The 115343-nt window shown below is 48.5% G+C and carries 92 protein-coding genes, 4 tRNA genes and 1 riboswitch (1 of these 97 running past the window's edge); of the genes, 79 read left to right on the forward strand and 17 right to left on the reverse strand.

The window, feature by feature from the left end; genetic code table 11:
- The first annotated feature begins 9 nt into the window (after positions 1 to 9).
- The 13 genes from KTH90_RS24935 to KTH90_RS16235 all read left to right on the forward strand — a co-directional run bounded on the left by KTH90_RS24935 (position 10) and on the right by KTH90_RS16235 (position 16550).
- Positions 10 to 438: a pyruvate formate lyase family protein gene (locus KTH90_RS24935; RefSeq protein ID WP_275061424.1), complete on the forward strand. Its 429-nt coding sequence runs from the start codon at positions 10 to 12 to the stop codon at positions 436 to 438.
- Positions 439 to 512: 74 nt separating this feature from the next.
- Positions 513 to 767, forward strand: a complete 255-nt coding sequence (locus tag KTH90_RS24940) for a glycine radical domain-containing protein (protein ID WP_158348385.1) — start codon at positions 513 to 515, stop codon at positions 765 to 767.
- A gap of 36 nt (positions 768 to 803) precedes the next feature.
- On the forward strand, positions 804 to 2054 hold the full coding sequence (locus KTH90_RS16185; RefSeq protein WP_158355634.1) for a substrate-binding domain-containing protein: 1251 nt from the start codon (positions 804 to 806) through the stop codon (positions 2052 to 2054).
- A 98-nt stretch (positions 2055 to 2152) separates the two neighbouring features.
- Positions 2153 to 3673, forward strand: a complete 1521-nt coding sequence (locus KTH90_RS16190) for a sugar ABC transporter ATP-binding protein (RefSeq protein ID WP_158355635.1) — start codon at positions 2153 to 2155, stop codon at positions 3671 to 3673.
- A 43-nt stretch (positions 3674 to 3716) separates the two neighbouring features.
- Positions 3717 to 4667, forward strand: a complete 951-nt coding sequence (locus KTH90_RS16195) for an ABC transporter permease (protein ID WP_238727055.1) — start codon at positions 3717 to 3719, stop codon at positions 4665 to 4667.
- 20 nt (positions 4668 to 4687) lie between these two features.
- Complete coding sequence (locus KTH90_RS16200; protein WP_158355637.1) at positions 4688 to 5659, forward strand: glycyl-radical enzyme activating protein; 972 nt, start codon at positions 4688 to 4690, stop codon at positions 5657 to 5659.
- 109 nt (positions 5660 to 5768) lie between these two features.
- Positions 5769 to 7394: a response regulator transcription factor gene (locus KTH90_RS16205; protein WP_238727056.1), complete on the forward strand. Its 1626-nt coding sequence runs from the start codon at positions 5769 to 5771 to the stop codon at positions 7392 to 7394.
- 33 nt (positions 7395 to 7427) lie between these two features.
- Entirely contained in the window at positions 7428 to 8483 is a 1056-nt protein-coding gene (locus KTH90_RS16210) for a sensor histidine kinase (RefSeq protein WP_158355639.1), read from the forward strand.
- 9 nt (positions 8484 to 8492) lie between these two features.
- Positions 8493 to 9932: a sugar ABC transporter ATP-binding protein gene (locus KTH90_RS16215; RefSeq protein WP_158355640.1), complete on the forward strand. Its 1440-nt coding sequence runs from the start codon at positions 8493 to 8495 to the stop codon at positions 9930 to 9932.
- 320 nt (positions 9933 to 10252) lie between these two features.
- Positions 10253 to 11746, forward strand: a complete 1494-nt coding sequence (locus KTH90_RS16220; RefSeq protein WP_158355641.1) for a HAMP domain-containing sensor histidine kinase — start codon at positions 10253 to 10255, stop codon at positions 11744 to 11746.
- Entirely contained in the window at positions 11739 to 12428 is a 690-nt protein-coding gene (locus KTH90_RS16225; RefSeq protein WP_158355642.1) for a response regulator transcription factor, read from the forward strand. Before KTH90_RS16220 ends, KTH90_RS16225 begins: the two co-directional genes overlap by 8 nt.
- Before the next feature lie 538 nt (positions 12429 to 12966).
- Positions 12967 to 13446: a GNAT family N-acetyltransferase gene (locus tag KTH90_RS16230; RefSeq protein WP_158355643.1), complete on the forward strand. Its 480-nt coding sequence runs from the start codon at positions 12967 to 12969 to the stop codon at positions 13444 to 13446.
- A gap of 212 nt (positions 13447 to 13658) precedes the next feature.
- The gene (locus KTH90_RS16235; protein WP_238727057.1) at positions 13659 to 16550 is read left to right on the forward strand and encodes an EAL domain-containing protein; all 2892 of its coding nucleotides are present in this window, start codon (positions 13659 to 13661) and stop codon (positions 16548 to 16550) included.
- 43 nt (positions 16551 to 16593) lie between these two features.
- Here KTH90_RS16235 and KTH90_RS16240 read toward each other — a convergent pair whose 3' ends face one another.
- Together KTH90_RS16240 and KTH90_RS16245 are read right to left on the reverse strand one after the other, a co-directional pair.
- Positions 16594 to 17319 carry a LytR/AlgR family response regulator transcription factor gene (locus KTH90_RS16240; protein ID WP_158355645.1) on the reverse strand — a complete coding sequence of 242 codons (726 nt, stop codon included), beginning with the start codon at positions 17317 to 17319 and terminating at the stop codon, positions 16594 to 16596.
- Between the two features lie 42 nt (positions 17320 to 17361).
- Complete coding sequence (locus KTH90_RS16245; protein ID WP_158355646.1) at positions 17362 to 19938, reverse strand: histidine kinase; 2577 nt, start codon at positions 19936 to 19938, stop codon at positions 17362 to 17364.
- Between the two features lie 212 nt (positions 19939 to 20150).
- Here KTH90_RS16245 and KTH90_RS16250 point away from each other — a divergent pair, with 212 nt between their 5' ends.
- The 10 genes from KTH90_RS16250 to KTH90_RS16295 all read left to right on the forward strand — a co-directional run bounded on the left by KTH90_RS16250 (position 20151) and on the right by KTH90_RS16295 (position 32157).
- Positions 20151 to 21128, forward strand: a complete 978-nt coding sequence (locus KTH90_RS16250) for an aldo/keto reductase (protein WP_238727058.1) — start codon at positions 20151 to 20153, stop codon at positions 21126 to 21128.
- A gap of 2 nt (positions 21129 to 21130) precedes the next feature.
- Positions 21131 to 22582 carry an L-fucose/L-arabinose isomerase family protein gene (locus KTH90_RS16255; RefSeq protein ID WP_158355648.1) on the forward strand — a complete coding sequence of 484 codons (1452 nt, stop codon included), beginning with the start codon at positions 21131 to 21133 and terminating at the stop codon, positions 22580 to 22582.
- Positions 22579 to 23430, forward strand: a complete 852-nt coding sequence (locus KTH90_RS16260; RefSeq protein WP_158355649.1) for a class II fructose-bisphosphate aldolase — start codon at positions 22579 to 22581, stop codon at positions 23428 to 23430. The genes KTH90_RS16255 and KTH90_RS16260 overlap by 4 nt, the downstream gene beginning before the upstream one ends.
- A 28-nt stretch (positions 23431 to 23458) precedes the next feature.
- The gene (locus KTH90_RS16265) at positions 23459 to 25174 is read left to right on the forward strand and encodes a DUF5597 domain-containing protein (RefSeq protein WP_158355650.1); all 1716 of its coding nucleotides are present in this window, start codon (positions 23459 to 23461) and stop codon (positions 25172 to 25174) included.
- The gene (locus KTH90_RS16270) at positions 25171 to 26034 is read left to right on the forward strand and encodes a carbohydrate ABC transporter permease (protein WP_158355651.1); all 864 of its coding nucleotides are present in this window, start codon (positions 25171 to 25173) and stop codon (positions 26032 to 26034) included. The genes KTH90_RS16265 and KTH90_RS16270 overlap by 4 nt, the downstream gene beginning before the upstream one ends.
- On the forward strand, positions 26034 to 26885 hold the full coding sequence (locus tag KTH90_RS16275; RefSeq protein ID WP_158355652.1) for a carbohydrate ABC transporter permease: 852 nt from the start codon (positions 26034 to 26036) through the stop codon (positions 26883 to 26885). Before KTH90_RS16270 ends, KTH90_RS16275 begins: the two co-directional genes overlap by 1 nt.
- Before the next feature lie 11 nt (positions 26886 to 26896).
- A complete protein-coding gene (locus KTH90_RS16280; RefSeq protein ID WP_158355653.1) occupies positions 26897 to 27859 on the forward strand; it encodes a carbohydrate kinase family protein in 963 nt (320 codons plus the stop codon).
- Between the two features lie 13 nt (positions 27860 to 27872).
- The gene (locus KTH90_RS16285) at positions 27873 to 29228 is read left to right on the forward strand and encodes an ABC transporter substrate-binding protein (protein ID WP_158355654.1); all 1356 of its coding nucleotides are present in this window, start codon (positions 27873 to 27875) and stop codon (positions 29226 to 29228) included.
- A 132-nt stretch (positions 29229 to 29360) separates the two neighbouring features.
- Positions 29361 to 30797, forward strand: a complete 1437-nt coding sequence (gene proS / locus KTH90_RS16290; RefSeq protein WP_158355655.1) for a proline--tRNA ligase — start codon at positions 29361 to 29363, stop codon at positions 30795 to 30797.
- Positions 30798 to 30822: 25 nt separating this feature from the next.
- Entirely contained in the window at positions 30823 to 32157 is a 1335-nt protein-coding gene (locus KTH90_RS16295) for a CCA tRNA nucleotidyltransferase (RefSeq protein WP_158355656.1), read from the forward strand.
- A 198-nt stretch (positions 32158 to 32355) separates the two neighbouring features.
- On the opposite strand, the gene KTH90_RS16300 is transcribed toward KTH90_RS16295, so the two are convergent.
- Positions 32356 to 32583 carry a hypothetical protein gene (locus KTH90_RS16300; protein ID WP_238727059.1) on the reverse strand — a complete coding sequence of 76 codons (228 nt, stop codon included), beginning with the start codon at positions 32581 to 32583 and terminating at the stop codon, positions 32356 to 32358.
- 89 nt (positions 32584 to 32672) lie between these two features.
- Between KTH90_RS16300 and KTH90_RS16305 the strand changes: the two genes are divergently transcribed.
- The 10 genes from KTH90_RS16305 (at position 32673) to KTH90_RS16350 (ending at position 40682) form a co-directional block, all read left to right on the forward strand.
- Positions 32673 to 33149, forward strand: a complete 477-nt coding sequence (locus KTH90_RS16305) for an RNA polymerase sigma factor (RefSeq protein WP_158355657.1) — start codon at positions 32673 to 32675, stop codon at positions 33147 to 33149.
- Positions 33149 to 34591: a DUF4367 domain-containing protein gene (locus KTH90_RS16310; protein ID WP_158355658.1), complete on the forward strand. Its 1443-nt coding sequence runs from the start codon at positions 33149 to 33151 to the stop codon at positions 34589 to 34591. Before KTH90_RS16305 ends, KTH90_RS16310 begins: the two co-directional genes overlap by 1 nt.
- 155 nt (positions 34592 to 34746) lie before the next feature.
- Positions 34747 to 35742, forward strand: coding sequence for a CotS family spore coat protein (locus KTH90_RS16315; RefSeq protein WP_158355659.1), 996 nt, complete (start codon positions 34747 to 34749; stop codon positions 35740 to 35742).
- Between the two features lie 155 nt (positions 35743 to 35897).
- Entirely contained in the window at positions 35898 to 37634 is a 1737-nt protein-coding gene (locus KTH90_RS16320) for a phospho-sugar mutase (protein WP_158355660.1), read from the forward strand.
- A gap of 86 nt (positions 37635 to 37720) precedes the next feature.
- Positions 37721 to 38152, forward strand: a complete 432-nt coding sequence (locus tag KTH90_RS16325) for a MazG family protein (RefSeq protein WP_158355661.1) — start codon at positions 37721 to 37723, stop codon at positions 38150 to 38152.
- Positions 38153 to 38243: 91 nt separating this feature from the next.
- The gene (locus KTH90_RS16330) at positions 38244 to 38519 is read left to right on the forward strand and encodes an HU family DNA-binding protein (protein WP_158348602.1); all 276 of its coding nucleotides are present in this window, start codon (positions 38244 to 38246) and stop codon (positions 38517 to 38519) included.
- Positions 38520 to 39203: 684 nt separating this feature from the next.
- Positions 39204 to 39443, forward strand: a complete 240-nt coding sequence (locus tag KTH90_RS16335; protein WP_158348603.1) for an RNA-binding S4 domain-containing protein — start codon at positions 39204 to 39206, stop codon at positions 39441 to 39443.
- A gap of 88 nt (positions 39444 to 39531) precedes the next feature.
- A complete protein-coding gene (yabP, locus tag KTH90_RS16340) occupies positions 39532 to 39849 on the forward strand; it encodes a sporulation protein YabP (protein ID WP_275061423.1) in 318 nt (105 codons plus the stop codon).
- 6 nt (positions 39850 to 39855) lie between these two features.
- Entirely contained in the window at positions 39856 to 40344 is a 489-nt protein-coding gene (gene yabQ / locus KTH90_RS16345) for a spore cortex biosynthesis protein YabQ (RefSeq protein WP_158351365.1), read from the forward strand.
- A 29-nt stretch (positions 40345 to 40373) separates the two neighbouring features.
- The gene (locus KTH90_RS16350; RefSeq protein WP_158348606.1) at positions 40374 to 40682 is read left to right on the forward strand and encodes an FtsB family cell division protein; all 309 of its coding nucleotides are present in this window, start codon (positions 40374 to 40376) and stop codon (positions 40680 to 40682) included.
- Between the two features lie 45 nt (positions 40683 to 40727).
- On the opposite strand, the gene KTH90_RS16355 is transcribed toward KTH90_RS16350, so the two are convergent.
- Both KTH90_RS16355 and KTH90_RS16360 read right to left on the reverse strand, forming a co-directional pair.
- A complete protein-coding gene (locus KTH90_RS16355) occupies positions 40728 to 42278 on the reverse strand; it encodes a response regulator transcription factor (protein WP_158351366.1) in 1551 nt (516 codons plus the stop codon).
- Between the two features lie 32 nt (positions 42279 to 42310).
- Positions 42311 to 44095: a sensor histidine kinase gene (locus KTH90_RS16360; RefSeq protein ID WP_158351367.1), complete on the reverse strand. Its 1785-nt coding sequence runs from the start codon at positions 44093 to 44095 to the stop codon at positions 42311 to 42313.
- A 276-nt stretch (positions 44096 to 44371) separates the two neighbouring features.
- On the opposite strand from KTH90_RS16360, the gene KTH90_RS16365 reads away from it, so the two are divergent.
- The 11 genes from KTH90_RS16365 to KTH90_RS16415 all read left to right on the forward strand — a co-directional run bounded on the left by KTH90_RS16365 (position 44372) and on the right by KTH90_RS16415 (position 59684).
- Positions 44372 to 45235, forward strand: a complete 864-nt coding sequence (locus KTH90_RS16365) for a carbohydrate ABC transporter permease (RefSeq protein WP_238727060.1) — start codon at positions 44372 to 44374, stop codon at positions 45233 to 45235.
- A gap of 17 nt (positions 45236 to 45252) precedes the next feature.
- Positions 45253 to 45930 (forward strand): orotidine 5'-phosphate decarboxylase / HUMPS family protein, encoded by a 678-nt coding sequence (locus KTH90_RS16370; RefSeq protein ID WP_158351369.1) that lies wholly within the window; start codon positions 45253 to 45255, stop codon positions 45928 to 45930.
- 2 nt (positions 45931 to 45932) lie between these two features.
- Positions 45933 to 46763 (forward strand): carbohydrate ABC transporter permease, encoded by an 831-nt coding sequence (locus KTH90_RS16375; protein WP_158351370.1) that lies wholly within the window; start codon positions 45933 to 45935, stop codon positions 46761 to 46763.
- Between the two features lie 68 nt (positions 46764 to 46831).
- Positions 46832 to 48208 carry an ABC transporter substrate-binding protein gene (locus tag KTH90_RS16380; protein ID WP_158351371.1) on the forward strand — a complete coding sequence of 459 codons (1377 nt, stop codon included), beginning with the start codon at positions 46832 to 46834 and terminating at the stop codon, positions 48206 to 48208.
- Positions 48209 to 48268: 60 nt separating this feature from the next.
- On the forward strand, positions 48269 to 49309 hold the full coding sequence (locus KTH90_RS16385) for a zinc-dependent alcohol dehydrogenase (protein WP_238727061.1): 1041 nt from the start codon (positions 48269 to 48271) through the stop codon (positions 49307 to 49309).
- 18 nt (positions 49310 to 49327) lie between these two features.
- Complete coding sequence (locus tag KTH90_RS16390) at positions 49328 to 50839, forward strand: CoA-acylating methylmalonate-semialdehyde dehydrogenase (RefSeq protein ID WP_158351373.1); 1512 nt, start codon at positions 49328 to 49330, stop codon at positions 50837 to 50839.
- Between the two features lie 520 nt (positions 50840 to 51359).
- Positions 51360 to 53204 (forward strand): SpoIIE family protein phosphatase, encoded by a 1845-nt coding sequence (locus tag KTH90_RS16395; RefSeq protein ID WP_158351374.1) that lies wholly within the window; start codon positions 51360 to 51362, stop codon positions 53202 to 53204.
- 81 nt (positions 53205 to 53285) lie between these two features.
- Entirely contained in the window at positions 53286 to 54761 is a 1476-nt protein-coding gene (tilS, locus tag KTH90_RS16400) for a tRNA lysidine(34) synthetase TilS (RefSeq protein WP_158351375.1), read from the forward strand.
- A 1-nt stretch (position 54762) separates the two neighbouring features.
- A complete protein-coding gene (gene hpt, locus KTH90_RS16405) occupies positions 54763 to 55284 on the forward strand; it encodes a hypoxanthine phosphoribosyltransferase (RefSeq protein ID WP_158351376.1) in 522 nt (173 codons plus the stop codon).
- 36 nt (positions 55285 to 55320) lie between these two features.
- Positions 55321 to 57117 (forward strand): ATP-dependent zinc metalloprotease FtsH, encoded by a 1797-nt coding sequence (ftsH, locus tag KTH90_RS16410; RefSeq protein ID WP_158351866.1) that lies wholly within the window; start codon positions 55321 to 55323, stop codon positions 57115 to 57117.
- A gap of 467 nt (positions 57118 to 57584) precedes the next feature.
- Complete coding sequence (locus tag KTH90_RS16415; protein WP_158351377.1) at positions 57585 to 59684, forward strand: glycoside hydrolase family 13 protein; 2100 nt, start codon at positions 57585 to 57587, stop codon at positions 59682 to 59684.
- A 63-nt stretch (positions 59685 to 59747) separates the two neighbouring features.
- On the opposite strand, the gene KTH90_RS16420 is transcribed toward KTH90_RS16415, so the two are convergent.
- Complete coding sequence (locus KTH90_RS16420; protein WP_158351378.1) at positions 59748 to 60641, reverse strand: LysR family transcriptional regulator; 894 nt, start codon at positions 60639 to 60641, stop codon at positions 59748 to 59750.
- Between the two features lie 184 nt (positions 60642 to 60825).
- On the opposite strand from KTH90_RS16420, the gene KTH90_RS16425 reads away from it, so the two are divergent.
- The 3 genes from KTH90_RS16425 to KTH90_RS16435 all read left to right on the forward strand — a co-directional run bounded on the left by KTH90_RS16425 (position 60826) and on the right by KTH90_RS16435 (position 67404).
- The gene (locus KTH90_RS16425) at positions 60826 to 61824 is read left to right on the forward strand and encodes a YeiH family protein (protein WP_158351379.1); all 999 of its coding nucleotides are present in this window, start codon (positions 60826 to 60828) and stop codon (positions 61822 to 61824) included.
- Positions 61825 to 62032: 208 nt separating this feature from the next.
- The gene (locus KTH90_RS16430; protein ID WP_238727062.1) at positions 62033 to 64105 is read left to right on the forward strand and encodes a PTS sugar transporter subunit IIC/EAL domain-containing protein; all 2073 of its coding nucleotides are present in this window, start codon (positions 62033 to 62035) and stop codon (positions 64103 to 64105) included.
- 26 nt (positions 64106 to 64131) lie between these two features.
- Positions 64132 to 67404: a PAS domain-containing hybrid sensor histidine kinase/response regulator gene (locus KTH90_RS16435; RefSeq protein WP_238727063.1), complete on the forward strand. Its 3273-nt coding sequence runs from the start codon at positions 64132 to 64134 to the stop codon at positions 67402 to 67404.
- A gap of 182 nt (positions 67405 to 67586) precedes the next feature.
- Here the strand turns inward: KTH90_RS16435 and KTH90_RS16440 are convergent.
- The 4 genes from KTH90_RS16440 to KTH90_RS16455 all read right to left on the reverse strand — a co-directional run bounded on the left by KTH90_RS16440 (position 67587) and on the right by KTH90_RS16455 (position 67949).
- Positions 67587 to 67658, reverse strand: a tRNA-Gly gene (locus KTH90_RS16440).
- Positions 67659 to 67689: 31 nt separating this feature from the next.
- Positions 67690 to 67760 (reverse strand) — tRNA-Gly (locus KTH90_RS16445).
- A gap of 26 nt (positions 67761 to 67786) precedes the next feature.
- Positions 67787 to 67859, reverse strand: a tRNA-Phe gene (locus KTH90_RS16450).
- 8 nt (positions 67860 to 67867) lie between these two features.
- Positions 67868 to 67949, reverse strand: a tRNA-Tyr gene (locus KTH90_RS16455).
- Between the two features lie 339 nt (positions 67950 to 68288).
- On the opposite strand from KTH90_RS16455, the gene KTH90_RS16460 reads away from it, so the two are divergent.
- The 12 genes from KTH90_RS16460 (at position 68289) to KTH90_RS16515 (ending at position 80601) form a co-directional block, all read left to right on the forward strand.
- Positions 68289 to 70040 carry a B12-binding domain-containing radical SAM protein gene (locus tag KTH90_RS16460; RefSeq protein WP_158351384.1) on the forward strand — a complete coding sequence of 584 codons (1752 nt, stop codon included), beginning with the start codon at positions 68289 to 68291 and terminating at the stop codon, positions 70038 to 70040.
- On the forward strand, positions 70033 to 70680 hold the full coding sequence (gene nth, locus KTH90_RS16465) for an endonuclease III (RefSeq protein WP_158351386.1): 648 nt from the start codon (positions 70033 to 70035) through the stop codon (positions 70678 to 70680). Before KTH90_RS16460 ends, nth begins: the two co-directional genes overlap by 8 nt.
- 19 nt (positions 70681 to 70699) lie before the next feature.
- Positions 70700 to 71416 (forward strand): 3'-5' exonuclease, encoded by a 717-nt coding sequence (locus tag KTH90_RS16470; protein WP_238727064.1) that lies wholly within the window; start codon positions 70700 to 70702, stop codon positions 71414 to 71416.
- A 154-nt stretch (positions 71417 to 71570) separates the two neighbouring features.
- Positions 71571 to 73022, forward strand: a complete 1452-nt coding sequence (locus KTH90_RS16475) for a VanW family protein (protein WP_238727065.1) — start codon at positions 71571 to 71573, stop codon at positions 73020 to 73022.
- A 298-nt stretch (positions 73023 to 73320) separates the two neighbouring features.
- Positions 73321 to 74310: an AIR synthase family protein gene (locus KTH90_RS16480; RefSeq protein WP_238727066.1), complete on the forward strand. Its 990-nt coding sequence runs from the start codon at positions 73321 to 73323 to the stop codon at positions 74308 to 74310.
- Positions 74311 to 74408: 98 nt separating this feature from the next.
- Positions 74409 to 74891: an Lrp/AsnC family transcriptional regulator gene (locus KTH90_RS16485; protein WP_158351390.1), complete on the forward strand. Its 483-nt coding sequence runs from the start codon at positions 74409 to 74411 to the stop codon at positions 74889 to 74891.
- Positions 74888 to 76063 carry an aminotransferase class I/II-fold pyridoxal phosphate-dependent enzyme gene (locus tag KTH90_RS16490; protein WP_238727067.1) on the forward strand — a complete coding sequence of 392 codons (1176 nt, stop codon included), beginning with the start codon at positions 74888 to 74890 and terminating at the stop codon, positions 76061 to 76063. Before KTH90_RS16485 ends, KTH90_RS16490 begins: the two co-directional genes overlap by 4 nt.
- 36 nt (positions 76064 to 76099) lie before the next feature.
- Positions 76100 to 76600 (forward strand): tRNA (cytidine(34)-2'-O)-methyltransferase, encoded by a 501-nt coding sequence (locus tag KTH90_RS16495; RefSeq protein WP_158351393.1) that lies wholly within the window; start codon positions 76100 to 76102, stop codon positions 76598 to 76600.
- Positions 76601 to 76958: 358 nt separating this feature from the next.
- The gene (locus tag KTH90_RS16500) at positions 76959 to 77144 is read left to right on the forward strand and encodes a hypothetical protein (RefSeq protein ID WP_238727068.1); all 186 of its coding nucleotides are present in this window, start codon (positions 76959 to 76961) and stop codon (positions 77142 to 77144) included.
- Between the two features lie 163 nt (positions 77145 to 77307).
- The gene (locus KTH90_RS16505) at positions 77308 to 78573 is read left to right on the forward strand and encodes a peptidoglycan-binding protein (protein WP_158351396.1); all 1266 of its coding nucleotides are present in this window, start codon (positions 77308 to 77310) and stop codon (positions 78571 to 78573) included.
- A 233-nt stretch (positions 78574 to 78806) separates the two neighbouring features.
- Positions 78807 to 79673 carry an SGNH/GDSL hydrolase family protein gene (locus KTH90_RS16510; RefSeq protein WP_238727069.1) on the forward strand — a complete coding sequence of 289 codons (867 nt, stop codon included), beginning with the start codon at positions 78807 to 78809 and terminating at the stop codon, positions 79671 to 79673.
- 43 nt (positions 79674 to 79716) lie between these two features.
- On the forward strand, positions 79717 to 80601 hold the full coding sequence (locus KTH90_RS16515) for a phosphatase PAP2 family protein (RefSeq protein ID WP_158351398.1): 885 nt from the start codon (positions 79717 to 79719) through the stop codon (positions 80599 to 80601).
- A 146-nt stretch (positions 80602 to 80747) separates the two neighbouring features.
- Here the strand turns inward: KTH90_RS16515 and typA are convergent, their stop codons facing one another.
- Complete coding sequence (gene typA, locus KTH90_RS16520; RefSeq protein WP_158351399.1) at positions 80748 to 82574, reverse strand: translational GTPase TypA; 1827 nt, start codon at positions 82572 to 82574, stop codon at positions 80748 to 80750.
- 840 nt (positions 82575 to 83414) lie between these two features.
- Here typA and KTH90_RS16525 point away from each other — a divergent pair.
- The 8 genes from KTH90_RS16525 to KTH90_RS16560 all read left to right on the forward strand — a co-directional run bounded on the left by KTH90_RS16525 (position 83415) and on the right by KTH90_RS16560 (position 91440).
- Positions 83415 to 84053, forward strand: a complete 639-nt coding sequence (locus KTH90_RS16525) for a single-stranded DNA-binding protein (RefSeq protein ID WP_158351400.1) — start codon at positions 83415 to 83417, stop codon at positions 84051 to 84053.
- Between the two features lie 110 nt (positions 84054 to 84163).
- Positions 84164 to 84661, forward strand: a complete 498-nt coding sequence (locus KTH90_RS16530) for a cob(I)yrinic acid a,c-diamide adenosyltransferase (protein ID WP_158351401.1) — start codon at positions 84164 to 84166, stop codon at positions 84659 to 84661.
- A 48-nt stretch (positions 84662 to 84709) separates the two neighbouring features.
- A riboswitch (Lysine riboswitch) is annotated at positions 84710 to 84885 on the forward strand.
- 127 nt (positions 84886 to 85012) lie between these two features.
- Positions 85013 to 85912 carry a 4-hydroxy-tetrahydrodipicolinate synthase gene (dapA, locus tag KTH90_RS16535; protein WP_238727070.1) on the forward strand — a complete coding sequence of 300 codons (900 nt, stop codon included), beginning with the start codon at positions 85013 to 85015 and terminating at the stop codon, positions 85910 to 85912.
- A 13-nt stretch (positions 85913 to 85925) separates the two neighbouring features.
- Positions 85926 to 86690: a 4-hydroxy-tetrahydrodipicolinate reductase gene (gene dapB, locus KTH90_RS16540; protein WP_238727071.1), complete on the forward strand. Its 765-nt coding sequence runs from the start codon at positions 85926 to 85928 to the stop codon at positions 86688 to 86690.
- A 67-nt stretch (positions 86691 to 86757) separates the two neighbouring features.
- Positions 86758 to 87183, forward strand: coding sequence for a hypothetical protein (locus KTH90_RS16545; RefSeq protein WP_238727072.1), 426 nt, complete (start codon positions 86758 to 86760; stop codon positions 87181 to 87183).
- 185 nt (positions 87184 to 87368) lie between these two features.
- Positions 87369 to 89219, forward strand: coding sequence for a cupin domain-containing protein (locus KTH90_RS16550; RefSeq protein WP_158351405.1), 1851 nt, complete (start codon positions 87369 to 87371; stop codon positions 89217 to 89219).
- A gap of 14 nt (positions 89220 to 89233) precedes the next feature.
- Positions 89234 to 90349: a hypothetical protein gene (locus KTH90_RS16555; RefSeq protein WP_158351406.1), complete on the forward strand. Its 1116-nt coding sequence runs from the start codon at positions 89234 to 89236 to the stop codon at positions 90347 to 90349.
- A 32-nt stretch (positions 90350 to 90381) separates the two neighbouring features.
- On the forward strand, positions 90382 to 91440 hold the full coding sequence (locus KTH90_RS16560; RefSeq protein ID WP_158351407.1) for an aldose 1-epimerase family protein: 1059 nt from the start codon (positions 90382 to 90384) through the stop codon (positions 91438 to 91440).
- Between the two features lie 8 nt (positions 91441 to 91448).
- Here KTH90_RS16560 and KTH90_RS16565 read toward each other — a convergent pair whose 3' ends face one another.
- A complete protein-coding gene (locus KTH90_RS16565; protein WP_238727073.1) occupies positions 91449 to 92303 on the reverse strand; it encodes an AraC family transcriptional regulator in 855 nt (284 codons plus the stop codon).
- A gap of 172 nt (positions 92304 to 92475) precedes the next feature.
- Between KTH90_RS16565 and KTH90_RS16570 the strand changes: the two genes are divergently transcribed.
- Positions 92476 to 93849, forward strand: a complete 1374-nt coding sequence (locus KTH90_RS16570; protein WP_158351411.1) for an ABC transporter substrate-binding protein — start codon at positions 92476 to 92478, stop codon at positions 93847 to 93849.
- A 57-nt stretch (positions 93850 to 93906) separates the two neighbouring features.
- Positions 93907 to 95805, forward strand: a complete 1899-nt coding sequence (locus tag KTH90_RS16575) for a right-handed parallel beta-helix repeat-containing protein (protein WP_158351412.1) — start codon at positions 93907 to 93909, stop codon at positions 95803 to 95805.
- A 12-nt stretch (positions 95806 to 95817) separates the two neighbouring features.
- Here the strand turns inward: KTH90_RS16575 and KTH90_RS16580 are convergent, their stop codons facing one another.
- Entirely contained in the window at positions 95818 to 97347 is a 1530-nt protein-coding gene (locus tag KTH90_RS16580) for a response regulator (RefSeq protein ID WP_158351413.1), read from the reverse strand.
- Positions 97340 to 99136: a sensor histidine kinase gene (locus KTH90_RS16585; RefSeq protein ID WP_158351414.1), complete on the reverse strand. Its 1797-nt coding sequence runs from the start codon at positions 99134 to 99136 to the stop codon at positions 97340 to 97342. Before KTH90_RS16585 ends, KTH90_RS16580 begins: the two co-directional genes overlap by 8 nt.
- Before the next feature lie 230 nt (positions 99137 to 99366).
- On the opposite strand from KTH90_RS16585, the gene KTH90_RS16590 reads away from it, so the two are divergent.
- Genes KTH90_RS16590 through KTH90_RS16610 form a run of 5 tightly spaced genes read left to right on the forward strand, consistent with a single transcriptional unit; the run spans position 99367 to position 106252 of the window.
- Positions 99367 to 100251: a carbohydrate ABC transporter permease gene (locus tag KTH90_RS16590; protein ID WP_158351415.1), complete on the forward strand. Its 885-nt coding sequence runs from the start codon at positions 99367 to 99369 to the stop codon at positions 100249 to 100251.
- Positions 100251 to 101084, forward strand: a complete 834-nt coding sequence (locus KTH90_RS16595; protein ID WP_158351416.1) for a carbohydrate ABC transporter permease — start codon at positions 100251 to 100253, stop codon at positions 101082 to 101084. Before KTH90_RS16590 ends, KTH90_RS16595 begins: the two co-directional genes overlap by 1 nt.
- A gap of 10 nt (positions 101085 to 101094) precedes the next feature.
- Positions 101095 to 103551, forward strand: a complete 2457-nt coding sequence (locus tag KTH90_RS16600; protein WP_238727074.1) for a glycoside hydrolase family 38 N-terminal domain-containing protein — start codon at positions 101095 to 101097, stop codon at positions 103549 to 103551.
- 34 nt (positions 103552 to 103585) lie between these two features.
- The gene (locus tag KTH90_RS16605; protein WP_158351418.1) at positions 103586 to 104449 is read left to right on the forward strand and encodes a hypothetical protein; all 864 of its coding nucleotides are present in this window, start codon (positions 103586 to 103588) and stop codon (positions 104447 to 104449) included.
- 12 nt (positions 104450 to 104461) lie between these two features.
- On the forward strand, positions 104462 to 106252 hold the full coding sequence (locus tag KTH90_RS16610) for a cupin domain-containing protein (protein ID WP_158351419.1): 1791 nt from the start codon (positions 104462 to 104464) through the stop codon (positions 106250 to 106252).
- A gap of 18 nt (positions 106253 to 106270) precedes the next feature.
- Here the strand turns inward: KTH90_RS16610 and KTH90_RS16615 are convergent, their stop codons facing one another.
- Together KTH90_RS16615 and KTH90_RS16620 are read right to left on the reverse strand one after the other, a co-directional pair.
- Positions 106271 to 106831, reverse strand: a complete 561-nt coding sequence (locus KTH90_RS16615) for a helix-turn-helix domain-containing protein (protein WP_158351420.1) — start codon at positions 106829 to 106831, stop codon at positions 106271 to 106273.
- A gap of 238 nt (positions 106832 to 107069) precedes the next feature.
- Positions 107070 to 107873: a formate/nitrite transporter family protein gene (locus KTH90_RS16620; RefSeq protein ID WP_158351421.1), complete on the reverse strand. Its 804-nt coding sequence runs from the start codon at positions 107871 to 107873 to the stop codon at positions 107070 to 107072.
- 189 nt (positions 107874 to 108062) lie between these two features.
- Here KTH90_RS16620 and KTH90_RS16625 point away from each other — a divergent pair, with 189 nt between their 5' ends.
- The 5 genes from KTH90_RS16625 (at position 108063) to KTH90_RS16645 (ending at position 115038) form a co-directional block, all read left to right on the forward strand.
- Positions 108063 to 108581, forward strand: coding sequence for a flavin reductase family protein (locus tag KTH90_RS16625; protein ID WP_158351422.1), 519 nt, complete (start codon positions 108063 to 108065; stop codon positions 108579 to 108581).
- Positions 108582 to 108809: 228 nt separating this feature from the next.
- Positions 108810 to 109946 carry a helix-turn-helix domain-containing protein gene (locus KTH90_RS16630; RefSeq protein ID WP_158351423.1) on the forward strand — a complete coding sequence of 379 codons (1137 nt, stop codon included), beginning with the start codon at positions 108810 to 108812 and terminating at the stop codon, positions 109944 to 109946.
- A gap of 140 nt (positions 109947 to 110086) precedes the next feature.
- A complete protein-coding gene (locus KTH90_RS16635) occupies positions 110087 to 111256 on the forward strand; it encodes a class I SAM-dependent methyltransferase (protein WP_238727075.1) in 1170 nt (389 codons plus the stop codon).
- Positions 111253 to 113787, forward strand: coding sequence for a hypothetical protein (locus KTH90_RS16640; protein ID WP_238727076.1), 2535 nt, complete (start codon positions 111253 to 111255; stop codon positions 113785 to 113787). The genes KTH90_RS16635 and KTH90_RS16640 overlap by 4 nt, the downstream gene beginning before the upstream one ends.
- Positions 113788 to 113922: 135 nt before the next feature.
- Positions 113923 to 115038 carry an aminopeptidase gene (locus tag KTH90_RS16645; RefSeq protein ID WP_158351426.1) on the forward strand — a complete coding sequence of 372 codons (1116 nt, stop codon included), beginning with the start codon at positions 113923 to 113925 and terminating at the stop codon, positions 115036 to 115038.
- A 45-nt stretch (positions 115039 to 115083) separates the two neighbouring features.
- On the opposite strand, the gene KTH90_RS16650 is transcribed toward KTH90_RS16645, so the two are convergent.
- On the reverse strand, positions 115084 to 115343 hold the 3' portion of the coding sequence (locus KTH90_RS16650) for a QueT transporter family protein (RefSeq protein ID WP_158351427.1). It continues 226 nt past the right edge of the window; 260 of the gene's 486 nt are visible here — the last part of the coding sequence; its start codon lies off the right edge, out of view — the gene reads right to left on this strand; the stop codon is at positions 115084 to 115086.

Genomic DNA, 115343 nt, shown 5'->3' on the forward strand with positions numbered 1-115343 from the left:
CAGCACGCGCTGGAGACGAACTGGCAGGATGAGACGACGGTGCCCACCGGCCCGCAGATCAAGGCGATGTGCCTTGCAGTGCCGAAATACGGCAACGACGTGGACGAGGTGGACTTTATCGCTCGGGATTTGATGGCGATGATAGCGAAGGAGCTGTCTTCGTACAAGAACACGAGATATGGCAGGGGACCGATCGGCGGCACACTGCACTGCTCCACAAGCACCGTATCCAGCAACACACCGTTCGGTCATGTGTGCGGGGCTACACCGGACGGGCGCGATGCCTACATGTCGGTGGCGGACGGACAGTCACCCATGAGAGGAACGGATGTGAGCGGCCCTACAGCGGCGATCGCTTCCGTAGCAAAACTGCACAACGAACTGTTTTCCTGCGGCTCGCTGTATAACTTGAAATTCAGCCCCGAGGAACTTGCTTAGTATTCTATGAGTTAGCTTTGTAAATATAAATTCGTTTTGAAATTATAAATTCATTCAGAAAGGATGGGATTTTAATGGAAAACACAGTACAGGTAAACAAAAATGATGGTTTAAAAAGATTCGTCAGTCTGATCGATCAGTATTTTGCAATGGGTGGCAACCAGATGCAGTTTAATGTAGTCAGTAAGAAAACGCTGCTGGAGGCGCAGAAGGATCCGGATAAATATGCAAATCTGCTGGTCCGTGTCGCCGGCTACAGCGCTTATTTTACCCAGCTGTCAAAGGACGTGCAGGAAGACATCATTGCAAGAACTGAGGAGAAACTTTGAGAAACAGCAGTATAATGTATTCTAAGGAGGAAGAACATGAAAAGAAAACTGACAAAATGTACCAGCATGGCGCTTGTCATCGCTATGGCAATCTCTACCCTCGCGGGCTGCGGCGGCACGGCATCCACACAAGCGCCGGATGCAGGTTCCGAAAAACCGTCAACGGAAACGGCATCTCCGGAAGCAGCGGATGCAGATGCGGCTAAAGGAGCGGATGCCGCTGCGGAAGCGGAAGGTGCATTCCATGACACGGCGGAACTGGTCATTGATTATGCCAAGGCGGTAGACCCGAAGGGGGCGGACATAGTAGACGGCTCTTTCCAGTCGACGCCGGAACTAAAAGGCGCACTTGCCGATCAGATGATCGGTACGCAGAACCAGTTTGAAGGTATGAACATTGGTTTTTCCCAGCATCGTATCGCAGGTTCCGAGTGGTATGAGCAGCTTGTGGATTTTGCACAGGCGGAAGCGGATTACCTGGGCGTAAATCTGACCATTTACGATGCCAATGACGACATGAACCAGCAGATCGCCGACGTCGAGACCTTGATCAACCTGGGTATGGAGTCCATCATTGTCAATCCTTACAACTCCACCAACGTAGGCCTTGATTCCATCATCGCGGCGGATATCCCTCTGACGGTTGTCAATCAGGCTGTGGACTTCAGCGGTCCCTTCACCTTTGTGTCCGCGGACGTACAGGATTCCGGTTATAAGACGGGCTTTGAGCTGGCGCGCTACTACGATGAAAAGAACGGCTGGAAGGACGAGGTCAAAGCGTTTGTATTGTCCTCCGCTCCCCAGGAAAAAGAATCCGACCTGCGCAGATGGGGGCAGATCATGGGATGGACCGATTACATGCTTGACAAGTACGGCAAGAACAATCTGAATATTGTGGCATACCAGTATTATCAGTGGCTGCCGGAACCGGCTATGAACGCGACGCTGGACGTATTACAGGCAAATCCTGATATCGACGTTATCTTCGCCGCATGCGACGGCGGCGCGCAGGGCGTGGAAGCGGCGTTAGAGCAGATCGACAGGCTTGGAGATATCCTGGTATGTACCATCGACGGACGTAAATCCGTACTGCAGTGGATTAAGGATGGAGACAAGGGCATGGTCTGCGACGCGTATAACGATCCGAGACAGATGGGGAAATGGGCTGTTTACATGGCTGCATTGCAGGCAAGCGGCGTATCGACACCTTCTACCTTCTACGTTATGAACGATCTCGTTACCACAGAGAATGTGGATAACTACTTAGATCCGAATTCTACATATTAATTCTAAAACGGAGGCAGTCAGGAGCTGCCGCAGCGGCTGAAAAACCGCGGGTGCGGCGGCTCCGGCTCCATATCAACGAAGGTTAGGTGGTGCAAGGAATGGACAATGGGTATGCAGTGGAACTAAAAGACATAACCAAGAAATTCGGCGGTCTTACTGCGGTGGATAGCGTAAACTTTCAGGTAAAGCCGGGCGAAATCCACGCGCTTTGCGGGGAAAACGGCGCGGGTAAAAGCACGCTGATGAATGTGCTGACCGGTAAATTCCAGGCGAATTCTTATTCGGGAGAAATTTTGCTGAATGGGAAAAAAGTAAAAATCGGTTCTCCAATGGACGCCAAAAAAGAGAAGATTACAATCGTGCATCAGGAACTGGAGCTGATCCCGGACTTGAGTATTGCGGAAAATATTTTCCTGGGCAACCAGCCCGTATCTGCCGCGGGTATTGACTGGAAGAAGATGTACACCGAGGCGGGTGAAATACTGGAAAAATTTTCACTGGATTTAAATGTGAAAACAAAAATCAAATATTTGACGGTGGGGCAGCAGCAGCTGGTTGAAATTGCCAAAGCGATTTATCTGGGCGGCAGCGTCCTCATACTGGACGAACCGACGGCTCCGCTGACGGGACGCGAGATCGATTTCCTGATGGAAATGCTTGAGAAGCTTAAGGAAACGGGAATCTCCATCGTCTATATCACGCACCGTCTGGAGGAAATTTTCCGGCTTTCGGACCGGGTGTCCGTCATGCGGGACGGCAAAATGATCAACACCTTCCAGACAAAAGAGATCCTGGTAGACGAGCTTGTCGCCGCCATGATCGGGCGTAAAATGGAAAACATGTATCCGCATATGGATACAAAGGCGGGGGACGTGACGTTAGAGATCTGCGATTATTCCGTGCCGCATCCGCTGTATGACACGAATATCGTAGAGAACGCTTCGATGCAGTTTCACGCCGGCGAAATTGTGGGAATATCAGGTCTGCTGGGAGCAGGCAGAACCGAACTGATGTCGGCGGTAATCGGCGCATACCAGGGGAAGGGGAAGGGGGTTGTAAAACTTAACGGAAAAGAAGTGAAATTCAACTCTCCCGCCGCGGCCATCAAGGCTGGAATCGGGTATGTGACAGAAGATCGAAAAACAACGGGATTGATCCTGAACCAGACAATCCGTTTCAATATATCTATGGCTTCTTTGTCAAGAATAATCAAATATGGCCTTTTATTTCCGGGTAAGGAAAAAGCAATTGTGAATCATCTGAAAGAGGAACTGAGCATTAAGACGGAAAACATCGAAAATCCCGTCAGCAGCTTAAGCGGCGGTAACCAGCAGAAGGTGGTGCTGGCCAAATGGCTGGCGACGCAGCCGGGTATTCTGATTCTCGACGAGCCGACAAGGGGTGTTGATGTGGGCGCGAGATATGAAATCTATATGATTATGAAAGAACTGGCGGCTCAGGGAAATACGATCATCATGATCTCTTCGGACCTGCCGGAGGTCATCGGCATCAGCGACCGCGTATACGTGATGTATGAAGGAAAGGTGCAGGGTGAGCTGTCAAGAGAAGAATTGAGTGAAGATTCCATTATGCGTTATGCAACAGGAATAGCCCTGTAAAGTATATCTATATGTGCGGGAATACGCACGAATGGAGGAAAAAATGAAAAATGTGAAAACAGGAAAAGACAGGCTGAAAAAAATAGCAGATTTCGCATTGTCTAATTTCGTCATCATCGCTTTTGTGATACTGTTTATTGCAAGCTGCTTTCTGTCGCCGGCGTTCTTTACAAAGAACAATCTGATGTCGGTGCTGATTCAGAATTCGATTTATGCCATTTGCGCAATCGGGATGCTCGTGATCATCATTACCGGAGGCATCGACTTATCCACCGGTGCTTACGTCTGTATCACGGTCTGCCTGACGGCGGGGCTGATCCAGGACGGACACGGCATTGTCTCAGTTTTTATCGTATTGCTGCTGGCGCTGGTAATCGGTTCGGTTTCCGGTTCCATGGTAGCCTTTTTAAATATCGCTCCGTTTATAGCCACGTTGGCCATGACGACGATACTAAAAGGCGCAGCGTACATGTACCAGACCGGACAGAACCGCCGGATTGACGGGACGTTTCTGCCAAACTGGGTGAAAGGCACCACCGTTGGAATTCCCAATCCGGTGCTGGTGATGATTATCGTCTATCTCGTTTTCTTATTCGTCTTAAACCGTACCAGGTTTGGACGCGGGATCTACGCAATCGGCGGCAACAAGGAAACGGCGTATCTGGCCGGTATAAAAGTCAAGACGTATCTCGTGCTCAGCTATGCGCTGGGAGGTCTGTGCTTCGCGATTGCTGGGATTCTGCTGTGCGGGCGTCTCGGCATGGGAACGGCTACGGTGGGTGACGGCTATGAAATGGACGCGATTGCCTCAGTAGTCATCGGCGGCGCGGCTATGACCGGCGGTTCCGGCAGCGTGACAAAGACGATTGTCGGCGCCATGCTGATGGGCGTACTGTATAACATTATGAATCTGATGGGAATTGCCTCTTATCCGCAGATGATTGTGAAGGGCGTGGTCATTGTTCTGGCAGTGCTGCTTTACAAGAGAAAATAAGGAAGGCGAAGGGATAAATTATGATCCGCGATGAACTGCTAAGGCAGGATATTGATCAATTATCAGAAACGACCGGTATTGTGGCGAATATTGAGCGTTATGCGATTAACGACGGAGCCGGAGTGAGAACGACGGTTTTCACAAAAGGCTGTTACCTGCGCTGCCGGTGGTGCAGCAATCCCGAAACCCAGCTATTCGCGCCTGAAATGAGTTTTTTCCCGGACAAATGCTTCGGTTGTAAAAATTGTCTCAGGGCATGTCCGTATGGAGCCATCGGCGATGATCTCAATGCAGACCGCAATATCTGCAGGGATTGTCATACGAGAGAGCATGCGTTTGCCTGTACCGCAGCCTGTTACGCGAAATGCAGAAAAACGACCGGTGATAAAATGACGGTAAAACAGGTTTATGATATAGTAAAACGGGACGTGCCTTTTTATGAGGCATCCGGGGGCGGTGTGACCTTGTCAGGCGGCGAGCCGATGGCACAGCCTGAATTTACCTATGCGCTGCTGCGAATGCTGACGGAGCGCTGGATCGATACGGGAATCGAAACCTGCGGCTATGCGGACAAGGAGGATTACGAGAAGGTATTCCCATATCTGAATACCGTTTTCATGGACATCAAGCATATGGACAGTGAAAAACACCGTTTGTGGACGGGACAGGGCAATGAGCTGGTCTTAGAGAATATAAAGCTGGCAGATAAAATGACCGGAATCTATGGAAACAAACTGTTTATCCGCATTCCCGTTATTCCGGGTTTTAATGATACGGCAAAGGAGATCGACGCGGCGGCGCGCTTTGTCTCCACGGAATGCGCGCATGTGACGGGCATGGAACTTTTACCCTATCACAAACTGGGCCGCGGGAAATATTATAGTCTGGGCAGGAACTATCCGTTGGAGGATCTGACCCCGCCTTCCGCGGAACAGATGGAAGAGCGAAAACAGATATTGGCAGGTTATGGGATACCTATTTATCAATTTTAGCAAAAGTGCCCGTTGCTGGGGTGGCAGATAGCAGGAGCTGATTTTCAAACATGCTCCGGGGAAGCGCCTTAACAAAGGGCGCTTTCGCTGTGCAAAGAGGAAGAAAAGGATGATGGACGTGGCTAGAAGAAAAGTAATCATCGTAGACGATGAACAGCATATATGCCGTTTGATAGAAGCGCTGATCGACTGGGAGGCGCACGGACTCGAGGTGATTGGCTCAGCGCGCGATGGCGGGAGCGCGTTTCAAATGTGTCAGGAGTTGTCGCCGGATATTCTGATTACGGATATCCAGATGCCGGGCCTGAGCGGAATCGATTTGATCAAAAAGCTGAATGATCAGTTCCCGGAAATTAAAGTCATCATTATCACAGGCTACAGCCAGTTCCCATATGCACATCAGGCGCTGCGCTACGGAGTCGTGGATTATCTGCTGAAGCCGATTCAGAAGGAGGAACTTGAGCACGCCCTGCAAAAGGGGATGGAACTGATCGACCGTGAGATCGCCCTGCCGCTTGAAAAAGAAAGCCTGACGCTCAAATCAATGCAGGAAATTAAAGTCAACCTGTTGACACTTATTCTAAATGACGCGGCGCAGGCGCCGAAGATACATAATCTCAACCGGTTTATGGAGGAATACCATCTGAAATTCCAGGGCAGGCAGTGGCAGTTATTACAGGTGGAATTCATCTTGAGCAATGAGGAAAATACAGTTTCCGTCCAGGATTTTTTAAAGAATAAAATCAAGGACATTGTCGTCGGGGAATTAAAAGGCGAGCATATCGAGACCGTCACCGCGCTTTCGGGAAACAGTTTTTTCTGTCTGCTCAACGGAGACAAGGACTCGCTGGAACAGGCCAGGATTCAGTTGAACCAGGTGAAAAACAAGCTGCTGGTAGTCAACGACATTCTGCAGAGAATTAATTTTACCATCGGGATCAGCAGTGTGTGCGGGGAATTTGGCAGAATCAGCAGCTGTGTGAAGGAATGCCATGCCTGTATCCACTACAAAATCCTGAAAGGGAAAAATAAAATCATCAAATATAGCGACATACCGGCAGTGGAGCTTGATGCATCTTATTTTATCAATGAGAACTTTAGGAAACAGTTTCTAAAGGATGTGGTGGACGCGGACAGCGAGGCGGTGTCGGCACAAATCAACGAGCTTGTGACGTATCTTTACCGTTTTTCAGGGAAAATAGACGGTAACGTAGTGCTTGAAATATATCAGATGCTTGTGAAGCTGTTCTTCAAAGGCATCCAGACCTTCCCAATAACCGATTTTAAAGATTTTACGCAGGATAACCTGATATCGCAGAAGGAGTATTTTTACAGCATCTCGGGCGCTTTTAACTATTTAAGCGAGATTTTTGAGATGCTCTTGAAACGCTGCTGTGAGGAAAAGGAGGACCAGAACACGCAGCCGATCCGTGAGACGCAGCTCTATATAGAGGAACACTACATGGAACCGGTGAAACTGGAGGAGATTGCCAGGCATGTAGGCTTGAACGAGACATATTTATCCAGTATCTTTAAAAAGCAGATGGGAAAATCGTTAATCGATTACCTGACCTATACGCGCGTGCAGCACGCCAAGGAACTTTTAATTAACCGCAATAAAAGTGTAAATGAAATCGCCGAAGAGGTAGGATTCAACGATGCGAAATATTTTACGAAGCGGTTTAAAAAATATACCGGCGTGTCGCCGAATGAATACCGCAAGCTGTTTGCATAAGGCAGCAGGCAGGGGATATAAGGAGATGGCTTCGTGAAACGCTATACAATTTCCAAATTTTTAAACGTGGTGATGACGGCTTTGATCGTGTTTGTCAGTGCTGATCTGCTGGTGTCCGTATACATGCTGCTTAACGGTGGGAGTAAGCTTTATATCGCCGTCAGCACCCTGCTTTTTTTGACAGGGATACTGCTTCTGATGATATACCTGTTTCGGATACAGACCTCCATTAAAGGACTGAAAAAGTCCTATAACGAGTTTATGAACGGAAAGACCAGCAGTTTAAAAATCATGCCGTCCACGCATATGTTTCTGACCGAGGAAGAAAATCTGCTCAACCATATCAACGAGCTGATTAACAGGGAGGAGCTGTTAAAGGAAGCGAACAAACAGGCGGAATATCTGGCTCTGCAAAACCAGATTAACCCGCATTTTCTCTATAATACGCTGGAGGCGATGCGCGGAGATGCCTTAACCAGCGGCATGGAATCCCTGGCTAATGTGGCACAGGCGCTGTCCTCTTTTTTCCGCTATACCATATCCGACGTACAGTTTCTGGTGACCGTGGACGATGAGCTGGAAAATATCAACAATTATTTCTTAATACAGAAGTATCGGTTTGGAGATGAATTAAAGCTGGAGATTAATTTCCTGGATGACGAGGAGCAGATCCGGTGCCTGAGGCTTCCGAAGCTGACTCTGCAGCCGATCGTGGAAAACAGCGTGCGTCACGGGCTGGAAGCACAGGTCAACAGAGGGACCATTTCGATTACGTTCGAGCAGACGGAAACACATCTGTTTATCAGCGTCAAGGATTCGGGTATGGGCATGCCGGAGAAGGAACTGCAGGCGCTGAACAATTCCCTCAACGAAACGCCTTTTCAGCCGCGGGAAAAATATGACGCCGAAAAAGAAAAAAAGCTGAAAAACGGCCATACGGGCATTGCCCTCAAAAATGTATCCCAGAGGATCAAGCTTTTGTTCGGCGACGAATACGGCATCTATATTTTCAGCACACCGGGAGTGGGCACCAATGTCAAAATTACGGTTCCCAGACAGGGACAGGGTTCCCCGGTACCGGACAGATAAGAGGCATGTATGAAAAAAGAAATATTCAGAATGCATAACGGATTCATCAGACAGGGAAGGATACAAAAAGGGCCTTTCTTTTTGCATTTCTGCAAAGGGGAAATCAGCGGTATTATCACTGACGATTCGTTTGAAAAAGAGATGCTGATTCAGTTTTTCCGCTGCAAAAACAGCCTGGTGTCCGGAGATTTTTATTATAATGAACAAGGAATCGTATCCGATGACCGGAATAGCATCATCCGAAGGCTGATATCGGAGACTACGTCGGTTATTTCCGGCAATTCGCAGTTGTTTGAATCGCTGACGATCGTGGATAATATCTTCATTCCAAGTTTTTTCATCAAACGAAGGAAGCATAAGAAAGTGGCTGCCCGGCTGATGGAGTTTTTTGACATAGATATACCGCTCCATATGAAAATCAAGGACCTGACCACGTTCCAACGGCTGCAGATCGAGATCCTGCACGCTGTGGTGTGCCATCACAAATTGATTATCGTATCGGACATCAACGGTATGCTGCGATCAAAGGAGCGCAATAAGCTTCGCCAGCTTTATGAACGGCTGGCGCAGATTGGCTACGCCATCTGTCAGATTGAATCTCTGAACAATATATCGCTAAATACACTGGACCGGGTACAGGTCATCGAAAAGGGCAGAGGGGTTGGCAGCTACAGCAGAGTTGAGATCGAGTATTCCGAGATCGCGCGCCTGATTAACGCGGACGGGGAATCAAACCCAGGCGAACTGTTAAGAAAGAAGGATGACCGGTTCTTCGACGGCTTCAAGGGTATCGTGCTGGAAGCGCAGGATATCTGCTGCGGTCATCTGCAGCAGTTTTCCCTGAAGCTGTCCAAAGGGGAAATCGCCGAGATCAACTGCCGCAGCGGAATGGATTACCTGGAAATCAAAAGTGTGTTCACGGGCAGGGCGAATCCTACTGCCGGAAAATTTATATATGAAGGCAGGCCCCGTAATTTGAACGTATTAAGCCGGGCCATCACCAGAGGGGAGATCGGCTGCGTCGATTTCGCAAACCTGGACAATCTTCTGTTTGAAAATCTAAGCATTACGGAAAATGCCTGCTATCCGCTGTGCCTGAAAAACCCAGGTTTTTTCCTGCATCATAAATATAGGAAGCTGGCGGAGGATTACATCAGAAAGCTGATGCCCGGCCTCGATCTTGAAAAAAGCATCAAAAGCCTGACGCAGGAACAGATCATGCAGCTTGCGTTCTGCAAATGGATATTATGCAAACCGAAATTACTTTTGCTTTTTATTCCCTCCCCCTTTTTAAAGGATGAGCCGGATCATGTCATAGACCGGCTGATGATTGAACTGAGCAGATACGGCGTGCCGGTTCTGATTCTGTCAGAACGCTATAAGTTTGAATCGAAAATTATTGAAACAGAATATGTGATCCATAAAGGGGTGATAGCTAAGAAGCAGTGAGCTGGTCCGGGAGGCCCTACAGTGGTCCGGGAAGCCCTCCGGGGAGCATCCCATCCCGCCCCCCGGAGGGCTTCCCGGCTTTGGTGAACGTTACAGATGGAGGTTTCATGGACTTGGTATTAGTATAAAAGGTATAATTTTATGAAAATTTTATAATTGTTTAGAGTAGTTTTCGTGAATTCAGATTGACCATGTGCTATAATAAACAATAGTTATGCAGCCGGAGCTGTCGGAAGGTTTAGTGGGAGGCTGCGGGAACAGGATATCTGAGATCCCCGGAGGATCTTTCATTATATATAGAAAAGCAGGTGTTTTTGCACTTGAAGCTAAAAACCAGGTTGATTATTGCATTTTTTACAATTATACTTGTCCCGGTGCTGCTGACTGCGGTAGCGCTGCTGGGCTTCGGAAATTACCAGCTTCGGTCCATGAAGGAAACCTATGGCATCTCGGGGGAAGATTATGGATCTTTGGCGAACTCCGTTCAATTCCTCAGCCGCCTGACCATAGCCACCCATGACAAGATCCAGGAGAAAGCCCGCACGGACGGTTCTGAACTGGAAAGCGAGGCTTATCTTAGCACCGTGAATAACGAGCTTTATGGAAAATATTCTTATATCCTGGCCCGGCGGGGGGATACGTTAATTTATAATGGAAGTGATAAGGATGTTTCCGAGATTTTCGAGCATCTGCCGGAATATGGGAATTATGATTCCACTTTGGAAGGCGGCGTGTACCTGGGCGGTGAGGTCCAGGCACTGGTCAAACAGATCGATTTTAACTGTGCGGATGGAGAACCGGGAAGTGTATTCATCATCACATCCGCGGAAGCAGTGATTCCGCAGGTCCGGTCCTTCGCGTTTGACATGATGATCACCATTATCCTGATCCTGGTCTGTACCAGCGCGGTGCTGACGTCCTGGATCTACCGGAGCGTTGCTTCTCCTTTGAAGAAGTTAAAAGCAGCGGCCCAGAATATCAAAGAGGGCAATCTGGACTTTACGATCGAACCGGAAGCGGATGACGAGATCGGTGAACTCTGTATGGACTTTGAGGAGATGCGGCAGCGCCTGAAGATCACTTCGGAGGAAAAGCTCCAGTTCGATCAGCAGAATAAGGAACTGATCAGCAATATTTCCCATGATCTGAAGACGCCGATCACAGCGGTAAAAGGCTATGTGGAAGGCATCATGGACGGTGTGGCGGACACCCCTGAGAAGATCGACAAATATATTAAGACGATTTATAATAAGGCCAATGACATGGACCGGCTGATCAATGAGCTGACCTTTTACTCGAAGATTGATACCGACCGCATCCCGTATACGTTTAACAAAATTAATGTCAACAATTATTTTAATGATTGTATAGAAGAAGTAGGACTGGACCTGGAAGCCAAGAACATCGAACTGGCATATTTTAATTATGTGTCGGAGGATGTAGTCATTATCGCCGATGCGGAACAACTGAAGCGGGTGATTAATAATATTATCAATAATTCGGTAAAATATATAGATAAATCCAAAGGCTATATAAATATCCGGGTAAAAGACGTGGGAGATTTTATCCAGGTCGAAATCGAAGACAATGGAAAGGGAATTTCCAACAAAGATCTCCCCTTCGTTTTTGATCGTTTTTACCGCACGGACGCTTCCCGGAATTCATCCAAGGGCGGCAGCGGAATCGGTCTTTCAATCGTAAAGAAGGTCATTGAAGACCACGGAGGTAAGATCTGGGCAACCAGCAAGGAAGGTACAGGGACAGTCATGTATTTCGTGCTTAGAAAATATCAGGAGGTACCAGTGGATGAGTAAAATATTGATTGTAGAGGATGAAGAGAGTATCGCGGACCTGGAAAAGGATTACCTGGAACTCAGCGGGTTTGAAGTAGAGATCGAGAACACCGGGGATATCGGTTTGAAACGGGCGATGGCAGAGGATTATGATCTGCTGATCCTGGATCTGATGCTGCCTGGCGTGGATGGTTTCGAGATCTGCCGTCAGGTGCGGGAAAATAAAAACACTCCGATCATTATGGTATCGGCTAAAAAAGATGATATAGATAAAATCAGGGGGTTAGGCCTGGGGGCGGATGATTATATGACGAAACCCTTCAGCCCCAGTGAGATGGTGGCCCGTGTGAAGGCTCATCTCGCCCGTTATGAGCGGCTGATGAGCAGCAGCCATCAGGAAAATGAAATCATAGAGATCCGGGGCCTGAAGATAGATAAGACGGCCAGACGGGTCTGGATTAATGGGGAAGAGAAGAACTTTACCACAAAAGAATTCGATTTGCTGACTTTCCTGGCACAGAATCCGAATCATGTGTACACAAAGGAAGAACTGTTCCATCAGATCTGGGATATGGAGTCTGTGGGAGATATCGCTACGGTTACAGTACATGTGAAGAAGATCCGGGAGAAGATAGAATATGATACGGCGAAGCCGCAGTATATTGAGACGATCTGGGGCGTGGGGTACCGCTTTAAGGTGTGATATTGACATAACACTAAATTTAGTATAATATAAAAATAGCTAAGAAAGTAGTTAAGACCATGTGGACACAAAGCGAAATCCCGTGTATGCCAGTACACGGGATTTCATTTTAGGTTAGCTGTCTTTATGTTTTCTGTCTAACCATTTGCATATGTAGTAGCCAGCTACACTTGCCATGACAGAAAATATGAAAGTAGTTAAGGGTTCCATGCAGACACCTCCTTCCTGCTGGAAAGAGTTGACAGCATATCCATTATATCGTATTACAATAGGCATATCTACGGAACAGGCAGAGTGATTTTGAATCTTTTCCTCATGGTAGTATAAAATTCCTATACTACCACAAATACTACCGAAAGTTACGCGGTTAGAAAAAAATAAGAGGGAAAGAAACGGTAACATAGGGAAAATGCGTCGAGATTACATGGTTAAAGAGGGTATAAAACTTTATAAACGGTTATACATGGTGTAGATTATTGGACAATAAATACAAGTTCTCAGTATTTCCCATATTCTTTAAGCGGGAGGAATGAACGGGATGTTCGCTGTAAGAAGGTTTGAAAGGAAAGATGCGCCGGAGATTGCCTCATTAATACAAAGAAATTTCTTAGAGGTGAATATAACAGACTACGATCAGGAAGAGATGGAATGCCTGGCAAAGAAGCATAATGCGGAACATGTATGTCATATATCTGAAAATGCCCATATGTATGTCATTTGTGAGCAGGATAAGATTATCGGTACTGGTTCCGTTAAAAGTCTCAATGGAAGCCTGAACGAAAGCGGCTTAGTAACCATATTTGTTCTTCCGGAATATCAGGGGCGGGGGATAGGAAGAATAATCATGGATACGTTGGAACAGGACGAATTGTTCCGGAGAGCGCAGAGAATAGAGATCGGCGCATCTATAACTGCGTGTGGATTTTATGAAAAGATGGGTTATACATACAAGGACAATAGAAAAGCCCTTGACGAGCATGGACTTTATACGATGGTAAAATGCAGATCCTTAGTCTGAACCTGTATTGAGCCTGAGCCTGTATTGAACCTGAACCTATATTGAGTCAACCTGTATTGAGGTGAGATGTAATTATGAAAAGCTTTGATATGCAGAGTTCATACTTAAGGTTACTTTTTCTGTGAATTTGATTTATACTATATTACAGTATCATTGCGGCAAGAGAGGCCATTTTTTATATAATGGTATGATCAGAGAAGGTGCAGCAGACAATGAAAAACTTATGTAAAAGTGCAACGTGTTTTCTTACCATTCTTTTCACGTTTATCGGCACGGTTTTACCTCTGGAGGCTTCGGAGAAAAGTGTGTCGGAGCCTGTGAAAGTCGGGTATTATGAGGATGGAGATTATATGTCCCGGAACCAGCATGAGGAATACGTCGGCTACAATTTTGAATTCTTGCAGGAGATATCCAAACACAGCGGCTTCCTGTACGATGTGATCGATGCGGTTAGCTGGGAATCCGCGCTGCAGATGCTGATCGACGGAGACATTGATCTGCTTCCGGCAGTCTATTACACAGAGGAGCGGGCCAGTCAGATGCTGTTCAGCACACAGCCAATGTGTAATATCTATACGACCCTGAATGTAAGGCCGGATGACCAGCGGTATAATTATGATGATTTCGAAGCTTTTCAGGGGATGAATGTGGGTATCATAAGCGGCGGTATCGATGGAGAGAACTTTAAAGCCTTCTGTCAGGAACATGGAATCACCCTTAAGATTCATGAGTATGATGAGACGGATAAGCTGCTGGCTGCTCTGGACAACGGTACTCTGGACGGGGTGGCGATTACCCATCTGGGTAAAAACAGTACGTTCCGGAGTGTCGCACAATTTTCGCCCAGTCCGCTGTATTTTGTCGTATCGCGTCAGAGGGAAGATGTACTGGAATATTTGAACCGGGCCATGAACGATATTATGCTTGGCAATCCTGGTTATGAGATGGACCTCTATGATAAATATCTGGCGCCAAGCGCAAATCAAAAACCGGTTTTCACAAACGAAGAACAGGATTTTATAAGGGAGGCGGGAACGATCGTGGCATCCTATGATCCGGACTTCGCGCCTCTTTCTTACACAGAGCCGGGTACCGGTAAGTTTACGGGTGTCACGTCGGATATCCTGAATTTTATTGCGGAAAGCAGCGGGCTTCAATTCCGCTTTGAGGCGCATCCGCAGGCGGAAGCGCTGAAACTATTGGAAGAAGGGAACATCGATGTTCTTTGCGTGTCCGATGGGGATTATCTTTGGGACCGGAGAAATCAAATCAATTCAACGATCTACTTTTTGCGGTCGCCAACCGCAATGGTTACCCGGACGGGGAATGAGAAGATCATCCGACTGGCGCAGCCGGAAGGGTATCAGCTGTCGGAGGATGTGAAAAAGGATAATGCGGATATGGATATCATTTATTATCCATCAGCCAAAGCATGCCTTGAGGCGGTGAACAGCAAAAATGCGGACGCAGCCTTTATGAATACCCAGGTCGCCAGTTATTATCTGGAGGAGGAGCGGTTTAACGACCTGAGTGCTGCGCCTCTTAGTATGTACAACAATGATCTGTGTGTAGGAGTATCATTTTTAGCGGATCAGCGCCTCTTTTCCATAATAAACAAGTGTGTAAAATATTTACCCAGGGATCAAATCGATACTTCTCTGATCAATTATATGGCGAAGGGCAGCCAGTTCAGTATCGGAGATTTGATCAGACAGCATATGGCCGCTGTGATCCTTGTTATCTGCCTGATTCTGGGGATCATTATATTCCTGATCAGCCATAACTTAAAGGTTGCGCTTCGAAGCAACCAAAGAATCCAGGAACTGCTGTATAAAGATGATTTGACGGGATTATATAATATCAATGGTTTTTATAAAAAATGGGGAGAATTGGCACATGAGAAGGACAGAGGATATTATGCGCTGCTTTACAGCGATATCTGCCAGTTCCGGCTGATTAATGATCATTTTGGATTTGGTGTGGGCGATGAAGTGCTGATCGGACTGGCCGGCATATTGCGGAAAAATCAATGTGATAAAGAGCTGTGCGGACGGGTCTCCGCAGACAACTTTGTGATTCTGATGAACTATACAGATTGGGAGAAGCTGTTAATACGGCTGGAAGCTATCTTAAAGCAGCTGGATCTCTGGCGTCAGGAAAAGACGGGGATACCTTATCAGATCGGAATGGTATACGGCGCCTATCTCATCAACCCGTCGGAAGAGACAGGCATCCAGCAGATGATGGATTTCTCCAATTATGCCAGACGCAATGCAAAAAATAATCCCAATCATTTTGTCATGTGCTACGATGAAAAAATGCGCCAGCAGGCTATTTTTCAGCAAGAGCTGGAAAACAGGCTGGATTCTGCACTCAGCCGGGGTGAGCTGGAAGTCTATTATCAGCCCCAGGTGGATATGGAAACCGGGCAGATTATCAGCAGTGAGGCCCTGATCCGCTGGAACCACCCGGAAAAAGGGCTTTTGATGCCGGGTGCCTTTATTCCCCTGTTTGAAAAAAACGGTATGGTCACAGCTGTAGACCTGTGGCTGTTCGAGGACGTATGCCGGTCTATGCGCAAGTGGATGGACCAGGATATTACGGTACTGCCGGTTTCCTGTAATTTCTCCAGGCTGCACTTTGAACAGCCGGATTTCCCGGAGCACTTAAGCGCGATCGCGGACCGGTACCGGGTCCCGCATCAACTGCTGATCGTGGAGATAACCGAAAGCGCAATCATCGAAGACCCGGCCGTGATCGAAACGCTGCTGCCAAAACTTAAACAGAAGGGCTTCCTGGTCGCCATTGATGATTTTGGATCGGGGTATTCGTCGCTTGGCCAGCTGCAGCATCTGACGGCTGACGTGCTGAAAATGGACCGAAGCTTTATTGTCCACGGTATCCGGGCAAAGAGGGAACAAACGGTTATCAGGAACCTGATTCATCTGGCCAAAGAATTGGGCTTGATGGTCATCTGCGAAGGAGTGGAGGACCAGGAGCAGGCGGATATCTTATTGAAACTGAACGGCCGGCTGGCTCAGGGATTCTATTATTACCGGCCTGTGAAAAAAGAAGAGTTCGAAAGCATTGCATATTCTAAATAATCTGAAAGGGGACATGTCCAAACTGAAATGGACATGTCCCCTTTCAGATGTTTAATAGAGCCCGGAATTCTTTAATATAGGTCCGGCTGACAGGGATAGCATCCTTTTGGTTCTTGATTTTTACATTATAGGTAGAATTAAACATCGGATAGATCGCCTCGATTTGGTTCATATTTACCAGATAGCCTTTATGGCAGCGGAACCACCCATAGGGAACGAGGTTCTCCTCCCAGTAGGAAATACTGTGCCGCAGTACGTACTCTCCAGACTGTGTGACCAGAATCAGATCCCTCAGTTCCATCTTGATGAACTGCCCTTCTTCCGGGCGGATGATATAAAACCGATTATTCTGTGTACCAATGATGCGGAATTCCCCATGGGCCTTCGGAGTATGATCCGCCCGGCCCTGGGACAGAGAGGTGATTTTGTCCAGAGAATGCCGGATCTTGGAGGTAGTGACCGGTTTTAAGATATAATCCACCGCATTGACCCGGAACGCGTCCAGCGCGTATTGCTCATAGGCAGTGATGAAAATGATTTTGGTGGACAGCTTTAATTCCAGGATTTTTTCCGCGATTTCCATCCCATTGATCTCCGGCATGGAGATGTCGGCGAAGATCAGATCCGGTTTCAGGGACTGCAGGGAATCTAACGCGGTATTGGCGGCAGTTGTGGATAAGATGATATCCAGTTCCGGGAATTTTCTTAAGATAAAGTTCAGGTTGTCCAATGCAAGCTGTTCATCGTCGAGAGTTATGACGCGTATCATCGCGAACCTCCATTCTTCTGCAAAAGTGATAGATAGGTAATGTCAGTTTTCCTGCATATCAGCCGTATGGCATGGAATCCGGAAGGAGACAGTGGTTCCATGCCCTTGCTCGCTTATGATATTCAGAGTTTCGTTATAATAGAGCTTCAACCGCTTAATCAGATTGGCCAGGCCGATGGAAGTCTGTGTATTCATCTCCTGTATCTGTTCCAGGCGTTCCGGCGAGATTCCGGCGCCGTCATCCTGAATCTGTATATAGATCCAGTCATCATCCTGTATCACATCAATCTGGATCGTTAATTTCTGTGTACCCCGTCTGCCGTGCTTCACGGAATTTTCAACGATAGGTTCAATCATCAATGGAAGGATTTTGGTAGAGTCATTGCAGTTTACATTGATCGAATACGAGATCATCTCATGGAAACGGGCTGTCTCGATTTTTAGATAAGCCTGCACCAGCTCCAGCTCCTTGGAAAGGGATACGCTTTTTTGCAGTTCCCCCGCGAACAAACTGCCCCGCAGATAGTTGCTGAAGCTGTCCAGCAGGTCATACGCTTTATCCGGCGCCTCCATACACAGCGGCATGATCGTGCTGATGGCATTGAAGATAAAATGCGGGTCCATCTGGGATTGCAGGAAATCAATTCTGGACTTCAGGGCCATGGATACTGATTTCTTCAGATAAATGGCGCATTCGATTTTCCAAAGCAGTTCTTTGCGGGTAAAGGTTTCGACCAGTATGTCATTGATCTGAGACAGAACCGGGTCCGCCAGTTGGCCGAACACCTCTTTTCGGATCAGAATCACCGGCATTTGTCCCATGGAAAACTGCCGGCGGATGTTTTGGATGATCTGCAGGCTGCTCATTTTTAAAAACGTAGTACCAATGAGGATGACTCCGATATGCCTGGTGTGTTCCATATATTGCAATGCATCCTCCGAGGTGTGAAAGATTACAAGGTCATAAGCAGAATACTCCAGGAAAGATTTGATCAGCTCGATCTGTTCCGGCAGTGTGCTGATCAGGATGACCTTATAGCCGGAGGATGGAGCGGCCGCAGGACTCTCTGTATGAGGCGATGCCTGTCCCTGATCATTCCAGACCGGTATGGAGTAGTTGATTATAAAAAACTTCTGATTTGAAGTGAACGCCTTTAGTTCACCGTTTTGCATGAGTAGAAGATTCCTTGCAATGATGGTCGTCAGTTCCTCTTCGCTGTTCAGGTTCTCCCGGATATATGCAGACCGGTTATTTAAGATGCGCTTTATCCTTTGCACCTTCTTCATCTTCCCCTCTCCTATGGTGACGCTCATCCGGATACATAGCCGGTCTTTCTGCCTGCCGGTCTGGATCTGAATCGGTTCCTGGTTCCTGATATCCAGAAGGGCCAGCAGAAAATTATAATTTACCTGCATGAGATAATAGGGATCCCCATAGATATAGTCTTCCGTATTTTCCATGGAATAATGTATCCTGTCCGCGCGGACCAGCTCATCCCCCGTGACGATATCGTCGATGGCCATTTCCAGGATGGTGGAGAAGCTGACTTTCATCATATCCAGGGAGACTGTTTTACCCTGAAGGATGCTGTATGTGTGCAGATTATCCATTAATGTATTCAGGCTCTTTACCACCGACTGCATCTGCAGCAGGATTTTTTTCTGATTGTCCGGCAGATTCCCGCTTATGTCCTCCAGTAGTACTTCACTTAAACCGCTGATCCGGTTCAGCGGCGCCTGGGTGAATTTCATAATATGATCCAGTGTCTCTTCTTTAAACTGATTTGCCTCGTGAATCTTCCGGTTTAAGGTTTTATTATAAAAGATCCGGTTCCGGTATTCCCGGAATCCATAGGAAAACAGGAAGATAAGGAAAGTCAGCAGGAGCAGCAGGATACGGGGCAGATAACTGTGATACTGAACGAGACCTGGATCGTCCCGGGCCCGCGAAATAGTGAAAACCGTATAACCAAGAAACACAAGCAGCGATGTGGAAAATATCATTTTCAAAATATGCCCTGCTTGCAGATAAAGGAGATACCCACAGAAGCAGATTCCGAAAATAAAAAACAAAATCAGATATACATGCAGCGCCTTTAAGGCTTTTACCGGGGGCAACAGTATCATCGCGGCCGTAAAAGGCAGGGACAATCCATACAGAAGACTGGAAAAAAGAGGCCTCACGTTTTTTATCAGTAAACGCATCAGCAGGGTTACGGCCTGTACGGAAAACAAGATTAGGAACAGATCGCCGCTTTTGATCCAGATTAACCGGTCCGTTTTGGGAGTCGTGAACATCGTATTGATTTCCCACACGCAGCTGATCATCCCGGATGACAAAAAACAGAGCCTGGATAAATGCAGAAAGATATTATTTTCCACTGCCAGCAGGTGGATCAGATAACATCCGATCCCAAATACACAGAGAATAATGGAGGCGGTTAACTTGAAAATAAGGCTGTGATTGATAACCCAGTCTACATGAAGGCGGCTCTGCCTTACAAAAAGCGCGTGATGAAACAACTGCAGCTGGCACCTGGTGATAAAAGCCACCAGGTAGATCGCCCAGAATGCTGTGATAAATGTGATAAGATGCGGAACAAAGATTTTTCTGTTCATGCTGTCCTCCGATCTTTTAACTGTCCTATGGTTATTATATACGAATCCTTATATAATTTCAGCAGAAATCCATGTAACTTGACCTCATTTTTATGCATGATACACAAAGAGTATGGATGCCCATAAAAGTTTCGGCTATATTGTGTACAGAAAAAAGAAAATCAGTCAAGGCGGACCTGCCAAGCGGCAGGGCACGAAGGAGGTCGTTCTACATGAAACAAATCGGCGGGACCGGTATTCCGATATCAGATCTGGTATATGGCTGCTGGCAGATGGGAGGCGATGAATACTGGGGAGAGAGCCAGGATGAACGGGCGGTTGAAAATATCAGGACCGCCTATGAGCTGGGGATACATACCTTTGACACTGCTTACATCTATGGTCTGGGACATTCCGAATATGTGTTGGGGCAGGCATTACAAAAGATACCAAGGGAAAACTGCTGTGTGATAAGCAAACTGTGGCAGATGGAAATGCACTATGAGGATGCCATACGAAACTGTGAGAATTCCCTTCGGCGTCTGAATACCGATTATCTGGATGTCTATTTTATCCATTACCCGGATTACACCGGAACTGTACCCATAGAAGAAACTCTGGAAGCCTTTAACCTGCTGAAAGAGCAGGGAAAAATAAGAGCAATCGGCCTGTCCAATTTTTCTCTGAAGCAGACCAGGGAAGCCATGCAGTATGCGAAGATTGATATCATCCAGCCATGCTACAGCCTGTTGTGGAGGTATGCGGACGAAAAGCTGCTGCCCTTTTGCATGGAACAGAATATATCAGTGATCCCCTATTCTCCGCTGGCACAGGGGCTTCTGACCGGAATGTTTCACAGGGATAACCAACCCAAGGATGACCGGAGCCGTGTGCCGATCTTCCAATCTCCTTACTACGAAAAAGCGGTAGAGGTGGTGGAGGTGCTGGAACAGCTGTCCGGCCAAAACGGATGGACACCAGCGGAAATGGCGTTGAGCTGGGTGGCACATCAAAAAGGGATTACGGCGCCTATCGTGGGATTCCGTCATAAAGAAAAGATCCCCCAGAGCCTGAAAGCGGTCTCACAAAAGCTCGCACCGGAAGACGAGGCCAGGATCGAAAAGGCCAGCAGAAACTTTACGGACCAACTGCCGTTTTTTCTGAATTTCTTTGACAATACCATTGTAGATGACCCGGATCAGGAGGAATAGATGTGGAACTTATGAGAAGAAGACTAAAATTGGGAATTGCCGTCACCCGCAGGGATTCCTGGAACGCGCCGCAGGCGTTTGAAAACTACCGCCTTATTATGAAGAAAGTAAAGGAATTCTCCAAGAGATATGATTTTGATCTGGTGACAACGGACCGCCTGCCCTTCCAGGACAAAGAGGTAGTGTTTGGAAAAAAGACACTCCGTATCGAGGCCGACACTCTGCTGACGGATTACGAGGACGCGCTTGTGGCCGCCCGGTATTTTAAACAGGAAGAAATAGATGCCCTGTTCGTGCCGTTCTGCAATTTCGGACAGGAGGAGGCTGTGGCGAAGCTGGCCAGGGAGCTGTCGGTTCCGACGTTGATCTGGGGACCCCGGGACGAAATGCCTGACGGCCTGGACTGGCGTCCTACGGATACGCAATGCGGGCTGTTCGCGGCCTCCAAAGTCCTGATGCGGTATCATGTAAGATTTACCTACATAGAAAACTGCCGGATCAGCGATCCGGTATTTGAACAGCAGTTTGCGAGTTTCCTGGGAACCGCCAGAATCGTCGCCGCTTTCCGCAGACTGAGAATCCTGCAGATCAGCGTACGCCCCCAGCAGTTCCTGGGCGTCATGATCAATGAGGCGGAACTTCTGGAAAAGTATAATATTGAAATCGTACCTGTCACGGCCACGGAGCTTTTCGACACGGTCCGAAAGGTACGAAAGGAAAAACAGGACGAGATCCAGGAACTGATCCAGGACATGGAACGTGGTATCGATCTTGCCAGGCTGGGAGATAAGAAAGAGACTTTGGCCGCTATAGAGATCGGAATCATAGAACTGGCCTGCAGATACAGATGCACTTCCATCGCCAGTGAGTGCTGGCATGAAATACTGAGCCAGTATGACATTTCGCCTTGTTTCCTCTTCGGGGACATCAATGACCGGGGCATCCCCTGTGCCTGTGAACTGGATATTCACGCGGCGGTGACGGCGGCGCTGGCTGTCGCGGCCAATAACTACACAGCCGCTTCCTTCACGGCCGACCTGACGATCCGGCATCCGCAGGATGATAACACAGAACTGCTCTGGCACTGCGGGCCGTTTGCCAAATCTTTAAAGGAACCGTCGGTACCCGGTTATGTGACGGAGTCCGGCCAGGGCTTCTTCCCGCTGAAAAAGGGCGGCTTGACCGTACTGCGGTTTGATGGGGCCGATGGAGAATACCGGTGCTTTGCCGGATACGGCGAATCGGTGGAGGGACCGCTTACGAATGGAAATTATGTCTGGCTTACGGTGGATGATTGGGTGAAATGGGAAAAGAAATTCATCTACGGCCCCTATATCCATCATGTGGTTGGTATCTTTGGCGACTTTCGTAAAGAGTTTGAAGAAGCGTGCAGGTATCTGGATCTGGTCTATGATTCCCCGGATATTCCGGAACGAAAGGAGAGAAGCTTATGAGTCTGGAGCGGGTGAGGGATATACTGGCCGAAGCAGACAGGCACGGGACAGCGGTCCTGGCCTTCGACGCCATGAATTACGCCATGATCGCTGCCGCAGTACAGGGCGCCGCGGCAGCAAAACGTCCGGTAATCGTGATGCTGTACCCGGAAATGGCGGGATACGTTTCCCTGGAAGGATTTGTTTCCCTGGTAAAGGAACAGGCGCGGCAGGTGAGTATCCCCGTGGGAATCCATCTGGATCATTGCAGTAATTTTGAATATATTGTCAGCGCGTTGAGAGCCGGCTTCCCTTCTGTTATGGCGGATGGTTCCCTGCTTCCCCTGGAAGAAAATATCGCATTTACCGCTTCCGTAGTCCGGACCGCGAAGGCCTTTGGAGCGGATGTGGAGGGAGAGCTGGGACATGTGGGAAAGGCGGCCAATGAGAGGGATTATATATCATCCGAACTCTATACACAGGCGGAGGAAGCCAGGATATTTGCGGAAGCCACAGGCGTTACGGCGCTGGCGGTTGCCTTCGGCAGTGCCCACGGCAATTATACGAGGCCGCCGAAGCTTAATATCACACGTCTCAGGGAAATCAATGAGGCAGTAAAAACCCCGCTGGTCCTTCACGGCGGCAGCGGTATACCAAAGGAACAGCTTATAGACACCTTCCGGAATGGAATCAATAAATTCAATGTGGGCACGGAATTTTCCTATTTAAACCAGAAGTATACGGGACAGTATTTCGAGCAGGCACGGGAAAGGGACGGGGCCTGCGGCCATGTGGAATACGCGCGGGAGAAATTATCGGCGTATATTATGGAAAAATGCAGGCTGACGTCATGTACTTTTGATTCATGAAATCAGGAAGCGGTTTGGAGGATATCTTATGAACAACTTATTTTATGACAGGGACGGAACTCCTTTCTTCTCCATCGGCGGCCAGGTACACAATTCCAGCACCTATTCGGAAGAAACCATGCAAAGGGCATGGAAGGCAGCTGAAGCGCTGGGCCTGAATACGGTAGCGGCACCGGTATTCTGGAACCTGCTGGAACCAGAGGAGGGAGTATATGACTATTCCCAGACCGATATGCTATTACGGCAGGCAAAAGCTAACGGCATGCGTCTGATCCTGCTCTGGTTCGGTTCCTGGAAAAACGGGGCCTCCCAGTATATCCCGGTCTGGATGAGAACACAAAAAGAGAGGTTTCGCTGGGTACAGACCATACAGCATTTTGAGACCCGGGTACTTTCCCCGCATTGTGAAGAAAACAGACAGGCCGATGCCCGTGCCTTTTCCAAACTGCTGGGCTATCTGAAATCCCACGATACAGAAGGAATCGTAGCCGGTGTACAGATAGAAAATGAGCCGGGGCAAATCGGAACCCCAAGAGATTATTCCGACATCGGGGAGCGCGCTTATTTAAGCCAGGTGCCGGAGGAAGTGACAGGCTGGCTTCAGGGAAAAAATCCCCGCAAAAAAACAGGAATAACAGGTACGGCAACGGTCCATGAAATATGGTTGGAACATGGCAGCAGAACCAAAGGAAACTGGGAAGAAGTATTCGGCTTTCACGCGGCAGAAATATGCACGGCTTATACCTTCGCAGTCTATATCAATTCCATATCCGCTGCCGGCAAACAGGAATATGCGATCCCCACCTACGTCAATGTGTGGCTGGGTGAGATGTATAACCGGGTAGCCGGGATCGATTACCCATCCGGAGGCGCCACCAGCCGGGTGCTGGATCTGTGGAAGCGGTTCACACCGGATATCGACGCACTTTGCCCGGATATATACTATAACGATTACCTGATGTATGGAAACATCTGTGAAAAGTACGCGGGACCGGATAATCCCCTCTATATCCCCGAGTCCGGCGCCACAGCCATGAACGCGGTAAACACATTCCGGGGAATCGTGGAATTCGGTCTGTGCGGAATCCATTGCTTTGGAATCGACAGTCTGATCGGTCCCGAGGGGAATCTGAAACCCGGCGTGCTGGAATATGCGAATATGGTGCGGATTGTAAAGGCGGCGGTACCGTTAATCCAAAAATACCAGGGCACCGGCCGATTATATGCGGTTACCCAGTATGAAGGCAGCGCTTTTGATTACATTGATTTTGGAGATTTTATAGGCCGGGTGGTCTGCACCAACCCTCTTGGAGACGCTTACGCTGCGGATACCAGGGCCTATATGGATGCCGGCCACACAGAAGAAGAGCATTATAATGTCCGGGGAAAAGGGCTGATTGTATATGAAGGAAACGGCAGTTTCTATCTGGCCGGTGAAGGTTTCCGTCTGAACCTGATCCGGAAGGATACCATCGAGGGCATGACTACAGGAGTGCGCACGTCCAATTTCCAGAACCTGCGCCATCAGGAATATCTGGAGGTAGCGGAGGGACATTTTGAAGCAGATATGAGATTCGTAACAGACAGGCTGCGAACCGGCGACGAGTGTGACCATGGTCTTTGGGTCCACTCTGATATTGGGATCGTCCATGCGCTGCTTGAGCTACACAAAAATGAGCACGATCCAATTGAAGGAAACGTACTGCGGGATGTCCAAGAGCTGCCGGGGGAGGGAGTGATATGAAAAAACACGGAATCCATTCCAGAGCAATGTCAAAATATGTATTTCTGCTGCCAGGATTATTTTTCTTTGCTTTTGCCATCGCGATCCCCCTTTTACTGGGAATCAACATTGCGTTTACGGACTGGAATGGAATCACAAAGGACTATAACTATGTGGGATTCGAGAACTTTATCCGGATGTTCAGCGATAAGAGGATCCTGGCCCCGGTGCGCAACACGTTATTATTCGCCCTCTTTGGCACCGCAGGGAATAATGTAATATCCTTGGGCCTGGCTCTGCTGGTCAATCAAAAGACCGGAAAATGGAGCAATGCGGCAAAGATCCTGTTCTTCATACCGGTGTGCTTCAGTGCGGTGCTGACGGCGTTTTTATGGGGATTCATCTACCGCGAGGTACTGTCCCAGATCCTCAGTATTAAGAATCTGCTGGGCAACAGGGACTGGGTCATCTTCGCCATCACCATCATGGGGTTGTGGAATACTTGTGGAATCAATATGCTGATCTACCTGTCAGGCCTGAAGAACATACCCAGCGACCTGTATGAAGCGGCTATCGTAGACGGAGCCGGCGCAAGACAAAAGTTCCGCCATGTGACACTGCCGCTTCTGACCCCATCCTTTACCGTGTGTATTACGCTGACGCTGACCAGCTGGCTGCGGGAATTCGCCATGACCCTGTCCAGTACCGGCGGCGGTCCGGGCGGTGCTTCCAGGACGATTTCCATCTATATATTTGAAAATCTGTACCGCTACAACAAGGCCGGCTACGGGCAGGCGATTTCCCTGGTATTTGTGATCGCCCTTGTGCTCCTGGGCAGCGCCGTATCTTCCTTCTTCCGGAAAAGAGAGGTGGAGATCTGATGAAAACAAAGAGCTATGCTGGAAAAATAAAGTGGAGGAAATATTTCACCATTGCGCTGACCATCCTTCTGATGTTATTATTTTGCTTTCCTATCTTCATGGCTGTATTAACCTCATTGAAAACGCAGCAGGAGATCTCCCGTTCCATTATGAGCCTCCCTGCTGCCCTGCATCTGGAAAACTATACCGAGGCTATGGAACGCAGTGATTTTACACGGTCCCTGATCAACAGCTGCATCGTTACGTTCCCATCCGTGGCGCTGATCATCGTGGGCGCTTCCATGGGAGGATACGCGATCGCCAGACATGCCGCTTCCAACCGGGCATTCCGGTGCCTGGACAAAATCTATCTGGCATCCCTGATGATTCCATTTCAGATACTGATGATTCCGATCTATAAGATGTACAAAACGCTCAGGCTTCAGAATTCACTGGCTGGAATGATCTTGATCCTGACCGGAACCAGTATTGCCTATGCTACATTCCTCTACGTCGGATTTGTAAAATCCATTCCGAGGGAACTTGAAGAAGCCGCGATGATCGACGGCTGCGGACCCTATAAGACATTTTTCCAAATCGTGTTTCCGCTGTTAAAACCCATCACGGCGACGGTTGCGGCTCTGCATGTGATGTGGCTGTGGAACGACTTTAATATCGCGCTGATTCTCCTGCAAAAAGAAGAAGTACGGACCCTGACGGTGAAACAATATTACTTTTTCGGTGAGCATACGACCGATTACGCCGTTGCATTCGCGGCCTCCATCGTCTGTATGCTGCCGGTTCTGATTTTCTTCGTATTCTGCCAGCGGTATCTAATAGAGGGAATCGCATCCGGCGCGGTAAAAAGTTAGGGGGGATCAACATGGATATCATAGGAATCGCTCAACCCATCAAGGATCTAATCCTGGTGGTGGACCGGATACCGGACGAGAACGGCTACACGTCGCTGCTGGATTACAGCAGCCAGGGAGGCGGGAAGGTGAGCACCGCCCTGGTGGCAGCGGCCAGGCTTGGCATGGAATGTGCTGTCGCCGGTACCATCGGCAAAGACGCAAAGGGTAAATTTGTCCGGGAGGATTTTATACGGTATGGAATCCAGGCAGAACAGTTAAAAGAAAGAGAGGAGGGGAAAACAGGCTACTGCGTATGTATTGCAGAAAAATGCTCTCCCAACCGGAGATTTCTGGGGGAGCGGCCCACGGTAAAGCAGCTGGCACCGGAGGAACTGGATCCTGGCTTCCTCAGACAGGCCAGAGCGATTCACCTGGAGACGCCGGATGCTGTATCCATAGCGGCGGCAGAATTCGCCAAGAGTCAGGGGATTACCGTGTCTATGGATGCCGACCCATACCCGGAAGAAACCGGCGCCCTTATTGAAATGGAGGGACTGATCGATATTTATATTGGATCCGAGGCTTATTTTAAGGTAAGATCCAAAGGAAAGCCATTCCGGGACACCCTGTATGAGATAGCCGAAAAGGGCTGCCGGGCGGCTGCAGTGACAATGGGGGATCAGGGGCTGGAGGCAGTGATCGATGGTGAGTACTTTCGTATCCCGGCGTTTCACAATCTGCCTGTTACAGATACTACCGGAGCGGGGGATGTATTTCACGGAGCGTTCTTAAGTGCCTGGATAAAAGGCCTGGAACCAAGGCGGTGTCTTCAGTTCGCCAGCGCGGCATCCGCGATTAAGTGTACCGGTATCGGAGGGAGAGCCGGAATTCCGGATTGGGATACGACGAGTTGTTTTTTAGAAACAGGAGAATTGTTGAAAAAAGAAACGATGCGGGAGCGAGAGATGTTTTATAAAAATCTGGTGATATAAAGGAGGAAATATCATGAAGAGAAGAATTATGGGGATTTTATTGACAATGGTCCTGACGGCAGGGCTTATGACCGGCTGCGGCAGCGGGGGACAGGAAGACAATACCGCTTCGGTATCCGATACGCCGGATCAGATCAATACCGGGGAAGGGAATGAAAACGCAGATAAAGAAAGCTCCGGTAAAAAAGCGGGCTCCGGTAAAGCGGTAGAAATTACCTGGCTGCATCATTTTCAGGAAGAAGGTATTAAAGTATGGGTCGAAGACATGATCCAATCCTTCGAAGCGGAAAATCCGGACATCCATATCAATGTCGAAACCGTCCCCTACAATACCTATGACCAGACCCTGAAAACGAAAATCGCGTCTGACGACGCCCCGATGATCTTCGACCTGGCCGGTCAGGTATACTATGAAGAATATGCGAAGGCCGGTCATCTATATGACGTTACGGAGATAGAAGGGCTGGAAAATATCGATGAAAGTTATCTTCCCGACGGCCAGGTTGAGGGCAGACAGTATGCGGTTCCACTGGATGTGAACGGTTATGCGGTCTTCTACAACAAAGCTATTTTTGACAAATACCAGCTGAAAGTCCCGACCACATTGACTGAATTGAAGGATATCTGTGAGATCCTGACCAAAAACGGAGTCCAGCCGTTCGCTGCCCCCATGCAGGAACTCTGGGGGCTTCAGGAATACGTGGATGTGGCCGGTTTCCCGGTCTTCGGCACCCCGGACTGGTTCACCGACAAAATGAACCTGACCTCCCATTTTGCGGATGATGAAAAATTCAAGGAAGCGATCAAAAACTATTTCAGCTTCAAACCCTACTGGGGAGAAGATCCCTTCGGGACCAACTGGGACACCGCGCAGAATATGGTAGCCACAGGTGAAGCGGCCATGGTAGCCAATGGTTCCTGGGCAATCGACGGGATCACAGCTAAAAATCCTGACTGTGACGTCAGAGTATTTGCAATGCCCACCACCGACGATCCCAGCGGCGCGGTGATGATCCTGCGGCCTGGTAACGGAATCTGCCTGTATAACAGCACGGACACGGACAAACTGGAAGCCGGTAAGAAATTCTATACCTGGCTGCTTGGCAAGGATTCCGGTGAAAGCTATGCCACCAACGGTTTCAAGATCTCCACGGCGAAAGGGGTTGACCTAAGCTTCTCCGACGGCCTCATGGATATCCAGTCCTATCCCGCAGAGCAGGTGTGGAACAGCTCAGGCCTGACCCTGTTCTCCGACGAATACTATCAGATCTTCTATGAAACCATTTTGAATTATTCAATGGAAGACAAGATGGACGTAGACGGACTGGCGGAAAGCCTGGATAATGATTTCGCATCCATTAGAAACTAACGCATTACGGAAAGGGGACATGTCCAAACGGAAATGGACATGTCCCCTTTCGCTTTTTTCCACAAAGAACTTGACAAATCCCCGCGGATAGTAATAATTAAAGGAAGGAGAACTTATAAAGGAGAAAAGATCATGGCGAAAGAAAAGAAACTGGTGGAAGCCATCACCTCCATGGAGGAAGATTTTGCGCAATGGTACACCGATGTAGTAAAAAAAGCGGAACTGATAGAATATTCCAATGTGAAAGGCTGTATGATCCTTCGCCCCAATGGTTATGCCATCTGGGAAAACATCCAGAAAGAATTAGACCGGCGGTTTAAAGAAACCGGCGTTGAGAATGTATATATGCCGCTGTTCATTCCGGAAAGCCTGCTGCAGCGGGAAAAAGACCACGTAGAAGGATTTGCCCCGGAAGTAGCCTGGGTAACCCACGGAGGCATGGAACCCCTCCAGGAACGCCTCTGTGTCCGGCCCACTTCCGAGACCCTATTCTGTGATATGTATTCCAATATCATCCAGTCCTACCGGGACCTTCCCAAGCTGTACAATCAGTGGTGTTCGGTAGTGCGCTGGGAGAAGACAACCAGACCGTTCCTGCGTTCCATGGAATTCCTGTGGCAGGAAGGCCATACGGCCCACGCTACCGAAGAAGAAGCGGAAGAACGCACCATCCAGATGCTGAATGTATATGCGGATTTCTGCGAACAGATACTGGCGATCCCGATGATCAAAGGAAAGAAGACAGACAAAGAGAAATTCGCAGGCGCCCACTCCACCTACACTATCGAAGCTCTGATGCATGACGGTAAGGCGCTGCAGTCCGGCACCAGCCATAACTTTGGCGACGGATTTGCCCATGCCTTTGATATCCAGTATACGGACAAGGATAATAAACTCCAGTATGTCCATCAGACATCCTGGGGAATGTCCACCAGAATCATCGGAGCCGTCATCATGGTACACGGGGATGACAGCGGTCTGGTTCTGCCGCCCAGGATCGCTCCCGTACAGGTTATGATCGTGCCCATCGCGCAGCACAAGGAAGGGGTTTTGGACAAGGCCTATGAGTTGAGAGACCGCCTTGCGAAGACCTTCTCTGTGAAGGTGGATGATTCCGATAAGAGTCCCGGCTGGAAATTCAGCGAGCAGGAGATGCGGGGGATCCCCACCCGGATCGAGATCGGCCCGAAGGATCTGGAGGTCAACCAGGCGGTAATCGTCCGCAGGGATACCAGAGAGAAGATCGTAGTATCCCTGGATGAGATCGAGGCAAAGCTTGCCCAGGTTCAGGAGACCATGCAGCAGGAGATGCTTAAGCGTGCCAGAGCCCATCGGGATGCTCATACCTATCAGGCGGCCAACTATGAGGAATTCAAAGAACTGATCGCAAACAAACCGGGCTTTGTCAAAGCCATGTGGTGCGGGGATGAGGCCTGTGAGCTGAAGATCAAGGAAGAGACCACCGCCACCTCCAGATGTATGCCTTTCGAGCAGGAACACGTGGCCGATACCTGTGTATGCTGCGGAAAGCCTGCCAAAACCATGGTATATTGGGGCAAAGCATATTAATGTAAAGTAATAGGAGTAATTGAATATGAAGATACAACTGCCTGCAAAAGTAAGCACGATTTTGCAAACACTGGCGGCACAGGGCCATGAGGCCTTTGCCGTAGGCGGCTGTGTCCGGGATTCTATCTTGGGAAAGGAGCCGGGAGACTGGGATATCACCACGTCTGCGACTCCTTTTCAGGTGAAGCAGATCTTTGAACGCACCATAGATACCGGCATACAGCACGGTACGGTTACTGTGCGTCTGAATAAAGAGAACTTCGAGGTGACCACATACCGCATCGACGGGGAATACGAGGACAGCCGCCACCCCAAAGAAGTGAAATTTACCAAAAAACTGGAAGAGGATCTGAAACGCCGGGACTTTACGGTCAACGCCATGGCTTACAATGAAGAAGCAGGCCTGATCGACCTGTTCGGCGGTCTTGACGACCTTAGAAATAAAACCATCCGCTGTGTAGGCGATCCCACGGAACGCTTTACCGAAGATGCCCTGCGCATCTTAAGAGCGGTCCGCTTCGCGGCCCAGCTTGGATTCCATATCGAGAAGGACACCTGCCGCGCGATACGCAGTATGGCTTCGAACCTGGTCTGCATCAGTGTGGAGCGAATCCAGACCGAACTGGTCAAACTGCTGGTATCCGACCACCCGGAGACTCTCAGGCAGGCTTATGAGATGGGAATTACGGCCGTGATCCTGCCCGAGTTCGACAGCTGTATGAAAACGATACAGAATCATCCCAGCTATATTTATAATGTAGGGGAACATCTTCTGAAGTCGATCCAAATGGTTCCGGCGGATAAGGTACTCCGCCTCACCATGCTGCTCCACGATGCCGCCAAACCGGTAACCAAAACTACGGATGCCGACGGAACGGATCACTTTTACAAACATGCCGTTCAGGGAGAGCGCATGGCCAGAACGATCCTGAACCGTCTGCGTTTTGACAACGACACGGTACATGCCGTCACCCATCTGGTCAAATACCACGACTATCAGCTGGCCCCCAACGAAAGGAGTGTCCGCAGGGCCATGAACCAGATCGGCCCGGCATATTTTCCCGGTTTCCTCAAGGTCAGGAAAGCCGACTACCTGTCCCAGAACCCTTCGCTTATCGAAGCCCGCCTGGAAAAACTAGCCCAGATCACCAGCTTATATGAAACGGTTCTGGCGAAAAACCAGTGTGTAATTCTTCAGGATCTGGCGGTAGACGGAAAAGACCTGCTGGCTCTTGGGTACCCCCAGGGCCGTCTGGTCGGTGAGACCCTCCGCAAGCTTCTAAATACTGTACTGGACCATCCGGAGTATAACAACAGAGAGAAACTGCTGGAACTGGCAGCTCAAATAATAAAGTCCTAAAAATACGACCTAAAATGAACAAACTTATCAGATTAACATGTAAAATATTACGCATTAACTGCCCAGCCTTCGCCAATGCAGGGAAGAACCCGGGGGAGCGGGATGGGGGACTCCTGTTTCGGGCGGTGGGGCGGGCTTCCGGCCTTTGGCGGGCATAGGGCGGCTGTGCAGCTGCTTAGTGGAATCCGGCAGGCAGACTCAGGATGCCCGGCGGACTTCACGTCCGACGGGCAAGGTCCACTGAACTGGAAACGCATCCTGCGTTTCCGGTGAATTGGACCGGTTCCTGAGTCTGCCCGCCGGATTCCACTTAGCAGTTGCCAGCAAACAGCCCTCCGCCCGCCAAAGGCCAGAAGCCCGCCCCACCGCCCGAAACAGGAGTCCCCCATCCCGCTCCCCGGGTTCTTCCCGGACCATCAAAGTCAAAAATAATAAAATCCATTGGGACCAAATTCCCCCTTCGTGCATCTAACTTATGAAACAAAAAGAAATGCCGGCCGGCAGGAAGGACAAACATGAAGAAGGAACAATTAGGAGAGCTGATCATTGCTTCCGAGGACACCATGTATCATGTGGCGAGAACGCTGCTGCGCAACGACGCGGACTGCTCGGATGCCATACAGGAAGCTATCGTGAAAGCATTTACAAAATTACACGGATTGAAATCAGATGCCTATGCCCGGACCTGGCTGATCCGAATCCTGATCAACGAATGCTACAAAATTATGAGGACAGAAAAACGGATTGTCTCGCTGGAAAGCTATATGCCGGAAGAAACGGCGGAACAGACCAGGGATTATTCCGATCTGTACGAGGCGGTCAGCCAGCTGCCCAGGGACGCGAGACTGACTATCATCCTGTATTACGTAGACGGATACAACGTCCGTGAGATTGCGCAGCTGCTGGATCTCTCAGAAAGTGCAGTCAAAAACCGATTGGCCAGAGCCAGAGCACGATTAAAAAATGAGTTAGAAGCTAAGGAGGCGCTGTGATGAGATTAGAAGACATGAAACAGGAATTCCCCAAAATGCCGGCAGACATGAAAGCTATGGTAGAACGGGAAGTAGCAAAACAGATAAAAACCGTAAAACCCCATTTTTCGGCCGCTAAGATCGCAGCAGTATCCGCAGTAGCCGTAATGGTACTGGGAACCACCGTATTTGCGGGAGTAAAGCTATACCAGATGAACAGGGAAGCAGCGGGAGAATATGCGGTAGAGACCAGGATACAGAAGGCAGAAGGAGCTGAAGCGGGAATTAAGGACCAGTCAACTCCTCTAGAAATACCTTCTGTAACTATGGAAGTCGGCTATATACCCGAAGGAATGATACAGACCGAAGATGGAAAATACAGCTACTCCGATACTCCCCATATAGGCGGTATCAGCATAGTCCTGTACCGTATGGACCAGGGTGACGAGGCATTCCGGGTGCTGGATACGGGTGTCCTGAACAGCGAGAATATCATGGCCGGAGGTCATGACGGTGTTTACCTGGAAATGCAGAAAGGAAACGACGGCAGTATCTATTTTAACCAGAGAATCTACCTCTCCTTCCCGGAAGTCCATCACGTCGTCCAGATGTATGTAGGTGAGGATGTGACCAGGGAAGAGGCCTTAAAGATAGCGGAAGGGATCCGTCTGACCCCGGCCGAAGATGGAAATGACAGCACTCCCGCTCTTGCATGGAGCGACTATGCCGCCTCTGTGAAAGAGGACGAAGAATTAAGCGGATCAGATGAATCAGGGATGTGCCTCACCGTGCCCAAAGAAAAAATGGAGAACGTCCACAAAATAGGTGATTCATTCTCTCCTTTAGAGATCCCGGATCCTGAATTAGCGGCCAATCTGAAGATAAAAGTAACAGATGTACAGATAGCAGACGACGTAAGCCTTCTCGATCCGGCCTACATGGACAGCGCATTCAACGATGCCGTAGACGCCAACGGGAAGTTGCTTCCCAACACAATCAACTATATCAAAACCGGCAATGGCGTAGATTCCCTGGACGAAATCATAAAAACCCGGGAAGTCCCTCAAAAACTGGTATATGCAGCCATAGAATACCAAAATACCGGTAATACCGAGCTAAATGACGTCCTGTATTTCGGCAGCCTGATGAAAATACAGGAAAATACAGATAACTACGCCATCTACCAGGGTGAGACCCCCAAGGATGGTGACCAATGGGACATAAGCTCCGGAACCAGCCAGCTGCAGCATCTGGAAATGCCCTATCATGACGTCCTGGGCGGATCAGAAAACAAAAACTATATCAGCAGCATAAAACCTGGTGAGACCGCAACCGTCCATATAGCATACGTGGTAAACGAAGACGAACTGGATCTGCTCTATCTGAACCTGGACACCTACGGCGGCACCTATGAATTCTCAGACACCAGTCTTAACTTGGGCCTGGTAGATATCCGGCAATAACACAAGGCACCAAATATAATCATATAGCGGAGTAAGACAAAAGGGAGAATATGGGGTCAGCCCATCATTCTCCCTTTGTTAGCCTGCATACTTTCCCCCGCCCTTTCATAGAATAGAAAGAACACCTTAGAAGGAAAACAACGGGGGGATGGAATGTGAATGACAGGGGCCTTAGCGTTTTAGAACAATATGATTTACAGATTTTCACGACTCGCAGGGGAAGAGGGGCCCTCATTTGTGAGACAGATCAGGGAAATAAGCTTTTGAAAGAATTTCAGGGGTCCAGGTTTAAGCTGGGATACCAGCAGCAGATGTTAAAAAACCTGGAAACGGAAGGCTTTTCGGCGGATACCCTGGTCGAAAATAAAGATGGAGAACTCATATCCTTAGATCGTGATGAAACCCCCTATATCGTTAAAAAATGGTTTGAGGGCCGGGAGTGCGACACCAAGAGTGAGCAGGACATTCTGGCTGCGGTGAAGAAGCTGGCCGCCCTACATAAGTATATGAAGTTTGAAGATTTTAAGACTTTAAGCCCGGAAGAACAGAACAGGCTGTGCGCGGAAAATCTGATCCTGGAATACGACCGGCATAACAAGGAGCTGAAAAAGGTCCGGAACTTTATCCGCAGCAAGAGAAGAAAGTCCCAGTTTGAGCTGTGTTATCTGAATCATTATCAGGAATTCTATGAGCAGGGAGAGGAGATTCTGGATCAGATAAAGAACTCTGAGTATGAGAAGCTGTGGAAGAACGCCTTAAATGAGGGCAGGGTCTGCCACGGGGAATTTAACCATCATAATCTGGTTTACTGCCGGGATGGCGTGATCGTGACCAATTTTGATAAATGCTGTGTAGATCTCCAGATCAGCGACCTTTACCATTTCATGAGGAAGATCCTGGAGAAGCATGACTGGGATGCCGCTCTTGGAAGTAAGATGGTGGATCAGTATGTGAAGGTGCGGACAACGGACAAAAGCGAGCTTCAGAATCTGCGGCTGCGGCTTTCCTATCCGGAGAAATTCTGGAAGGTGGCCAATCATTATTATAATGGAAACAAGGCGTGGATACCGGATAAAAATACGGAGAAGTTAGAAATTCTGGTCCGCCAGAATGTCGAACGGGAGCGGTTTTTGCAGGAACTATTTTCCTGAGTTTCACTATGAAAGAGTTTCTTTTTTTTCTTTTTTATTATATAATGTCTCTAGCAGGGAAGTGCCATCGATGAGCCAGAACCTTCGATGGCACCTTTCTATATACTCCTGCGGACAGTGCAGGCGGAGTAAGAGATAATAAAGGAGGTTCTACTATGGATTACAAGGAATTGTATCAGGAGTGGCTTGCAAATCCTTATTTTGACGAAGCTACGAAAGAAGAACTCAAGAGTATTGCTGACGATGAAAATGAGATTAAGGAGAGGTTTTATACCGATCTGGAGTTCGGAACAGCCGGACTTCGCGGGGTAATCGGAGCCGGAACCAATCGTATGAATATCTATACGGTGCGTAAAACCACCCAGGGACTGGCCAACTACATCAACGGTATCGGTGCCCGGGACAAGGGTGTGGCAATTGCTTATGACTCCAGGAGGATGTCCCCGGAATTTGCCCAGGAAGCTGCTCTGTGTCTGGCGGCTAATGGCATAAAGGCATACATATTCGAATCCCTGCGTCCCACCCCGGAATTATCCTATGCGGTCAGGAAGCTGGGCTGCATCGCGGGAATCAACATCACGGCCAGCCATAATCCGCCGGAATATAACGGTTATAAGGTATACTGGGAAGACGGCGCCCAGATCACCCCGCCCCACGACACTGGAATCATGGCGGAAGTGAAGAAAGTGACCGACTATAACACGGTGCAGACCATGGACAAGGATGCCGCCCAGGCAGCCGGACTCTATCAGGTCATCGGAAAAGAGGTGGACGACCCCTATATCGAAGAGCTGAAAAAGCAGGTCATTCATCCGGAAGCGATCAAAGCAGCGCAGAAGGATCTGAAGATCGTCTACACCCCCCTTCACGGGACAGGCAATATCCCGGCCAGAAGAGTGTTAAAAGAGCTGGGCTTTGAAAATGTCTACGTGGTACCGGAGCAGGAACTGCCCGATGGAGAATTCCCCACGGTCAGCTACCCGAATCCGGAAGACAAAGCGGCATTTAAGCTGGCTCTGGATCTGGCGGCGAAGCTGGATGCCGATCTGGTCCTGGCTACCGATCCGGACGCGGACCGTCTGGGTGTCTATGTAAAAGATACCAAAACAGGGGAATACATCACACTTACCGGAAATATGTCCGGCTGCCTGCTGGCAGAATACGAGATCGGCCAGCGCAGGGAGCAAAACGGAAGCCTTCCCGAGGACGGCGCTCTGATCAAGACGATCGTTACCAGCAACATGGCAGACGCGATTGCAAATTATTACAACATCCGCCTGATCGAGGTGCTGACCGGATTCAAATTCATCGGCCAGCAGATCCTGGGATTTGAGAACAGTGGAAAAGGAACCTATCTCTTCGGCTTTGAGGAAAGCTACGGCTGCCTGATCGGCACCCATGCCAGAGACAAGGACGCTATCGTCGCCACCATGGCTCTGTGTGAGGCAGCCGCCTACTACAAGACGAAGGGCAAGACCCTGTGGGATGCCATGATTGATATGTATGAGAAATACGGCTATTACAAAGATGACGTCAAGTCCATTACCCTCAAGGGTATCGAGGGACTGGCGAAAATCCAGGAGATCATGGAAAATCTGCGCAAAGAGATCCCGGCTGCCATCGGCGGATACAAGGTACTGTCCGCCAGGGACTATAAGCTGGACACAGTGAAGAACATGGAAACCGGAGAAGTTACCGGCACGGGATTGCCCGCCTCCAACGTCCTTTACTATGATCTGGAGGGCGATGCGTGGGTATGTGTCCGCCCGTCCGGCACGGAACCCAAGGTCAAATTCTACTACGGCATCAAAGGCAGCTCCATGGAAGACGCTGAACAAAAGTCAGAAGCTCTCGGTAAAGAAGTGCTGGCCATGGTAGAATGCATGCTGTAGAACTGAAGCGCCGGATATAGAAGAATACATGCTGGAGGAAAGCGGGATGGCCGTGATGAACAGCATTGGCACGAAAGCGGTTATCCATGAGAGGTATGATGGAAGCGATGGAGAATAATTACTCATTTGTGGAACTGGTGGATATCATCCGGCATCTGCGATCCGAGAACGGCTGCCCCTGGGACCGGGAGCAGACCCACGAGAGTCTGAAGCCATGTCTGACGGAAGAATGTGAAGAAGTGCTGCAGGCCATAGACAATAAGGATGACGAGAACCTGTGTGAGGAACTGGGGGATGTGCTGTTACAGGTTCTGATGCACAGCCAGATCGCAGAAGAAGAAGGCCGGTTTACCATCGATGATGTCATCAACGAGATATCCCGGAAAATGATAAGAAGGCATCCGCACGTATTTGGTAATGGACATGCCGGCACATCCGCAGAGGTCCTTTTAAACTGGGAAGAGATAAAGAAAGCAGAAAAGGCCGCAAAAGCGGCAAAACATCACGAAATTCCTTGACAAATAGGGCGGAAACAGTTATAACTAATTTTGAAGTGTTTATAGCTTTAATACTACTATTGCAGTAAGAAATCAGAGGAGGAGTTCATCCATGAGCAGACAAGATTTAGTAGCGGCTATGGCCGACAAAACAGGATTATCCAAAAAAGATGCAGAAAAAGCTGTGAAAGCGTTTATCGATGTTGTATCGGAAGAATTAGTAAAAGGCGGAAAAGTTCAGTTAGTAGGCTTCGGAACTTTCGAAGTTGCTGAAAGAGCAGCCAGAGAAGGACGTAATCCCCGCAGTGGCGAGGCTATGACTATCCCGGCTTCCAAAATGCCGAAATTCAAAGCTGGAAAAGCTTTAAAAGATGCTGTAAACGCATAATTCTGTTACCTCAGGATCTGAACTGATTAGGGCTGTCACACGAAAGTGTGGACAGCCCCTTTTTTGGGGAAGGGGGCAGGAATCTGGCAGGGCCTGGAACGGCGCTTCCTCGGGGGTGGGGGTATCCCGCTGCTTGGGGGATGGGAACGCGGACGATATCCGGGGAGGCTTCCGGCGGACGGGGGCTTTGGTGGCTCCTTGGGAGCGCATAGGGCGGCTGAGTATCCGTTTAGTGGAATCGGAAAGCCGGGTTCAGGATGACCGGCGGACTTCACGTCCGACGGGCAAGAGCCTCTGAACCGGGAACACCTCATGTGTTCCTGGTGAATAGGCTCGGTTCCTGAACCCGGCTTTCCGATTCCACTTAACGGATACCAGCGCAAGCCCTCCGCGCTCCCAAGGAGCCACCAAAGCCCCCGTCCGCCGGAAGCCTCCCCGGATATCGTCCGCGTTCCCATCCCTCAAGCAGCGGGATACCCCCACCCCCGAGGAAGCGCCGTTCCAGGCCCTGCTAGATTCCCTTTTATCGGAGCAGCTCGGTCTCGAATGCCGATTAAGTGACTTGGAGTCTTATTTGCAACCTGGATTGGAACAGGACTGCGCGGGGAGTTGATGGGAAGGTATGTTATGTGGTATGGTATAAGAGCGATTTGGATTAATTAATATTAGATAGGAGAAATTGACATGAGATTAGATAAATATCTGAAGGTTTCCAGACTGATCAAGCGCAGAACCGTGGCTAATGAAGCCTGTGACGCGGGAAGGGTCAGTGTGAATGGGAAAGTGGCAAAGGCCAGTGTGGATATTAAGGCGGGAGACATCATAGAGATCCAGTTCGGAACCAGGAATGTGAAGGTAGAAGTTCTGGATGTACAGGAAACAGTGAAAAAAGACGAGGCCGGCGAGTTGTTTAAATATTTATAATCCGGTTATAAATGGACGTCCCCTTTCATAGAATTTACGAAAGATGAATTTGCCGCTTACGCGGTCCGCCGCTGGCGGAGAGTTTCGCATGCGAATCTCTATAAAAAAAGGGGGTCCTATCGTGGAAGAAAGACAAACGCAGAGAGCTCACAAGGTGATCTTAAACAACCGCAAATCGGGAACCATTAGTGGTGTTTCGGACGTGCTGTCCTTTGATATTAAGGAAATTTTGTTAGAGACAGACCAGGGTATGCTTATGATTAAGGGGAACGATCTGCACGTGAACAGGCTGACGCTGGAAAAAGGGGAGGTTGATATCGAGGGGCAGATCGACAGCCTGACCTATTCCGATGTCAGCGGTTATGCAAACAAAGGTGAATCCCTGCTCGGAAGACTGTTCAAGTAGGCGCCTATGAGTCAGGATATCATGCGGGAAACCCGTTTTTTCTTGAACTGCGTTATGTCGGGAGTTTTTATCGTATTTATTTACGATGTGCTGAGGATCTTTCGGCGGGTGGTGAAACACGGAGTGATTTTTACCGCTTTTGAGGATCTGTGTTTCTGGGTCATGAGCGGTCTGCTGATTTTCAAGATGCTCTATACGGAAAACGACGGAATCATCCGGGGGTTCTCCATAGCTGCCATTGTACTGGGAATGCTTCTCTATAACATCAGCATCAGCCCATTTTTTGTGAAATACATCTCAGCGGCGTTAAACTTTATTGTTCGCACCATATTGAAAATCATAGGCTTTCTTCTGCGTCCGCTGCGCTGGATGGGAAGGACTGCGGCCAGGCCGGTTAAGCATGTCGGAAATCGTCTGAAAAAACTTCGAAAGTTTTTTGGGAAACGATTGAAAAAACTGGGCAAAGAAGTTAAAATGGTAATACGCAGACATTAATCAGGGTTTTCAGACAGCGAGGTAAGCTTATGGCCAGGAGAAGAAAGAAAAGAAGAAATCAAAACAAAATCGGAATGAGAATCGTTGCGGTAGTCGTTCTGGCCCTCGTCGTAGTGGTCAATGCGAACAGTATGAACCTGCGGGCAAAAAGCGGAACATACCAGGAACGCACCGATAAGCTCAACGCACAGATAGATGAAGAAAAGCAAAGAACAAAAGAGATAGAAGACTTGAAGAAATACGTGAATACTAAAAAGTACATTGAAGAGGTGGCCAAGGACAAGCTGGGGCTGGTCTATGACGATGAGATCATCTTCAAGCCGGAGGATAGTAAGTAAATATCCCAAATCAATAACCACAACGATTAAAAAGCCAAACACGGATCAGGAGGGCATATCAGAATCCCGGAATTTCATTCTGTATTCCCTTGGCGTAAGCGTCATATTCTTCTTGAATTGCGTGCTAAAGTGGGTATAATTGGAATAGCCCACAGCACATGCGATATCTGTAATGCTCAGAGAAGAAGTTACCAGCAGGTGTTTGGCTTTTTCCATGCGTTCCTGAGAGATATATTCATGGAAATTACATCCGGTATATTTTTTAAACAGGCTGCTTGCATAATTCTTACTGACGTTCATAAAGCGGGCAAGATCATTCAGTGATACCTGAAGGCTTACATCGGAAGCAAACATCCTTTTAAATTCATTTATATTCTTGTGAAAGAACGAAGGATCTTCTGCCGCGAACAGAACATATAGCTGTTGAAAAAATGTATCCACGGCGCCTTGAAATACGGTAACCCCGGTCATATTCTCCGACGTAACAGTCTTGAGAACCGCATGCAGAGAAGCCAGCTCGGACTTTGTTAGTTCCTGGCTGATCAGTATATTCGTGACCAATTGTAAAGTCTCATTCATATCAGTAACCAGAACCTGAGGAACCATCGCTTCCTCTGCCACGATCTCCAGGATACGGTCCTGTACCAAACTTTCTATTTCTGCGATGTTTTTTTCTGCCGATAGTCTGGCTAATTCTTTCCGCTCCATATGGTTAAACAGCTTCTCACGGGTGATTAAATCCTGGTTATAAAGATGCGCACTGTTATCAGTACAATAAAATCCAAAGGAACAGGCCGTTTCTGCCCGATAAAACAGAGTGAGTATATCGGGAGCCTGGCGGCAGATTCCTATGGAGAACCGGTAAGGGAGGTTCTCCTTCAGCCAATTTAGCAGGTCTTGACAAACCGATAACAGATCTGTTTCTGTATGCGCCGGCGTTTTAAGAAAAATAGAAAAACTGTCCAGTGATAGTGAGAAAATCCTCATCTTCCCTAAAGGCGATAAAAAGCGGTACAGAACTTCCTGCAGCATTTGAGGATTGATAAGCAGCGGAAACTGGCTGTTGGATGGCTCCGCTCCTGCTTTCACAAGAATCCAGCACGAACTCCCTTCCGACTGCGTGATCTGGATATTATTTGCCAGTAGCTGTTGGAATTCCGGCGTGTTCTTGCGGGAATGAAGGATCTTTGTGATAATTTCATCCTGTTTTTGCAAGTCATTTTTTCTGATGCTGGAGTTCGCCTTATTCAGTACCTTCAGAATATCCTCCGAATTCAGGGAATATTTCAGCAAATAGTCGATTGCGCCGTTTTGAAGGGCTATTTTAACATAATCAAAGTCATTGTGGCAGCTTAACACAATGCAAATGATCTGAGGATACAGGTGGGAGACGGTTTGTATAAGCTCCAGACCGTCCATCTGGGGCATCTTAATATCCGTAATTATAATATCCGGATTTAGCTCGGTGATTTTCTCCAGTGCTTCTTTTCCGTTGGCCGCTTCGCCAACGATTGTATATCCATGCGCATCCCAGCTAAAAGAGTGCCGCAATCCGACGCGGGACAGCACTTCATCATCCACAATTAAAATATTCATAATCCATTTCCCCCTTCTTGTTACCTCCAGCCTTAATCGTACATGGCACCCAGGTCGGCAGAAGCCTGGTTTCTGACAGGCGGTAGATTAATATTGATCGTAGTACACTCAGACAGACTGTCATAGGTTAACCCATATGGACTTCCAAAGTTAAGTTTTATTCTTTCATGTACATTTCTCAATCCAATGCCGTTGAACTTTCCCTTTTGACTCTGATCGTGCAGGATAGCCTGGAATTTTTCATGGGAGAACCGGTTGCCGCTGTCTGAGACGGAAATAGTAAAAGTGTCCTCATAAAGCTGAGAACGGATCGTGATTTGTTTTTCCTTATCATTCCAGTCAAATGCATGTTCCAGACTATTTTCAACCAAAGGCTGGATAATCATTTTGGGTACCTGCAATTGGGTTGTCTCAGGAGCAATCTGATAGATGAACTTCACATCGGCGCCAAAACGGAATTGCTGTATTTTCACATAATCCTCCACGATGGAAAGTTCATCTGACAGCGTAATAATCTCCTCCTTGGTATAGAGTGAAAAATCCAGCAGATGACAGAGGGAACCAGCCATCTGACTGATACTCTCCACTCCGTTTAAATTAGCCAGTACCTGCATGGAGTTAATTGTGTTAAGAAGAAAATGCGGATTTATCTGGGACATTAAAACTTCTAACTGAAGTTCATTTTTTTCGTGTTCCTCTATTTTTATCTGATTCATCAATTCATTTTGTGTTTTTACCATCTGGTTAAAGGTGTTTCCCAGGAGAGCGATTTCATCATTATACTGGGTATGAAAATAAACTTCCCTATTCCCGGCCCGGTACGTATCCATTAAATGGGTCAGTTTTATCAGGGGATTCGTAATCTGCCGGATCATGATCAACAGGATCCAAATAAAAAGCGCGAGAGGAATAAAAAGTATGAGGGCGGAATCCAGAATCTGCTCTCTTAATTTTTGAGTTACGATATGGTAAGGGGTGGCCTGGGCTATAATCAGATCTCCAAATTCCAATTCATGGGTGTTCAACAGATAGATTTTTTTATTTGAATTCAACTGCAGACCGTCAATCGGTTTGTGGAAATCCAGTCCCTCGTAGGTTAAATCAGAATCCTGGGAAGAATACAGGACATCACCGTCGGCGGACAACAGCGAATAAATGGTTTCCGTGTTTACGGAAGAAAAATACATTCGGCACAACTGCTCCACGTCAATCAGGATAAACGCGACGCCGATATGATCGGTAGCGGTAAAATCATACATGATGGAGGAAAGTACCAGATAATTACGTTCAATCTGAGAATCTGCAGGGGTCAATGTAATCAGCTCCCGGCTATTTAAGATCCGTTCCTGCAGAATATGTTCGGACTTCTCTTTCAGGATATTTGTAATAAGCACCGCTTCACTGGTCTCCGTCGTCAGAGTCTCATCCCCATGTGATGGAAAAACGAAAATTTGGAGAGACCGGACGGAATTGATTAACTGTAAGTTTCGAAGCACCTTCTCACTGTCAGACAAAACCCGGATGTCTGGAGTCTCGTTTTTGTTATAGGACATCACGGTTGTCTTCAGGGATTTATCGGATAGTATGAATTGGAGGCTTAATGTGGAGTTGTCAATCACTTTTGAAAAGTTTTCTTTAATCATGGCCAGGGTCTGCTGGGATGCGTTATTTGTGATTTCAAATGTACTGTCTCGTATATTGATGAAAAGTAAGACAGACATAATAGAGGTAGGAATAATGAGCAACAGAATAGAGAGCAGCAATAGACGTTTTTGAAATGACATGGAATAAAGGAATGTTTTTAATCTTTTTTTCATTGGAATTCACCCGTTTATTAAGTTTTTTACAAAACATTTCAATAATTACAATGTGATGAAATGAAATTGCAGAAGGGTTTGTGAAATAGTGAATATAAACTGGTGCAAATCTACTATTTATTTGTGTTTAAATACAATAAAATTAAGTCATCAAACAAAATAACTATCCAATTTACCAAAAAATGGAGTTTATATGTAATTGCGAATAGTATAACATGTTTATATATTCGTTTCAAGATTGCATCCTGGTAAATTGATATGAGAGGGGGTGAATCATTGAAAAAAAAGGGATATTATTTACTGCTTCTTCCATCCTTCCTGGCTCTGTTTCTGCTTTCGATCGGGCCGATTGCCTATAGTATATACAGCAGCTTATTCTCCTGGAATCTGGCCAATCCGACGGGGAAAAAATTTATAGGGCTCGGCAATTATAGTATGATGCTGCAAAGCGAAACATTTTGGGCGGTTCTGAAGAATACTGCAGTTCAGGTTTTTGGAACTTTATTTTTTCAGGTGCTTTTGGGTACCGTTTTAGCCTTGCTGTTTTCAAGAAAGATGAGAGGGCAGAAAATATTCCGTTCCCTGTATATGCTGCCTATGATGACAACGCCGGTAGTGGTAGGTATGGTATGGAGATTACTTTTGAATCCGGAACTGGGTATGATTAATTATTTGTTATCGCTGTTCGGGATATCGGGTCCTAACTGGCTTGGAGAAGCCTCAACCGCCATGCCCATGGTTATTTTAAGTGATGTCTGGCTGTCGACTCCATTTGCAACCATCATCATACTGGCGGGGATTCAGTCATTGCCTATGGATGTCTATGAGGCCGCCAGGGTGGATGGAGCAAGCCCAATTGGCATTTTTTTCCGTATCACACTGCCATTATTAAAACCGGTTATGTGGTTTGCCATCCTGTTCCGGCTTATGGATGCCTTTAAACGGTTTGACAGTATCTATATTATGACCAGCGGAGGGCCGGGCATTGCAACGGAGACATTGAATCTGCACGCATATATTCATTCGTTTAATTATCTAGATATTGGTTATGGTTCAGCTACGGCAGTATTCGCACTTCTCCTGATTATTTTATTCAGCGGTGTGATACTGTACAAAATCCAGACGTCAGAGACGTATTAAATGGGAGGAGATTCAAAATGAAAATGGTAGAAATGAAGAAACCCTGGGTTCAGATTGCAATGGACGTAACGGATGTGGATTTGGCATGTGAATATGCCAAAATGGCAGTGGAGATCGGCGCGGATTGGATCGAAGTGGGTACGCCCCTGATCTATTACGGTTCCGTCTATGTTACCGGTAAGATAACGGAAATTGCCGGTGATATTCCGGTTTTCGTGGACTATAAGGCGCAGGACGGTGTATACAAATATTTTAAGGTTGCAGCGGAACAAAAAGGAAAGATAGCGGTAGTGCTTGGCGTATGCAATGACGGAAGCATAAAAGAAGCCGTCAGGGCCGGCAGGGAATGCGGTATCGGAGTCGTGGGGGATCTGTTCTCCGTGCCGAATGACAAGCTGCTTTCCAGAGCGATCGAACTGGAAGCGTTGGGCGTGGATTATTTATTTTTACATCTGGGAATAGACGAGCAAAAACACGGTGCCTTAAAGACCGCGACGACCGGGTTACAAGATATCGTATCTCATGTGGAAATACCGGTAGGCGTTGCAGTATACGATTACGAATCAGCGGAGAAGGCCATTAAGCTGGGAGCGTCCTGGGTCGCAATGGGAGAGCCAATGCTGAGTGCGCCTGATAACAGGGAACAATTAAAGGAATTCATCGACAAAGTCCATAGATTAGGGGAAAGCGGCTGAATATGACAAAGAAGAGACAACGTATGATATGCGGTGCAAGCATGAATCTGGTTACGGCGGTAATCGTGCTTATCTGCCTGCTGCCCATGCTGTGGTTAATGGTATCTTCTTTTAAACCATCAGCGCTGGTTTCGGCAATTCCGCCGGTTATGGTTTTCAAACCTACACTGGAGAACTTTGTCCATGTTATACATACGGCCTCTTTTATGAAGGGTTACCTGAACAGCCTGATCGTCGCGTCCGGGACTTCCGTGGTATCCATCTATCTTGGGATTACGGCCGGATTCGCGTTGGCGAGAATACAGACCGGGTGGGGGCATGCCATGGGCGCATGGATCATCATCATCCGGATGGTGCCTCCGATACTTTTTGTACTACCGCTTTATAATATGTACCGGACAGCGGGTTTGCTGGATACTTATACGGGTCTGATTATCGCGAATCTTACGATTACGGTTCCTTTTGTTACCTGGCTGATGATGGGCTTCTTTAAAGGGGTCCCCATGGAAATAGAAGAAAGCTCCAGAATAGACGGATGCGGCATTGTCCGAACGATGGTCTCAGTCAGTATACCGATTGTAAAACCGGGGATTGTAACATGTATAATTTTTACATTTATCATGTCCTGGAATGAATATTTGTATGCGTTGATTCTAACCGGCAGGAGAACCATAACAGCGCCAATCCTGGTTCAGTCCTTTGTGGCCTATGACGGCGTACAATGGGGGAATATAACGGCGGCAGGTCTGCTGGTAACACTGCCCATACTGCTCATATCTGTATTTGCCCAGAAAGGACTGGTACAGGGGCTTACGGTTGGTTCCATCAAATGAAACACCTTTTGTAACAAGGAGATGGCGTTGGCTTACAGACAAAGTGATTTCTAAGAAAGGGGAAAATTATGAAGAGAAAGAGGATGCAAAGATTGATCTCTGTGCTGCTTACGGGAATATTACTTTCTATGGCAATGCTGACCGGCTGCGCAGGCGAGAACAAGGAGAACCCGGGAGAGGACAGACAGGAAGAGGCGGCTTTGCAGCAAACCGCAGAAAACAATGAGACGGAAGAACCAGAAACCATATCCGTGTTAGTGATGGATAATGACAACTTCCGGGATCTGGAACTCTTTGTGAAAGATTTTGAAGCGGAACATAATATCAAAGTGAATCTGGAGATCTTACAGGAAAGCGCTCAGGTGCCAAAAATGCAGCTGGTCTTATCTTCCGAAGGCAGTGATTATGATGTGATCGCGGCCAGTAATAAAACGATCGGGCAGATCGTATCAGGAGACTGGTGCCAGCCTCTTGACGAATATCTGAATGATCCGGCATGGACCGGTGAAGATTATGACTATATGGATCATATTGAAGGCGCGCGTACCGCATTGTCTTCTCAGGATGGAAAGGTGTATGGCCTGCCGTATTTCAGTGAGACCAATATCCTTTACTATAATAAAGCTATGTTCGAAGAAGCGGGCATTACAGAACCGCCCAAAACATTTGCCGAGGTAGAGGAATACGCGAAATTATTGCATAAACCGGAAAAAGATCAATATGGAATCGTGTACCGGGCGTCCCGGGAAGGCAATGCCAACAGTTATTCCTGGCTTTTCTTCTTCCTGGCGCAGGGAGGGACCTGGCATATGCAAGGATACCCTGACTATGAAGTGGCGGCCAGCCCGGAAGCCATTACCGCAGCCAACAATTGGGTAAATATGTTAAAGAATTACAGTACTCCAGGAATCAGTACATATGGATTTGAAGAGTGTTCCACGGCGTTCAAACAGGGAAAGGCCGCGATGTTTTTAGATGCCAGCGTGTATTCGGTTATGTATGAAGATCCCGAGCAGTGCAGTGTCGCGGGAGATGTGGGATATGTGGCATTGGATGAGGGAAATGATTCCAAGACCGTATGTGTTACCTGGGGATGGGTCATGCCGAAGAATGCGCAGCACAAAGAGGCCGCATGGGAATTCATGAAATGGAGCACAAGCAAAGAGTTTTATCAGAAGGAAATAGAAGCAGGGAACAGAAACGCGTTCACCCGTTCTTCCACTCTGAATTCTCCGGCATTCAAGGATAACTTTAACGGGGAGTGGGCAACGGCATTTGAGGACGCGCTGTCAAGGGCCTATTCGGAGTATACTCCGTCCATTGCAGAAGGGACCCAGATTCGGGAAACGATAGGGATCGCCCTGTCGAAAGCCCTGTCGGATCAGATGGAGGTAGAGCCCGCTATGCAGGAAGCGGAGGCAGAGATCGAACGGATATTGGAATAATTATCCGGCCGGGGTTATCTTATAACGGATGCCCCGGCGGTTTACAGGGAGGATATGGGTATGAAATGTGCGGTTTTTAAAGAACCATATAAGTTCGAGATAGTAGAACGGGAGATTCCGGATACACCGGAAGACCAGGTCCTGGTGAAAGTAATGGCGTCAGGTATATGCGGGTCGGACCTGCATCCTTATATGGGAGTCGGAATAGAAAGAAGAAAGCCCGGTATTATCATGGGGCATGAGGCGGCCGGTGTCGTGGTCAGAACCGGAAAAGGCGTGACGAAAGTCAAAGAAGGGCAGCGTGTGGCGATTAACCCGCAGATCTATTGCCAGGAGTGTGAACAGTGCAGAACCGGAAATTTCCATCTGTGCGATCATACAAGAATGATCGGTTCCTCGAAAAATGGGTTCCAGGATGGAGCGATGTGCCAATATATCCATGTGTATGAAAAACAGCTGGTCATGCTGCCGGACGAGGTCAGCTACGATGCGGGATGTATGTTGGACCCGCTTGGTAATTCCATGCATGTCATCCGGCGCAGTGGCCTTAAGATCGGGGACAGCATATTGGTGATGGGATGCGGCACTATCGGGCTTGGAATTGTACAGCTGGCCAAAAAGGCCGGGGCGTCCCAAGTAATAGCGGCAGATATCTCCGGGTTTAAACTTGACAGAGCCAAAGAATTAGGCGCGGACGTTGTGGTTAACACCAGTGAGGAAGACGCGCTCAGAAAGATCAGAAGCTATACGGGTAATAGAGGCGTGGATGTCGGCGTCGAAGCGGCAGGACTGGATGCAACGTATGATCTCACCGTGCAGTCAGTGAAAAAGAAAGGAAAAGTAGTAGCTTTGGGATATGTGGGGGCTTATGGCAACATTCCTCTGAGTGATTTGATATTCCGGGAGATCGAACTGATCGGATCAACCGGTTTTGTGGCCGAATGCGGGATGGTGATGGAAACGTTGCGGCAGGGGGATCTTCAGGCCGATAAATTAGTTACCCAAACCTTCCCTCTGGAACAGATAAAAGAAGCCTTCGATCTGCTCCTAGACAAAGACCAGGATGCCATTAAAGTGATTATTCATCCGAATGATAGATGAGAAACAGGAGAAACATACATGGATACATATAATAAGATCGGATACTTTGTGAATGGAAAGTTCAAAGAATCAAAAACAGATATTTATACCGAAGCTTATGATCCCAGTACAGGAGACATCATAGCAAAAGTTCCCTGCTGTACCGAAGCAGAAGTGGAGGAAGCCATCCGGTCTGCGAAAGACGCTTTCCCGGCCTGGGCCGCTATCCCGGTGAAGAAACGCGTCCAGATATTATACAGGCTTCGGGACCTTCTCTATGAACACATGGATGAACTGACTATGTCTGTGGCCAGGGAAAACGGAAAGTGCTGGAGTGAGGCCCAGGGAGATGTTCTGAAAGCAATCGAGGGTACGGAGCAGGCCATATCAGCGCCTTCCCTTTTAATGGGTGAGAGTCTGATGGATGCGTCGTCCGGTTATGACACAGTTTCTTACCGCTTTCCGCTGGGTGTGTTTGCGGGCATTATCCCGTTTAACTTCCCGGCCATGATCCCCATGGGATGGATGGCACCGATCTGTATCGCCTGCGGAAATACCATTGTCATGAAAGCGGCGACCTTTACCCCCCAGACCAGCTTGCGGATTGCGCAGCTGTATAAAGAGGCGGGCCTTCCGGACGGAGTAATGAATATCGTGACGTGTTCCAGGCGGGAAGCGGAGATCTTTTTGAAGCATCCGGATATCAAAGGAATTTCTTTTGTAGGCTCCACTTCGGTGGGCAAACACATATACACGGAGGCAGCTGCCAACGGAAAACGGGTTCAGGCTCTGTGTGAGGCTAAAAATCATGCGCTGGTCATGGAGGATGCGCCCATCGAGCGCACCGCGGCCGGAATTATCAACGCAGCATTCGGATGCGCGGGGGAACGCTGTATGGCTCTTCCCGTTGTTGTGGCGCTGGAGAGTATTGCGGATGAGCTGGCGGCAGAGATTGTCAAAAAGGCGCAAGCGCTCAAAGTAGGTCCGGCTTATGATAAAACGACCCAGTTGGGACCGGTGATCAACGGAAAACATAAGGAATCTGTTCTGGGGTGGATTCAAAAGGGGATCGAAGAGGGTGCCTCCCTTATACTGGACGGCAGGAATACCGCGGTGAAGGGATATGAAAAGGGATTTTATATAGGCCCTACCATATTTGACCATGTAACCCCGGATATGACGGTCGGAGACTGTGAAATTTTCGGACCGGTGCTATGCATCAAACGAGTGAAGAATTTCGAAGAGGGTCTGGCGCTTATGAATAACAATCCATTTGCGAACGGCTCCGTGATTTTTACCCAAAACGGGTACTATGCGAGGGAATTCACACGTCATACGGACGGAGGCATGGTAGGCGTCAACGTGGGCATTCCTGTTCCGATCGGAATGTTCCCCTTCAACGGGCATAAAGAATCGTTTTTCGGAGATTTACACACCTTAGGAAAAGATGGCTACCGTTTTTTTACGGAACGAAAAGTTGTGACGACCCATTGGTTTGATGAAGAAGAAAAGAAAGCACATACAGTATCAACATGGGACGGGACGATTTAAATTCATTTGAACATTTTACAGGGCAGGATAAAAGCCGTTGCAGTACCGCTGGTTGAACAGCGAAGCTGCAGCGGTTTTTTCTGTCCGAACGGAAACTTCAGGTACCGGAACGCGGTTTTATTCTCTTAAAAAGAATGAGCTCCCTCCATCCGACTTTGTCAGGCAAAACCGAAAATATTTGTCTAAAAGTTTTTGAAAATCGGTCTTCCGTTTGACAAAGATTTTAGATCCAAGCCTCTATAATACCGCAGTATCAGCGCAAAACGCCGGAGGGATGACGGTGTTGGCTGCTGATAGAAAACATGCGCATGACACAGCGGGCGTACCGCGCGGATCAAATGGTGCCAGGACAGAAGAGCACAACGCATAGCGTACACGACACGGGAAAGCGGTACAAAAAGGTGTGGAATTGCGGACAACTACATATAGATGCTGGCTGCGGCCTGGGGATGGGGCGTGGGAAGCATGACTCAAAAAAATAACATATCGTATAGAAGAGTGAAAGGGGAGGCTGATCGTCATGAAAAAAGTATCTTGGAGGAAACTGGCTTTGCAGGTGGCAGGATTTGGTGCAGGAGGATTGGCGGTGATGGGGTATTTCCCAGTGGGACTGGCCTGGTTCTCGGCGGTATATCTGGAGAACGCGTACCGGGCCCTGATTTTTCCGGCGGTACTGATTGGAATTGCTACCCAGGGGACGCTGCTGCAGGTGGCAAAGTATGGACTTTGCATGGTGATCGTCGTGGTATTGACCAACCTTCTGGAAAATGGAGGAGAACGGGTCGGAAAGTGGGCAGTGGGTTTTTTCGCCGGGGCCGGGATCGCTGCAATGGAGTTTACCGATTATTTATTGATGGTACGGCCAGTCAACGATCTGATTCGGGGCATTTGCGAGGGAGTCCTTGTACTCTCACTGACGGTTATCTTTGATGGTGTGATCGGAAAGTTTTTGTATTTTTCCTTTCGAAAGAAAGAGGAGAGCGTGGAAGAGTATAATCCGGTGCGGGAGAAGATGAAAGGCCTGGCGGAGTCCTTTCAGAATCTGGCCAGCACAGTTTCCCAGATGCCCAGCTACCAGGAGACATTATCGGAGCAGGACGTGGGAAGGATGTTTGATGAGATCGCGGACCGGATCTGCCAGAACTGCGAGCGGAAGCAGAAATGCTGGAAAAATGATTTCCTGGATACGTACAAGCTTACATACGAGATCTTTACGGATATCGAACAAAATGGGGAACGCCTAAGCCCGGGCATAGAGCAGCAGTTTTCCCACCGTTGTATCCACAGCAAGCGGTTCCTGTCAGAGACCGTGGATATTTTTAAACGAGCCAGGCAGAACCTGCTCTGGAATAATAAATTGATGGAAAACAGAGAAGCCGTAGCGGCACAGCTAAGCGAGGTGGCCCAGATCATGGTCACGGTCGCGGACGATATGAGAGAGGGGGAACAGCAGAATGAAGACCTAGAGGAAATGATCCGAAAAAAGTTAAGAAGTATGAGATTGTCGGTTTCTTCCGTCTCCATGCTGGAGAACAGGGAAAAACGGCAGGAGGTGTACCTGACCATGAAAGAACAGCGGGGAAAATGTATCTCGACCAAAGAGATCGCAAATGCGCTATCCAAAGTGATAAATAAGCCCATGGTACCGGCAAGGGACAGCCGGAATTTCGTAGGGCAGGAATATGGGACGACTCAGTTTGTGGAGGATACAAATTTCAAAGTGCTGTACGGGGTGGCCAGGTCCACAAGAGAAGACGAAAAGATCTCCGGAGATAATTTCGCGTTTACTCAAACAGAGAACGGACAGCTGGTGGTCAGTCTGTCCGACGGTATGGGATCGGGTATCCCCGCCTGCCAGGAGAGCGAGCAGGTGATCGAACTGCTGGAACAGTTCCTGGAGGCTGGGTTTTGTAAAGAGACAGCCATTAAATTAATTAATTCTGCGCTGGTCATTAGGACCGATGCACAGACCTTCTCCACGGTCGATATCAGCGCATTTGACTTATATAGCGGGGTGTGTGAGTTCCTGAAGGTCGGAGCCTCCACAACCTTTATTAAGCGGGACCACTGGGTGGAGGCCATTACCTCCACCAGTCTTCCCATGGGTGTTTTCCATCAACTGGATTTTGATTCGACGAATAAAAAATTGTATGACGGTGATTTTGTCATTATGGTCACAGACGGCGTGCTGGACGCTTTGCCTATAGAAGAGCAGGATACACTGATCCGGGAGATCATTATGGAGGCGGATACAAATAATCCAAAAGAGCTTTCCAGACGCATTCTGGAGCGTGCAAAGGAATATAATGACAATAAGGCCAGAGACGACATGACGGTTCTGGCTATCGGAATCTGGAAAAAATAAAGAGGAGGGAAAAAGGAAAAGCCAGCTTGCATTTTCTGCCGGAACTCTATATATTTAAAGAATGAGAAGGAGCTTCGGGACATGATACACAAAATATTGAAATATATCACGGAAAATGACATGCTGAAGGCCAATGACAGGGTAATTGTAGGCGTATCTGGAGGAGCGGACTCCGTATGCCTGCTTTTTACGCTGATGGAAATTCGCAGGGAAATTCCGCTGACATTGGTGGCGGTACATGTGGAGCACGGCATCCGGGGCGCGGATTCCGAGGAGGATGCGAGATATGTACAACAGCTCTGCCAGGAATATGATATCCCTTTTCGGAAATACTGTTATCGTGTGGCTGAAATCGCCAGGGAAAAAAAGCAGTCCGTGGAGGAAGCAGGAAGAGAAATCCGCTACCAGGCATTTGAAGAGGCATGCCGGGAGTATAAAGCGAATAAAATAGCAGTGGCGCACCATATGGATGATGACGCGGAGACCGTGCTGCTGAATCTGTTCCGGGGAAGCGGACTTAAGGGAATGGCCGGAATCCCGGCGGTAAGAGGGAAGATCATCCGCCCTCTGCTGTGCGTTTCCAGGCAGGAGATCGAGCAGTATCTGACAGAGCATGGAATTGCCTACCGCACAGACGCGACGAACCTTACGGAGGAGTATGTACGGAACAAGGTCCGCCTGAATATACTGCCTTATGCTGCGCGTGAAATCAATACAAAGGCAGTAGAGCATATTGTAAAGGCTGCCGGTCAGATAAGTGAAGCCCACGAGTTTCTGGAGTCCTATGCCGATGAGCGTTTTAAAAGCTGTGCTATGATACAGGATCATAAGGAACGGACGAATAGGACCGTGAGACTGGAGGTCTCAGCCATGTCTGCGGAAAAACCTGTGATCCGCCGCCTTCTGCTGCGCCGTGCAACGGAGCTGCTGGCGGGACAGATGAAGGACATTACGGCCAGGCATATTGAGATGCTGGATCAGCTTACGGGAGCGGGGGTGGGGAAGGAAGTACATCTGCCTTACGGGATCATCGGACGGCGTGGTTATGATCACATCCATCTGGTCCGGACCATGCCGCTTACAGAACCCCAATTTGACCATTCTGATAGAAGGGATGCCGCTTTGGTACGAGACGCGGTGCCGTCTGCGTTTGATTATCGGGTTCCGGGCGGAGTGGCGGTTGATCCGGAGGAGCGTGGAATTTTGGAATTACCGGGTTACCGCTTCCTATTTAAGGTCAGGAAATGCGAGAATTCCGAAGCTTTTCCGGAAAAGAACTATACGAAATGGTTTGATTATGATAAAATAAAAAATGGTGTCCGGATCCGGACCAGGCAGACGGGAGATTACATGATTGTTAATTCCGGGGGGGATCACCAGAAACTGAAATCCTATTTTATCGACCGGAAGATCCCCAGGGAGAATAGGGACAGCATCCCGCTTCTGGCGGATGCGGATCATATCATATGGATTATCGGATATCGTATCAGCGAGTGGTATAAGATCACCAAAGATACAAAAAGAATCTTAGAAGTACAGGTAGAAAAGGAGAATTGAGATGGCGGATAAAATAAGCGTGTTATTGACGGAGCAGGAAGTTGATGACAAGATCAAAGAAATCGGTATGCAGATCAGCAGGGACTATGAAGGTAAGGACGTTCACCTGATCTGTATTTTGAAGGGCGGCGTATTCTTTATGTGCGAGTTGGCCAAGAGGATCACCGTGCCCGTATCTCTGGACTTTATGGATGTCTCCAGCTACGGAGACGATACCAGCTCCAGCGGCGTTGTGAAGATCGTGAAAGATCTGGATGAACTGCTGGAAGGCAAGCACGTGATAATTGTAGAAGATATTATTGATTCCGGACGGACTCTTCACTATCTGATGGAGATCCTTAAGAAGCGCAACCCGGCGAGCCTTAAGCTTTGTACCCTTCTGGATAAGCCGGAGCGCAGAGTAGTGGATGTGAAGGTGGATTATGTCGGTTTCAATATTCCAGATAAATTTGTCGTGGGCTACGGCCTGGATTACGCTCAGAAATATAGAAATCTCCCCTATATCGGAGTAATTGAGCAGTGAAAGGAGATTTGACATTTGAATAAGCAATCAAAGGGGATGGGATTCTATCTGCTGATCCTTGTGGCTGTACTGTTCGTATTCATGATGCTGAACCAGAATATGCGCAGTACAGATGACTACACCTATAAGCAGATGGTCACAGACCTGAAGGAAGGCAAGGTTACGAATGCCAGAATCCAGCAGAATCAGGAAGTCCCTACCGGCAAGGTGGAACTGTATCTGGATTCCAACGAAGTAAAGACTCTGTTCGTATCGGATGTCAACGAGACGGAAGTGCTTCTTCGGGACAACGGAATCGACCCGATTCTCACGGACGTGGCCAGGGATAACAAATTTTTAACCATCGGGCTGCCGATCCTGGTGACCGCAGGGCTGGTCATTTTCCTGTTTATGATGATGAACCGGCAGGCAGGCGGAGGCGGCGGAACGAAGATGATGAACTTCGGCAAGAGCCGCGCCAAGATGGCCAATGATTCCAATGTGCGGGTTACGTTTAAGAACGTAGCCGGTCTGGATGAGGAAAAAGAGGAGTTAAAGGAGATCGTGGACTTCCTGAAAGCTCCGAAAAAATATATACAGGTAGGAGCCAGGATTCCCAAGGGAGTTCTGCTGGTCGGCCCTCCCGGAACCGGTAAGACACTGCTGGCCAAGGCTGTGGCAGGAGAAGCGGGTGTTCCGTTCTTCAGCATCTCCGGTTCGGATTTTGTGGAGATGTTCGTCGGCGTGGGAGCGTCCCGTGTCCGTGATTTATTCGAGGAAGCCAAGAAAAACGCCCCCTGTATTATTTTCATTGATGAAATTGACGCGGTAGCCAGACGCCGCGGCACCGGTATGGGCGGCGGCCACGACGAGAGAGAGCAGACCTTAAACCAGCTTCTGGTGGAGATGGACGGTTTTGGCGTCAATGAGGGAATCATCGTAATGTCCGCCACCAACCGTGTGGATATTCTGGATCCTGCGATCCTGCGCCCCGGCCGCTTCGACCGTAAGGTGGGAGTCGGACGGCCCGACGTAAAAGGCCGGGAAGAAATACTGAAAGTACACGCCAAGGGCAAACCCCTGGGCGATGATATCGATTTAAAACAGATAGCCCAGACCACCGCCGGATTCACCGGAGCCGATCTGGAAAACCTTCTGAACGAGGCAGCCATCTTCGCGGCCCGGGAAGAGCGTGATTACATTATCCAGCAGGACATCCGCCGCGCGTTTATCAAAGTCGGAATTGGAGCAGAGAAAAAAAGCCGGGTAATCACGGAAAAAGAAAAACGCATCACCGCCTACCATGAAGCCGGCCATGCGATCCTGTTCCACGTACTGCCCGATGTGGGCCCGGTCTACACCGTATCTATCATTCCCACCGGCATGGGCGCCGCCGGCTACACCATGCCCCTCCCGGAAAGCGACGAGATGTTCAACACAAAGGGCCGCATGCTCCAGGATATCATCGTAGATCTGGGCGGCCGTGTGGCAGAGGAACTGATCTTTGACGATATCACCACCGGAGCCTCACAGGATATCAAGCAGGCTACCGGAATCGCCAAATCGATGGTTACCAAGTACGGCATGTCAGAGGCTGTGGGCCTGATCAGCTACGACAATGATGAAGACGAAGTGTTCATCGGCCGGGATCTGGCGCACACCAGAGCCTACGGGGAGTCCGTAGCCCAGAAGATCGACAATGAAGTAAAACGAATCATTGATGAGTGCTACGCGAAAGCGAAAGCAATCATCAAAGAGCACGAAGAAGTGCTGCACCGCTGTGCCGATCTCCTGTTAGAAAAGGAAAAAATCAACCGCGATGAATTTGAAGCTTTATTCCAGCCCGAAGCCTGATTCTGTGCAATAAAACGGGGACTTTCGTCAGAATGCCGAAAGTCCCTTGTCAATTTCTAACAAAAAAATATAACCATTTTTGTAAAGTTTGTGCACACTTATCCGCCCCCCAATGCTATAATAATCATTGTAAAAACCCCCCCAATACATTATATAGTTTTTGCTACACCCCATAAGAAAGAAATACCTTCTCCAAAGAAGCCAGCGCCAGCTGGCTTCTTTACTTTGGGAAAGTATTGATCTGTTATGCGGAGACGAAGAACACCGTCAGGAAGGTATCAGTTCTTTCTGAATTTTGCAGGACACACGCCGTTATGTTTTTGAAACAGCTTGAAAAAATTTGAATAATTCATAAAACCTTCCCGGTCAGTAAACCACTTAAAATAATAAGTTTGCATAAAGCCTCCCTCTGCTATAGAATAGAAGTAATATAAGCCGACATATAATGATATAAAAGGAGTATCGGGATGTATTTGGAAGACTTGGAAATATTGGAGAAAAAGCAGAAATATATAAACAGCCTGAATCCCATTTTGAATAAAAAAGCGATTTTCAGCGATGGGACGCTTACCTATCGGAGTCCTATGGAACCGGAGGCGGGGGAAACCGTTACGATCCGGTGCCGGACGGGAAAAAATAATGTGGACAGCGTGTATTTTATCAGCGGACAGGTGCGGCAGCTGATGGAAAAGGAACTGTCAGAGGGGCCGTTTGATTACTATAAGGTGGACATAACGGTAGGACGGGAGCCGCTTCTTTATTTCTTTGAGATTAATGCGGGACGGATCCGGTGTTTTTATAATGAACGCGGGATTTCAAAAGATCTCCAGGAATATTACATGTTCAGCATTGTGCCGGGCTTTAAGACACCAGATTGGGCAAAGGGCGCGGTGATGTACCAGATTTTCGTAGACAGGTTCTATAACGGAGACCCCTCCAATGATGTGGAGAACCGGGAGTATATATATATTAAAGAAGGAACCCACAAGGTGGAGGACTGGTACCGGCTTCCGGATGCGATGGATGTCAGGTCCTTCTATGGCGGCGACTTGAAAGGGGTTATGGATAAACTGGATTATCTGCAGGATCTGGGGGTGGAGGTCGTCTACCTGAATCCGATTTTTGTATCCCCCTCCAACCATAAGTATGATATCCAGGATTATGATTATGTGGACCCGCATTTCGGCGTTATTGTAAAGGATGGGGGCGAACCGCTGCCTGAATGGGAGAATGACAATGCGAGAGCGTCAAAATATATACAGCGGGTTACTGACACGGAGAACCTGGAGGCCAGTAATAAACTGTTGATCAAACTGATCGAAGAGATTCACAGGCGGGGTATGAAGATTATACTGGACGGAGTGTTTAATCACTGCGGCTCCTTTAATAAATGGCTGGACAGGGAGCGGATCTATGAGGGGGCCCAGGGATATGCGCCCGGTGCTTATGTGTCTGCGGACAGTCCTTACCGGAATTTCTTTAAATTCAATAATGAGCACGAATGGCCCTATAATCCGTACTATGACGGGTGGTGGGGGCATGACACACTGCCGAAGTTAAATTACGAACAATCCCGGGAACTGTATGATTATGTGCTGGAAGTGGCCAGAAAATGGGTGTCCCCGCCTTTCTCGGCGGATGGCTGGAGGTTAGATGTGGCAGCGGATCTGGGCCATACCGGTGAGTTCAACCACAAGTTCTGGAAGGATTTCAGGAGGGTGGTGAAGGAGGCGAATCCACAGGCGCTGATCGTGGCCGAACATTATGGGAATCCCGGGGCCTGGCTGCAGGGCGACGAATGGGATACGGTTATGAATTATGACGCCTTTATGGAGCCTATTACCTGGTTTTTGACGGGAATGGAAAAGCACAGCGACGAGTTCCGGCCCGATATGCTGGGAAACGCGGAAAACCTGGTGGGCGCGTTAAAACACCACATGTCCAATTTCCTGATGCCGTCTATGCTGGTAGCCATGAATGAGCTGTCGAATCATGACCATTCCCGCTTTCTGACCCGTACGAATCATGTGGTGGGCCGTGTGGGCCGCCTGGGCCATGAGAAGGCGGAAGAGGGTATAAATAAAGGCATATTCCGGGAAGCCGTGGTGGCTCAGTTTACCATGCCGGGAGCTCCTACGATCTATTATGGGGATGAAGCGGGGCTGTGCGGTTTTACAGATCCGGATAACCGCAGATCCTATCCCTGGGGAAGAGAGGATCTGGAGCTGCTTGATTTCCACAAAGAGATTATCCGCATCCACAAAGAAAATAATGTGCTGACGTTTGGATCGATCCTGCTGCTCGCGGCGGAACAGAACATGGTGAGTTACGCCAGGTTCGACCGCAGACAGCAGATCGTTATCGCCATGAACAACCGGGAAGAGGAGGCGCCTATGGAGATATCCGTATGGGAGACCGGGATTCCCATAGAATGTGAATTGGAACGGCTGATCTTGACCACCCGGGAGGGTCATACGACGGAACCGGAGAGGTACAGGGTCGGGGAAGGCAGGCTTAAATTAAAGCTGCCGCCATTTTCCTCCGTAATCCTTCGCAGGCGGACATAGCCCTCTGTTATTATAGCATGGCCTGTATTGATGGAAAGCTTTTTTATGATATGTATTGTTGTCTTAAGTTTGGTCTTTCTTAACGGATAGTTCCTGAAAAAGATTTTCATAATAATCTTTAAAAATACTTTGTTTTCGCCATAAAAACGTAATATCATGAGTGATCCGGAAATCCTTAAGCGGGATGCGCTGCATCCGCCCGGTCTCCAGATCCTCCATGGCTGCGGCTTCATACAAAAATGTGATGCCGCAGCCTTCTCTTGCCAGAGACAGGAGTGCGCGGATGTTGCTGATCTGTGCGGTGTTTGAAAAATCGCTGACCGTTAGATTGCAGCTTTCCAGATAACGTTCCAGTACTCCTCTGGTGCCCGAGCCGGCTTCCCGCAGCAGAATCCGCTCTTCCAGCAGATCTTCAATACATTGTACCGGTTTTTTAAACCGGTAATCAGAAGCTGCGACCGCGATAAACGGCTCTCGGGTATAGACCAGATAGTCATACTCACTTTTATTAAAAAATCCTTCTACCAAAGCGAAATCAATCTCCCCCTGGTTAATCTTGGACAGCAGGTCCTGGGTATTGGATACGATCATCTTGACCGATGTGTTCGGATGATTTTTCAGATAAGCAGCGATGCGATGGGGAATTAAGAATTCTCCTACCGTCAGAGTCACCCCAAACGTCAGACGCGGTTTCCCTGCCTGCAGCTGGTGCAGCTGATCTCTCAGATGAACATCATCATGCTTCATCGTTATCGCGGTATTCAGAAGCAGACTGCCGGCATCTGTGAGGCTGAGCTTTTTGCCCGCGTACCGGAATAATTTCGCGTGATAATCCATTTCCAGGCAATGGATATGCTGTGAGACGGCGGGTTGTGTAATATGGAGCTCCTCGGCGGCCTTTGTATAGCTCATGTGCCTGCAGACACTCAGAAACGTATGGATTCGAAAATCCAACATAAGATCACCTCTTTGTTTAACCATAACATATATTTATCATTTAATAAATATATATAATTTTATCTTATTCATGTTACATGTTATACTCTCCCTTGTGAAAATGGAAAAATGAGGAAATAAGGTCGAATACAATATTCACCTATACCTCAATTTATGACGCATTAGATGCGCATGGGAGGAAATTATGAAAAAGAATGCAAAAGGGGTACTTTTATGTCTGCTCATCGCAATACCGGCCTGGTTTCTGGGATCGCTGCTTCCGGTAGTGGGAGGACCGGTATTCGCGATTCTGATCGGTATGGTTGTTACGCTTCTGCTGAAGGATAAGCAAGCGGTACAGCCTGGAATCGGGTTCACATCGAAGAAGATATTACAATACGCAGTCATTCTGTTAGGCTTCGGCATGAACCTGACCGATATCCTGCTAAAAGGGAAACAGTCGCTGCCCATCATTATCGCGACCATATCTACGTCACTGATGATAGCGGCGCTGATGTTCGCGCTGATGAAGATGCCTTATAAGATATCGGCCCTTGTAGGTGTAGGCTCCTCAATCTGCGGCGGTTCAGCCATCGCCGCTGCTGCGCCTGTAGTGGGCGCGGACGATGAAGAGATCGCCCAATCCATATCTGTAATATTCCTGTTTAATATTGCTGCCGCGCTGCTCTTTCCCACGTTAGGCCATCTTCTGGGCTTAAGCAATGAAGGCTTTGGTCTCTTTGCCGGCACGGCAATTAATGACACATCATCCGTGACAGCTGCCGCCACCGCCTGGGACGGCATACACGCAAGCAATACACTGCAGGCCGCCACCATTGTAAAACTGACAAGGACACTGGCTATCATCCCGGTTTCTCTCATGCTGGCCTTCATCCGTGTGAAAACCGAAAAAAATAAGGATACAGCCAACATCCAGTTAAAACAGATTTTTCCGGTCTTTATTCTGTTCTTTATCCTGGCATCCGTCATTACAACCGTATTCAACCTGCCAGCCATAGTAACATCCCCGCTCAAAAACCTGAGTAAATTCTTCATCATTATGGCCATGGCCGCTATCGGGTTAAATACCAACATTATCCGCCTGGTAAAAACCGGGGGCAGACCCATTCTGATGGGATTTTGCTGCTGGGTGGGAATCGCCTGTGTCAGCTTGTGCATGCAGTACTTTCTGGGAATCTGGTAGGATAAGGGGGACTTTATCAGCCGGCCATGAGACGGTCCAAAAAGTATGACGCAGGGCTGCGCCATACTTTTTGGACCGTCGTCACGAAAAGCTAACCCTGGTCAGCCCGCAGTCAGGCTCGCAGTCATGAAAGAATTCTTTTTTCTTTTCAAAGAATATGTTATGATAAAGATACTGTTATCGACAGAGCTTTGGGGAGGACTTAGAGATGTATGACAGAGTACAGGGTTGGATGTATGCGTTAGAGCATCATACTGTATTTGCTGCGGTTAAGAAGGGATTTCTGCTGGTGATACCGATTGTATTGACCGGCTCCTTTGCGCTTCTGATCAGAAGCTTCCCGATCCCGGCGTTTCAGGAATGGATCGCCGAGTTTGGAGGAGGCTTTTTGCTGCGCCTGATGAACTTTATTTTTGATTCGACTTCAGGATTTGTTTCGCTGTATCTGGTGCTGGGAATCAGTTATTATTATTCCGGTGAATTTGCGGCGGGGAATACCGGGCTCCGGCTGATGGCTATGACGACGGCTTTGGCTTGCTTCATTGCGTCCTTCGGGGGAGCCAGCGGGTCACTTGAGCTGGAGAGCTTTGGAACGATCGGGGTGTTCACTGCGATGCTGTGTTCGATTCTGGCTACCAGATTGTTCTTTGCCATGGAATTGAATGTTTTTCGAAAGTTCCGTTCCTACGCGGCCGGGGTGGATATTCATTTTCGAAGTTCAATGACCGCTATCCTTCCAATGGCGGTTAGTGTCACCGTATTTGCGGTAAGTAATCTTCTGATGGATACGTTTCTGCACGTTGCGAATCTCAACGATCTGATCAGTACTCTGCTGCAGTCGCTTTTTGGAAATCTGCATGGGGAACTGGCGAATGGAGTGCTGTTTACCTTTCTTCAGAATTTACTGTGGATTTTCGGAATCCATGGGGGAAACGCGTTGGATACGGTCGCCCAGACTGTATTTACAGGAGAGCAGACGATTATTTCAAAATCATTTCTGGATAACTTTGCGGTAATCGGCGGAAGTGGGACTACGGTTTGCCTGCTGCTTGCGCTGATACTGATCTCAAAGGTTAAGAGTAACCGGAATCTGGTGTACTCTGCAGCCCCCCTTGGTTTGTTTAATATAAATGAAATACTTGTGTTTGGCTTACCGATAGTACTGAATCCGGTTATGATCCTGCCTTTTATTCTGGTGCCTGTATTTTCTCTGATAATCGCCTATACCGCAGTGACGTTCGGTTTTATGCCCCCGGTATCCCAGTCGGTTACCTGGACGACTCCGGTTTTTTTCAGCGGATATCTGGCTACAGGTTCCTGGCGGGGAATGCTGGTGCAGTTGATCATACTGGCGGTTGGAACCGGTATTTATCTGCCTTTTGTGAAGCTGTGGGAGAGATTGCAGGCGTATGGCAGCCAGTATATGGTGGCTGAGTTGACGAGATGTTTCCGGACCAGCGAAGAGGAAGGATCGGATATGAATTACCTTTCGCGAAATGACAGCGTCGGTATGATAGCTAAGGCAATGGCGGAACAGCTCAGAAGCGATGTGGAGAATGAAGCGGTCCCTGTATTCTATCAGCCGCAGGTGGATGATATGGGACGGGTAATCGGAGCGGAAGCGTTGCTGCGCTGGAAATATAAGGAAGAAACCGTGTATCCGCCGCTGGTCATATCTCTGGCCAGAGAGGACGGCTGCTATGAAACGCTGACCTGGTGTGTTTTGAATACCGTATGCCGTGATCTGTACCGGATTCGTGAGCGGGTGGAGCCGGATTTCCAGATATCCGCGAATATTGTGGCGGAACAGCTGAACAACGAAAAACTGATCCGCAATATGATCCGTTTGGCCATGGATTATGATGTAAATAATCAGCTGATCCTGGAAGTGACAGAGGAGACATCCCTGGTGAATCTGCCGTACATTGGAGAAAATATAGAATTGCTCAGCGAAAATGGGATTTTTATGGCGATCGATGATTTCAGTATGGGTCAGACCTCGCTCAAATATCTGCGTTCCAACCGGTTCCGCTATGTGAAGCTGGATGGTGGCCTGGTACGTCAGATTGTGGATAATGCCAGATGCAGGGAGATCGTGGGATCCATCATTAGCCTGGGGAAAAATCTGGGCTTCCGGGTTGTGGCGGAGTGGGTGGAAAATGAAGAGATTCGGAATGTTCTGCTGGATTTGGGATGCACCATGTTCCAGGGCTATCTATACAGTCCAGCAGTGCCTTTTGAGGACCTGGTGAATTTTTGCTCATCTTATCAATCGGTTTGAATGAATGAAGAAAAGGGAGTAATGAAATGAAGTCAAAGGAAATTCAGGAAGTAGAAGAATTAGCCGATAAGCTGCTGCGCAAGTATTTTTGTGAAAGTGATGTGGAATTCCTGATTTCAACTTTTGCACCGGAAATCGTATGGCTGGGCGGTGGAGAATTCCAGAAAGCGGAAGGAAAAGACAATGTCGCAAAATGTTTCCGGGATGGAAAAGGGGATCTTCTGCGATGCCAGATGTGGGATGCGGAGTATGTGACGGTTCCGCTGGGGGATTCCTATTATCTGTGCGAAGGGATGAGCTGGGTGGAAACCGTGCCGGAACTTGAGGCCAAGATGAAGATTCATCAGAGAATCAGCTTCATATTTAAGAAAGCCGGAGATACCTATCAGACCGTACATATTCACAATTCGCTCCCGTTTTCGGCCGTAAAGGAAGATGAACTTTTTCCAATTCAGGCTGCAAAGGAAACCTATGAAGAGCTGCAGAAGATGGTGGTGAAAAAAGACCGGCAGATCGATCTGATGATGAACCAGCTGCCAGGAGGGATGCAGATCTGTTACAATGATGACATGTATAGGATTAAATGGATCAGCGAAAGCCTGAGCCGGATGCTGGGTTATGTCTCGGTGGAAGAGTGTTTAGCGGGCTGCCGTTTCTGCTGTGAGGGTTTTATCTGTGAAGAGGACTATGCTCCTATGAAAAAGCAGGTGGATGAAAGCCTCACAAAGGACAATACCTACTCGGTAGAATACCGGGTATTGAAGAAAAATAAAGAAGTAATCTGGGTTCTGGAGCAGGGGAAATACTTAACCGACAGTGACGGTGAAGAGGTGATCTACAGTTTTATATCCGACATTACCAAACGTAAGGAGCAGGAGTTCCTAATACAGAGGGCAGATGAAGAAGTAAAACGTCAGGCGGAATTTCTGACACAACTGTATGATACCGTACCCTGCGGAATACTGCAGTTTACGACGGATCCCAGCCACCGCACCGTTTATGCCAATCGTATGACCTGGGAGATATACGGATACAGCAGGGAGGAATACTGGGAAAACTTTAAAAGCCCCTTCGAGCTGGTAGAAACACAAGATTTGGATAGAACCAGGAAGGCTGTGGAAGACCTCAAACTGAACGGGGAGACGATCTCTTATAACCGGGAGGGACGGCGCAAAGACGGAAGTGTATGCTGGATCAATGCCACCGTGGGCCGGGTGATCAATACGGATGGGATGGAAGTGAATCAGGCCGTATTTGTGGATATTACGGAGAACAAGAAGCTGCAGCTGGAGCAGGAAAAAGAGCGGCTGATAGAAAACCGTTCTTTACGGGCGGCGATATGTACCGCTTATCCGGTTATTATGAGTGTGAATCTGACGCAGAATACGTTCGACTGTTTTATAGAGGACAATTTCATCATCCAAACGATTCCCAGCGGTAATTTTGATGATCTTGTGGCCTTTACAAAGTGTAAGGTCTATTCATCATACCAAGAGGATTTCGCGGGCGTGCTCAGCAGAGAAGTGCTGATTCAGCGGTTCCTGGAGGGAAATCAGGAGAGTTATCTTGAGATCCGCCAAAAGGGAGATGACGGCCAGTATCATTGGGTTTCGCTGCATGTGATACATGTGGATAATCCCTATAACGATGATGTGCTGGCTATTTTACTGTTAAAAGTATTAGATGAACAGCGGGCTGAACAGGCGAAGCAGGAACAGCTCTTAAGGGATGCGCTGGAATCGGCCAAAGCGGCAAACAATGCAAAATCTGATTTCCTGTCCCGTATGAGCCATGATATCCGGACCCCGATGAATGCCATCATCGGGATGAGCACGATTGGGCAGTTGAAAATACAAAACACGGTCCGGGTAAAGGACTGTTTTGAAAAGATAGACGCATCCTCCCGCTACCTTTTGTCTCTGATCAATGACATCCTGGACATGTCTAAGATCGAGAGCGGAAAGATGACCATTTCCCATGAAAAGTTCGATTTTATGCAGTTCATGAATGAAATCAATACGATCATTTATCCCCAGGCCCAGGAGCAGAACCTTATATTTGATGTGTACCACCAGGAGCCTCTGGAACGGTATTATATCGGAGATGCGCTGCGCCTGAATCAGATATTGGTCAATTTACTCTCGAATTCCATAAAATTCACACCGGCCGGCGGCAAAATAATGATCACCATTGAAGAAGACAGAAGGACCAACGGTTTTGCTTACCTGAAGTTCATTGTGAGAGACACAGGGATCGGTATGTCCAGAGACTTCATGCAGAAAATTTACCAGCCTTTTGAACAGGAGTCCAGAGATTTTGCCAGAAACAACGTGGGGAGCGGCCTTGGCTTATCCATCGTATACAATCTGACCCAGCTGATGGGCGGAAGTATCAGTGTGGAGAGTGAAAAAGGCGCAGGAACCACTTTCCGGTTGGAACTGCCCTTTGAACTCACAGAAGATGATGAGTATGCGGAAGCGGATAGAAAGACCAGAGAACTTTTAAAGGGGATACAGATACTGGTTGTGGATGATGATCCCATGATCGGCGAGCAGACCGCCCTAATCCTGGAAGACATCGGGGCAGTCTCGAAATGGGTAGATAGCGGGAAAAAAGCAGTGGAAGAGGTCAGCCGTTCCCTGACAGACGGCAAAGTCTATGATATTGCTATGATCGACTGGATGATGCCTGGTATGGACGGAATAGAGACCACCAGAGAAATCCGCAAACTGGTGGGTCCGGACACCATGATCATTATCATCTCTGCCTACGATTGGAGTAGTATAGAAGGCGAGGCCAGGGCCGCCGGAGTCAGCTGCTTCATATCCAAGCCTCTGTTTGAGTCCACGATTTGTGATACCTTTTTGAATCTGCAGGTAACCCCGCACGAAAAAAAGAGGGAAGAGCAGAAGTTTCATTTGGAGGGAAAAAAAGTTCTATTGGTTGAAGACAATGAACTAAACCTGGATATCGCCAAATCCTTACTGGAATTAAAGGACATCGAAGTGGACACGGCTGTCAACGGAGTCCTCGCCGTAGAAGCGTTCCGATGCTCTGCGCCGGGAGATTACATGGCTATCCTGATGGACATCCGAATGCCGGTTATGGACGGACTGGAAGCTTCCCGGGTGATCAGGCAGGCAGAGCGGCCTGATGCCCTCACGATTCCGATCATCGCCATGACGGCCAACGCCTTCGATGATGACAGAAGCAAAGCACTGGAAGCGGGCATCAACAGCTACCTGGTAAAGCCAATCGACATCAATCAGTTATACCAGGAACTGGAAAGCCTGCTGTAGACCAGCGGCAGATAATAAAGAATACGGATGAAGATGAAATAAGGACCCGGTGGATTTCTATTCCATCAGGTCCTTAACCATTCAACGCACTCTGCCGTCTGTGACACAAGCTGTCTGCAATGAAATGATAACAAAAAAGCCGAAATCCCTTAAAAAAATAAGGTGATTTCAGCAAATAAAAAAGCGCGAGACGGGATTCGAACCCGCGACCCTCGCCTTGGCAAGGCGATACTCCACCACTGAGCCACTCGCGCAAATTAAACATACAAATATGAAGTAATCCAAAGCAGGTGATGGGAATCGAACCCACGTATCTAGCTTGGAAGGCTAGTGTTCTACCATTGAACTACACCTGCATCATTCCAATAAACAGAAAATACAGTGCCCAGAGCCGGAATCGAACCAGCGACACGAGGATTTTCAGTCCTCTGCTCTACCGACTGAGCTATCTGGGCAAAACGAGTGGATGGAGAAGGATTCGAACCTTCGAAGGCGTTGCCAACAGATTTACAGTCTGCCCCCTTTGGCCACTCGGGAATCCATCCATACCAGAACCAGCGTCCTGACAGTTACATACTATACCATAGCTTTTTTTAAAGTGCAAGACATTTTTACAAATTTATGGTATTTTGGGCTTCCGATTTACTGTTTATAGGGGCTGGGGATGTTTGACTTAGGTCCGGGCTGAGCGGGAAGGGGCGTACCTTTGGGTGCCGGGCGGCAAATCCCGCGGGGCCAAATCACCCCACTCTGCCGGAAATATCCATTGCGGATTATAAGGGAATGGGATATACTAAGGTGATAAATAAGGGGTAATGAAGGTTGAACAAAGAGACGTTCACCCATACCTATATGTGCGGGAAAGCGCGCGTATGGAGGAAAAGATGAAGATAGTGCTGGCGGCCGTGAATGCGAAGTATATCCATTCGAATCTGGCGGTGTATAGCCTGAAGGCTTATGCGAAGGAATATGAGGAATTTATAGAGATACGGGAATATACGATTAATCATTACAGGGAGGATATTCTGGCTGGGCTTTATGGGGCTTGTCCGGATGTGCTGGCGTTTTCCTGTTATATCTGGAATATGGATCTGATCAGGGATCTGGTGACGGATCTCAAACAGGTGATGCCGGAGGTGCCGGTGTGGCTTGGTGGTCCGGAGGTGTCCTTTGATCCGGTGCAGGAGCTTAAACGGATGCCGGAAGTTACCGGGATCATGGTCGGCGAGGGGGAGGAGATATTCCGGGGACTGGCCCGACATTATATAGAAGGAAACAGTAAGCTTGAGGATCTGGAGGGAATCGTGTGGCGCGGAGGAGGCCGGGAGATTCAGGTGAATCCACCGGGAGAACCTATGGACATGAATCGTCTTCCGTTTATTTACAGCGATATGAGTGGGTTCCGGAACCGGATCATCTATTATGAAGCCAGCCGCGGATGCCCGTTTTCATGCAGCTATTGCCTCTCCTCAGTGGATAAGCGGCTGCGGTTTCGGGATTTGGATCTTGTGAAGAAGGAGCTGCTGGTATTGATCAGGAATGAGGTGCCGCAGGTGAAATTTGTGGACCGGACGTTTAACTGCAGACCGGATTTTGCTATGGCAGTCTGGAGCTTTTTGGCAGAGCATGACCGGGGAAAGACGAATTTCCATTTTGAGATCGCGGCGGATATTCTGACGGAAGAGGAAATGGAGCTTCTTAAGACGCTGAGGCCGGGATTGATCCAGCTGGAGATCGGCGTGCAGTCTACGAATCCGGATACCCTGCGGGAGATCCGCAGAAGTATGGACTTTCAAAAGGTGTCGGACCGGGTGCGCAGAATGAAACAGGCGGGGAACATTCATCAGCATCTGGATCTGATCGCGGGACTTCCGTTTGAAGGGCTGGAGAGCTTCATCCGCTCCTTCAACGATGTCTATGAACTGAGGCCGGAACAGCTGCAGCTGGGATTCCTGAAGGTACTGAAGGGCTCGTGGATGTATGAGAAGGCCGGGGAATATGGACTGGTCTATCAGAAGAAGCCTGTTTATGAGGTGCTATGTACCAGATGGCTGTCCTATGGAGAAATATTAAGACTAAAGGCTGTGGAACGGGTGCTGGAGACTTATTATAACAGCGGGCAGTTCCACCATGCGCTGGACGAATTGGTTACAGTTTTCGCACATCCTTTTGCCCTGTATGAGGGGCTGGCAGATTTTTATAAAGAACAGGGTTATGACCGGGTCAGCCAGTCCAGGCTGCAGAAGTATGACATCCTGCTCGCGTTTGCCGTAAAGGCGGATCCGGAGCGGGAAGCGCTGTACCGGGAACTTTTATTATATGACCTGTATCTGCGGGAAAATGTAAAGAGCCGTCCGGAATGGGCGCCCTCGCAGGAGCAATGGAAGCAGGAGAGCCGTAATTTTTACCGGCGGGAGGAGAAGAGGCGTTATTATCTGCGGGATTATGCGGAATATGATGCCGCACAAATGGCCAGGATGACTCATCTGGAGTTCTTCCGTTATCAAGTGAATGGGGCAGGTAAAAAGAAGGATGAGCTGACGGTACTGCTTTTTGATTATAAACATAAGAATCCCCTGACGAACGAAGCACTGGTTTTGGAGGTAGAGGATATGGATGGAAGAGATTATGACTAAGAGAACAAAAGCGATCCTTGATTTGCTGGATGAGACATATACTACGGAATATAAGTGTTATCTGAACCACGAGACGCCCTGGCAGCTGCTGATCGCCACGATGTTGAGCGCGCAGTGCACAGATGCAAGGGTGAATATCGTGACGAAAGATCTGTTCCGGAAATACGATTCCCTGGAAAAATTCGCGTATGCGGATCTGGAAGAGCTGGAGCAGGATATTAAGCCTACTGGATTTTACCACAATAAGGCCAGAAATATTATCGCCTGCGCCAGAAGGCTGGTGCAGGAGTTCGGCGGGGAGGTGCCGGAGACTATAGAGGATCTGACATCCCTGGCCGGGGTGGGACGTAAGACGGCAAATGTGATAAGGGGGAACATTTATCATGAACCCAGCATCGTCGTGGATACCCATGTGAAGAGGATTTCCCGGAAACTGGGACTGACCAAGGAAGAAGATCCAGAAAAAATCGAATATGATTTGATGAAAGTCTTGCCAAAGGACCACTGGATTTTATATAATATACAGATTATCACATTCGGCAGAGCCATCTGTTTTGCCAGAAGCCCGAAATGTGAAGAGTGCTTTTTGAGAGACTATTGTCTGGAATACAATGGGAAGATGAAGAAAGGGCGAAAATAAAAGTGCCCCGGAGGATAAAATGAAAATGGATTACGTGGCCCTGGATCTGGAGACAACGGGCTTAAATCCGTCGAGGGACCGCATCCTGGAGATCGGGGCGGTGAAAGTGATCGACGGCAGAATTACAGATACATATCAGACATTTGTCAATCCGGGAGTTCCGATACCCGAGAGAATCTGCGAACTGACCGGAATCGATGAGACGATGACGGCGGACGCAGTGCCATCTGCGGACGCGGTCAGAGAACTGATCGATTTCTGCGGGGATCTGGATCTTCTGGGACATAACATTATTTTTGATTACAGCTTTATTAAGCGGACTGCAGTGAACTGCGATATGACGTTTGACAAGCAGGGAGTGGATACACTGAAGATAGCCAGAAAGCTGCTTCCCGATCTGGAAAGCAGAAGCCTGGAATATTTGTGCGATTACTATCATATAACACAGGAGAAGAGACACCGCGCATTTGAGGACGCGAAGGCCAGCAGCTGTCTCTATGATAAGCTGTTGGAGCAGTTTTATCCGGAACATTCCGAGGTGTTTCGTCCGCAGCCTCTGGTCTATCAGATTAAAAAACAGGGACCTATTACAAATTCACAAAAACGATACTTGATAGATTTGATAAAATATCATAAAATAGATACAAGTCTGCAGATAGAAAGCATGACTAAAAATGAAGCGTCCCGCATGATCGACAAGATCATTTTGGAATACGGAAAGATCAAAACGAGGTGATAGGATTGTTCAATTTTAATGATAACAAAACGAGAAGAATCATTGCAAGCGCCATCATCATAATTGTTGTACTGGCAATGGTGGTGCCTATGATTCTGTCCGTAGTGTGAGCCTAAGAATAAGAGTAACTAGTGTGCTGCAGGAGGATTATAGAATGAAAATAAAGAAACTACTTGGGGCCGGTGCTTTTCTACTGGCTGCGCTGACCTGTACCATAGGAATGGAAAAACCCGCTTATGCGGCAGGCGATTCCGGGGATACCATTAATAAAGGAGTATTCCTGGGAGATATCGATGCCGGAGGAATGACGAAACAGGAGGCCCAGGATGCGATTGACGACTATATCGCTGGCCTGGACAAGGAAGAGATCACCCTCCGGATCAATGAGGAAGAAATGACGGTTACAGCCGGACAGCTGGGACTGAAGCTGTCTAATGAGGAAATACTGGACGAGGCCTTAAGCCTCGGCAAATCCGGAAATATTGTTCAGCGCTATAAGGCTTTAAAGGATCTGGAACATGAGCAGAAAGTCTATGAGCTGAGAGTGGAACCGGATGAGCAGAGTGTAAAAACGTTGGTGGAAGAAGAATGCACGAAATTTAACGTGGATGCGGAGAATGCCGGATTAGAAAAGAATGGCAGTACGTTTAACGTAATTCCCGGAAAGACGGGACTGAAAGTAGATGTAGATACTTCTGTTGATTTGATACTGGACTACATTTCCAATGAATGGGATCACGGGACAGGTCAGCTGGAACTGGCAGTGGAAGTGGATGAACCCAAAGGTACGGCGGAACAGCTGGGCCGGGTTAAGGATCTGCTTGGATCATTCAGCACCAGCTTCCCCAATTCCTCCTCGGACCGTGTCACCAATGTATCATCAGGAGCGAAGCATATCAATGCTTCCGTCATATATCCGGGGGATGAGTTCTCAGTATATGGGGCAGTCAGCCCGTTTACGGAGAAGAATGGATACCGGATGGCCGGCGCTTACGAGAACGGTATGGTGGTAGACAGTCTGGGCGGTGGTATCTGCCAAGTGTCGACGACCTTATACAATGCGGTTATCCGCGCGGAGCTTGAAGTGACGGAGCGCTCTCCGCATTCCATGCTGGTAGATTATGTACAGCCGTCTATGGACGCCGCTATCGCGGGAACCTACAAGGATCTGAAGTTTAAGAATAACACGGACGCCCCTATATATATCGAGGGCTTTACCCAGGGTAAGACCATTACCTTTAATATTTACGGGGAAGAATACCGCTCCAATACCCGTAAGATTGAATTCGTCAGCGAGACACTGGAAACGGTGGATCCGGGAACCAAGATTATCGGTGATCCCGCTCTTCCGGCCGGCTATAAGAAAACCACCCAGTCCGCGCACAAAGGCTGTACCGCGCAGCTTTGGAAGGTTGTCTATGAAAACGGAACCGAGGTTTCAAGAGAAATCTTCAATAAGAGTAAATATCAGCCGTCACCCAAATATATTACCATCGGCCTGGCTACAGAGGATGGTAATCTGGCACAGCAGCTGCAGGATGCGGTCACGGTCAGTGACGAGGCTTATCTGAACGCGGTGCTCGGCGGTATCGGAGGCGGAGAATAACAGATCTGATCTAAAATTGAGAATGGCAGGCAGAGGAAGTCTGATTGTACGTATCCCGTACTCAGACTTCCATTCCTATACTGTCCGTAATATAGCAGGGAACGGTTGAACCAAAAACGGTTCACCCATACCTTGTTTTGCAGCTTTGCTGCAAACCCGCCCGTAGGGCATGTATTAAGAGTACCTGTCAAGGTATACCTAAATGTGCGGAAAAAATGCACAAATGGAGGAACGGTTGAACCAAAAACGGTTCACCCATACCTAAATGTGCGGAAAAAATGCACAAATGGAGGAAACTATGAAGATAGGAAAAGTGCCGGAATCTGTATTAAAGCGTTCCGTGTTCAAGCAAATCAAGACAAAGAGACCTGAGGTACTGGTTGGAGCCGGCGTGGGGGAAGACTGCGCCGTGATGCAGCTGGAACCAGATGAGGTATTTGTGTTGTCCACAGATCCGATCACCGGGACGGTTCAGGATGTAGGACGTCTGTGTGTGCATGTCACGGCTAACGACCTGGCCTCCGCAGGAGCCGAGCCGGTGGGAATTCTGCTTACGGCGCTTCTTCCGGAGGATATGGAAGAGGAGACACTCCGGGAGATGATGGCCCAGGTAGAGGAAGTCTGTGAAGAACTCCATATCCAGGTAATGGGCGGCCATACGGAAGTTACCAGAGTAGTACAGCAGCCGCTGATCACCGTAACCGGTGTGGGAAAAGTAAAAAAAGACCGTCTGATCACCACCGGCGGGGCAAAGCCGGGCGATGACGTGGTGGTAACCAAATGGATCGGAATCGAGGGAACGGCGATCATCGCGAAGGAAAAAGAAGCCCAGCTGCTGACCCGATATCCGGAAAAGCTGGTCCGGACAGCCAGGGAGCTTGATCAATATATTTCTGTGGTGAGGGATGCGGCTGTCGCGCTTAAGTCCGGTGTCAGTGCCATGCATGATGTGACGGAGGGGGGAATCTACGGGGCCCTCTGGGAGCTGGCGGAAGCATCTGGTGTCGGACTGGACATTGATCTTATGGAAATCCCTGTCCGTCAGGAGACCATAGAGATCTGCGAATATTTTGACCTGAATCCATACTATCTGATATCCAGCGGCTGTATGCTGATGTCGGGTCCGGACGGGTACGGCCTGGTCAAAGCCTTAAAGCAGGAGGGGATACCGGCCGCTGTGATCGGCAAGGTGACAGCAGGCAAGGCCCGGGTAGTCCGTAATCAGGGCGAGATCACATATCTGGAGCGTCCCAAGACGGATGAATTGTATCGAATCTATGAAGCATAGGCATGTGCAAAAAACAGCACGATTGGAGGAACGGTTGAACTAAAAAGCAGTTCACCCATACCTATATGTGCAAAAAGCAAGCACGATTGGAGGAAAACATGAGAGAGAAGATTTTAGCTTTTATTGAAAAAAACAGCCGGTTTGATCTAAAAGAACTGGCTATCATCCTGGGAGTTGACGAGGCGGCCGTAGTCAATGAGCTGGCAGCCATGGAGCGGGAGAAGATTATCTGCGGATACCACACCATGATTGACTGGGACAAGACGGACACAGATAAAGTGACCGCTCTGATTGAAGTAAAGGTTACCCCTCAGAGGGGACAGGGATTCGACAGGATCGCGGAGCGGATCTTCAATTATCCGGAGGTGAATACCGTATATTTGATCTCAGGCGGCTATGATCTGTTGGTGATCCTGGAGGGAAAATCCATCCGGGATGTATCCCAGTTTGTGTCCGACAAATTATCGACGCTGGATTCCGTACTCAGCACAGCGACCCACTTTATATTGAAAAAGTACAAAGACCATGGAACCATAATAGGAAAAATGTCAAAAGATGAAAGGATGTTAGTATCACCGTGAAAAATCCATTATCCGAAAAAATCGTAAACATTGCTCCGTCCGGCATCCGTAAATTTTTTGACATCGTTACGGAGATGGAAGACGCTATATCGCTGGGTGTGGGGGAACCGGATTTTGATACTCCGTGGTTTATCCGGGATGAAGGAATATACTCCCTGGAGCAGGGCCGGACCTTTTACACATCCAATGCAGGATTAAAAGAGCTGAAGGAAGAGATCTGCCGCTATCTGAAAAGGCGGATGAACCTTACCTATGATCCGAACAAAGAAACCATCGTAACAGTCGGCGGAAGTGAGGCGATCGACATCGGCTTGCGCTGTGTGCTGAACCCGGGCGATGAGGTGCTGATCCCGCAGCCCAGCTTCGTGTCCTATCTGCCCTGTACCGTCATGGCAGACGGCGTTCCCGTACCGATCGAATTAAAGGAAGAGAATCAGTTCAAGCTTACCCGGGAGGATCTGGAAGCTCACTTAAGCCCGAAGAGCAAGGTACTGATCCTGCCTTTTCCCAATAATCCCACCGGCGCGGTCATGACGAAAGAGGATCTGGCCGATATCGTGGATCTTATCATTGAGAACGATCTGATTGTCATGACCGATGAGATCTATGCGGAGCTAAGCTACCATGGGGATCATGTTTCCATCGCAGAGTTCCCGGGCATGAAAGAGCGCACTATCCTGATCAACGGATTTTCAAAATCCTATGCGATGACGGGATGGAGACTGGGATATGCCTGTGGACCGGCGAATATCATTGAACAGATGATCAAAATGCATCAGTTTGCCATCATGTGTGCTCCAACCACCAGCCAGTACGCAGCGGTGGAAGCATTAAAGAACGGGGACGAGGAAGTGGCGAAAATGCGCGAAGCCTACGACCAGCGCCGGCGGTTCCTGATCCATGAATTCCGTGAAATGGACCTGAAATGCTTCGAACCCTTCGGAGCCTTCTACATATTTCCCTGTATCAAAGAATTCGGTATGACCTCCGATGAATTCGCCACCCGCTTTCTTCAGGAAGAAAAAGTGGCGGTGGTGCCTGGAACGGCCTTCGGTGACTGTGGGGAGGGATACCTGCGTATCTCATACGCCTATTCCCTGGAGAATCTGAAAATAGCCATCGGCCGTCTGCGCTCCTTTATCGAGCGTCTCCGCGCTGTACAGGGGCGTTAAACCGGCGAAAAGGTATTATAAGGAAGAAAAAGAATTATGGCAAAGTTAAATATTGTTTTATTCGAGCCGGAGATCCCGTCTAATACCGGCAATATCGGCCGCACCTGTGTGGCCACCGGGACGAGACTGCATCTGATCGAACCCCTGGGATTCCGCCTGAACGAGAAATCCATCAAACGGGCCGGCATGGATTACTGGGAGCACCTGGACGTAACCCGCTATGTTGACTATCAGGATTTCTGTAAAAGAAATACCGGTGCAAAAGTATATATGGCCACTACCAAAGCGCCCAGTGTCTACACGGAAGTCCACTATGAGCCGGATTGTTATCTGATGTTTGGTAAAGAGAGCGGTGGTATTCCCGAGGAGATTCTACTTGAAAATCAGGAAACGGCGATCCGTATTCCCATGCTTTCTACCATCCGGTCGCTGAATCTGGCCAACTCCGTAGCCATCGTGCTGTATGAAGCTCTGCGCCAGAATAATTTTGATCATATGCAGCTGGAAGGGCATCTGACCAGGTATAATTGGAAGTAAAACATAAAGCGTCGTTTCCAAACCAGATCATCGGTTGGGGGACGGCGCTTTCATATTTCATAGGAAAGTGCTCCTATGAAATAAAAAACGCTCCGCGGGACCGCACTGCGGCGGAAGGGAAGATGCCGCTTACGCGGCCCGCCGCAGGCGGAGAGTTTCGCAAGCGAAACTCTTTTTCTCCAACCAGAACACATTATTTCATGATATGATACAGCCTCAATTCATATAATGTTTATAAAATATAAGAAAAAGTTAAGAAAATACACTGGTTTCGTTAAAACTATCTTCATACTGAAATGTTATAATGATAAACGAACATGATAGTTGACCATCCGGGTCTTTAGAAAAGAGGTATCGTATGAGAAACAGTGTAAATGATTTTGACTATCTGGACCGTAAGATAAATAAAATGAATCTACTGATTATCTGTGCAGGTATCATCGCCGTCATGGCCATTGGGTTCGTATATTCCTATAAGCTCCATAACCAGGACATCCCGACGATGACCGTTACCAACAACGCAATAGTGGCCGTACAGGAATAGTTACCAACCGTGCAATAGTCGTGGTTACCCAGGAATAGGTTCCTCTAGTGGAATATCACATACCGGGGGGTAACACAACTGGCCATATACCTGTAAAAAAACAGGCACAACTGAATTCCCAACTACATATACTGATAGTAACACCAAATCTATCGAGGTACTTATGTCAAACCAGACATTGAAAAGTATGCAGACCGAGTCTCCTGACCGCGGGCGGCTGCAGGTGCAGGTGACATCTACCATCGGACGGGTTCCCATCACTGGTGCTACTATCAGTATTTCTTATACCGGAGATCCCGAGAGTCCGGTTGAACATCTGACCACCAACAGTTCCGGTCAGACAGAAATACTGGATCTGCCGGCCCCGCCCCTGGAATACAGCATGGAACCCAGCGACAATCAGCCTTACGCCGAATACACGGTTCAGGTCCAGGCTCCCGGTTATGAATCCGCCACTGTCGCCGGTTCGGAAGTATTACCGGATACCACTTCCCTTCAGGGGATAGAACTGCGTCCTATGGAGGGCCAGGAAGCGTTGGACCGGATCGTGATCGGTCCGCACACCCTGTTTGCGAATTACCCTCCGAAAATAGCGGAGGCTGAGATCAAACCTGTCAATGAGAGCGGTGAAATCGTATTGAGCCGCGTGGTCGTCCCTGAGTTCGTGATTGTTCACGACGGTTCCCCCAGGGATACTTCCGCCACAGACTACTGGGTCCGTTACAAAGATTACATTAAAAATGTGGCATCCAGTGAGATCTATGCCACATGGCCGGACAGCACCATACGCGCGAATGTGCTGGCGATCATGTCATTCACGCTGAACCGTGTCTACACCGAGTGGTACCGGAACAAAGGATTTGATTTCACCATAACCTCGTCCACCGCCTTCGATCACAAATGGATCTTTGGACGCAACACATTTGACAGCATTTCTGTAATCGTGGATGAGATCTTTAACGCCTATCTGTCCCGGCCCAACGTAAAACAGCCAATTCTGACCCAGTACTGTGACGGAAGGCAGGTCACCTGTCCAAACTGGATGACGCAGTGGGGATCCAAGTACCTGGGTGATCAGGGTTATACGCCCATCGAGATACTGCGCTATTATTATGGTGACAACATGTACATCAATGTGGCGGAGGAGATCGCAGGCGTTCCTTCATCCTGGCCGGGTTATAACCTGGATATCGGAGCGTCGGGCCCCAAGGTGACTCAGCTCCAGGAACAGCTGAACACCATAGCTGCCACCTACAGCGCCATTCCCACCATTGCGGTAGACGGAATCTACGGGGAATCCACCGCCAATGCGGTACGCACCTTCCAGTCCATCTTTGGACTGCCCCAAACCGGTATCACGGATTATGCAACCTGGTTTAAGATACAGGAAATCTACGTGGGTGTCACACGGATTGCAGAGTTGAGTTAATCCTAGTCTATGGATCTGATGTGCAGCATGTCACAGAAAAGGCCGCCCGCTTTGACGAAAAGATCTGCTTCCGGTTCCAACTCTTGTAAAAGGAATTGCCGCACGAATCAGTGCGGCCTTCTTTTTTATATTCAATAGGAACTCTTTTTTAGAATTATAATCCTTTTCACACAGTTATCCTTGTGTTAAAATAGTTCAAGAATGAATATAAATACGAATGAGGAATGAACTTTATGCAAAGAAAACTATGGGATTACTTCCGGATGGGAGCTGTCGGTATTCTTCTGGTGGTGGCCCTTCTGGCCGTCGGCTGTTCCAAGCAGGAGGAAGCCGGCAGGGATAAGGCTGAACCAACAAAAACACCGGCCTCGCCGAAAACAGCAACATCCACTCCCGCGGCATCTCCGTCGGTGAAACCTGCGGATACGATGGAACCTTCCGAAGAGTCAGAAAACACAGGGGAATCATCCGGGATGACGCCGGAGCCTACCGTCAAACCAGCCACAAAGTCCTGGGTAAAGATGGCCTGCCTGGGGGACAGTATCACCGATTGGGGTGAGATCTGGATCAATGTGGTGCAGGAGAAGCTTTCCTTTGAAGAGATGTATAATCTGGGGATAGCCCAGTCGACCATCGCGGACAGCGACAAGGATCCGTTTTACGCCAGGTACCAGAGTATTCCGGCGGACAGTGATCTGATCTTCGTGTTTGGAGGAACCAATGATTTCTATCAGAATATCCCACTTGGAGCGGCTGATTCGGAGAATCCGGGAGAGTTCTGCGGAGCCCTGAATGTGCTGTGCACAGATCTTAGGCAGGAGTATCCGGACGCCCTTCTGGTATTTGCCACACCGATCCAGAGAACAAGCGCTTATGGTCCCGGACCTAACGAGGCAGGGCTCATGCTGGCCGATTATGGAGAGGCGATGAAAGCGGTGTGCGGCGGCTGCGGGGTTCCGGTGATCGATCTGTATAATGGAAGCGGAATTACAGTCGACAATGCGGACACTTACCTGGAGGACGGACTGCATCCTAATGCAGAGGGCTATCAGCTGCTGGGAGAAGTGATTGCTGCTGAATTGAAACGATGGATGAAGTAACTGGAGGAGTATTCCTTCCGTAATGAGGAGGTAGGAGAAACAGATGGCTTTTTTATATTTTCTGGAAGGGATCAGGAATCCCGTGTTAAATGCGTTGTTCCAGTTTTTTACCTTTTTCGGTGAGGAGCTGTTTGTGATCGCCGCGATCTGCCTGCTCTACTGGTGTGTGGATAAGATACTGGCCTATAAAGTGGCCTTTTCCTACTTTGCTGCAGGCCTGATGGTGCAGGCTTTGAAGATCACATTCCGGGTTCCCAGGCCCTGGGTGATTGATCCGAATTTCAAACCGGTGGAATCCGCGGTGGGAACGGCGACCGGATATTCCTTCCCGAGCGGACATACCCAGGGGAGCACATCTTTATTTGGCACGATAGCGCTTGCCTCAAAAAAGAAGTGGATCAGAATCGTGTGCGTAATCATGTTCCTTATGATCGGCTTGTCCCGTATGTATCTGGGAGTCCATACGCCCAAGGATGTGGTCACGGCCATGATTCTGGCGCTGGTGGTTGCGTGGCTGGTAAATAAAGTATTGGACAGCTACCTGCTGGATCACCGCAACGATCTGAAAATATCGGCGGCTATGTTCATCATTGCAGTTCTGATTATCATCTATGCGCTTTGCCTGTATGGAAATGGAATACTGGAATTTTGCTATGCCGAGGACTGCTGTAAAGCGGCTGGTGCCGGTCTGGGTTTTTCGGTCGGTTGGTACATCGAGAGACGGTTTATCAATTTTGATACCAGGGCGGCCCTTCCGGCACAGATACTCAAAGTGCTTATTGGGCTGGCTGTAGCCATAACGCTGCAGAACGGACTTAAGCTGGTGCTTGGCACCACGCTTCCCGCACATTGTATCCGTTACTTCATATTGGTCATATGGGTGATCGTACTGTATCCCATGATATTCAAACGGTTTATAAAAAAATAGCAGCGTTTGAAAAAGGTTGCTTATGGTAAAGGTATGGCACGTAAGCGGCTAAAGAGCAAAGGTACTGATCACAGATAAGGAAATCATGCCATAAAAAAATCCCTTCCGACGATGCTATAACGCATCTTTTGGAAGGGATTTTTAAATTATTTCTGACTGGCCCGTTTACGAAGCTTGGGATCCAGAATTTTCTTACGAATTCTCAAATGATTCGGAGTAATCTCTAACAGCTCATCGGTATCGATAAACTCCAGACACTGTTCCAGACTCATTACCTTCGGAGGGGACAGCTTCAGCGCTTCGTCTGAACCGGATGCACGGGTATTGGTCAGCTGTTTGCGGCGGCAGACATTTACTTCGATGTCATCCGACTTTCCATTCTGTCCGACTACCATACCGGAATAAACTTTTTCGCCGGGTCCGATAAACAAGGTACCGCGCTCCTGAGCGTTAAATAACCCGTAAGTGATCGATTCACCGGTCTCAAAGGCAATCAAAGAACCCTGTTTACGATACTGGATATCTCCTTTGTAAGGACCATAGTCATCAAAGATCGTATTCATGATACCATTTCCTTTGGTATCTGTCATGAATTCCCCCCGGTAACCGATCAGGCCTCTGGATGGGATCGAAAACTCCAGGCGGGTATATCCACCATTAGACGCTCCCATGTTCCTTAATTCACCTTTACGCTGCCCCAGCTTTTCAATGACGCTGCCTGAAAATTCGTCCGGCACGTCGATGAAAACCAACTCCATGGGTTCCAGTTTTTTCCCTTTTTCATCCTCATGGTAGATTACTTCCGCTTTGCTGACTGCGAATTCATAACCTTCCCGTCTCATATTCTCAATCAATACAGACAGATGCAATTCTCCCCGGCCGGAAACCTTAAAGGCTTCCGTGGTTTCCGTCTCTTCCACGCGAAGGCTGACGTCCGTATTCAATTCCCGGAACAGACGGTCTCTCAGATGTCTGGATGTGACATATTTACCCTCCAGTCCGGCCAGAGGGCTGTCATTTACAATAAACTGCATGGAAATCGTCGGTTCGCTGATCTTCTGGAATGGAATGGCTACCGGATTATCCGGAGAACAGATGGTGTCCCCGATATGAATATCCGCGATACCGGAGATCGCGACGATCGAACCGATGCCCGCTTCCGATACTTCCATCCGGTTTAAACCGTCAAACTCATAAAGCTTGCTGATCTTAACCTTATTTCTCTTATCCGGTTCATGAGCGTTCACCAGAACCGCTTCCTGATTTACCTTAAGGGAGCCGTTATCCACTTTACCCACGCCGATCCGGCCCACATATTCATTATAATCAATGGTACTGATCAGAACCTGAGTGTCCGCGTCGGGATCTCCCTCAGGCGCCGGGATATAATCCAGAATCGTCTCGAAGAGCGGGATCATATTCTGAGGATCCTCAGTCAGATCCAGAATGGCATAGCCGGCTTTCGCAGAGGCATACACAAACGGACAGTCCAGCTGTTCGTCCGAGGCGTCCAGATCCATAAAAAGTTCCAATACCTCATCAATGACGGTATCCGGCCGTGCTTCCGGGCGGTCGATCTTATTAATACAGACAATCACCGGAAGGTTCAGTTCCAAAGCCTTCATCAATACGAACTTCGTCTGAGGCATCGGACCTTCGAACGCGTCGACGACCAGAACGACCCCATTCACCATTTTTAAAACACGTTCCACTTCACCACCGAAGTCCGCATGTCCGGGCGTATCGATGATGTTGATTTTAGTACCTTTATAATGAACCGCGGTATTTTTCGACAAAATGGTAATTCCGCGTTCCCGCTCGATGTCATTGGAGTCCATGACCCGTTCTGCGACCTCCTGGTTTTCACGGAAAACACCGCTCTGCTTCAGCAGCTCATCAACCAGTGTGGTTTTACCATGATCTACGTGGGCGATGATTGCGATATTCCGAATATCCTCACGTTTGGTTTTCATAAAATGTCCTTCTTTCTTACTAATTAACAAAATTAAGCATTGCAACTTACTTAGTTTACCACATTTTGGCGAGATTACAAGGCATTGCGGTAATAAAGTCGAAAATTTTGGAGGGCGGAGCTGGGGGGGGCTCCGCGTGGGGGGCGGAAAACCCGGGATCACTGCGGGGATAGGTTTGGGGGCGGATACGCCGGTCTGCGCAAGAATGCTGCCTGCGGGCTTAGGGCTGAATGCTGTGCAGCTGCTAAGCAAACTCCGGAAGCCGGATTCAGGAACCGAGCCTATTCGTCAGGAACGCTGGATGCGTTCCCGACTCAGAGGCTCTTGCCCGTCGGACGTGAAGTCCGCCGTGCATCCTGAATCCGGCTTCCGGAGTTTACTAAGCAGCTGCACAGCCGCCCTATGCCCGCAGGCAGCGTTCTTGCGCAGACCGGCGTATCCGCCCCCAAACCTATCCCCGCAGTGATCCCGGGTTTTCCTTGGTAGGTGCGCAGACATCTTGGTAAATGGAGCTTATTTTATATAGGAAGTTAGACGTGTAGAAATAGGAAGTTAGCCGTAGAAGACTTTTGGATCTAAGAGATAACGGGGGGAGGACATGGATTGGAATTGATTATGGAAAGGGAATGGAAAATATTACCAGCGAAAAATCGGTATTAAAATGTAATAATTTTTAAAAAGATGAATAAGCTTTTATAAATTGGAAATAATTGTAAAAAATTTCGTAATTTGAGTTCTAAAGGTTATTTTTACGGCATATATATTCTATTAACTATAAGAAAAACAAGGTACATCGTCGGACAGTGTGATGCTGTCCCAAGAGGAAGGGAGTAAAATTTCATGACAGATAAGGTAATCGATAGGGTAATCGAAAACAATCAGGTAACTATTATAGGGGAGATCATTTCGGATTTTTCATTCAGCCATGAGGTGTTCGGGGAGGGCTTCTACATGGTGGATGTGAACGTGAGGAGACTCAGTGATTCCTATGATCGTATTCCGCTGATGGTATCTGAAAGGCTCATTGATGTGACCAGGGATTATCGGGGAGAATCTATACAGGTGGCCGGACAGTTTCGATCCTACAACAGGCACGAGGAGAAAAAGAACAGACTGGTTTTATCCGTTTTTGTAAGAGAGTTGGAATTTATTTCTGAGGAAGTTGAAAATGCCAAGACGAACCAGATTTTCCTGGACGGATATATCTGTAAACCGCCGGTTTACCGGAAGACTCCGCTGGGCAGGGAGATCGCGGATTTGCTTTTGGCGGTCAACAGGCCGTATGGTAAATCGGACTATATTCCGTGTATCTGCTGGGGCAGAAATGCCAGATATGCCTCCGGGTTTGAGGTGGGAGGACATGTGGAGATCTGGGGCAGGATTCAGAGCCGGGAATATATGAAGAAAATAGATGAAAATGATGCGGAGAAACGCATCGCTTATGAAGTTTCCGTCAGTAAACTGGAGTATATCGAATAGCAGACCGGAGTGTGTCGAATAGAAAAGATTTGCAAATTCTGTGAATATATAGTAACATAAGGGAAAATGTTTACAGTAGGTTTTACTTCCACGGAATGAAGAGGTGCATTATGAATAGAGGACTCGTACAGGTTTACTGCGGTGGCGGCAAGGGAAAGACCACGGCGGCTCTGGGACAAGGAATTCGTGCAGCAAGTCAAGGCAAATCCGTGATTATAATCCAGTTCCTGAAAAGGAAGAATGAAGAAGAGATCGACTTTATCAGGCGTCTCGAACCGGAGATTAAGCTGTTCCGGTTTGAGAAGAATGAAGTGTGTTTTGATGAGCTCGATGAGGAAAGTAAAAATGAAGAGATCATGAACATCAAGAACGGTATGAATTTTGCCAAAAAGGTTTTGGTTACCGGGGAATGTAATGTTCTGATTTTGGATGAGATTCTGGGCTTGCTGGATCATGAGATTATAGGCCTGGACGATGTGAAAGTGCTGATCGATGCCATGGACGAGGAGACGGAATTGATTATGACAGGTATCCATGCCTGCGAGAAAATGATCGGTATCGCCGATGCGGTTTATCGTATAGAAACTGTTAAAACTCCAAATCCGTGATTGACATTAGAGCGGAACTTGTGCTATAGTAGCGTTAAATTAAATACCGAGTTAGATAGAGGTTGCGTTTTTCATGAGTACATTACCGGATTGTGGTCAGGCACGTAAGAAGGTATGGAAAGGGACGAACGCCGAAGGGGCAGATTTCCTGATGATTTGTTGCCTGGGCATATAATTAATAGTTATATGACTGTCATCGTAAAAGATGGGGCGCTATCCAAAGAACAAGGTCGTTGATATTTCTACGGCGTAGATTTCTTTACAGGCAGACTCATCAGTCTGCCTTATTTTATTCTATTGGAAAATATCCTATTTTAACTCATCCGCCAAATAAGAAAGGAGAGGATTTTAATGGCATTATTTGAAGGAGCAGGTGTGGCAATCATCACACCGTTTACAGAAGACTTAAAGGTGAATTACGACAAACTTGGGGAACTGATTGATTTCCAGATTGAAAATGGGACCGACAGTATCATTATCTGCGGAACCACCGGTGAGGCTTCCGCTATGACCCATGAGGAACATCTGGAATGTATCCGGTATACGGTAGAAAGAGTCGCCGGCCGGGTGCCGGTGATCGCAGGAAGCGGGTCCAACTGGACCGATACGGCTGTCTATCTGTCCCAGGAAGCGGAAAAACGCGGAGCGGACGGTCTGCTGGTCGTATCCCCCTATTATAATAAGGCCACACAGAAGGGATTATATGCACACTTCAAAGCGGTCGCGGATTCCGTAAAGATTCCCATTATCCTTTACAATATCCAGGGACGTACCGGTGTCAATATTCAGCCGTCCACCCTGGTGGGACTGATCCGGGATGTGGAGAATATCGTGGGAGTGAAGGAAGCCAGCGGCAATATTTCACAGGTGGCAAAGATCATGAGTCTTGCCCAGGAGCAGGGAGTTACCGTGGATCTGTACTCCGGCAATGACGATCAGGTATTGCCGCTCTTATCTCTGGGGGGAAAGGGTGTGATCTCGGTTCTGTCCAATGTAGCGCCCCGCTTTACCCATGATATGGTGGCCAGATATATGGCGGGCGATGTAAAGGGAAGCATGGAAATGCAGCTGAAAGCGATTCCGCTGATTGACCAGCTGTTCTGTGAAGTGAATCCGATCCCTGTTAAAGCGGCTGTCAATATGATGGGGGTTGACGTGGGCGGCTTAAGACTGCCGCTGACGGTTATGGAAGACGCACATCAGATAAATTTAAGAAGAGCGATGGAGGAATTCGGAATCCCGCTTGCGTAAGGAGGAACGTACCATGATAAGGGTGATTATGCATGGCTGTAATGGAAAGATGGGGCAGGTGATCACCGGTTTGATGAGAGGGGACGCCGAGGCACAGATCGCAGCCGGTGTGGATCCTTTTACAGGAACGGCGAATGATTATCCGGTATTTGCGAACATAGAGGACTGTGATGTGAAGGCGGATGTGATAATCGATTTCGCATCGGCGAAAGCGGTGGACGCACTGCTCGATTACAGTGTGGATAGACAGATTCCCGTGGTATTGTGTACCACCGGATTGAGCGAAGAGCAGCTGGAGAAGGTAAAAGCGGCCAGTGAAAAAGTTGCCATATTGAAATCCGCCAATATGTCAATGGGAATCAACATACTGCTGAAGCTGATCCAGGAGGCGGCCAGGGTGCTGGCGCCGGCCGGATTTGATATGGAGATCGTTGAAAAACATCACAATCAGAAGGTGGACGCTCCCAGCGGGACAGCGCTGGCCCTGGCCGATGCCTTAAGGGAGGCGCTTCCGGATGAATATACCTATGTGTATGACCGCAGTCAGAAAAGGGAAAAGAGAGATTCCCACGAGATAGGCATCCAGGCTGTACGGGGCGGTTCGATCGTGGGGGAACATGAGGTTATTTTCGCAGGCACGGATGAGGTGATTACCTTTGAGCATACCGCATATTCCAAGGCTATTTTTGGAAAAGGCGCGGTTCAGGCGGCGAAGTTCCTGGCCGGAAAGCCGGCAGGGATGTACAATATGAGCCATGTGATCGAGGGAAGCTGTTAGAGCGGGGGAACCTTTTTGGGGAGTACTGCATATAGTAAGGTATATGTTAGTGTGAAGGAGCTCTCTAATGAACATGGAGTTTACCCCTTTTTATATGAACTATCCGGAGCCGGTATATAATTATGCGGGTCTGGAGCAGGATTGGGATATGGAGAGGCTTAAGAACCTGTATCCGAATGTGGCGAAAGAGGTCCAGACGGTCGTGGAGGACGAATGCGATAAGCTGGAGTACGACGGCAGCGTAATGTTCGACGAATATCCGGATCAGCTGATGTTCCGGAGAATCTGCGGAAACATTTACAACAGAGTAAAACATCTGGAGGGCGGAGTGCAGGCGGTTGAGGTGCAGACGGAAGAGACAGAGGACGTCACTTCCATGAACTACAGGAGGCCTTCCAGAAATAACTGGCTGGAAGACATGATCGCTATTATGCTGGTGAATGAAATGCATAGGAGACGCTGCAGATACAGAAACTGCAGGGGATGGTATTAAAAGAACATAGAAAAATGGATCGGTAACCGGTAATGGCCGGATGCCGGTCCATTTTTTGTCGTTGTTTCGTTGATTAGAGTTACTTTTATACACTAAAAATACACTCTGATTCAAGAAAATAATTCTATTTTCCTATATCCTAACTATATCGGGATAAGGTATCGATAAAGCAGAGGAGGTAAATCATGCCATTATATGAATATTCGCACAATGCAGAAAACCGAATCCGTGTATCAGAAAAGACGGCAGCGTCTGTTGTCAGCGGAAACAGCGAGGTGGCTCGTTCTATTCTGGAGCAGATCCGCCAAAAGTATGAGGCAGGAAAAAGTACGGTTTTGGTAGCAATGGAAGGATGGTATGGGGTAGAATGGGCACCGCTTCTTCGCGGACTTAATGACTGGGGAAAACGTATGAGTATCGGGGTGGATACGGTCTTCGCAGCCGGCCTGTTTAAATCCAAAGACATGATCATGCAGTATAAACAGCCGTATTTGACAGAGGACCCCAGCTTTGGCATCGTTTGTGAGGACGGCGTGCTCGAGGATCTGATGGACGAAGAGAAATGTGAGGCATTGCGGGAGAAACTGATCCACAGCGGAAATCAGCAGACGGCTGGCTGCACGGCAATTTTTGTTATCGGATACGGATCAGGAAGCAGGAAGTTTAATGATTTATATGATCTGTATTACTATTTCGATTTCACCAGACAGCCTCTTCTTTGGAAGATGTGGGATGGCAGGCTGGCGCCCTTTGGCTGGGAGAGCAGTAATCCGGACTATAATTGGAAGGAATACTATTACATAGATCACTATCTCCTTCTGAGGCAAAAGGATTACGCGCTGCAGCGTATGGATTATTACGTGGAGTGTGTGGACCCGGAGCATCCGAAATGTATGCCCCGTGAGAGTTACGATGAGATCATCCGGACGCTTGTCCGCTATCCGGTCAAAGAGGTGAAGATCTTTCAACCCGGCAACTGGGGAGCATACCGGTATAAAGATCTGTGGGATGTACCGGGACTGGGCTGCAATGCGTGGAATGAAACGGCCGGACCGGAGCTTAGCGTTCTGGTTGATATCGGGAACGATGAAATGATCCAGATGCCGGTGATGAATTTGATGCAGTATCCGGAAGAGTTCGTCGGATCTTATATTCATGATACTTATCCCGGTGTACTGCCCTTTGATGTCTGGCTCAATGACGGATACTTTGACACCCCCCAGCCTGCAGAACGGACCAGCATGCCTTTGCATCTGCATCCCAGCACGGATTATGTGCGCCGAAATTTTAAAGAGCCTCTTGGGAGATATGAAACTTATTATGTGGCGGAAGCTTATGAGGACGCGAATACCTGGCTGGGTTACCGGGAGGATGCGGATCTGGAGGAGTGGGAACGGCTCTGCCGGGAATCAGAGAACCAGGTTCCAATTGAGAATTGGCGGGATTATGTCATCCGCTGGGACAGCAGCGAAGGGGATCTATATCTGATTCCGCCCGGAACCGTTCATGGACATGGCGGGAATCAGCTGATTCTGGAGATGGATACCTGTACCAGCAATGCGGGAACGGAATATTCTTTTTTTCTGTATGATTTTGCCAGAAAATCCTGGGAAGATTCCACACAGGATATGACGGGCCGGCCGCTTAAGATGCATACGGAACATGGGTTTTGCATGGATAAGTGCCGCAGGGAAAAATGGGTGAAGGATCATCTGCTGGCAAAACCCAGGGTACAGGACTGGAACAAAGAGTACAGCATGGATCAATATGATACCGTACCGGAAATGCCGTTTCATATTGAACGAATCCACTTTGACAAGCATGGAGAAAATTCGACCGGGGGAAAATATATGCAGATTCTGACGCTGACGGTGGGGGATAAAGTAGTGCTAAGATCCAAGGAAAATCCTCAGTACCAGTCTCAGATAGAGAAGTGGCAGAGTGTGATCGTACCGGCTTGTTTCGGTGATTATGAATTGATTCACGAGGGAGCGGGCGGCTGCACTGTGGTACAGCTGCGGTGGAAAAAAGGCTGAAGGAGGAAGAAAAAATGCCATCTGTAAAATTAATACCTGCCCCGAAGATTGTGTATCCGGGAGCCAGAGTGCCGGAAGTGAATGACAAGAGCCAAACGGACTGCCACAGTCCGGGATTCTGGGATTCAGAAGAAGGACGTTTGTATATTTTTAATTCCTGGGAGCTGCCGTGGAGGACTTCCGGTACCAGTCTTAATGATCTGGGGCCAAGTGAGCCTGTGACCCTGGATGTACTGCAGAACGGCGGCGAGTGGCTGGAGGGGATCTGGAAGGTTCCGAATGGGAAACTCTATGGTTGGTACCATCTGGAGCCGGACGGCCTGCGTAAGCCTGGTGATTATTACGGGAGCAGCCAGGTGCAGCAGGAAAAAACAGAGACGCTGCGAACAATGAGTATTCCGCCGGGCAGCAAATTTTTTGAACGCTACCCGACGAAGCCCAAAGTCGGTGCCCTGGTGTCAGAGGACAAGGGGAAAACCTGGAGGGATCTGGGATTCATTCTTTCCGCACCGGAGGACCTGGTATCCGCCACATCTTCGGATGCCTGGTATTTTGGGGGAGAAGGGGATTTCGGAACCTGTGTGGATAAGGAGGAAGAGTTTGTATACTTCTTTATCACCACCTTTTACGGGGGAAAAGAGAATCAGGGGCTGGGTTTTGCCAGGATGAGCCTTGAGGATCTGGATCAGCCGGCAGGAAAGGTCTGGAAATGGAGAGACGGAAGGTGGCAGGAACCGGGAATCGGCGGATATGCCCAGCCGGTCATTCCCGTGTTCCAGGACTGGCACAGCAAACAGGCCAACGCATTCTGGGGGCCGGTTGTCCACTGGAACACCTGGCTTAACACCTATGTCATGTTCCTGAACCGGGTGGATGACGGGACCTGGAACATGGAGGGGTATTATGTATCCTTTAATCCCGATATTTCCAATCCGCTGGGATGGTCTGAACCGGTAAAAATTCTGGATGGAGAAGAAGCCAGACAGGCGACCGCGCCGGACGGCAGTATGACCGGGTGGTATGTCAGCGTATTTCCCGCGGAAGATTACCACAATGACAACCGGATAGGACACAGAGCCAGGCTGTTTGCTACCGGTACTTCCCTGTGGGAAATTGAATTTGAAAAATAAACGGTTCCGTGAATAAGGAGGAGATCTTTGTCATGCTGCACAGGGAAATGTTGGATTATGTGGGGGATATCAGTCAGATCGGCGGCATAAAACGCTATCAGATGCTGGAGGGAAAGGCCAAGGGGGTAGAAGCGGTAGATGTGGACGACGGACAGGGCCTGCGCTACACGATATTAATCGACAGAGGTATGGATCTGGGTAAACTGGTATACCGGGACTGCGGGTTTACTTTCCAGGCAGCCGCGGGTGTCACTGCCCCGCAGTATTACAATGAGCGGGGCGAAGAATGGCTGCAGAGCTTTGGCGGCGGTTTTCTGACCACCTGCGGACTGACACAAGCAGGAGATCCCTGCGTGTTCGAGGGTCAGCCCTATGGCCTTCACGGACAGGTTTCCAATCTTCCGGCCAGACTGGAGCGATGCGAAGCGGACTGGCAGGGAGATGACTATATGATGGAGGTGGCTGGCAGAGTTTGTCAGACCCGGCATCAGGGGGTTCAGATGAGTGTCAGAAGGTCCATTAGGACTGCACTTGGAAGCGGGCATATCCAGATAGAGGACCGGATCAGCAACCAGTCATCTGACCGGTCTGCGCTGATGCTTTTGTATCATATGAATTTTGGATATCCCTTTTTAAGTCCCGATACCAGGATGTATATTCCGGCCCGGCATACGGAAGGGTGGGATGAGTTTTCGAAGCGGCATATGGAACAGCAGGAGGAGATGCCGGTTCCTTGTGCCCGGGCTGCGCACTACACCTATCTGCATGAACTGCGGTCGGACAGCGCAGGAAACACAGGTTTTATGCTCTGGAAGGAAAGGGATGATAAGTTTATCGGGGTACAGGTGAGATATAATCAGGCAAATCTGCCATATCTGGGACAATGGATGTACCCGAAAAAAAGAGATTACATTATGGCCCTGGAACCGTGCAATAACCATATCAAAGGTACAGCGCTTGAAGAGCAGTACGGTACGCTTCGCTCACTGGAACCACAAGAAGAGGTGACATGCCGGCTGGATATCCGGTTCTTCTCGACCCGGGAAAAATGGAACGAACTAAAAACTGAACTGGAAGCCCTTACGCGCTGACAGGCATGTTAATTGGAAGGGATGCTGCGGCCGTATTGGGTCGGAGTGATCCCTTCCAGTTGTTTGAAAACCTTGCAGAAATGCTGGCAGTCACAAAAACCGGTCTCCAAAGCGATATCCGTAATACTGTATGAAGTGGCACTTAATAATTTTTTTGCTTTTCCGATCCGCAGACGGATGAGATATTGCTGAATGGTCAGCCCGGTAGCTTCTTTGAACAGCCGGCTCAAATATCTGGGATTCAGATGTACCAGATCAGCTATGTTCTTAAGGCACAATGGATACGTATAGTTCTGTTCCAGATAGTTCAGCACATCATAGAGAAACTGCTGTCTGCCCGACCGGCCTGCGGAATGATCCGTTGAGATGGCACAGCGGCGGTACAGGCAGATAAACAGATCCTGGAGAATACACAGCATCTTCTGACGGCGGAATTCCTGGCCGGCGATATTTTCAAAATGCATCTCCAGAAAATAAGACTCCAGACCCGCCAGATTCATAGACTCCGGGTAAGCCGACAAACGGCAGCAGCAGCCGTAAAACCGGTCGGCCAAATCGGGGGTATCAAAGCTGAAGTCCAGATAATACATCTGAAAATGTCCGCCCTCCCCCAAACTGCTGCCGGAGATCTCCAGTAGATGGACATCATATTTTTTGACTGCGTGGGTGATCCCGTTGAGATATATTCTTGTCTGCCCGCTTAACAGGTAGATGATCTCAAACATTGGCTTTGCGCTCTGTTTCGGGGTATCCCACCCGCGGTCTACCCAGACGCCGGATGATAAAAAGCGGATGGAACTGCCGTGGCAGCAGATAAAATCGATGACTTCACTTAGCTGTTTTTGAAGCTGCGAATTTTGCATTCCCCTTCCTCCCATGCTATCGTTTAGCGCAAGTATAGCACGCCATTTGGCAATGGGAAAGTAAATGGATATGGAATATTCAGATTGTCTATACTGATTGAAATATTATCCATTTGGTTTTGCAAATAAAACAGATATAATAAACACATCAAATAAACGGGAGGTAATATGAATGAAGAAAACATGCAGTATGTTGCTGGCACTGGTCCTTATGGTTTCGCTGACCGCCTGTGGCTCGGATAACAGCGGCTCTGCCGCACAGCCGGACAGTCAGTCACAGGAAGCCGCACAGCCGGACGGGCAGTCAAAAGAAAACGAACAGCCGGCAGCCGGAAATTCAGAAACATCCGGCAGCGGCGTTACGCTGACTCTTATGGGTTCAAAAAGCTGGTTCAAGGATGTAGACAATGAAGTTTATCAGCAGTTTGAAGAAGAGACTGGAATCAAAGTGGAGCTGATCACGAATCCCGATGATATGAACAATAATATAATGGGGGCCAAAATTGCGACAAAAGAGCTGCCTGATATCGTGGAATATTACAATGGCGGGACCGGAGAGGCGGCTTTACTGGCGGAAGAGAATTTCCTGGATATCACCAGTGATCCATGCCTTGAAAATGTGAACCAGGATCTTCTGGATAAGTTTTCCAAATGGGATGGTGTTGTCTATGGTTTCCCCATTGCGGGAGCACAGTATTGGGGAATCTATTACAATAAGCAGATCTTCGCGGACCTGAATCTGCAGATTCCGAAGACATTTGAAGATCTGGAAAATGCCTGCCAGAAAATCAAAGATCAGGGAATCACACCGATATACCTTGCGGGAGGAGATGTCTGGCCGGTAGAAACATGGTTGGATACGTACTGGGGATCCTACATAGCGGCCAAGACAACCGATTTCTGGGATCAGTATGGGGAAAATAAGATAAAGCTTGCCGATCTGCCTGAGGCTGTCGAATGTCTGGAACGCCAGAATGATTTTTATAAAAAAGGGTATTTCGGAGAGACTGCCATGTCGGATACCTGGAGCGGCCAATACAGTGCATTATATGAAGGAACGGCGGCCATGTTAGTGTTTAATGATTCCTGTTTTGGTGAAGGAATGGAAAAATACCCGGATTATGCGGAAAAACTCGGCTTTATGCCTTTCCCGGTTGATGGAAGTGATTGTTATGGCGTCACCTCGTCGAATTCACTGTACATCAACAAGAACAGCGAACATATCGACGAAGCCCTCCAATTATTCAATTTCCTGGCACGTCCGGATATTGTTGAGAAAATGTATACCGCGAAACAGCAATCTCCCTGGTTTGACAATGTATCGATCGATAGCCTGCTTCCCCAGATTAAAGAAGCACAGGAGGCAGTAAGGGAAGGCAGAAGCGGAGTAAGCTGGTTTGACTTTATCCCGGCCAGTTATGGGAATTCATCCTTCGAGCAGATACAGGAAATGTTCCTGGGCAACTGCGGTCCTGCTGATGTGTTAAAAGCCATAGACGATGAGATAGCGAAGAACGCCAAGGCACAGGGGATACCCGGCTGGTGACAGCGATAAACATAAAACGCATTCCTGCGAACGAGAATCGCGTACGTGGAGGTAACCATGAAGAACCTGGCAATCTATGTGGCACCCGGAGCAAATCCGGGTGCCGCAGGCACAAAGGAGAATCCGTTTTCGACCCTTAGTGAAGCAAAGAAAAAAGCGAAAGACCTGCAGAAAGAATACGGCTGTAATATCATTGTATATCTGCGGGGCGGGGAATACCGGTATCGGACCCCGGAAATTTTTACTGCGGATGATTCCGCCATAGATGGGACAAAAATAACTTACCAGGCTTATCCGGGTGAACAGCCTTTCATCGGAGGATCAATTCGCATATCCGATTGGGAAAAGGCGGCTGAAAAGGATGAATACACCATATGGAAAGCCAAAGTACCGGACGGCGTGTATTCCAGACATCTGTACATAGACGGGCAGCGCTCTGCCAGAACTAAGACCGGGATACAGAAAAATACGGCCTGGGAAACGGTTCATTCGGACGCCTTCCGAAGATACCGGAAAACAGGCTGCCGTGATAACGGAGAAAGACAGTGCGATATTTATGAGGGATACCTGACACAAGACCCGGTGTTCCTCACATGCCGAAACCCGCAGGACATTGAATTTGTCTATGATGTGGGATGGACACATTCCATCTGCCCGGTAGAATCCGTCAGCGAAACAAAAGATGGTATCTTCCTGAAGATGAAACAGCCCTGTTTCAAAGACTGCCAAATTAAAATCGGCATGCAGATCGACGGCCCCAGCTATGTAGAAAATCTATACGAACTGATAGGTGCAGGCGGCGATTGGTATCTGGACAGGCAAGAGAACATTCTCTATGTGGCGCAGCAAAACGGCGTCTCCATAGACGAACGGATAGTAGAACTTCCGATAGCCGAACAATTGGTGATCCTGCGGGGAGAAAAGGACAGGCCGGTCAAAAACCTGGCGTTTCGGGGTATTACATTCCAATATACCACATTCCTGAATCCGGGCATCTACGGCCATCCCGACGTGCAGGCCAACATTTTAAAAGATCCGGCTGATGACGAACTCACCTATTCCTACTTTAAAAAAACACAATCCTGTGTCATATTGGACCATACAGAGGGAATTATATTTGACAGCTGCCGTTTCCTGCATCTTGGAAACGGGGCGGTAGATATACAACACGGCTCCATAGATAACCGCCTTACCTACTGTGAAATCAGCGATATAAGCGGAAACGGCATCCAGGCCGGGGATTTTCAGGAGACCGACGCCCACCCTTCTGACAGCCGCGTGATCGTGCAGAATAATACCGTGGAATACTGCTATATCCACAATGCGGGGGCAGAATTCAAAGGATCCGTAGGCATCCTTTGCGGCTATGCGAAAGGACTCCATATCATTCACAATGAACTGTGCGACCTGCCCTACTCCGCCATCTCCCTGGGCTGGGGCTGGGGTTATGTGGACCCGGATTCCGACACCCGCTATTCCTACAAACCGCTGCCGCATTTCAAGCGTTACAGCGAAGAGAGCGTCTGCAGGGAACATGAAGTCCGCTGCAATTACATCCACCATGTACTTACCGAGTTACACGACGGCGCCGGAATATACACCTTAGGACTGCAGCCCGGCACCAAAATCTTACAAAATCTGATAGCAGGCAATTACCAGGGTATCCCCTACCCGGAAGAAATAATGGTCCACAATTCCTGGAAAGGGCACCAGGATGAAGCGTACACCCGCCAAAAAGGCTTCCCCGGCGGTATCTATATGGACGAAGCCAGCGGAGGCATGGAAGTACGGGAAAATATCATCTATCAGACCGTAGTCCCGATCCATTACCACAACATCATGGAAGAAAAAAGATTCTGCTCAAACACAATCCAGGGAAACACGATAAATAAAAAACCATGTGATCCAGGATACCCCCACGAAACCGCGGCCCAGACAGGAATCACAGCCAGATAGAACGATCCCCCCTCAGTTCGTCTCACCAGCCTCCCATTTTTCCCGGTATTCCGTGGGAGACATACCGGTCTCTTTCCTGAACAGCCGGCTGAAATAAAGCGGATCGGTGAAACCCACACAGGACGCCACATCTTTAAGGAGGATATCAAGATTCCCGCTCAATAATTTCTTTGCGTGTTCGATACGGATCTGATTCAGGCAGCGCAGAGGGGTCACGTGATAGGCAGTGCGGAAGACATTACACAGATATCCTGCGGAGTAATGAAATTCTTCGGAAAGGTCATTTAATGAGATCGGCTGGTTATAGTTCTCTTCCAAGTACTTATTAATCTGAAAAGCAAAATCATAAGATGAGACTGCGGATAAGGACGCGGTCTCTTCTTTTTGGAACGGGATCTGATAGATCCGGCTGGTTTGCTCCAGAAGCTTTTGAAAGGAAGAAGATGAGCTCACCGCCTGCATCAGATCCAATTCCAGATCCGCATGGAGCGTAGTGGAACTGAATTTGAACAAATGTAAAATCTGACGCAGCAGGATCTCCATCTGAAGCTGGGAGTAATGCTCTCCCTGGCAGGTTTTCAGAAAACGGGCGTATTCCGCGGCAAATTTTTTCTGTTCATTCGAGGAGATCGCAAAGGACAGCCTGGCTTCAGTATCCTTTGGGAGATAGGGATAGGCCAGATTGTCGGATTCATAGTCGTAGTATAGTGTCTGCGAGATACCCAGTATAATATGCTGTTTCAGGGAAGCCCGCAGCCTGCGGATCTCTTCCAGAATTCCATGGCTGTCCACAAGGGGACGTCCAATCACCATGGTGTTATTGGGGATAAAATCCAGAAGCCGTTCCCAGAGCTTCGCAAGAGTATCCTCATAGGCCAAAGGATCCGTTTGGAATCCCAGGATCATGATATTCTCGTTGGTATATTTACCGCGGACGATCCAGAAAACGGCGTCCGGTAGCAGCTGCTGTACCATATCACTGAATTGTCCGGAATATTGTGGAATCGCTTCCAGGATGGATAACTGATCCTCTGTCACGATAGGGCCGGCACAGGAATAGGCACACAGATAGAAGGGGACAGCGTCCAGGACAGCGGGAATACGGGGCGGCTGCGGGGACTGGGAAAACGCCAGCCGGAAATAATTCGTGACCTCCTGCTGCTTACGTCCTTCAATGACAGCGGCCACATCAGACAGCGTGCGTATCACTTCATCCGGCATCAGGGGTTTTAACAGATAATCCGACACATTCAGGCGCAGAGACGTTCTGGCGTATTCAAAGTCGCTGTAGCCGCTTATGATGATGGTCATGATTTCGGGATAGTCCCTTGTGGCCCGTTCAATCAGCTCAAGACCGGTCATCACAGGCATACGGATATCTGTGATCAGCAGGTCGGGGGGATTTTTCCTGATTTGCTGCCAGGCATCCTGCCCGTTTAAGGCGGAGCCGATAATTTTCAAAGGTACATCTGACGCATTCAGAAACGTAATCAGCCCGTTTAACAATAGCTTTTCATCCTCAGCGATAAATACTTTAATCATGAATCTGCCCTCCTATGATAACCGTTGCGCCCGCCGGTGACGAATGTATCTCAAATACAGTATGCGTTTTCTGGAGAATGTAAAGGCGGGAAAAGGTATTTAATACGCCCAGCTCTTCCGATCTCATAAAGGAAGAGCGGCCGCTGTCCAGCAGTGCCCGGATTTTCTCCTGTTCGGCGGTAATTTTCTGCAGCGCTTCCTCGGAAAAACCGCATCCGTTGTCCGTCACACGGACAGTCCAGAGCCGTTCCTTTTGTTCGCCCTCGATTTGTATGATCCTTATTTCCCGGTCACAGTCGAAACCATGATAAATACAGTTCTCTACCAGAGGCTGAAGGATCAGCCGGGGTACCCTGACCGACAGGATGGACTGGGGAATTTCAATGTTATATTTTAACTCGCCGTCATAGCGGTATCGCATAAGCTCCAGATAATGCCGTGTATACTCCACTTCCGTATCCAGAGTGGATTCCTGTTCTGCATCCAGGGTGTAGAGAAGCATGCGCGAGAGGTGGGAACACATATAGACTACGTTCATATTTCCACTTTCCAGGGCGGATGAACTGATAGCGGCCAGCGTGTTGTTCATAAAATGCGGATTGATCTGAGACTGAAGAGCGGCAATCGTAGCCTGAAGTTCCCGGGCCTGAGCTTCGGAGGTAAGAGTGGCAAACTGCTTTAGTTTCTGCAACATATGTCCGGTAACTTCGGCCAACTGCCTTGTCTCATCCGTGGTGCATTCATCCGGGCTTATGGGCAGCGTATAATCCTGAAAATCGATCTTCTTCACCGCGCTGGTCAGTTTTTCCACAGACTGCGAGGTATAGCCGCTTACGGAATATACGATCAGGATGCAGAGAAAACACACGATCAAAGTAAAGAAAACAGTAGTGTTCCGCACCTGGTAAAGATCGGAATACAGTACGGACTGTCTCTCTACGGCGACCAGAGTCAGGTTATTCTTCAGTTTGGCGCCGCCCAGTATTTCATCTCCTGTTTTTAACAGGCAGGAATCCGCAGCGGCCAAATGCTGTTTCACATTCTGCAGTCTGGTAAGACCAATGTCCTGTTCGGAAGAATTCTGCGGCTGGGCACTCAACGGATACAGCATATTTCCACTGTCATCATAGACAAAGATCTCCATATCCGGAGATAAACTGCATATTTTATCCAATATGTCATAAGGCTGCTGTACCTCAACATAACCATAGGAACCATAACCATATTTCATAATTCTGGATGCACTGTAGATGAACGTGCCGTCATTTCTGTTCTCCGAAAGCGGGTCGGGAAACGGGCCCTGGATGCACAAAGCCCCGCCCTTTTCATCGGAAGCTTTTAGCAGATCCAGCTGTAAGATATCGGATGTACGAAGATTCCGTCTGGATGAGCCTACCGAACAATAGTCACCCTGCATACCAAAAATACTCACTCTGGAAGCCTGGTTGGTGATCGAACTGTAAGCCGACATGATCAGGGAACAATTCTTCTTGATCTGTGAATTATCGTCAAAGAAATTAGAGCTGTTCGTATCCGCGTTGGCGGCTACCAGGGATTCATAGATGATATTGCTGTATACCAGCTGGACCGTGATATTATTCATGGAAGTGAAGTAGTCATCTGTCTGGCTTGCGATCTGGGTGACAAGCCGTTCCCAATCTTTCAGGTATCTGTCCTTCGAGCTTTTGTAATCCCTGCCAAAAAACAGCAGGAGATATAGACCTGCGATCAATATAACAATTAGTGTAAACGACACAAATAAATTCTTTCGAAGTGTCCGCCTCTTCATGATAGTCTTCAGGATAATCTCACCCCATTCTCATTTCCGGATCGAGCTGCCCGGTACAGCAGGAAGATCTTGTGATCCTGCTCTATTTCTATTATAACAATGGCTTGGGAGGGAGTATAGGGGATATGAACCATAAATTAAGAATGTCCATATCGACCTTCAGATTGTCTATTTAAGAAAAATGCCCGGATCGGTATGATTAAGAAAAACAGATAAAGGAGGTGCTGTGAATGAAGAAAAGCAGAATTTACCCGCTCTATTTTGCCATACCGGTTCTTCTGCTGTATGGGATTTTTTATCTGATACCGATTACTTTCGGGGAGGTGTTTGCCTTCACGGATTGGAATATCTATGTATCAGACGTCCATTTTAACGGATTAGATAATTTTATACAGATATTTACAGATCCATCCATGTCCAGAGTTTTTTGGAGGTCAATCGGTAATACCATCTATTATGCCATCGGTACACTGGTACTTACCAATGTGATCGCTCTGATGTTAGCACTGGCATTGAATAAGGGCCTGAAAACACAGACATGGCTCAGAACCGTATTTTTTATCCCTGTCGTTTTGTGTCCCCTGGCGATCGGCCTGCTGTTCACAGCGATGTATAATCCCCAGTACGGTATCATTAATACGATGATAAGAGGGATGGGGCTTGAGAGTTTCGCCCGCCAGTGGACGGCAGATCCTGCGACCGCCATGAACAGTGTTCTTTGGGCAGGGATCTGGAAGGGAGTGGGATTCTCCACAGTAATTTATATCGCCGGGCTGCAGGGGATTCCGAAAGACTACTATGAGGCCGCTGCCATCGATGGAGCCGGCGGAGTGCAGAGGTTCTTCCGGATCACGCTGCCGCTTCTGATCTCTTCCGTGACCATTAATCTATTCTTAAGTTTTGTGGGCGGCCTGAAGATCTTTGATCTGATCATCTCGATCACCAAAGGCGGACCCGGCACCCAGACGCAGGTGCTGGCCACCATGGTTTACAAAGAACTGTCCTCCGGCAGATACGGTATGGCTACGGCCTATGAGCTCATGCTGAATATTCTGATTGCGGGATTTGCCTTCGCGGGCTTAAGCCTGCTGAAGAAAAGGGAGGTGGAGTTCTGATGGGCATACGAACAAAGAAAAGCCGGTTTGCCCGTGTACTTCTGGAGATATTCCTATGGATACTTTCCCTGACGGTATTGTACCCGATTGCTCTGGCAGTCATAAATTCCCTGAAAACGTCGGCGGAGGCGGATCTGTTGAGTATATCCCTGCCGCAGAGCTTACATTTTGAAAACTATGTAAAAGTATTTGAAGAGGCAAATGTGTTACGGGCCTTTGGAAACGGCATGCTCATAACCGGAACTGCAGTTCTCTTCTGCGTCCTGTTAAGTTCCATGGCAGCTTATGTACTTTCCAGAAACCGGTCGAAAATGAATCGTTTTCTATATTATCTGCTGATTTTAGGGCTGATATTTAATATTTCCATGATTCCCACGATTAAGATCATGCAGACACTACATCTGATGAATACGCTGGCTGGCCTGATTTTATTGGAAGTGGCCACATCGGTATCCTTTTGTATTTTTATTTACCACGGCTTCTTTCCGTCGATTCCCACAACCATTGATGAAGCGGCTGTCATAGACGGCTGTAATCCGCTGCAGGTATATTTCCGGGTAGTGTTCCCGCTTCTGAAACCGGTAAACGCCACAATCATTGTAACGGTGTTTCTCTCGGTCTGGAATGAATTTCAGCTGCCGTTATATTTTATGAGTGATCCGAAAAAATGGACGCTGCCGATGACCATTTATAATTTTTGCGGCAGATATGCATCAGAATGGAACCTGGTATTTGCGGATGTGATTCTGACGATTATACCGGTGCTGATCGTGTACTTCCTGTGTCAGAAATATATCATCGAGGGTATGACCTCCGGTGCGGTGAAAGGATAAGAGTGTACTTATGTCAATTCAAAACATAGATATTATACATCATTCTCATACGGATTTTGGTTTTACGGATCATCCGCTGTATGCGCGAAGGCTCCAAAAGGAGTACGTCGGCCAGGGGTTAAAGCTGGCGATGGAGGATCCCGACTTTTACTGGACGGCGGAAACCGCGCTTCCGGCAGCGGATTGGTGGGAGAGTGCGGCAGAATGTGATCGTGACCTGCTGATAACAGCGCTGCGGACCGGGAAAATGGATATATGCGGGATGGCATTTAATACCACTGCGTTCCACACGCCGGAGGAATGGAATCGCATCTTAAAGTGGCTGCCCCGGGAATTGACGGAGCGCTGGAGACCCTCCTCCATTATGCAAAATGACGTAAACGGGATGCCCCGGGCCGCTTTGACACGGGCACTGGATCAGGGCATGAACGCGCTCTGGATCGGGCCTAACACATATAATGCGCTGCCGCCGTGTGCTACTCCCTCCGCTTTTTATTGGGAGATGCCGGATGGCAGAAGAATGTTCGTGTGGCTGAATTCCGGATACTGCGATGGCTATTTCTTATTTAACGAAAACTGGCGGATCGGGCCGGTACCAGCCGCGTCGGATCTGCGCTACCGGCTCCCCGGCCCGGGGGATATCTGGAAAGCGGATGAGGAATCCGTACTTTCGGCTCATAAGCGGTGCGTGGAAACGATAAAACTGCTGGAGGGGAACAGCGGTGAAAACATGGAACAATCCCGGGATGGATTTACACAGAATAAAATATACGGCGGTTATCCCTATGAACGGCTTCTGGTCTCGGTCACGAATAATTATCGGATTGACAATGACCCGCCTTTCGGGCCCATCGCGGATTTTGTGCGGAAATGGAGGGAACTGGGATTAAAGCCTGAGATACGGATGACGACAGCCACGGAAGCGATGCGGTGCCTGGAAGAGGAAAATAAAGATAAAATACCGGTGAAGAAGGGAGAATGGGTGGACTGGTGGGCCAATGGCACAGTCAGCGCGCCGGTGGAACTGGCAGCAGGGAAAAAGGCGGCCGTAAATCTTAAAGCAGTGGAGATGCTGGCCAAGAACCGGCTGGAAAAGGGACAGAACGCCGGGGAGCAGGACAACGTGGGGATGTCAAAGAAGCTATGTGCCGACTATCAGGATGCGCTGGAACAGCTGTGCATGTTTCATGAGCATACATACGGCTCCTGGCAGTCGGTAGCCTCTCCGTTTTCCGTAGACACCAGAATGATGACAGCTGAAAAAAATATATTCGCCTACCGGGCTCTTGCCCTATCGGAAAATCTGACGGCCGATTATTTAAGGGACAGGAAGATAACCGGAGAAGTCTGTCTGATTAATCCAAACAAGTATCCGGTGAGTACCTGGATCCGGTTCCCTTATCACTGCCTCAGGGGAACATACTGCGGGGTAGAAGACTTGAGGAGTCATAAGAAATACCCATTTATTATGGAAGAAGGACCTTCCAACTTCAAACGTCCGGAAGCGGAATCCCATTTGAGCAGGGAAAATGTCTCAAAGACCTTCAGTGACTGTGTTCCGGGCCAGATAGGGAGATTCTGGGCAGACAATCTGAAACCGTTTGAAGAGAGGGAGTATCGTTTGATTTCCGGAGAGGAGGATATAGCCTGTAAACAGGTAGCCGGGCCGCCGCTGGAGATCGAGCTGGATCACAGGCACTGGCCCACCCGTGTATGCCGGGAAGGAGCGGTTGTTGTAGAGGGAGAATTCGGATCATTTTTGTCCTGCCGTCCAAAAGGCTTCGCCCCCCGCTGGGTATTGAAGGACATTTTTTTGGAAGATGATGAGAGGCAGAGAGCCCGGATGAGAGAACAGGCATTGGAGATTATCACGGCAAAAGCAGAAGATGCGGTTATAACGGAGGATAATGAATATACCGTTACATACCGGCAGGAATTCAGCCATCCCTCTCTGGAGTGGGGACTGCGGGAACTTATCTTATATAAACAAGAGAACAGAGCAAGTCTGAACATAAAATTTAACCGGAAGCCATCTTTTGATCCTGAGGTGTTTTATCTGGCTTTTCAGTCCCCGGTCCATACGATTCCGGTATTCTGTAATGCGGATCTGCCCTATCTGCCGGGAGCTGGACAACTGCCGGGAAGCTGTATGGATTATTATGCGACGGATGGATTTGCGTGGTATGAGCAGGATGGACACAGCTGGCTTTGGAACGGGCGGGATACCTCCTTGACGGCGCTCGGAAAGCCCCACGTGTCGGAACGTGTGTCAAAGATGCCGGAGCATCCGGAACGGCTGCTGTCCATGATCTTTGACAATACATGGGATACGAATTTCGTCTGCAACAGTTACGGCATTATGGAGTTTTGCTATGAGGTGCTGGCGGACGGCGGCTTCCAAACAGACGAACTTCCGGATGTGGTCCAGACAGTTAACAAAGAGCCGATTCTGATAATAAATAAGTAAAAACACGAATTAAGAGGAAAGGTTGAACAAAAACATGAAAATTGGATTTTATCTGCCGGTCAGAGAACCGCCGAAAGGAGTCTTTGGATGCGCCAGCCTCGGAATGACCGGAATATCCAAAGGCCGGGAGCCGGATTTGGTGCTGCTGCCGTATGAACTGGCTGGTTACCATATTTACGGGACGTATTCGGAAGCTTTGGATCAGCTTGAAAAATTGACGGAAAAGAGTTTGGTTAAGGCTGCCATCATTCTGTTTGGAAATGTGGGCAAGGAAGAATGGTTTTTAGAGAAGTTCTCGAATATACTGGACTGCCCGGCCGTGGGCGGCGGCGCTGCCGCGGATGAGAATGGGCGCAGCGGGCTGATCAGCCATGGAACAGAGGTAAACCTTTTTTTGATAACGGACGAGAGGTATGAGTATCAGATAAGCATGAAAAATATATATCCGAAGGTTCTGGAAGAAGTATGTCTGAAGCTTTGCGGTAAGAGAAAAGTGCTGCAGATAAACGGTATAGAAGCAGACTCCTGGCTTGCACAAAAGAAAGCAGGACTGGGACTTCCGGCAGCGGATTTCGAACATCTGACGCTGACGACGATCGACGGTGTAAATGCCCATCTGAGTGTGCAAAATGGGGAGATCGTCAGTGGAAGGAATCTGGAGGAAAAAATGCAGCTGAGGTACATCAGGCCGGAAGAAGTACAGCAGGCGGTAACTGCCTTTTATCAGGATTCGGATTCCGTGGTTTTTGGGTGTGCGGGTATAAAAGGTATGCTGGATAAAGAGATCATAACATTATCCCCTGGCCTGTTCCTGTTTGGGGAAGTCTGTACTGTTATGGGAATTCCTATGTTCGGTAATTTAATGCTTAGTAAATTAAAAATCACAAAGAAAAAATAGGAGGAAAACAAGATGCCATTATATGAAGGAAGACACAATGCATCGAACAAAATTCAGATTTCGCAGGACGCAAAGAACTCCATTGTGATGGGGGAGAAGAACTGTGTTTGCCGGATGGCGGAAGATATTCTGGGAGCGGATGGCGCTGTAGCGCTGGACGGCTGGTACGGGGTGGATTTTGCCGGAATTCTGGCTGAGCTGAAGGAAATGTGTACAGAGGTGGAATTTATTCCGGTACAATCGATTTATCTGCCCATAGAGATGATACGGGATTATAAAAAGGAATATATTACCGAAGATCCCTCTTTTGGCTACTGTAATATGGAGGGAAGAATCTCCGATTTGATGGACCCTGAGAAAATACAGGATTTAAAGACCCGGTTAGGCAAGGGGGTTGTCGTATACGGGTATGGCGCTGCAATTCCGGAGCTGTATGATTACTACGCGCGTACCTACTATTTTGATATGACCAGGCAGCCTTTGCTGTGGAGTATGTGGGACGGAAAATTAATTCCGTTTGCCCTGGATCAGCCGGATCCTCAATATGACTGGAAGGAATATTATTATTGCGATTATTATTTACTGCACTTCCAGAAACATTTCATGATCGAAAAAATGGACTGTTATGTGGAGGCTATTAAAAAAGAAGAATTAAAGATACTGCCGAAAGCAGCTTATGATGAGGTGATCCGTACAATGCTGAAATATCCGGTAAAAGAAGTAGAGATCTATCAACCGGGTCCTTGGGGCGCTTATCGGTATAAAGATTTCTGGGACATCCCGGGCTTGGAATGTAATGCCTGGAATGAGCTGGCCGGGCCGGAACTATCTATTCTCATTGATGTGGACCGTGAGGAGCAGCTGAATCTGCCCTTTGTGAATCTGATGCAGTACCCGGATAAGCTGTTGGGCCGGTATCTGAGTGAGACTTATCCGCACCTGTTCCCTTTGGACGCGTGGCTGGATGACGGATATTTTCCGGATAAACAGCCGGCGGAGCGGATCTCCATGCCGATCCACACACATCCGAGTACGGATTATGTAAAAACAAACTTTAATGAGCCGATCGGTAGGTATGAGACCTATTATATCGCGGAAGCCTACGAGGGAGCCAACACCTGGATGGGATTTTATAATGATGCGGATCTGGAAGAGTGGGAGGCCAAATGCAGGAAGTCCAATAACCAGGAGGTGATAGAGGACTGGAAAGAGTATGTCTGCAACTGGGAATCCAATGTCGGTGACCTGTATCTGATCCCGCCTGGAACGGACCATGGCCATGGCGGCAATCAGATGGTTCTGGAACTGGACACCTGTCCGTCTATCGCCGGCACGGAATATTCTTTTTTCAGCTATGATTTTGCCAGAAACTCCTGGGATGATAAGACTAAAACAATGACAGGGAACCCTCTGAAAATGCAGCTGGACCATTCTTTCCGGGTTTCGAAATACCGCAGGGAGGATTATGTGGATAAGAAACTGCGGGCAAAACCCTCCGTGATAAAATGGACCAGGGAATACTATATCGACCGCTATTCTTCCGTGCCGGAGATGCCTTTTGAGATAGAGCGGATCCACTACCAGAATAAAGGGGAATATGATACGGAAGGAAAATACTGCCATATCATAACCCTGACCGCAGGAAAAAATGCCAAGATCTACAGCAAAAAAAATCCGGAATATTCGACACAGATAAACTTGTACCAGGCTGCGGTAATTCCGGCTGATTTTGGAGAATATGTGATCGAGTCAGAAGGGGACGGCCAGCACACGGCAACCCTGGTCCGGTGGAAAAAGGGCTGAGTAACGAAGGATGAGTAACTAGGACCTGGATCCCTTATATTTACCGACAAGGCCAAAAGCCATGAGGATCAGCCCTGCCAGAATAATCAGAGAAGTGAGTAAGAAAAACACGGGCATAGGCTGCTTTGAGAAATAGAAGGTGATGTCAGGCATCCATGCATTATCAATGAGCTGCTCTTTGAGCTGATAAGCCCAGCAGAGGAGAAAATCAATAACCAGAAGAAAAAATCCCAGGATCATGGTCTTAAAGCCGGTTATGATCTCCTGATGGCTGGTATTGATGTGGGCTAACTGTGAGAGCAGGTTACTGCCGAAAGAAGGATTCACGCCTGGATTGTGAGAAGCGGGTGCTTCCGGTTCATGAGAAGGTCCGGTGCTGCGGGGAGTATCTCTGAGAAGTTCGTCTGTGGAGATGGCGAACAGATCGCTGAGCATTATGACTTTACTAAGTTCCGGGACAGCGTCATCCAACTCCCATTTGGAGACCGCCTGGCGTGAGACATTTAACTGCTCCGCTAACTGTTCCTGTGAGATGCCGCCTGCTTTCCTGAGTTGTTGTATCTTTTGGCCTAAAGTCATGAGTTATCCTCCTGTAGTGGGATTTAGAAATATCTTAAATTGCAATCGATCGAATCAGTTATAAATGAGTTAAAAGATCTGTTGTAGTTATAGAATAGTATAGAAGATAATCGTAAAAAGGGCTACCAAGCGAGGCTGGAATCTGCGCAACCATAAGTTGCAGCGGTCTTCCAGAAAGCTATGGCGGCCCTTTTCTTTTATCACTTATTTTAAGATAAGGGAAACGGGAAAAGAGAGATCAGCGCCTGTAAGAATACCAGTAAAGACAGCTGACCAGTCCCGCGCCGCCGGCCAGATTCCCCAGGGATACACTGATAAGATTCTTTAATCCGTTCATCAAAGTGAGAGAATCAAAGGATACCCCGGACGCCAGAGCTGCCTGCGCATAACCGGGATCGGCTGCGGCCATCAGGCCTGCGGGTATAAAATACATATTGGCGACACTGTGTTCAAAGCCGCAGAGCACAAAGACCAGAATAGGCAGATATAACGCCGCTAGCTTACCGGTGACATGGACTGCCCGGAAGGTCATAAGGACTGCCACACACACCAGGACATTGCACAGAATGCCGAGAGCAAACGCCTGGGGTATGCCAAGCGCGCATTTTGCCGCTGCCGTCCGGATGGTGGCAACGGCCGTCTGATATCCGAACAGGTTCAGCTGGCCGCTGACAACGACAAGAAACGCGGTAAAGAGTGAACCCAGCAGATTTCCCAGATAAACGATCCCCCAGTTTCGCAGCATTCCCCCGAGTGGAATCTGTTTTTGCAGTACACCGATCATCATCAGATTATTGCCGGTAAAAAGTTCACTGCCGGCGATGACTACCATTGCCAACCCCGCAGGAAACACCAGTCCGCTGAAAAGCCTGGCTAACGCGGGATTTTCTATTGTGCTGGACACCGTATTGGAAGCCACGGCGCCGACGGAGATAAAGATTCCGGCCAGGATACTTAAGGCCAGAAGCTTCCGCCAAGGCATAGATGTCTTTGTCTTACTGCTATCGATGATCAGGTCCAGTGTTTCAACGGATGTATGCATGGAAATTTCTCCTTATTTACAGAATACTGATATCTATTAAGATACCAGAAAAAGGCGGAAGTGTCTATTGGGAGTTGATGGGGGGAGGGGGGCAATGGAATATATGGATTTGGAAAATAGATTGGATATGATATAATAGAATATAAAAATAAAAAATAGATTACAAAGCCGGAAAGGATGGGATCAAGAATGGGATTCAAGGAGAAAAAAGCGGAGGAGCTTTTGTTTAATCCATTTACGAAAATTGGGAAGGAGTGGATGCTGATTACCGCCGGAGATGAAGAAAAATTTAATACGATGACTGCCAGCTGGGGCGGTGTCGGTGTATTATGGGGAAAGAATACCGTTACCGTTTACATCCGGGAGAGTAGATATACGAAGGAATTTGTGGATGCCGGTGACACTTTTACGGTGGCGTTTTTTAGTGAAGCTTACCGGAAAGCGCTGAACATCTGCGGCAGTGTATCGGGCAGAGATGAGGACAAGGTGAAACGTGCCGGACTGACGCCCTGCTATATGGATAAGACTACTGCATTTGAAGAGGCGGATATGATTTTTGTTTGTAAACGCCTCTATCACGCCGAGATGTCTTCCCAGAATTTTGATGCTCCGGAAAATGATGAAAAATGGTATTCTACCAAAGATTACCACACCATGTATATTGCGGAAATCCAAAAAGTTCTGGTGCGTGATCATACAGCGGATTAAACCTATTTTGCCCCCGGGAGACTGGCAGATCCAATTCCGGGGGATTTTTAGTTCTGCAACTCACTGCGCCTGAAAGTATACTTTACAGCATCCCTTAATGCATGCCCTTCGGGCGGGGGCGCGGCATGGCCGCTCCATAAAGTATACCAAATGTAAAGTGCAGATTTCTGGAACCTGGAGAACTTATGGGTTAAAATAAGTTATACCCGTAAAGGAAAGGAGCCTTCCATGAAAATTTATCAGAATATACAAAAGCTCAGAAAAGAGATGGGAATGTCCCAGGAGCAGATGGCAGAACAACTGGGGGTATCCCGCCAGACCATATCCAAATGGGAAAGCGGGACCGTGTGCCCGACCCTGGACCGCCTGCAGGAGATGTCACGATTGTTCGGTATCCCACTGTCGCAGCTTCTGGGCGAATCCGCGAACCAGACCGAACAGGACCGCATCCTGGAATACGAAGAGCAGATCCGCCGGCTGAAAGAGCAGAAAAAACTGCATACGGCTCTGGCTCTGGCTGCTGCCGTGGTATTCATTATCCTAGCCGGCCTTTTTGTACTCCTGTTTTTCAACATCCGGAGCATCAATCAAAGAATCGACGGACTGGATCAGCAGATCAGCGGAATCTCCGCAGATGTAACCGGTCAGATTCTGGGAATTAAAAACGATCTGGAAGAGTCGGTAAAAAAGCAGGAGAGCCTGATCGCAGACTATACCATAAGACCTGTAGACCTGAAACTAGCCGATAATCAGATCACCCTCAAATTCACGGTAACTCCAAAAACTTATACAGAAGGCACCAACGCCGAATTCCAGCTCCATGGAAACCAGGAGTATTCAGCCTGGGCTCTTTATGAAAACGGCAGTTTTACCGCGGAGCTTCCCATATCAGTTGATGAAACGGCTCCGAGATTACAGGTTAACTTTATAAACGAAGGGAAAACCAGCAGCGAGATCCTGGATGACATACAGGATGTGCTCCATACCTTTATTATGCCGGTTGGAGGAATGGACGAACTGGCAATTACAAAATCCGGCAGGGGAATCCGAATTGACGGCACAGCCGCCGCTGCCTTCACTCCTATTTACGAATATAAGGATGACGGTCAGCCCCGCCCCTTAAATTACCCAGTATCCGGCAAAATCCTTGTAATGAAAAACGACCGCACGATCCTGGAGAAACCCCTGGACATCACCCCGGCCGACTACCAGGAAACGGTAATGAGCAACTGCTATGTCTATGCTCAATTCCAAGACCAGCTGAACGACTGCAAAACCGGTGATACCATCCGCATTCTAAGCACCCTGACTGACAATTACGGAAATATCAGGCAGGCCGAAGTGCGTACTTATATGGTTCCCTGATGATACTTAAGGCAAAACAAAATAAATCTCAAAGCAAAACGCCGGTAGACAGAATTCGGGAAAACTATTACAATAGAGAGCAAAAGAATCTTGTTAGATGGTGGAAATATTTGGATGGCAGATACGGCAGAGGAGATTTTATGGAGGAATTAAGGCTGGTTTTGCAGGATATAATGAATATAGATTTGATACAAGTGACGATGAGCGGAGCCAGAGGCATGGCAGGCTGCGCGAAGATAAAAATACGGCCGATGCTTCGGCGGGAGCAGTTGTTTTTTCAGGCAGAAGAATTTCGGAATCATCAGGTGTTCCATCAGAATCTGGAATCGGATCAGGTGAGAGCCTATGTCCTGGAAAAAATGGAGAATAGTTTTAAGCAGCTGCAGGCGGAGACGAAGCAGGAAAGCATAAATGTTCTGGTCAGTAAAAAGGGCAGGGTAAATGTGAAGAGGCAGCGCCTGAAACAGGCAAAAGAGCAGGGAGATCTGACCCATAATCGTAAGAAACAGTATGTGCTGCCCGAGGGAACGGCGGTTCCTTTTTTAGTGGATCTGGGTGTCATGACACGGGAAGGAAATGTGGTTAAAAACAAATATGATAAATACCGGCAGATCAACCGGTTTCTGGAATTTATCCGGGATGTGCTGCCGGAGCTGCCGAAAGGTCGGCAGCTTACGATACTGGATTTCGGATGCGGAAAATCTTATCTGACCTTTGCCATGTATTATTATCTGAAAGAACTGGAAGGATATGATATACGGATTATTGGGCTGGATCTGAAACAAGAAGTGATTGACCGCTGTAATCAGTTAAGCCGGCGGTATGGGTATGACACGCTGGATTTTCTCACCGGGGATATCGCAGATTATGAAGGGGTATCGGAAGTGGATATGGTGGTGACCCTTCATGCCTGTGACACGGCCACGGATTTTGCGCTGGCCAAGGCGGTCCGGTGGAACGCAAAGGTGATTTTGTCGGTGCCCTGCTGTCAGCATGAGCTGAACGGGCAGATGCGAAGCGATGTTCTGGAACCGTTGTTCCGGTATGGGATTATTAAGGAGCGGATCGCGGCGCTCGCCACCGACGCGCTGCGGGCAGAGCTTCTGGAGCAGCAGGGGTATCGGGTGCAGATTCTGGAGTTTATCGACATGGAACATACACCGAAGAATCTGTTGATTCGTGCTGTGAAAACGCGTAAAATGGAGAATAGCCCGGAGCGGTATGAGGCGTGCCGGGATTTTCTGGGGGTTCATCCTTCTTTGGAAAGGTTGCTGTGTGAACAATCTGAAGTGAAGGGAAAGATCAAATGAAGAATTTACTGATTCGGATCGTCGTGCTGCTGCTTGTCTTTGCAGGTGGAATCGCTGCGTTTGGCAGCATTTTAGATAAAGGGAATGCCGGACTGACGGCTGAGATGGCGTCGGCTGCGCTGCCCGTGGCATATACGGAAGTAGAGGGCATGCAGGTGAACCGTATGCAGGGCTATACCCAGGAGATGGACGCTAACTATGTCCGGGATTCCATCACGCCGCTGCCGCAGGACCGGAAGCTTGCCGTATTGATAAGGGAATACGGCAATGCGGTACGCAGCGTTTCCTACGAAGTGCGGAGCATTGACACGACCCGTCTGGTGGAAGATACGCAGGTCACGGATTTTTCCCAAAGCGACGGCTATTTTCGGGTGGTTCTTCCGATCAAGGACCTGTTGGAGCAGGGACAGGAATATATATTAAAAATCATCGTGGAAACGGAAGATGCGACGGTGGACTACTATACCCGCATTGTCTGCGATGAGGAGATGCATGCGAAGGACTGCGTGGACTTTATGCAGTCTTTTAGTGACGCCACTTTTGAAAAAGAGGAGGCGGATTTTGATATATCCAAATATCTGGAACCGAATTCCCAGGGGGATAATTCCACGTTCCAGCATGTGACCATTCACAGCAAGCTGTCGCAGGTGAACTGGGGAGGAATGGAAGCAGAAAGGACCGGGGAAGTGGAAGTATCCATAAAGGAGATCAGTCCCACCGCCACCGCCGCTGTTTTAAAATATATGGTGACAGCTCCGGATGAAAACGGTAACTCAGAGAGTTATCACGTGTCCGAGTTTTTCCGGGTGCGCTATACCCAGGACAGGATGTATCTGCTGGACTATGACCGGACCATGGAGCAGGTGTTTGACAAGGAAGGAGCACAGTTCGGGAAACAGTCCATTTATCTGGGAATCCGGGATAATGAGATAGACTTTAAAACGAATGAAAAGGGAGATAAGATCAGCTTTGTCCAGGAACGGGAGCTGTGGCAGTATGATCAGACCGAGGATAAAATGTCACGGGTATTCAGTTTCTATGACGGAAAAGACCTGAGGGCTTCCTATGACCAGCATGAGATCAAGATCATAGACGTGGATGAGGAGGGAAATACGGATTTTATGGTCTATGGATATATGAACCGGGGACGCCATGAGGGTAAATCCGGTGTTTGCGTCTACAAATTCAGCAGTGTGTCGAATACCATTGAGGAAACCGCTTTTATCAGCAGCCCAAAATCCTATCAGTTATTAGATCAGGATATGGGAGTTCTTTCCTATGTGAATAAGGCGGGGAAACTGTTTTTGATGATCAACGGCAGCCTCTATCAGATCGATCTGGCTTCGGGATACTGTCAGACACTGGCTTCCGGTATCAAAGAAGGCTGTTACAGCGTGTCCGGGAACAACCGTCTGTTCGCCTGGCAGGAACAAAACGATCCGTACCATTCCACCAGCATTACGGTCATGGACCTGGAAAACGGGTTCCAACATACGGTAAACGCGGAAGAAGGAGATTATATCAGGGCTCTTGGATTCGTTGATACGGATTTCATGTATGGAGCTGCCCGGCAGGAAGATCTGGAAACGGAAGTGACCGGGAATATTCTGTTCCCCATGTACCGGCTTGTGATTCTGAATGAGGAGGCAGGACAGAAGGGCGCCGTCGCCAAGGACCTGAATTATGGAGATTCCGGCCTGTATATCTCGGATGCGGCTGTGAACAACAACAGAATCACCCTGTATCGGGTAGAACGCGGTGCGGGCGGATATACCCGGACGGATGAAGATTATATCATGACCAATGCGGCGCAGGAGGAACAGAAAGTAAGTGCCGGCAGCTATGTGTCGGAATTAAAGGAGACAGTGTATCAGATCTCCCTGCTGTGGCCGGTGGAAAACACAAAGCCCAAGCTTCTGCACCCGAAGGAAGTTCTTTTCGAAGATTCCAGAGAAGTAGTGCTCGAAGAAGCGGCTGATCCCAGCAGCCGGTTTTATGTCTATGGCAGAGGCAGACTGCAGGCCGTCTACGCGCAGGCAGGTCCGGCGATCCGCCTGGCGGATGAGATCATGGGAGTAGTCGTGGCGGATAATCAGAAATATGTGTGGGAGCGGGGGAACCGTAAGCTTCGGACCCAGCTTTCCGACCTTGCCGCGGAAACGGTCGAGGAGGGCAAAACCAGCCTTTCCGTATGCCTGGATGTTATACTGAAGAGGCAGGATATTTATATCAATTCTCAGGAATTTATAAACAGTGGGAAGTCGACGATAGATATTCTGAACGAGCAGCTGGATAACCGCGCGGTGGACCTGACCGGCTGTTCCCTGGAAGAGACCTTTTATTATATCAGCAACGGTGCGCCGGTAATCGGCATGGTCGACGGAACCAATGCGGTGCTGCTGATGGGATACGATGAGGTGAGTGTAAGCTATATGGACCCATCCAGCGGATCGATTGAGAAAAAAGGATTAAAGGCTTCAGCGGAAATGTTTGAGGCTGCGGGGAATGTATTTATCAGTTCTGTGAAATAATAGATCAGAGAAATACCCAGCCAGTAATACTGCGGGCTGAATCTATGAAAACGAATGACTGCCTGCGGCATTCCATTGCATTCTGATTTTTAGCAAGCAGACATGAGTGGGAAGAATGAAAAGAGGATAACTGAAATGGATGAAAGAATCAAACAGCTGGCCCGGAATCTGGTCCGGTATTCCTGCAAGGTAAAGGAAAATGACAAGGTCTATATTCACTATATCGGAGAAGACACTGAAGACCTGGCCCGGGCTGTAATCAAAGAAGTGTATGAGGCAAAGGGAATCCCTTTCGCTCATTTCACCGGACAGCGCGTACAGCGGGAGATCCTGCTGAACTGTACGGAAGAACAGATGAAGCTGATGGCTGAGGTGGATGCGCTGGAAATGTCCAAAATGGACTGCTATATCGGCATCCGGGGCTCTGCAAACTCATCTGAGCTGGCGGATGTGCCGGCGGAAAAAATGAAACTGTATGAGAAACTGTATTCCACCCCGGTGCATCATGAAATCCGTGTCCCCAAGACCAGATGGGTGATTCTGCGTTACCCCAATGCGTCCATGGCCCAGCTTTCCAATACCAGTACGGAAGCTTTTGAGGACTTTTATTATAAAGTCTGCAATCTGGATTATTCCAAAATGCTCACCGCCATGCAGGAGCTGGTAAAACTGATGAATCGCACCGACCGGGTGCGCCTCACGGGCCCTGGCACGGACTTAAGCTTTTCCATCAAGGATATTCCTGCGATCCCCTGTGCCGGAGAGATGAATATCCCGGACGGCGAAGTTTTTACCGCTCCGGTCAGAGAATCGGTAAACGGAAAGATTTCCTATAATACCCCCTCGCCTTATCAGGGCTTTACCTTCGAAAATGTCTGCCTGGAATTCAAAAACGGGAAAATTATCAATGCCACGGCCAATGATACTACCAGAATCAACCAGATCTTTGATACGGATCAGGGAGCCAGATATGTGGGAGAATTCGCCATAGGGGTGAACCCTTATGTGCTGGAACCCATGAAGGATATCCTGTTTGACGAGAAGATCATGGGTTCCATCCACTTTACACCGGGAAACTGCTATGAGGAAGCCCCCAATGGCAATGAGTCTGCGATCCACTGGGATCTGGTTCTGATCCAGAGGCCGGAGTACGGCGGCGGGGAGATCTATTTTGACGACATGCTGATCCGCAGGGACGGAAGGTTCATGCTGCCTGAACTGGAGTGCTTAAACCCGGAAAATCTGATGTAAGACACATCTTCTTGGCGTAAGACATATTCTCGCGGGGCGATCTGATTAAAACGAAAGGAATATCAGATGCTTATATTTGTTCAGTGCGAACATTAATGCAATACCGAGGATTCCGCAACACACAACTTCTCCAATGCCCACAGTCAGCATCATAAACGGGATCGGTAAAATGATCAGATACCCGTAGCGCAGTATAAATGGTACGATCAGGATATTAGCCAGGATCGGCGGCAGGGGCACCAGGTAGCGGTGTTTCCGCAGCAGATAGGAACCCACGGCACCTATTAATGTAGCCAGACTGCCGA

This window comes from Diplocloster modestus (assembly GCF_019042245.1).
Classification (GTDB): domain Bacteria; phylum Bacillota; class Clostridia; order Lachnospirales; family Lachnospiraceae; genus Diplocloster; species Diplocloster modestus.

Coding starts and splice junctions, on each gene's coding strand:
- KTH90_RS16370 (WP_158351369.1), top strand. CDS start 45,253: ATGAAAATGGTAGAAATGAAGAAACCCTGGGTTCAGATTGCAATGGAC.
- KTH90_RS16570 (WP_158351411.1), top strand. CDS start 92,476: ATGAAGAAAACATGCAGTATGTTGCTGGCACTGGTCCTTATGGTTTCG.
- KTH90_RS16435 (WP_238727063.1), top strand. CDS start 64,132: ATGAAGTCAAAGGAAATTCAGGAAGTAGAAGAATTAGCCGATAAGCTG.
- KTH90_RS16230 (WP_158355643.1), top strand. CDS start 12,967: ATGTTCGCTGTAAGAAGGTTTGAAAGGAAAGATGCGCCGGAGATTGCC.
- dapB (WP_238727071.1), top strand. CDS start 85,926: ATGATAAGGGTGATTATGCATGGCTGTAATGGAAAGATGGGGCAGGTG.
- KTH90_RS16605 (WP_158351418.1), top strand. CDS start 103,586: ATGAAAATTGGATTTTATCTGCCGGTCAGAGAACCGCCGAAAGGAGTC.
- KTH90_RS16565 (WP_238727073.1), bottom strand. CDS start 92,303: ATGCAAAATTCGCAGCTTCAAAAACAGCTAAGTGAAGTCATCGATTTT.
- KTH90_RS16585 (WP_158351414.1), bottom strand. CDS start 99,136: ATGAAGAGGCGGACACTTCGAAAGAATTTATTTGTGTCGTTTACACTA.
- KTH90_RS16580 (WP_158351413.1), bottom strand. CDS start 97,347: ATGATTAAAGTATTTATCGCTGAGGATGAAAAGCTATTGTTAAACGGG.
- KTH90_RS16250 (WP_238727058.1), top strand. CDS start 20,151: ATGAAACAAATCGGCGGGACCGGTATTCCGATATCAGATCTGGTATAT.
- KTH90_RS16460 (WP_158351384.1), top strand. CDS start 68,289: ATGAAGATAGTGCTGGCGGCCGTGAATGCGAAGTATATCCATTCGAAT.
- KTH90_RS16330 (WP_158348602.1), top strand. CDS start 38,244: ATGAGCAGACAAGATTTAGTAGCGGCTATGGCCGACAAAACAGGATTA.
- KTH90_RS16270 (WP_158355651.1), top strand. CDS start 25,171: ATGAAAAAACACGGAATCCATTCCAGAGCAATGTCAAAATATGTATTT.
- KTH90_RS16280 (WP_158355653.1), top strand. CDS start 26,897: ATGGATATCATAGGAATCGCTCAACCCATCAAGGATCTAATCCTGGTG.
- KTH90_RS16530 (WP_158351401.1), top strand. CDS start 84,164: ATGAATAGAGGACTCGTACAGGTTTACTGCGGTGGCGGCAAGGGAAAG.
- yabQ (WP_158351365.1), top strand. CDS start 39,856: ATGAGTCAGGATATCATGCGGGAAACCCGTTTTTTCTTGAACTGCGTT.
- proS (WP_158355655.1), top strand. CDS start 29,361: ATGGCGAAAGAAAAGAAACTGGTGGAAGCCATCACCTCCATGGAGGAA.
- typA (WP_158351399.1), bottom strand. CDS start 82,574: ATGAAAACCAAACGTGAGGATATTCGGAATATCGCAATCATCGCCCAC.
- KTH90_RS16320 (WP_158355660.1), top strand. CDS start 35,898: ATGGATTACAAGGAATTGTATCAGGAGTGGCTTGCAAATCCTTATTTT.
- KTH90_RS16425 (WP_158351379.1), top strand. CDS start 60,826: ATGAAAAAGAATGCAAAAGGGGTACTTTTATGTCTGCTCATCGCAATA.
- KTH90_RS16600 (WP_238727074.1), top strand. CDS start 101,095: ATGTCAATTCAAAACATAGATATTATACATCATTCTCATACGGATTTT.
- nth (WP_158351386.1), top strand. CDS start 70,033: ATGACTAAGAGAACAAAAGCGATCCTTGATTTGCTGGATGAGACATAT.
- KTH90_RS16260 (WP_158355649.1), top strand. CDS start 22,579: ATGAGTCTGGAGCGGGTGAGGGATATACTGGCCGAAGCAGACAGGCAC.
- KTH90_RS16635 (WP_238727075.1), top strand. CDS start 110,087: ATGGAGGAATTAAGGCTGGTTTTGCAGGATATAATGAATATAGATTTG.
- KTH90_RS16470 (WP_238727064.1), top strand. CDS start 70,700: ATGAAAATGGATTACGTGGCCCTGGATCTGGAGACAACGGGCTTAAAT.
- dapA (WP_238727070.1), top strand. CDS start 85,013: ATGGCATTATTTGAAGGAGCAGGTGTGGCAATCATCACACCGTTTACA.
- KTH90_RS16550 (WP_158351405.1), top strand. CDS start 87,369: ATGCCATTATATGAATATTCGCACAATGCAGAAAACCGAATCCGTGTA.
- KTH90_RS16640 (WP_238727076.1), top strand. CDS start 111,253: ATGAAGAATTTACTGATTCGGATCGTCGTGCTGCTGCTTGTCTTTGCA.
- KTH90_RS16525 (WP_158351400.1), top strand. CDS start 83,415: ATGACAGATAAGGTAATCGATAGGGTAATCGAAAACAATCAGGTAACT.
- KTH90_RS16195 (WP_238727055.1), top strand. CDS start 3,717: ATGAAAAATGTGAAAACAGGAAAAGACAGGCTGAAAAAAATAGCAGAT.
- KTH90_RS16560 (WP_158351407.1), top strand. CDS start 90,382: ATGCTGCACAGGGAAATGTTGGATTATGTGGGGGATATCAGTCAGATC.
- KTH90_RS16305 (WP_158355657.1), top strand. CDS start 32,673: ATGAAGAAGGAACAATTAGGAGAGCTGATCATTGCTTCCGAGGACACC.
- KTH90_RS16395 (WP_158351374.1), top strand. CDS start 51,360: ATGAAAAAAGTATCTTGGAGGAAACTGGCTTTGCAGGTGGCAGGATTT.
- KTH90_RS16555 (WP_158351406.1), top strand. CDS start 89,234: ATGCCATCTGTAAAATTAATACCTGCCCCGAAGATTGTGTATCCGGGA.
- KTH90_RS16295 (WP_158355656.1), top strand. CDS start 30,823: ATGAAGATACAACTGCCTGCAAAAGTAAGCACGATTTTGCAAACACTG.
- KTH90_RS16225 (WP_158355642.1), top strand. CDS start 11,739: ATGAGTAAAATATTGATTGTAGAGGATGAAGAGAGTATCGCGGACCTG.
- KTH90_RS16240 (WP_158355645.1), bottom strand. CDS start 17,319: ATGATACGCGTCATAACTCTCGACGATGAACAGCTTGCATTGGACAAC.
- KTH90_RS24940 (WP_158348385.1), top strand. CDS start 513: ATGGAAAACACAGTACAGGTAAACAAAAATGATGGTTTAAAAAGATTC.
- KTH90_RS16190 (WP_158355635.1), top strand. CDS start 2,153: ATGGACAATGGGTATGCAGTGGAACTAAAAGACATAACCAAGAAATTC.
- KTH90_RS16325 (WP_158355661.1), top strand. CDS start 37,721: ATGAGAGGTATGATGGAAGCGATGGAGAATAATTACTCATTTGTGGAA.
- KTH90_RS16275 (WP_158355652.1), top strand. CDS start 26,034: ATGAAAACAAAGAGCTATGCTGGAAAAATAAAGTGGAGGAAATATTTC.
- KTH90_RS16355 (WP_158351366.1), bottom strand. CDS start 42,278: ATGAATATTTTAATTGTGGATGATGAAGTGCTGTCCCGCGTCGGATTG.
- KTH90_RS16430 (WP_238727062.1), top strand. CDS start 62,033: ATGTATGACAGAGTACAGGGTTGGATGTATGCGTTAGAGCATCATACT.
- KTH90_RS16615 (WP_158351420.1), bottom strand. CDS start 106,831: ATGACTTTAGGCCAAAAGATACAACAACTCAGGAAAGCAGGCGGCATC.
- KTH90_RS16285 (WP_158355654.1), top strand. CDS start 27,873: ATGAAGAGAAGAATTATGGGGATTTTATTGACAATGGTCCTGACGGCA.
- KTH90_RS16380 (WP_158351371.1), top strand. CDS start 46,832: ATGAAGAGAAAGAGGATGCAAAGATTGATCTCTGTGCTGCTTACGGGA.
- KTH90_RS16620 (WP_158351421.1), bottom strand. CDS start 107,873: ATGCATACATCCGTTGAAACACTGGACCTGATCATCGATAGCAGTAAG.
- KTH90_RS16500 (WP_238727068.1), top strand. CDS start 76,959: ATGAGAAACAGTGTAAATGATTTTGACTATCTGGACCGTAAGATAAAT.
- ftsH (WP_158351866.1), top strand. CDS start 55,321: ATGGGATTCTATCTGCTGATCCTTGTGGCTGTACTGTTCGTATTCATG.
- hpt (WP_158351376.1), top strand. CDS start 54,763: ATGGCGGATAAAATAAGCGTGTTATTGACGGAGCAGGAAGTTGATGAC.
- KTH90_RS16590 (WP_158351415.1), top strand. CDS start 99,367: ATGAAGAAAAGCAGAATTTACCCGCTCTATTTTGCCATACCGGTTCTT.
- KTH90_RS16205 (WP_238727056.1), top strand. CDS start 5,769: ATGATGGACGTGGCTAGAAGAAAAGTAATCATCGTAGACGATGAACAG.
- KTH90_RS16350 (WP_158348606.1), top strand. CDS start 40,374: ATGGCCAGGAGAAGAAAGAAAAGAAGAAATCAAAACAAAATCGGAATG.
- KTH90_RS16505 (WP_158351396.1), top strand. CDS start 77,308: ATGTCAAACCAGACATTGAAAAGTATGCAGACCGAGTCTCCTGACCGC.
- KTH90_RS16265 (WP_158355650.1), top strand. CDS start 23,459: ATGAACAACTTATTTTATGACAGGGACGGAACTCCTTTCTTCTCCATC.
- KTH90_RS16480 (WP_238727066.1), top strand. CDS start 73,321: ATGAAGATAGGAAAAGTGCCGGAATCTGTATTAAAGCGTTCCGTGTTC.
- KTH90_RS16360 (WP_158351367.1), bottom strand. CDS start 44,095: ATGAAAAAAAGATTAAAAACATTCCTTTATTCCATGTCATTTCAAAAA.
- KTH90_RS16335 (WP_158348603.1), top strand. CDS start 39,204: ATGAGATTAGATAAATATCTGAAGGTTTCCAGACTGATCAAGCGCAGA.
- KTH90_RS16215 (WP_158355640.1), top strand. CDS start 8,493: ATGAAAAAAGAAATATTCAGAATGCATAACGGATTCATCAGACAGGGA.
- KTH90_RS16415 (WP_158351377.1), top strand. CDS start 57,585: ATGTATTTGGAAGACTTGGAAATATTGGAGAAAAAGCAGAAATATATA.
- KTH90_RS16420 (WP_158351378.1), bottom strand. CDS start 60,641: ATGTTGGATTTTCGAATCCATACGTTTCTGAGTGTCTGCAGGCACATG.
- KTH90_RS16390 (WP_158351373.1), top strand. CDS start 49,328: ATGGATACATATAATAAGATCGGATACTTTGTGAATGGAAAGTTCAAA.
- KTH90_RS16645 (WP_158351426.1), top strand. CDS start 113,923: ATGGATGAAAGAATCAAACAGCTGGCCCGGAATCTGGTCCGGTATTCC.
- yabP (WP_275061423.1), top strand. CDS start 39,532: ATGCGAATCTCTATAAAAAAAGGGGGTCCTATCGTGGAAGAAAGACAA.
- KTH90_RS16545 (WP_238727072.1), top strand. CDS start 86,758: ATGAACATGGAGTTTACCCCTTTTTATATGAACTATCCGGAGCCGGTA.
- KTH90_RS16625 (WP_158351422.1), top strand. CDS start 108,063: ATGGGATTCAAGGAGAAAAAAGCGGAGGAGCTTTTGTTTAATCCATTT.
- KTH90_RS16485 (WP_158351390.1), top strand. CDS start 74,409: ATGAGAGAGAAGATTTTAGCTTTTATTGAAAAAAACAGCCGGTTTGAT.
- KTH90_RS16235 (WP_238727057.1), top strand. CDS start 13,659: ATGAAAAACTTATGTAAAAGTGCAACGTGTTTTCTTACCATTCTTTTC.
- KTH90_RS16385 (WP_238727061.1), top strand. CDS start 48,269: ATGAAATGTGCGGTTTTTAAAGAACCATATAAGTTCGAGATAGTAGAA.
- KTH90_RS16575 (WP_158351412.1), top strand. CDS start 93,907: ATGAAGAACCTGGCAATCTATGTGGCACCCGGAGCAAATCCGGGTGCC.
- KTH90_RS16475 (WP_238727065.1), top strand. CDS start 71,571: ATGAAAATAAAGAAACTACTTGGGGCCGGTGCTTTTCTACTGGCTGCG.
- KTH90_RS16200 (WP_158355637.1), top strand. CDS start 4,688: ATGATCCGCGATGAACTGCTAAGGCAGGATATTGATCAATTATCAGAA.
- KTH90_RS16595 (WP_158351416.1), top strand. CDS start 100,251: ATGGGCATACGAACAAAGAAAAGCCGGTTTGCCCGTGTACTTCTGGAG.
- KTH90_RS16495 (WP_158351393.1), top strand. CDS start 76,100: ATGGCAAAGTTAAATATTGTTTTATTCGAGCCGGAGATCCCGTCTAAT.
- KTH90_RS16375 (WP_158351370.1), top strand. CDS start 45,933: ATGACAAAGAAGAGACAACGTATGATATGCGGTGCAAGCATGAATCTG.
- KTH90_RS16510 (WP_238727069.1), top strand. CDS start 78,807: ATGCAAAGAAAACTATGGGATTACTTCCGGATGGGAGCTGTCGGTATT.
- KTH90_RS16515 (WP_158351398.1), top strand. CDS start 79,717: ATGGCTTTTTTATATTTTCTGGAAGGGATCAGGAATCCCGTGTTAAAT.
- KTH90_RS16245 (WP_158355646.1), bottom strand. CDS start 19,938: ATGAACAGAAAAATCTTTGTTCCGCATCTTATCACATTTATCACAGCA.
- tilS (WP_158351375.1), top strand. CDS start 53,286: ATGATACACAAAATATTGAAATATATCACGGAAAATGACATGCTGAAG.
- KTH90_RS16610 (WP_158351419.1), top strand. CDS start 104,462: ATGCCATTATATGAAGGAAGACACAATGCATCGAACAAAATTCAGATT.
- KTH90_RS16310 (WP_158355658.1), top strand. CDS start 33,149: ATGAGATTAGAAGACATGAAACAGGAATTCCCCAAAATGCCGGCAGAC.
- KTH90_RS16185 (WP_158355634.1), top strand. CDS start 804: ATGAAAAGAAAACTGACAAAATGTACCAGCATGGCGCTTGTCATCGCT.
- KTH90_RS16630 (WP_158351423.1), top strand. CDS start 108,810: ATGAAAATTTATCAGAATATACAAAAGCTCAGAAAAGAGATGGGAATG.